Annotated in this window: 99 protein-coding genes, 1 tRNA gene and 2 pseudogenes (1 of these 102 only partly in view); 51 read left to right on the top strand and 51 right to left on the bottom strand. The window is 37.3% G+C overall.

From position 1 onward, the window contains the following. The 10 genes from PMI13_RS05950 to PMI13_RS05905 form a co-directional block, all read right to left on the bottom strand. The coding region (locus tag PMI13_RS05950) for a bifunctional 4-hydroxy-2-oxoglutarate aldolase/2-dehydro-3-deoxy-phosphogluconate aldolase (protein ID WP_007841649.1) at positions 1-422 on the bottom strand (422 nt) is incomplete at its 3' end. Next, entirely contained in the window at positions 419-1,426 is a 1,008-nt protein-coding gene (locus PMI13_RS05945; protein WP_007841647.1) for a sugar kinase, read from the bottom strand. The genes PMI13_RS05945 and PMI13_RS05950, both read right to left, overlap by 4 nt. Positions 1,427-1,429: 3 nt before the next feature. Continuing rightward, the gene (gene uxaC, locus PMI13_RS05940; protein WP_007841641.1) at positions 1,430-2,848 is read right to left on the bottom strand and encodes a glucuronate isomerase; all 1,419 of its coding nucleotides are present in this window, start codon (positions 2,846-2,848) and stop codon (positions 1,430-1,432) included. A 105-nt stretch (positions 2,849-2,953) separates the two neighbouring features. Continuing rightward, positions 2,954-3,769 (bottom strand): SDR family oxidoreductase, encoded by an 816-nt coding sequence (locus PMI13_RS05935; RefSeq protein WP_007841633.1) that lies wholly within the window; start codon positions 3,767-3,769, stop codon positions 2,954-2,956. Between the two features lie 33 nt (positions 3,770-3,802). Next, positions 3,803-4,978, bottom strand: coding sequence for a mannonate dehydratase (gene uxuA, locus PMI13_RS05930; protein WP_007841631.1), 1,176 nt, complete (start codon positions 4,976-4,978; stop codon positions 3,803-3,805). A gap of 87 nt (positions 4,979-5,065) precedes the next feature. Next, positions 5,066-7,021: a RagB/SusD family nutrient uptake outer membrane protein gene (locus PMI13_RS05925; RefSeq protein WP_007841629.1), complete on the bottom strand. Its 1,956-nt coding sequence runs from the start codon at positions 7,019-7,021 to the stop codon at positions 5,066-5,068. Positions 7,022-7,033: 12 nt separating this feature from the next. Next, complete coding sequence (locus PMI13_RS05920; protein ID WP_007841616.1) at positions 7,034-9,925, bottom strand: SusC/RagA family TonB-linked outer membrane protein; 2,892 nt, start codon at positions 9,923-9,925, stop codon at positions 7,034-7,036. A 92-nt stretch (positions 9,926-10,017) separates the two neighbouring features. Beyond that, positions 10,018-11,346, bottom strand: coding sequence for a xylose isomerase (gene xylA / locus PMI13_RS05915; protein WP_007841615.1), 1,329 nt, complete (start codon positions 11,344-11,346; stop codon positions 10,018-10,020). 107 nt (positions 11,347-11,453) lie between these two features. Beyond that, positions 11,454-12,938 carry a xylulokinase gene (locus PMI13_RS05910; RefSeq protein WP_007841614.1) on the bottom strand — a complete coding sequence of 495 codons (1,485 nt, stop codon included), beginning with the start codon at positions 12,936-12,938 and terminating at the stop codon, positions 11,454-11,456. A gap of 17 nt (positions 12,939-12,955) precedes the next feature. Next, a complete protein-coding gene (locus PMI13_RS05905) occupies positions 12,956-13,672 on the bottom strand; it encodes an NUDIX hydrolase (protein WP_007841613.1) in 717 nt (238 codons plus the stop codon). Between the two features lie 1,055 nt (positions 13,673-14,727). On the opposite strand from PMI13_RS05905, the gene PMI13_RS05900 reads away from it, so the two are divergent. The 5 genes from PMI13_RS05900 to PMI13_RS05880 all read left to right on the top strand — a co-directional run bounded on the left by PMI13_RS05900 (position 14,728) and on the right by PMI13_RS05880 (position 17,919). Next, a complete protein-coding gene (locus PMI13_RS05900) occupies positions 14,728-15,156 on the top strand; it encodes a cold shock domain-containing protein (RefSeq protein ID WP_007841612.1) in 429 nt (142 codons plus the stop codon). Between the two features lie 23 nt (positions 15,157-15,179). Continuing rightward, positions 15,180-15,374: a cold-shock protein gene (locus PMI13_RS05895; protein WP_007841611.1), complete on the top strand. Its 195-nt coding sequence runs from the start codon at positions 15,180-15,182 to the stop codon at positions 15,372-15,374. A gap of 203 nt (positions 15,375-15,577) precedes the next feature. Next, a complete protein-coding gene (locus tag PMI13_RS05890; protein WP_007841610.1) occupies positions 15,578-15,940 on the top strand; it encodes a hypothetical protein in 363 nt (120 codons plus the stop codon). Positions 15,941-15,994: 54 nt separating this feature from the next. Then, positions 15,995-17,413, top strand: coding sequence for an aminotransferase-like domain-containing protein (locus tag PMI13_RS05885; RefSeq protein ID WP_007841609.1), 1,419 nt, complete (start codon positions 15,995-15,997; stop codon positions 17,411-17,413). 23 nt (positions 17,414-17,436) lie between these two features. Beyond that, positions 17,437-17,919 carry a GNAT family N-acetyltransferase gene (locus tag PMI13_RS05880; protein WP_007841608.1) on the top strand — a complete coding sequence of 161 codons (483 nt, stop codon included), beginning with the start codon at positions 17,437-17,439 and terminating at the stop codon, positions 17,917-17,919. Between the two features lie 26 nt (positions 17,920-17,945). On the opposite strand, the gene PMI13_RS05875 is transcribed toward PMI13_RS05880, so the two are convergent. Both PMI13_RS05875 and PMI13_RS05870 read right to left on the bottom strand, forming a co-directional pair. Next, positions 17,946-18,419, bottom strand: a complete 474-nt coding sequence (locus PMI13_RS05875; protein WP_007841607.1) for an SRPBCC family protein — start codon at positions 18,417-18,419, stop codon at positions 17,946-17,948. 18 nt (positions 18,420-18,437) lie between these two features. Beyond that, positions 18,438-19,121 carry a TIGR02117 family protein gene (locus PMI13_RS05870; protein ID WP_156104387.1) on the bottom strand — a complete coding sequence of 228 codons (684 nt, stop codon included), beginning with the start codon at positions 19,119-19,121 and terminating at the stop codon, positions 18,438-18,440. A gap of 364 nt (positions 19,122-19,485) precedes the next feature. Here PMI13_RS05870 and PMI13_RS05865 point away from each other — a divergent pair, with 364 nt between their 5' ends. After that, on the top strand, positions 19,486-20,391 hold the full coding sequence (locus tag PMI13_RS05865; protein WP_157158215.1) for a WG repeat-containing protein: 906 nt from the start codon (positions 19,486-19,488) through the stop codon (positions 20,389-20,391). Here the strand turns inward: PMI13_RS05865 and queG are convergent. Continuing rightward, entirely contained in the window at positions 20,388-21,317 is a 930-nt protein-coding gene (gene queG, locus PMI13_RS05860; RefSeq protein WP_007841602.1) for a tRNA epoxyqueuosine(34) reductase QueG, read from the bottom strand. The two genes, PMI13_RS05865 and queG, sit on opposite strands and share 4 nt — an antisense overlap. A 108-nt stretch (positions 21,318-21,425) precedes the next feature. Between queG and PMI13_RS05855 the strand changes: the two genes are divergently transcribed. Continuing rightward, a complete protein-coding gene (locus PMI13_RS05855; RefSeq protein WP_007841601.1) occupies positions 21,426-21,725 on the top strand; it encodes a rhodanese-like domain-containing protein in 300 nt (99 codons plus the stop codon). Between the two features lie 89 nt (positions 21,726-21,814). After that, entirely contained in the window at positions 21,815-22,435 is a 621-nt protein-coding gene (locus PMI13_RS05850; protein WP_007841600.1) for an HD domain-containing protein, read from the top strand. A 161-nt stretch (positions 22,436-22,596) separates the two neighbouring features. Here PMI13_RS05850 and PMI13_RS05845 read toward each other — a convergent pair whose 3' ends face one another. The 13 genes from PMI13_RS05845 to PMI13_RS05790 form a co-directional block, all read right to left on the bottom strand. Then, the gene (locus PMI13_RS05845; RefSeq protein WP_007841599.1) at positions 22,597-23,364 is read right to left on the bottom strand and encodes an alpha/beta fold hydrolase; all 768 of its coding nucleotides are present in this window, start codon (positions 23,362-23,364) and stop codon (positions 22,597-22,599) included. A gap of 15 nt (positions 23,365-23,379) precedes the next feature. Next, entirely contained in the window at positions 23,380-24,369 is a 990-nt protein-coding gene (locus tag PMI13_RS05840) for an NAD(P)H-dependent flavin oxidoreductase (protein ID WP_185096102.1), read from the bottom strand. Positions 24,370-24,447: 78 nt separating this feature from the next. Next, on the bottom strand, positions 24,448-25,818 hold the full coding sequence (locus PMI13_RS05835) for a peptidylprolyl isomerase (protein ID WP_007841597.1): 1,371 nt from the start codon (positions 25,816-25,818) through the stop codon (positions 24,448-24,450). An 87-nt stretch (positions 25,819-25,905) separates the two neighbouring features. After that, positions 25,906-26,829 (bottom strand): PfkB family carbohydrate kinase, encoded by a 924-nt coding sequence (locus PMI13_RS05830; RefSeq protein WP_007841596.1) that lies wholly within the window; start codon positions 26,827-26,829, stop codon positions 25,906-25,908. A 25-nt stretch (positions 26,830-26,854) separates the two neighbouring features. Beyond that, on the bottom strand, positions 26,855-27,412 hold the full coding sequence (gldD, locus tag PMI13_RS05825; RefSeq protein ID WP_007841595.1) for a gliding motility lipoprotein GldD: 558 nt from the start codon (positions 27,410-27,412) through the stop codon (positions 26,855-26,857). A gap of 44 nt (positions 27,413-27,456) precedes the next feature. Then, positions 27,457-28,518 carry an A/G-specific adenine glycosylase gene (gene mutY / locus PMI13_RS05820; RefSeq protein ID WP_007841594.1) on the bottom strand — a complete coding sequence of 354 codons (1,062 nt, stop codon included), beginning with the start codon at positions 28,516-28,518 and terminating at the stop codon, positions 27,457-27,459. A gap of 60 nt (positions 28,519-28,578) precedes the next feature. Continuing rightward, entirely contained in the window at positions 28,579-29,055 is a 477-nt protein-coding gene (locus PMI13_RS05815) for a hypothetical protein (protein ID WP_156104385.1), read from the bottom strand. A gap of 63 nt (positions 29,056-29,118) precedes the next feature. Beyond that, entirely contained in the window at positions 29,119-30,483 is a 1,365-nt protein-coding gene (locus tag PMI13_RS05810; protein WP_007841592.1) for a DUF5458 family protein, read from the bottom strand. A 20-nt stretch (positions 30,484-30,503) separates the two neighbouring features. Beyond that, entirely contained in the window at positions 30,504-30,950 is a 447-nt protein-coding gene (locus PMI13_RS05805; RefSeq protein ID WP_034669288.1) for a type VI secretion system contractile sheath small subunit, read from the bottom strand. A gap of 259 nt (positions 30,951-31,209) precedes the next feature. Next, positions 31,210-33,306, bottom strand: a complete 2,097-nt coding sequence (locus PMI13_RS05800) for a M13 family metallopeptidase (protein WP_007841590.1) — start codon at positions 33,304-33,306, stop codon at positions 31,210-31,212. 222 nt (positions 33,307-33,528) lie between these two features. After that, positions 33,529-35,586 carry a M13 family metallopeptidase gene (locus PMI13_RS05795; protein WP_007841589.1) on the bottom strand — a complete coding sequence of 686 codons (2,058 nt, stop codon included), beginning with the start codon at positions 35,584-35,586 and terminating at the stop codon, positions 33,529-33,531. A gap of 77 nt (positions 35,587-35,663) precedes the next feature. Beyond that, positions 35,664-35,819 (bottom strand): hypothetical protein, encoded by a 156-nt coding sequence (locus PMI13_RS21105; RefSeq protein ID WP_156104383.1) that lies wholly within the window; start codon positions 35,817-35,819, stop codon positions 35,664-35,666. Positions 35,820-35,995: 176 nt separating this feature from the next. Continuing rightward, complete coding sequence (locus PMI13_RS05790) at positions 35,996-37,246, bottom strand: CinA family nicotinamide mononucleotide deamidase-related protein (protein WP_007841587.1); 1,251 nt, start codon at positions 37,244-37,246, stop codon at positions 35,996-35,998. A 115-nt stretch (positions 37,247-37,361) separates the two neighbouring features. Between PMI13_RS05790 and PMI13_RS05785 the strand changes: the two genes are divergently transcribed. Next, positions 37,362-37,838 carry a DUF7832 domain-containing protein gene (locus PMI13_RS05785; protein WP_007841586.1) on the top strand — a complete coding sequence of 159 codons (477 nt, stop codon included), beginning with the start codon at positions 37,362-37,364 and terminating at the stop codon, positions 37,836-37,838. A gap of 184 nt (positions 37,839-38,022) precedes the next feature. Here PMI13_RS05785 and PMI13_RS05780 read toward each other — a convergent pair whose 3' ends face one another. From PMI13_RS05780 to PMI13_RS05770, 3 genes are all read right to left on the bottom strand, one after another. Further along, complete coding sequence (locus PMI13_RS05780) at positions 38,023-38,565, bottom strand: lipocalin family protein (RefSeq protein ID WP_007841585.1); 543 nt, start codon at positions 38,563-38,565, stop codon at positions 38,023-38,025. 60 nt (positions 38,566-38,625) lie between these two features. Then, positions 38,626-39,360: a LytR/AlgR family response regulator transcription factor gene (locus PMI13_RS05775; protein WP_007841584.1), complete on the bottom strand. Its 735-nt coding sequence runs from the start codon at positions 39,358-39,360 to the stop codon at positions 38,626-38,628. A 125-nt stretch (positions 39,361-39,485) separates the two neighbouring features. After that, the gene (locus PMI13_RS05770) at positions 39,486-41,279 is read right to left on the bottom strand and encodes a tetratricopeptide repeat-containing sensor histidine kinase (RefSeq protein WP_034669222.1); all 1,794 of its coding nucleotides are present in this window, start codon (positions 41,277-41,279) and stop codon (positions 39,486-39,488) included. Between the two features lie 294 nt (positions 41,280-41,573). Here PMI13_RS05770 and PMI13_RS05765 point away from each other — a divergent pair, with 294 nt between their 5' ends. From PMI13_RS05765 to PMI13_RS05755, 3 genes are all read left to right on the top strand, one after another. Next, complete coding sequence (locus tag PMI13_RS05765) at positions 41,574-43,325, top strand: amidohydrolase family protein (protein WP_007841581.1); 1,752 nt, start codon at positions 41,574-41,576, stop codon at positions 43,323-43,325. Positions 43,326-43,472: 147 nt separating this feature from the next. Further along, positions 43,473-44,144 (top strand): SIMPL domain-containing protein, encoded by a 672-nt coding sequence (locus PMI13_RS05760; RefSeq protein ID WP_007841575.1) that lies wholly within the window; start codon positions 43,473-43,475, stop codon positions 44,142-44,144. Between the two features lie 114 nt (positions 44,145-44,258). Next, positions 44,259-45,455, top strand: coding sequence for a VWA domain-containing protein (locus PMI13_RS05755; protein WP_007841573.1), 1,197 nt, complete (start codon positions 44,259-44,261; stop codon positions 45,453-45,455). Positions 45,456-45,575: 120 nt separating this feature from the next. Here PMI13_RS05755 and PMI13_RS05750 read toward each other — a convergent pair whose 3' ends face one another. Next, positions 45,576-46,781, bottom strand: coding sequence for an NAD(P)/FAD-dependent oxidoreductase (locus PMI13_RS05750; RefSeq protein WP_007841572.1), 1,206 nt, complete (start codon positions 46,779-46,781; stop codon positions 45,576-45,578). A gap of 212 nt (positions 46,782-46,993) precedes the next feature. Here PMI13_RS05750 and PMI13_RS05745 point away from each other — a divergent pair, with 212 nt between their 5' ends. Continuing rightward, positions 46,994-47,374, top strand: coding sequence for a SpoIIAA family protein (locus tag PMI13_RS05745; RefSeq protein ID WP_007841571.1), 381 nt, complete (start codon positions 46,994-46,996; stop codon positions 47,372-47,374). Between the two features lie 119 nt (positions 47,375-47,493). Here the strand turns inward: PMI13_RS05745 and PMI13_RS05740 are convergent, their stop codons facing one another. Next, positions 47,494-48,693: an MFS transporter gene (locus PMI13_RS05740; protein ID WP_007841570.1), complete on the bottom strand. Its 1,200-nt coding sequence runs from the start codon at positions 48,691-48,693 to the stop codon at positions 47,494-47,496. A gap of 174 nt (positions 48,694-48,867) precedes the next feature. Here PMI13_RS05740 and PMI13_RS05735 point away from each other — a divergent pair, with 174 nt between their 5' ends. After that, positions 48,868-49,728: an AraC family transcriptional regulator gene (locus PMI13_RS05735; RefSeq protein WP_007841569.1), complete on the top strand. Its 861-nt coding sequence runs from the start codon at positions 48,868-48,870 to the stop codon at positions 49,726-49,728. 356 nt (positions 49,729-50,084) lie between these two features. On the opposite strand, the gene lipA is transcribed toward PMI13_RS05735, so the two are convergent. After that, positions 50,085-50,951 (bottom strand): lipoyl synthase, encoded by an 867-nt coding sequence (gene lipA, locus PMI13_RS05730; protein WP_007841568.1) that lies wholly within the window; start codon positions 50,949-50,951, stop codon positions 50,085-50,087. A 114-nt stretch (positions 50,952-51,065) separates the two neighbouring features. Between lipA and PMI13_RS05725 the strand changes: the two genes are divergently transcribed. Continuing rightward, positions 51,066-51,704, top strand: coding sequence for a hypothetical protein (locus PMI13_RS05725; protein ID WP_007841567.1), 639 nt, complete (start codon positions 51,066-51,068; stop codon positions 51,702-51,704). Positions 51,705-51,763: 59 nt separating this feature from the next. Here the strand turns inward: PMI13_RS05725 and PMI13_RS05720 are convergent, their stop codons facing one another. Beyond that, on the bottom strand, positions 51,764-52,324 hold the full coding sequence (locus PMI13_RS05720; RefSeq protein ID WP_007841561.1) for an RNA polymerase sigma factor: 561 nt from the start codon (positions 52,322-52,324) through the stop codon (positions 51,764-51,766). A gap of 203 nt (positions 52,325-52,527) precedes the next feature. Between PMI13_RS05720 and tyrS the strand changes: the two genes are divergently transcribed. Then, positions 52,528-53,823 carry a tyrosine--tRNA ligase gene (gene tyrS / locus PMI13_RS05715; protein WP_007841559.1) on the top strand — a complete coding sequence of 432 codons (1,296 nt, stop codon included), beginning with the start codon at positions 52,528-52,530 and terminating at the stop codon, positions 53,821-53,823. A gap of 165 nt (positions 53,824-53,988) precedes the next feature. Here tyrS and PMI13_RS05710 read toward each other — a convergent pair whose 3' ends face one another. Together PMI13_RS05710 and PMI13_RS05705 are read right to left on the bottom strand one after the other, a co-directional pair. Then, complete coding sequence (locus PMI13_RS05710) at positions 53,989-54,495, bottom strand: outer membrane protein (protein ID WP_007841558.1); 507 nt, start codon at positions 54,493-54,495, stop codon at positions 53,989-53,991. A 192-nt stretch (positions 54,496-54,687) separates the two neighbouring features. Beyond that, complete coding sequence (locus PMI13_RS05705; RefSeq protein WP_007841557.1) at positions 54,688-55,722, bottom strand: T9SS type A sorting domain-containing protein; 1,035 nt, start codon at positions 55,720-55,722, stop codon at positions 54,688-54,690. 320 nt (positions 55,723-56,042) lie between these two features. Here PMI13_RS05705 and PMI13_RS05700 point away from each other — a divergent pair, with 320 nt between their 5' ends. After that, a complete protein-coding gene (locus tag PMI13_RS05700; protein ID WP_007841556.1) occupies positions 56,043-56,255 on the top strand; it encodes a hypothetical protein in 213 nt (70 codons plus the stop codon). A gap of 74 nt (positions 56,256-56,329) precedes the next feature. Then, entirely contained in the window at positions 56,330-56,560 is a 231-nt protein-coding gene (locus PMI13_RS05695) for a hypothetical protein (RefSeq protein WP_007841554.1), read from the top strand. A 12-nt stretch (positions 56,561-56,572) separates the two neighbouring features. Here PMI13_RS05695 and PMI13_RS05690 read toward each other — a convergent pair whose 3' ends face one another. Together PMI13_RS05690 and PMI13_RS05685 are read right to left on the bottom strand one after the other, a co-directional pair. Beyond that, complete coding sequence (locus tag PMI13_RS05690; protein ID WP_007841550.1) at positions 56,573-58,258, bottom strand: helix-turn-helix domain-containing protein; 1,686 nt, start codon at positions 58,256-58,258, stop codon at positions 56,573-56,575. A 252-nt stretch (positions 58,259-58,510) separates the two neighbouring features. Continuing rightward, positions 58,511-58,942 carry a hypothetical protein gene (locus PMI13_RS05685; RefSeq protein ID WP_007841543.1) on the bottom strand — a complete coding sequence of 144 codons (432 nt, stop codon included), beginning with the start codon at positions 58,940-58,942 and terminating at the stop codon, positions 58,511-58,513. 257 nt (positions 58,943-59,199) lie between these two features. On the opposite strand from PMI13_RS05685, the gene PMI13_RS05680 reads away from it, so the two are divergent. From PMI13_RS05680 to PMI13_RS05670, 3 genes are all read left to right on the top strand, one after another. Continuing rightward, positions 59,200-59,838, top strand: coding sequence for an alpha/beta hydrolase (locus PMI13_RS05680; protein WP_034669226.1), 639 nt, complete (start codon positions 59,200-59,202; stop codon positions 59,836-59,838). A gap of 203 nt (positions 59,839-60,041) precedes the next feature. Further along, the gene (locus tag PMI13_RS05675) at positions 60,042-61,280 is read left to right on the top strand and encodes a PDZ domain-containing protein (protein ID WP_238536283.1); all 1,239 of its coding nucleotides are present in this window, start codon (positions 60,042-60,044) and stop codon (positions 61,278-61,280) included. A gap of 1 nt (position 61,281) precedes the next feature. Beyond that, positions 61,282-61,806, top strand: coding sequence for a hypothetical protein (locus PMI13_RS05670; RefSeq protein ID WP_007841539.1), 525 nt, complete (start codon positions 61,282-61,284; stop codon positions 61,804-61,806). On the opposite strand, the gene PMI13_RS05665 is transcribed toward PMI13_RS05670, so the two are convergent. The 4 genes from PMI13_RS05665 to PMI13_RS05650 all read right to left on the bottom strand — a co-directional run bounded on the left by PMI13_RS05665 (position 61,803) and on the right by PMI13_RS05650 (position 64,835). After that, positions 61,803-62,822: a L,D-transpeptidase gene (locus PMI13_RS05665; protein WP_034669294.1), complete on the bottom strand. Its 1,020-nt coding sequence runs from the start codon at positions 62,820-62,822 to the stop codon at positions 61,803-61,805. The genes PMI13_RS05670 and PMI13_RS05665 overlap by 4 nt on opposite strands. A 292-nt stretch (positions 62,823-63,114) precedes the next feature. Then, positions 63,115-63,188 (bottom strand) — tRNA-Asp (locus PMI13_RS05660). Between the two features lie 601 nt (positions 63,189-63,789). Next, complete coding sequence (locus PMI13_RS05655) at positions 63,790-64,158, bottom strand: hypothetical protein (RefSeq protein WP_007841537.1); 369 nt, start codon at positions 64,156-64,158, stop codon at positions 63,790-63,792. 47 nt (positions 64,159-64,205) lie between these two features. Continuing rightward, entirely contained in the window at positions 64,206-64,835 is a 630-nt protein-coding gene (locus PMI13_RS05650; protein WP_034669227.1) for a TetR/AcrR family transcriptional regulator, read from the bottom strand. A gap of 218 nt (positions 64,836-65,053) precedes the next feature. Here PMI13_RS05650 and PMI13_RS05645 point away from each other — a divergent pair, with 218 nt between their 5' ends. The 4 genes and pseudogenes from PMI13_RS05645 to PMI13_RS05635 all read left to right on the top strand — a co-directional run bounded on the left by PMI13_RS05645 (position 65,054) and on the right by PMI13_RS05635 (position 67,771). Further along, entirely contained in the window at positions 65,054-65,839 is a 786-nt protein-coding gene (locus PMI13_RS05645; RefSeq protein WP_007841534.1) for a helix-turn-helix domain-containing protein, read from the top strand. 138 nt (positions 65,840-65,977) lie between these two features. Further along, positions 65,978-66,361 (top strand): annotated as a pseudogene (locus PMI13_RS21755) (MauE/DoxX family redox-associated membrane protein); the annotation flags it as partial. Positions 66,362-66,550: 189 nt separating this feature from the next. Next, positions 66,551-67,489 carry a hypothetical protein gene (locus PMI13_RS21510; RefSeq protein ID WP_238536282.1) on the top strand — a complete coding sequence of 313 codons (939 nt, stop codon included), beginning with the start codon at positions 66,551-66,553 and terminating at the stop codon, positions 67,487-67,489. A gap of 24 nt (positions 67,490-67,513) precedes the next feature. Beyond that, the gene (locus tag PMI13_RS05635) at positions 67,514-67,771 is read left to right on the top strand and encodes a DUF6520 family protein (RefSeq protein WP_007841530.1); all 258 of its coding nucleotides are present in this window, start codon (positions 67,514-67,516) and stop codon (positions 67,769-67,771) included. A gap of 15 nt (positions 67,772-67,786) precedes the next feature. On the opposite strand, the gene PMI13_RS05630 is transcribed toward PMI13_RS05635, so the two are convergent. The 5 genes and pseudogenes from PMI13_RS05630 to PMI13_RS05610 form a co-directional block, all read right to left on the bottom strand. Next, positions 67,787-70,291 carry an alpha/beta hydrolase family protein gene (locus PMI13_RS05630; RefSeq protein WP_007841529.1) on the bottom strand — a complete coding sequence of 835 codons (2,505 nt, stop codon included), beginning with the start codon at positions 70,289-70,291 and terminating at the stop codon, positions 67,787-67,789. A 2-nt stretch (positions 70,292-70,293) separates the two neighbouring features. After that, positions 70,294-71,631, bottom strand: a complete 1,338-nt coding sequence (locus PMI13_RS05625; protein ID WP_007841527.1) for a RagB/SusD family nutrient uptake outer membrane protein — start codon at positions 71,629-71,631, stop codon at positions 70,294-70,296. Between the two features lie 47 nt (positions 71,632-71,678). After that, positions 71,679-74,777 (bottom strand): SusC/RagA family TonB-linked outer membrane protein, encoded by a 3,099-nt coding sequence (locus PMI13_RS05620; protein ID WP_007841525.1) that lies wholly within the window; start codon positions 74,775-74,777, stop codon positions 71,679-71,681. 134 nt (positions 74,778-74,911) lie between these two features. Further along, on the bottom strand, positions 74,912-75,766 hold the full coding sequence (locus tag PMI13_RS05615) for a FecR family protein (protein WP_007841524.1): 855 nt from the start codon (positions 75,764-75,766) through the stop codon (positions 74,912-74,914). A gap of 146 nt (positions 75,767-75,912) precedes the next feature. Next, positions 75,913-76,173: pseudogene (locus PMI13_RS05610) on the bottom strand (hypothetical protein); the annotation flags it as partial. On the opposite strand from PMI13_RS05610, the gene PMI13_RS05605 reads away from it, so the two are divergent. Continuing rightward, positions 76,155-76,388 carry a hypothetical protein gene (locus PMI13_RS05605; RefSeq protein ID WP_007841523.1) on the top strand — a complete coding sequence of 78 codons (234 nt, stop codon included), beginning with the start codon at positions 76,155-76,157 and terminating at the stop codon, positions 76,386-76,388. The pseudogene PMI13_RS05610 and the gene PMI13_RS05605 overlap by 19 nt on opposite strands. Before the next feature lie 54 nt (positions 76,389-76,442). On the opposite strand, the gene PMI13_RS20575 is transcribed toward PMI13_RS05605, so the two are convergent. The 4 genes from PMI13_RS20575 to PMI13_RS05585 all read right to left on the bottom strand — a co-directional run bounded on the left by PMI13_RS20575 (position 76,443) and on the right by PMI13_RS05585 (position 79,829). After that, complete coding sequence (locus tag PMI13_RS20575) at positions 76,443-76,868, bottom strand: hypothetical protein (protein WP_007841522.1); 426 nt, start codon at positions 76,866-76,868, stop codon at positions 76,443-76,445. A gap of 67 nt (positions 76,869-76,935) precedes the next feature. Next, entirely contained in the window at positions 76,936-77,454 is a 519-nt protein-coding gene (locus tag PMI13_RS05595; protein WP_007841521.1) for an RNA polymerase sigma factor, read from the bottom strand. Positions 77,455-77,889: 435 nt separating this feature from the next. Continuing rightward, positions 77,890-78,423 carry a hypothetical protein gene (locus PMI13_RS05590; protein ID WP_156105537.1) on the bottom strand — a complete coding sequence of 178 codons (534 nt, stop codon included), beginning with the start codon at positions 78,421-78,423 and terminating at the stop codon, positions 77,890-77,892. A gap of 62 nt (positions 78,424-78,485) precedes the next feature. After that, positions 78,486-79,829: a hypothetical protein gene (locus PMI13_RS05585; protein ID WP_007841517.1), complete on the bottom strand. Its 1,344-nt coding sequence runs from the start codon at positions 79,827-79,829 to the stop codon at positions 78,486-78,488. 670 nt (positions 79,830-80,499) lie between these two features. On the opposite strand from PMI13_RS05585, the gene PMI13_RS05580 reads away from it, so the two are divergent. The 23 genes from PMI13_RS05580 (at position 80,500) to PMI13_RS05480 (ending at position 101,508) form a co-directional block, all read left to right on the top strand. Continuing rightward, positions 80,500-80,892 (top strand): single-stranded DNA-binding protein, encoded by a 393-nt coding sequence (locus tag PMI13_RS05580; RefSeq protein WP_007841516.1) that lies wholly within the window; start codon positions 80,500-80,502, stop codon positions 80,890-80,892. Between the two features lie 32 nt (positions 80,893-80,924). Beyond that, positions 80,925-81,998: a DUF932 domain-containing protein gene (locus tag PMI13_RS05575; RefSeq protein WP_007841515.1), complete on the top strand. Its 1,074-nt coding sequence runs from the start codon at positions 80,925-80,927 to the stop codon at positions 81,996-81,998. A 103-nt stretch (positions 81,999-82,101) separates the two neighbouring features. Further along, on the top strand, positions 82,102-82,308 hold the full coding sequence (locus PMI13_RS05570; protein ID WP_007841514.1) for a hypothetical protein: 207 nt from the start codon (positions 82,102-82,104) through the stop codon (positions 82,306-82,308). A gap of 34 nt (positions 82,309-82,342) precedes the next feature. Then, entirely contained in the window at positions 82,343-82,537 is a 195-nt protein-coding gene (locus PMI13_RS21100) for a hypothetical protein (protein WP_156104381.1), read from the top strand. 20 nt (positions 82,538-82,557) lie between these two features. Beyond that, on the top strand, positions 82,558-83,079 hold the full coding sequence (locus PMI13_RS05565; RefSeq protein WP_007841506.1) for a PRTRC system protein E: 522 nt from the start codon (positions 82,558-82,560) through the stop codon (positions 83,077-83,079). Between the two features lie 33 nt (positions 83,080-83,112). After that, entirely contained in the window at positions 83,113-83,331 is a 219-nt protein-coding gene (locus tag PMI13_RS05560) for a PRTRC system protein C (RefSeq protein ID WP_007841503.1), read from the top strand. A 17-nt stretch (positions 83,332-83,348) separates the two neighbouring features. Further along, positions 83,349-84,497: a hypothetical protein gene (locus tag PMI13_RS05555; RefSeq protein ID WP_007841502.1), complete on the top strand. Its 1,149-nt coding sequence runs from the start codon at positions 83,349-83,351 to the stop codon at positions 84,495-84,497. A 10-nt stretch (positions 84,498-84,507) separates the two neighbouring features. Next, positions 84,508-85,215, top strand: coding sequence for a hypothetical protein (locus PMI13_RS05550; RefSeq protein ID WP_007841501.1), 708 nt, complete (start codon positions 84,508-84,510; stop codon positions 85,213-85,215). After that, positions 85,212-86,030: a PRTRC system ThiF family protein gene (locus PMI13_RS05545; protein WP_007841500.1), complete on the top strand. Its 819-nt coding sequence runs from the start codon at positions 85,212-85,214 to the stop codon at positions 86,028-86,030. The genes PMI13_RS05550 and PMI13_RS05545 overlap by 4 nt, the downstream gene beginning before the upstream one ends. Positions 86,031-86,931: 901 nt before the next feature. Then, entirely contained in the window at positions 86,932-88,491 is a 1,560-nt protein-coding gene (locus PMI13_RS05540) for a T9SS type A sorting domain-containing protein (protein ID WP_007841499.1), read from the top strand. 3 nt (positions 88,492-88,494) lie between these two features. Beyond that, positions 88,495-91,617, top strand: a complete 3,123-nt coding sequence (locus PMI13_RS05535; protein WP_007841498.1) for an RHS repeat domain-containing protein — start codon at positions 88,495-88,497, stop codon at positions 91,615-91,617. A 21-nt stretch (positions 91,618-91,638) separates the two neighbouring features. Continuing rightward, the gene (locus PMI13_RS05530) at positions 91,639-94,890 is read left to right on the top strand and encodes a DUF6443 domain-containing protein (protein ID WP_007841497.1); all 3,252 of its coding nucleotides are present in this window, start codon (positions 91,639-91,641) and stop codon (positions 94,888-94,890) included. A gap of 2 nt (positions 94,891-94,892) precedes the next feature. Continuing rightward, the gene (locus PMI13_RS05525) at positions 94,893-95,432 is read left to right on the top strand and encodes an Imm26 family immunity protein (protein WP_007841495.1); all 540 of its coding nucleotides are present in this window, start codon (positions 94,893-94,895) and stop codon (positions 95,430-95,432) included. A gap of 46 nt (positions 95,433-95,478) precedes the next feature. Beyond that, positions 95,479-95,688, top strand: a complete 210-nt coding sequence (locus tag PMI13_RS05520; protein WP_007841494.1) for a hypothetical protein — start codon at positions 95,479-95,481, stop codon at positions 95,686-95,688. A gap of 82 nt (positions 95,689-95,770) precedes the next feature. Next, positions 95,771-96,121 (top strand): immunity protein Imm33 domain-containing protein, encoded by a 351-nt coding sequence (locus tag PMI13_RS05515; protein ID WP_007841493.1) that lies wholly within the window; start codon positions 95,771-95,773, stop codon positions 96,119-96,121. 44 nt (positions 96,122-96,165) lie between these two features. Further along, the gene (locus tag PMI13_RS21830; protein WP_007841492.1) at positions 96,166-96,276 is read left to right on the top strand and encodes a hypothetical protein; all 111 of its coding nucleotides are present in this window, start codon (positions 96,166-96,168) and stop codon (positions 96,274-96,276) included. A gap of 17 nt (positions 96,277-96,293) precedes the next feature. Further along, positions 96,294-97,046 carry a DUF6882 domain-containing protein gene (locus PMI13_RS05510; protein ID WP_007841491.1) on the top strand — a complete coding sequence of 251 codons (753 nt, stop codon included), beginning with the start codon at positions 96,294-96,296 and terminating at the stop codon, positions 97,044-97,046. Positions 97,047-97,320: 274 nt separating this feature from the next. Then, positions 97,321-97,791, top strand: coding sequence for a hypothetical protein (locus tag PMI13_RS05505; protein ID WP_007841490.1), 471 nt, complete (start codon positions 97,321-97,323; stop codon positions 97,789-97,791). Positions 97,792-98,038: 247 nt separating this feature from the next. Continuing rightward, on the top strand, positions 98,039-98,908 hold the full coding sequence (locus PMI13_RS05500; RefSeq protein ID WP_007841489.1) for a hypothetical protein: 870 nt from the start codon (positions 98,039-98,041) through the stop codon (positions 98,906-98,908). Between the two features lie 58 nt (positions 98,909-98,966). Then, positions 98,967-99,680 carry a tetratricopeptide repeat protein gene (locus PMI13_RS05495; RefSeq protein ID WP_007841488.1) on the top strand — a complete coding sequence of 238 codons (714 nt, stop codon included), beginning with the start codon at positions 98,967-98,969 and terminating at the stop codon, positions 99,678-99,680. Between the two features lie 82 nt (positions 99,681-99,762). Then, a complete protein-coding gene (locus PMI13_RS05490) occupies positions 99,763-100,533 on the top strand; it encodes a DUF2314 domain-containing protein (protein WP_007841487.1) in 771 nt (256 codons plus the stop codon). Further along, a complete protein-coding gene (locus PMI13_RS05485) occupies positions 100,534-100,896 on the top strand; it encodes a hypothetical protein (protein WP_007841485.1) in 363 nt (120 codons plus the stop codon). It begins immediately after the preceding gene. A gap of 255 nt (positions 100,897-101,151) precedes the next feature. Next, complete coding sequence (locus PMI13_RS05480) at positions 101,152-101,508, top strand: hypothetical protein (protein ID WP_007841481.1); 357 nt, start codon at positions 101,152-101,154, stop codon at positions 101,506-101,508. Between the two features lie 133 nt (positions 101,509-101,641). Here the strand turns inward: PMI13_RS05480 and PMI13_RS05475 are convergent, their stop codons facing one another. After that, complete coding sequence (locus PMI13_RS05475) at positions 101,642-102,223, bottom strand: RNA polymerase sigma factor (protein WP_007841479.1); 582 nt, start codon at positions 102,221-102,223, stop codon at positions 101,642-101,644. Positions 102,224-102,307: 84 nt separating this feature from the next. Here PMI13_RS05475 and PMI13_RS05470 point away from each other — a divergent pair, with 84 nt between their 5' ends. Together PMI13_RS05470 and PMI13_RS05465 are read left to right on the top strand one after the other, a co-directional pair. Continuing rightward, positions 102,308-103,432 (top strand): FecR family protein, encoded by a 1,125-nt coding sequence (locus PMI13_RS05470; protein WP_007841476.1) that lies wholly within the window; start codon positions 102,308-102,310, stop codon positions 103,430-103,432. 198 nt (positions 103,433-103,630) lie between these two features. Beyond that, positions 103,631-106,233, top strand: partial view of a SusC/RagA family TonB-linked outer membrane protein gene (locus PMI13_RS05465; RefSeq protein ID WP_051957016.1) — the 5' portion only. 952 nt of this gene lie beyond the right edge of the window; the window shows 2,603 of its 3,555 coding nt (coding positions 1-2,603); its start codon is at positions 103,631-103,633; its stop codon lies off the right edge, out of view.

Raw genomic sequence — 106,233 nt, 5'->3', positions numbered from 1 at the left:
CCCAAAGCATCTGCCGGAAAAATCTTGACCAGCCGAAGTCCGTTCTGAAAGGCCAGATTGATATCGGAAGGAGTGAAACATCCCGGAATTAAAATGATGTTTTTTGATGCAGAATGTTTTACAAGCTCTTCACTGATGACCGGTGTAATGATAAAGTCTGCATTTGCATCAGCGTAATCATCCATTTCTTTTATATTTTTCACAGTTCCTATTCCTAATAAAAGTCCGGGAAATTCTGTAGCTGCAATTTCTTTGAGCCTGATGAAATTTTCCAAAGCCTGAACTCCGCGGCTGGTATATTCAATCATACGGATTCCTGCCTCGTACAAAGCTTTTACAGTATTTTTTGAAACCTCGAAAGATTCGTTGTAAAACAACGGAACGATTTTCTGTTCTTTTATTTTTTGTAGTAATAAACTCATAATTTTTCAATATTAATGCTGTCATCAATGGTATCTCCTTTCACAAAAAGTTTTTTGAAAGCAACTTTCGCAGCATCTTCTAAAACTTGCTGCAAGGAATTTCCTTTTATTATTCCGTGAATCAGAGCAGCCATAAAAGAATCACCGCTTCCTACTCTTTCTTCAATTTTATCCGAGTAATATGGCTGCGAAACAAAAAGCTTTTCATCAGCAAATAAGGTGGCATAATAGTTGACTTCCTCACCGTTCGTAAAACGAAACGTATTGGCCGTCATTTTTACATTGGGATATATTTTCTGAATTTCGGAAGCTGATTTTTCAGCCTGCTTCAAAAGGTTTTTATCTTCAAAGCTTCCATTCAGTTCATATTCTATCGGAATTTCCAAAAATTGCTGAATAGACCAGATATTTCCCATCAGGATGCTCACAAAAGGCATCAGCGCTTTTATTTTTTCTGAAGAGCGTTTATCTTTCCAAAGTGCTGCCCGATAATTCAAATCAAGAGAAACCGTGATTTTTCTTGAGGCTGCCTCTTTCATTAAACCGAAGCATTTTGCATAAGCACTTTCACTTAATGCAGGGGTAATGGTGCTTATGTGAAGCCATTTTACCTCTGAGAATATTTCATCGAAGCTGAAGGTATTAAAATCCGACTGCGCGAAAACCGACGGAAAACGGTCGTAGACTACCGATGTGTTTTGCATATCACCATCCGAAGACAAGTAAAAAGTTCCGATTCTGCCGTTATTTTTCTCTGCAAGAATTTCGATTCCTTTGTTTTTCAGCAGGGTTTCTAATTGATTTCCAATAAAATTCCCAGGCAGAGCTGAAAGAAGTTTTACAGAATTATTCCATTGGGCAAGCGCAGAAGCTACATTATACTCGGCTCCGCCAACAAAAACCTTCATTGACTGATCATTCAACCAATTTCCATGGAAATCCGGAGCAAAATGCAAAAGCAATTCTCCGAAACATATAATTTTATTTGAAAATGAATCCCGCATCTTTTAAATTTCAAAATAATTTTTCGCGTTGTGATAGCAAATATCCTGAATGATTTTACCTATCCATTCTTCGTCATCGGGAATCATTCCTCTTTCAATTTCCTCACCAAACATATTGCACAGAAGCCTTCTGAAATAATCGTGTCTTGAGAACGAAAGAAGACTTCGGGAATCGGTGAGCATCCCGACAAAGGTGCTGATAAGACCGATGTTGGAAAGTGTGTTCATCTGTTTTTTCATCCCATCAAGCTGGTCGAGGAACCACCATGCTGCCCCAAACTGTACTTTAGACTTTATTCCACCTTCATTAAAATTCCCGGCAAGTGAAGCAAGCACTTCATTGAAAGTGGGATTAAGGTTATAAATAATAGTTTTGGTGAGCTGTCCGGCAGAGTTTAACTCGTCCAGAAGAGCACTCATCCGCTGAGCAAAATATTGTTCGCCGATGGCATCGTAACCTGCATTGATTCCGATTTTTCTGAGCATTTCAGAATTATTGTTTCTGGTTGCACCGACGTGAAACTGCTGTACCCAGCCTTTTTCAGCGTACATTTTACAAAGTTCTTTCAACAAATAACCGCACAAGGCTTCAGGATCTGAGAATATTGGGTTATTTCCTTTTAAAAATTCGGAAAATTCTGATTCTAAGTCTGTGGTCCATTTTGTTGTATCGGGAAAATATTCAAAGCCGTGGTCGGCTATTTTAGCTCCTGTTTCTGCAAAATAATTAATTCTTGACTGAAGCACACTTAATAAATCTGAAACTGATTCTATTGAAATTCCGCTGATATTTTCAAGTTTTCTGATTCCCGAAATATATTGCTCCGGATCAGTAATATTGAGGTAAGAATCAGGACGGAAAGCGGGTAAAATCTTTGTTTTGAAACTGCTGTTCTTTAACGCTTTATGATACTCTAAATCATCAGCAGGGTCATCTGTGGTGCACAGAGAGTCCACGCTGAAATTCTGAATAATTGCTTGTGGTAAAAAATCCGGATTCTGTAAACTTTCATTCATCTGGTGATAAATCGAATCTGCATTTTTCAGGGAAAGATATTCGTGGATTCCGAAAGGCTTTTTAAGCTCCAGATGCGTCCAGTGAAATAACGGATTACGAAGTGTATATGGCACAACTTCTGCCCATTTTCTGAATTTATCGAGATCTGAAATTTTGCCGGAAATGAATTGCTCTTCAATACCGAAATTTCTCATCGCCCGCCATTTGTAATGGTCACCATCCAGCCAGATTGCTGTAGGGGAACGGAAATGCTGATTACTTGAAATCACTTCCGGCTCAAGATGATTATGATAATCAATTATCGGCATTTCTTTCGCGTACCCGAAATAGAGATTTTCTGCTTTTGCCGATTCCAGCAAAAACAATTCTCCGAAAACTTCTTTATTTTTAATGGAAAGCTTCATTATTCAATGTAAAAAGATTAAGTTTAATAGTACTTTTATGACTGCCATTTTTTACAACTCAAAAAATTCATCCAAAGCTTTTTATATAAGAAAATAATTCTAATCTTAAACACCGCTGAATGCACTGAAGCCACCGTCAACCGGCAATAAAGCTCCTGTAATGAAACTTGCTGCATCTGAACACAGGAACTGTACAACTCCATTCAGCTCTTCTACTTCTCCGAATCTTTGCATGGGTGTTTTTGCAATTACTTTTTTACTCCGGTCAGTTAAAGAACCATCAGAATTTAATAGGATCGCACGGTTCTGATCGCCAATGAAAAACCCTGGAGCAACAGCGTTCACACGAATTTTATCTCCGAATTTCAATGCTACGTCCGAAGCAAGCCATTGAGTAAAATTGGTAATTGCGGATTTGGCTGCCGAATAACCTGCAACTCTTGTAATTGCTGAGTAAGCTGCCATCGACGAAATATTCACGATACTTCCGCTTCCCTGCTCTGCCATTATTTTCCCAAAAACATAGCTTGGATAAACGGTTCCGTTGATGTTCAGATCGGTCACTTCGTTCCAGGCTTCCATTTTTAAGTCAAAAAAAGATTGGTCCGGAGATAATGTTGCAGAAGGAATGTTTCCTCCGGCGATGTTGAGCAGAATATCAATCTTTCCGAATTTATCCAGGATTTTCTTTGAAGCGCCCTCCAGACTTTCGATATTCATTACGTTGGCTTCCACAGCAAAAGCATCGCCGCCTAAATCTGCCAGTTCCTGTACCCTTGCATCTAATGTTTCCTGATTCCTTCCCAGCGCAACAATTTTTGCTCCGGCTTCTATGAAACTTTTAGCCAAGCTTCCTCCTAAAACACCTGAAGCACCTGTAATTATGGCTACTTTATTTTTTATGCTGAATATTTCGTTCATTTTTACTTTTATAAATTTGTTCAATTCTGCAGATTAATTTCTTTGTAATTCCGACTGTACTGCAGCCATTACGCCTTCAATCTGCCCCAGCGCCAACATTCTTCCAAGGAATGAATACCCGGGATTGTAATCTTTATCAATATCATCTGTAAATAATCTTCCATGATCGATACGCATTGGTAAATCCGGATTTTCTTTTTCAAATACACGGATTACATCAATAAGCTTTCCTCTTCCTCCTAAATGATGCGCTTCGATAAAATCTCCGTTTTCAAAGACATTGGTGCTTCTTAAATGGACAAATTTTGTGCGGTATGCAAATTTTTGAGCCAGGGCGGGAACATTGTTCTGAAGATTGGCACTTAAAGAACCGGCACAGAATGTTAGCCCGTTATGTGGATTATCAACTTCATTCAGAAACCAGTCGATATCCTCTTCGTTGGTGACAATTCTTGGTAAGCCCAGCAATGAAAATGGCGGATCATCGGGATGCACACACATCTGAATATTCCATTTTTCGCAGACAGGCATTATTTTTTCAAGGAAATACTTCATATTCTGACGGAGCTGGTTTTTGTCAATTCCATCATATAATGCTAATAAACTTTTAAATTTTTCTACAGGGTTTAAATCTCCTTCTCTGATATTTCCGTTGACAAAACCTTGTGTTTTTACAATGACAGAATCTATCAGATTGTTGTTATCCTCTTCTGTTAAAGTATTTTTTAACTCTCTTACTTTCTGAAGGATCTCTGAACTATACTCGTTTTCTGCCCCTTCCCGTTGCAGAATATGAATTTCAAAATAAGCAAATTTGGCCTTATCAAAGTATAATGATGACGAACCGTCTTCCCATTGATGAAACAAATCTGTTCGAGCCCAATCCAGAACCGGCATAAAGTTGTAACAAACCGTCGTTACTCCCGCTTTTCCCAGATTTTCAAGACTCTTAATGTAATTTTCTATTAATTGGTCTCTGTTTTCTCCTCCATATTTTATTGCTTCACTTACTGCGAGACTTTCTACGACAGACCAGCGAAGACCAAAACTTTCTATATAATTTTTATAATCATTAATTGCGTCCAACGACCAAACTTCTCCGTTCGGAACATCGTGTAATGCGGAAACAATGCCTTCCACACCGATTTGACGGAGCATATTTAATTGTATTTTGTCTTTTTTGCCAAACCAACGCCATGTTCTTTCCATAGTCTTTTAAAATTTTAATTAAAAAACAAGGCAGACATTTTTAGGATCTGCCCTGCTAACTATATATGAATGTGAAACTAAATAATTTTAATAACCAGGATTCTGATATTTGGCCTTAATATCGGCAGAAACTTCCATGGCATCAAGCTGATTTTGAGGAATAGGTCTCAGATAATGAAAAGGTTTTATCGTTCTGGTCACTGTTTGTAGGGTATGATCTCCGTAAGAAGCACCTCCGATCTGATAAGAAGCTCCATATTCTTCCCACTTCTGTGTGCGAACCAAGTCATACCATCTGTAGAATTCCCCGTAATATTCGCGTGATCTTTCTGCAAGGATATAATCGATGGTAATCGCCGCAGGTGTTGCAGCGGTCATAGCAGCACTATTATCTGCAATATAAGCCACATTTTGAGCATTATTAAACCTCCATTTTCCTGCTCTTGCACGGATTACATTAATAAGATCTCTGGCTGTCATTGATCCTGAAGCGCCTTTTACTGCTGCTTCCGCGGCGATGAAATAGAATTCGGAAAATTTAGCCACATTGAACGGACGCGTAAGTCCGGCATTCGGATATCCTAAGCCATTAGGATCATCTGTTCTATAAGTTCCTATTTTCCATAAACCAGGATATACAATCCTGTTGATTCCGTTGGGAGCAATAACCCAGTCTGCTCTTCCCGGCAACGTTCCTGCTCCTACCCCGCTCTGTCCTGATCCTGAAGGATATGACGGAGTCTGCGAATCATCATTAAGAAAGCTAAGGATAGCACCTCCCGGCTGTACCGGTAAATTGTTGGCGTTATATAATACCGCTACATTGGTAAGTCCGGTTCCGTTTTTATTCCAATTTCCTCTATAGGTGGTTACAAATGTTCCATCGTAACGTGAATCATTGGTTTTATCTGCAAACGTATTTTTAATTACACTTATTGTAGGACACATACGAACCCACGGACGTCCCAGTGGCTGGGCAGCTTCACGCTGAATGGAACTTACCACATCAGCTCCGCTCCATGCCGTTGTTTTGCTGCTTTTTATAGCAGTGTAATTCCAGGTCTGCATCCATGCTGCAAAGTTATCCGGCGACCAGCCGGAACCAAATCCTACAGGATCACTTTCGTTATAGTATGTACTGGACTGAGTGTGGTCTGCATACAGCATACACTCATTATTTCTGTCATTAGAACCTACATTTACATCGTAGAAAGTAGGCTGAAGACCATAGCTTCCCGGATTCGTAATTCCCGCCATAGCTATATCGTAAGCCTGCTGGAAGTACCATTGAGCATTGTGACCATCCGGATCATTCCTTGATGCTTCCGGGTAAGTGGGAATATTGTTAGGATTCTGCAGCCACCACCCGTAAGTGAGATAAGCTTTAGCTAAAAATAACCTTGCAACATTCTTTGTTACTCCTCCGGTCACCCGTGGTGAGGCGGGAAGATTATCAATTGCTGTTTTAAGATCCGGAAAAATAGCTTTGGTATATACTTCCGGAACCGTATTTCTTGTGGAGCTTGTCGCAGGTACAGTATTAAATTTTAATTCTCCGGCACCTAAATCCAAAGGAACTCCTCCATATGTCTGAACCAGCATGAAATAATCAAACCCCCTGAAAAATCTTGCTTCAGAAATCATTGATTCAGCAATTCCGAATCCCGGTCCTTTTTCTATAATTCCGTTGGCTGTATTGATGTAGGGAAAAACAGATCCCCAGATCATACTCGTCGGGAAAGTATTGGAATTGATATTTCCTTGTCCGGACATATCCAATTCTTTGAAATTACCATCAGCACTCTGTGCCCAGGTAGATTCATCAGTACCATTCTGACAATTACTCATAAAGTAACCGTTACCATACAACATCCGTAACTGCCTGTATAAGGAAGTAAAGCTCTGATTGATCCCCTCCGGTGTACTAAAGTAGTCAACAGTGTATGTTGATCTTGGCTGCTCATCAAGAATCTCATTACATCCTGTAAATGTTAGTGATAAAAAGATTGCTCCCAATACCAGTTTTTTGTTAAAATTTATCATGACTGTACAGTTTTAAAAAGTTAAATTAAGTCCCATTAAATAATTTCTTGTAGAAGGATTATTAGTTCCTATAATCAGCTGACGGCTTGGATATCCGCTTACCGCCTGATTTTCATTCCCGTACGAGTTGGGCTCAGGATCCATTCCTGAAAACTTATGATAAGGAGAGAATAGCACCACAGGGTTTGTTACTGTAAAGTAAATTCTTAAACCTGTGATTTTTAAATCTTTTAAGAAATCCTTATCAACATTGTATCCTAAAGTTATCGTACGAAGCTTTAGATAAGAGGCATCAAACATGGCAAGAGTAGAAGAATATTTCGGGTTATCACCACTTAAGTGACGTCCGGGACGTGGAAAATATGCATCTGTATTGTCTTCCGTCCAGTAATCAACATCCACATTATTTCCTCTTCCTGTTAATCTGTTTAAGTAACTTGCAGATCCGTATATTGAACTAATCAGGATTCCTCCGTGCTGGAATGCACCTACCGTGCTCAGTTCAAAATTTTTGTAAGCAAAGCGCATATTGAATCCTCCCTGGTACTTCGGAGCGGTATCAAAAATTTGTCTGTCATCCGGCCCGATTGCTCTTACAGGAGTTCCGTCCGGATTATAACCTCCGGTATAAAGAACTTTAATAGATCCTACGACATCAGCCGCAGTTCCCGGCTCCAGAATGCCTTGATAAGGGTCACCAGCCTGCCAAAGGCCAACATACTGATAATCATATAAAGAATTAATATTATGCCCAACAAACCATAAGTTGTTTACATCACGTGTAGTTCCGGATGCAAGTGATAAAATTTTGTTTCTATTGGTGTAAAAATTAACACCTGCCTCCCAGGTGAAGCCATCAGGATTATCAAAAATGATCCCATTAAGGCTTACTTCAAATCCTTTATTCTCTGTTTCGGCAACATTGGATACAATAGATCCGATAGCTGTGGATGGCGGAAGATTCTTCTGAGTCAGAAGGTCATAAGTATGTGTTTTATAATACTCTACACTACCTGTAAGACGATTTTTAAATAATCCGAAATCTACTCCATAGTTTTGTGTTTTGGAGTATTCCCAACCAAGATTTGGATTTGGAGCCTGGCTTACATACACTCCCGTACTGTTTGTAGTTCCAAAATTATACGGGGTAACGGTAAGTGCTCCCAACGTAGAATATGGATTTACTGCCTGATTGGAAGTTTGTCCCCAACCTGCTCTCAGTTTAAAAAGATTAAGAACTTTTATATTCTGCATGAACGATTCATTAGTAACGTTCCATCCCAGTGATAGCGCCGGATAGGTATGCCACTTATTTCCCGGCGCAAGTCTTGAAGATCCATCGGCACGAAGAGTTGCTGTCAACATATATTTATTATCATACGTATACATTACCCTTCCCATAGCTGAGAGCAAACCGGTCTGCCAATATATCTGGTCTTCAGGTCTTACTGTAATATCTGCCTGAGGAGACTGTCCCAGATTGTAATACTGGAAAAAATCTGCAGGAACATTCTTTGCACTCATATATGAGCTTGTATACCTGTTGCCTTCTGCAGAATACAATCCTACTGCATTTACTTTGTGCTTACCAAAAGTACGGTCATAGGTTAATAGGTTTTCCAGTACCCAGTGATAAGTCTGGTTATTACCTCTGCCTGCAGATGAAGGTCCTAGCGGATTGGTATTAAATACTCCTACTCCCGCATAGTTTCCACTGTTGGATGTACGATAGTCCAAACCTATATTTAACCTGTATTTTAGTCCGGTCAAAGGCAGGTTTGCTTCACCATAAAGATTATTGTATGATGCGAAAGATTTCGTCTCATCAACATATTTATCATTTAAACTTTCTAAGGTTTTGCGTGTATATATCCATGTCTGATCGATTCCTCCCGCTGTATTCATAACTCTTTTAAAGCTTCCGTCAGGATTATAAGGGTTAGCAATAGGAGAATATCCTAAAACGGCACCCGGGTTTACTCCATTTCCTTCTGATATAGAGTAGTTGGTATTGGTTGTAAAACCGAATCGGAAAATCTTTCCTACCTGTTGGTCAATCGCTGTACGTAGGGCAAATCTCTCATAACTCTGAAGAGGGATTAATGCATTTTGCTTAAAATAAGACAAGCCCACATTATAATTCCCACCTTCTGTTCCTCCTGAAACACCGATGTCATGACTGGTCATCATAGCCGGTTTGTAATACAAATCCTGCCAGTCTGTATTTGTACTATTGCTTTCATCGGCACCATTGCTATACAGAGGTGTTGTATTTCCGGCAGGGATAGCATAAGCACGAAGCTGGGCAAATTTAGGCCCGTCCATCATAGGATATTTGGAAAATAAAGTCTGAACTCCGGTAAAAGTATTATAGGTAAACCTTGGCTTTTGTCCTTTGCTTCCTCTGTTTGTTGTTACAAGAATTACCCCGTTTGCCCCTCTTGATCCATAGATAGCGGTAGCAGAAGCATCCTTTAATATATCAATACTTTTGATATCACTTGAGCTGATGTCTCCCAATGATCCTACGAAAGGAATACCGTCAAGAACAATTAACGGGTTATTATCGCCCGTTAGCGATCTTGTTCCCCTGATCCGGATCTGCATTGCAGCTCCGGGTTTTGTAGAAGTCTGCGTAATATCAACACCTGCAGTTCTTCCCTGCAATGCCTGCGTAATGTTTGATGAAGGTACTTCACGAAGAGCATCTCCTTTTACGGTAGCAACAGATCCTGTTACTGCTTCCTTTCTCTGCGTACCGTACCCGATTACAACGACCTCTTCAATTTTCTTCTCTTTAGTTACAGTATCTTTTTTAACCTGGGAATAAACTATGCCTGAGGGTAACAAAGCCATTGCAAAAAACAATGCAGCTTTATTACTACCAAAATAAAATCGGTTCATAATTATTATTTTTTAATATTAGGTTTGAATAAAAGGCCATTAATAATTATAATTTGTGAAAATCCTTAGTGTTTAGCAGCCTTTTTATTTTTTTAGATATACATATTTACGATGGCTTCAAACAATTCCTGTTTGCCACTTTTAGGTTGAGGCTCTCCTATTTCGTGAGCAATTCTTTGAAGATCTTCCAAAGTAAGGGCTCCGTCCTCGTAAGCTTTCCCGTTTCCGCTATCGAAAGAGGCATAACGGTTTGTTCTTAATTTTTTATAATCTGAATTTTCAAGGATATCCGCAGCTGCCAGCAATCCTTTTGCAAAAACATCCATTCCTGAAATATGAGAGATAAATAAATCTTCAGCATCAATAGAGTTTCTTCTGATTTTAGCATCGAAGTTAACACCTCCGTTTCCTAGCCCGCCCGCCGGAAGAAGAACCAGCCAAGCCTGAACCATATCATAATAATCTACCGGAAACTGATCGGTATCCCACCCGTTTTGATAATCTCCTCTGTTTGCATCAATACTTCCCAAAAGCCCTGCATCTACCGCCACTTGAAGTTCGTGCTCAAAAGTATGACCTGCCAATGTTGCATGATTCACTTCAATATTTAATTTAAAATCTTTATCTAAACCGTAATGTCTCAGAAACCCGATTACTGTTTCAGAATCGTAGTCGTACTGGTGTTTCGTAGGCTCCATTGGTTTTGGCTCAATCAGGAAAGTTCCTTTAAAACCTTGTTTACGCGCATAATCTCTGGACATTGAAAGAAAACGTGCCAAATGATCTTTTTCACGTTTCATATCTGTGTTCAAAAGGCTCATGTATCCTTCTCTTCCACCCCAGAAAACGTAATTTTCACCACCAAGAGCAATCGTTGCGTCAATAGAATTTTTAACCTGTGTTCCTGCGCAGGCCACAACATCAAAATTTGGATTGGTCGAAGCTCCGTTCATGTATCTTTGATGAGTAAAAACATTTGCCGTTCCCCATAAAAGCTTGATTCCGGTTTCCTGTTGTTTTTGTTTTGCATATTCTACAACAGTCTGAAGATTTTTTTCATAATCTTTCCAGTTATCTGCAGGATCTACTAAATCAATATCGTGGAAACAGTAATAATTGAAGCCCATTTTAGACATAAATTCAAAACCGGCATCCATTTTGTGCATTGCTCTTGTAACTGCATCATTTCCGATATCCCAAGGGTGATGAATGGTAGGTCCGCCAAATGGATCGCTTCCGTTGGCACACAAAGTATGCCACCAGGCCATTGCAAATTTCGTCCAGTCTTTCATTGCTTTTCCCATCACTATTCTTTCAGCATCATAATATCTGAAAGCTAAAGGATTTCTGCTTTCTTTTCCTTCAAACTGAATTTTGCCGATACCTGTAAAAAACTCTTTTGTACCCATTAAAGTGCTCATATTTATCTGATTTATATTTAATTTATTGTAAAATTTATTGTAGAAATCTCCGCTCACTGACTTTGAATAGCCGGTAAGTATTGTGGAAAATTTCCGCCGTTGTTGATTTATATTATTTCTTTAAGATGATTTTTCCATCTTGAATAGGCTTCTAAATATTGTTCTTGTTTTTCATGTTCAGGCTCTATCACGGCTATTTTCTCGAGTGATGAAAATGCTTCCTTAGAATCTGCATAAAACCCGATTCCCATTCCTGCAGCCCTCGCAGCGCCTATCGCTCCGTCTGTATCGTAAAGCTCAATGACCGCGTTGCCTACACTGGCAAGTGACTGGCGGAAAATCGAACTTAAAAACATATTGGCATTTCCTGCCCGAATCACCTGGATATCTATCCCGATGTTTCGCATGATATTCATACCATATTCGTAAGAAAAGACAATTCCTTCCTGTGCCGCACGCAGGATGTCTCCTTTTGAGTGGATGTTAAAATTAATTCCGTGGATCGAACAGTTTGTATCTTTATTTTCCAGGACTCTTTCGGCTCCGTTTCCGAATGGAATCACACTTAATCCTTTGGAGCCTATCGGCGAAAGTGAAGCCAGGTCGTTCATATCTCCGTAAGAAGACAATGAGGTTGCGAAATTGTGTTTTAACCAAGAATTTAAAATTCCTGTTCCGTTAATGCAAAGCAATACTCCTAATCTTATCTGCTCCGGAGTATGATTAACGTGTGCAAAAGTATTTACTCTTGATAATTTATCATATTCAAGCTGATCCAAAACCCCATAAACAACGCCTGAAGTTCCTGCTGTAGAAGCAATTTCACCAGGATTGAAAACATTTAATGACAATGCATTATTGGGCTGATCTCCTGCCCTGTAGGAAATCGGAGTCCCTTCTTTTAAGCCTAATTCCCCGGCGGCTGCAGCAGAAACCGTTGCCTGAATACCGAAAGTAGGGATAATTTCAGGGAAAAAGCTTTTTGGAATTCCATAATAATTGATAATATCTTCAGAAATGCAGTTGTTTTTAAAATCCCAGAAAATTCCTTCTGATAAGCCTTCGATTGTCATTCCAATCTGCCCCGAAAGTTTCATGGCAATATAATCTCCCGGAAGCATTATTTTATCTATTTTTTCAAAAATTTCGGGTTCGTTTTCTTTGACCCAGGCTAATTTTGAAGCCGTAAAATTTCCTGGAGAATTCAAAAGATGTGACAAGCATTTCTCTTTTCCGATTTCTCTGAAAGCCTTTTCACCATAAGGCACAGCACGGCTGTCACACCAGATAATGGAAGGTCTTAATAAGTTTTGGTCTTTATCTACTAAAATCAAACCGTGCATCTGCCAGGTAATACCGATTCCTTTGATATCTTCGGGATGGATTCCCGCTTCGTGCATTACAGCTTCGTGCGCAAGTTTCAGGTTGATCCACCAATCACCTGGATTTTGTTCTGCCCAACCCGGATTTGTCGCAATAATTTTCATCTCTTTTTTAGGAGAAAATTCTGATGCGATCATTTTTCCGCTGGATGCCTCTATGAGACATACTTTCACAGAAGAACTGCCAATATCATAGCCTAGTAAGTACATAATTTCAAAAGGTGGTATTATTTTATTAGTTTAGTATTATTTTTCTTGTAGATTTTAGCATCGAATTTGTAATACCTTGCTGCGCGGTGTGATACATTCTTTTCTATTTCTTCCAGAGGAATAATATAGCTGAATGATGAAATTTTTTTATGGAAATTTTTAATATCTATATATTTTTCGCTCAGAGCACTATATAATTTATGTAATTGCCTGATGGTAAATCTTTTCGGGAGCAATTCGAAAATAATAGAGAAATCGGATTCAATCCATTTTCTGATCTCAATTAAAGATTCATTTATAATTTTATTATGATCAAAAGGCAGTGATGGAAGCTTATCCACCGGACACCAATCTACTGTAGCATATTTTGTACTGTTGATCTTATGATCGATCTTACAAAGGGAAAGATAAGCCACCGTAATGATTCTGTCAATATGATGCTTATACTCTGTTCCCATCCAATTGATGTCTTCCTGGCTGCTTGCCCTCATTGGATCTGCAAAGCATTTGAACTGTTTCAGAACCATTTTTTTTATTCCTGTCAGCTCATGAAGTACTCTTTCTGCAGCATCATCTACATCTTCATTACTAAAAATAAGGCTTCCCGGAAGCTTTATCTGTCTTTCCGAATCAAGATTCCTTTCTACTAATAAAATATTCAATCTGTTTTCATGGTCAAATCCAAAAACAACACAATCAACAGAAACATATGTATGTATAAAATCAGGGCTCATGCAAGTGTTAACATTTATGTAACATGACAAATATAAAAATTCAATTGAATAAAAAAAATAATTTTTACGCTAACACCTATATATCAATAATTTACATATCGATTTTTCATGATAACAATTGTATAAAAAACATGATAAGGTTATCATAAAAATAACGATTACTGATCTTATAAAATGTGAATTAACAGATAATTGAACAAAAAAAACATCAGGAAAATCAATTAAATTTTAAGGCAAAATTTTATGATAACAAATCTTAAAAAAGTTATTTTTTTTTTTATTAAAAAGTGTGTTTTTTACACTTTTTAATAGCAAAATGCTTAAAAAAAATGATTTTTCATTTACCATTTTTGTATTCCAGGATATAAAATCATGCTAAAAAGGTAATTTTATCAAAAATTAGTTGGACATCTAGCTTAGATATTTACTCATTAATTTAAGAATGTCCATTTATTCTTGCTTAATTTCACCCCAACATTAGAAATCCAGATTTAATTAACAGCAATCATACAATACTGATTATATCAATTTTTTATATTCTTAAAGTAAACAAACAGTAAATCATATTTGATAATTTTTAACGCCTAAATAAGCTGAAAGCACTTTGTGTAGAAAGTATTTCAGGAAAATAGTTATAAATCAATTAATTAATCGTACCTTTGTAAAGAGTTTACATCAGATGGAGTTAAAAAATTAGCAAAAATTCACTCCAATTCTTTTTCAAAAGGAAAACATTAATCAGTTAAGTTTTTTCGGAATTCAGAAATCATGTAAGAAAAGAAGTAACAGACTTAAGTTTCCTTTCTTTAAACATAATCAAAGAATTCAAAAGAAAGATTACAAAGAAGCGGACGTTCCGAATTTCGGGATTCCGATGGAAATATTAAGATTGAAGACCTTAATTCTTCGGCTTCAATGCATCGAATGCATTAAAGATATCAGTGAAACAGTGACTAAATGTATTTGAAAATCACATTTATGATCTTATTCCCAGGCTGCGTTTGAAAAACAAACAAAGCATTACATACAAAATAACTAAATACTAAAAATAATTTATGGCAGATTCTTTCTCTAAAAAAGAAAATTTCAAGAAAAAAATTCAAAAACAAAAAGAAAAAGCGTTAAAACGCGAAGAACGTAAAACCAACAATAACAAAGGGAAAAAGTTGGAAGACATGTTCACTTATGTAGATGAGTTCGGACGACTTACCTCTACTCCTCCTGAAGAAAGACAGGAAATTAACCTGGAAGACATCCAATTGGGTGCTGCGCCAATCATTGAAGAAGATGTACGCAAAACAGGAATCGTTACATTTTTAAGTGAAAAAGGCTATGGCTTTATCACTGAAAACAACTCCAAGGAAAATGTATTTTTCCATAATAACAATTGTGCGGAACCTGTAAAAAAAGGAAACAAAGTTTCTTTCGAAAAGGAAAAATCGGTAAAAGGATTTTCCGCAATCAATATCCAATTAGTAAAATAACAACAATTTTTTAAATAAATATAATGCAAGAAGGCACAATTAAATTTTTTAACGAAGCAAAAGGTTTCGGATTCATTTCCCCGGCAGACGGAGGAAAAGATATATTTGTACATTCTTCAGGATTGAATACAAAAACAGTCCGTGAAAATGATAAAGTAGTTTTTGATGTACAAAAAGGAGAGAAAGGATTAAACGCTGTAAATGTACAGCTGGCATAATAATATTTCATTATATTAATATCGATTAAGCTCCGAAAGGAGCTTTTTTTATTTTATAACCAACCCTATTTGAAAAACTTGAAATGATAATATCTGATTAAATTAATTAATGTTATTATCTGTACCCATAATAATACACACTTCTGTATCTGTACCCAAACTTAAGAACTCTGTAACTTTGCACTATATAAAAGCAAAGCAGTATGGAAACCACTCTTCAACATCAGCAGCTTCAGTTCTCTGAAGTTTATATTGCAGATATCACAGCATTAAAAGATATTTTTCTTCAGGCATCAAATTTGAAAAGGGTGAATGAAATTTTTGGCATTCCCTTTCTTTTGGTTAAAAAAAAGGAAAATATTTCAGGCTTTGCAAGCCTGGTCATCAACGAAACCGGGACAACAGATTTTAAAGTATATCACAAGCCGGATTTAAAACCTGAAGAAAAAGAGGCATTTACCTTACATGCCCGGAAATTTTTTAAAAGAAATGATTCTGGAAATTACAGAAAACCTGAGCAGCTGAAAAGCAGCATCGACAGAATGATCAATTGGTTAAGTATTTGATGTAAATTATTCGTATCTGATTAATAACTTCAACGATTTATTTAAAAATCTTCTATGCCCAAAAAAGAGGTCTTATATCTTAAAATCGCAAAAGCAATCACCGAACAAATACAGAGCGAAACGCTACAGTTCGGTGACCGGTTGCCATCCCTCCGAAGTGCCCAGAAATTACATAATGTAAGCCTGAATACGATCAAACAGGCCTATATGGAACTGGAGAGCCGTTCTTTGGTGGAATCCCGCCCGAAATTCGGATATTTTGTCAGCCAGACTTCACAACGGAAACTGGCATTACCTTCAGTGGTAAATCTTAAAGGATCTGAAATAAAAAAGACACCCGAAGATCTGATTGACAAAGTCTTCGGGACTATTTCCAATACGGATGTTACCCAATTCGCATTGGGGATTCCTGGGAAGAGTTTCCTGCCTTTAGCAAAGCTGAAAAAAAGTATGCTTAATGTGGTAAAAAGTAAAAATGACAGTGGAACGAATTACGAACCCGTGCAGGGAAATGAATATTTACGCCGTGAAATAGCCCAATGGTCACTGGTTCTCGAAGGAAAGATCACTGAAGATGACCTGGTCATTACATCCGGTGCGATGAATGCAATTTATAATTGTCTGATGGCGGTCACAAAACCCGGAGATTCCGTAGCGGTGGAAAGCCCGGTTTATTTTGGAATTCTTCAGGCGATTCAGTTGCTCGGATTAAAGGCAGTGGAAATCCCGACTCATCCTATTTATGGTTTAGACCTGGATGCATTAAAGGAACAATTACCTAAAATTTCAGCCTGTTGTTTTGTAACGAATTTCAACAATCCTTTAGGGTTTCAGATGCCCGATGATAAGAAAAAGGAATTGGTACAGTTAATTACTGATTACAATGTTCCCCTGATAGAAGATGATATTTATGGTAATCTTTATTTTGGAACGGAAAGACCTAAACCTTGTAAATTCTATGATGAAGCAGATCTTGTTATGTGGGTAGGATCAGTTTCCAAAGCATTGGCTCCGGGATATCGTGTAGGTTGGGTAGCGCCTGGAAAATTCAAAGATAAAATTATCCGTCAGAAACTTCTTCAGACGGTATGCAGCCCCTCATTCTATTCAGATGTTATTGCAGATTTTCTGGAACATGGGCGTTATGATCATCATTTAAGAATGTTCAGGAAGAAATTATACTCTAATTATCTCCAGATTCAAAAAGCGGTAACAACCTATTTTCCGGACAATACCAAAATCTCCGAGCCTAAAGGCGGATTTATGCTATGGCTGGAACTGGATAAGAGAATCTGTACTGAAAATTTATATGATGAAGCTTTCAGTAAAAAAATAAGTTTTGCGCCGGGAAGAATGTTTTCCCAGTATAATCAGTATGGAAACTGTATGCGGTTAAATTATGGACTGGAATGGACAGACCGTGTGGAAAATGACCTGGAACGATTAGGAAAAATGATTAAAAACAATATATAAACAACGAATAAAATTTATAAAAAATGATAGAAAGAGCCGACGAAGTAAAAATAGTGACTTATCACCCAGAGTATCAGAAAGCCTTTAAGGAATTAAATGAAGAATGGATTACGGCTTATTTTAAAATGGAGGAGAAAGACTATGAGGTACTGAATAACCCGGAAGAATATATTATCAATAAAGGCGGACATATCGTATTTGCCCTGCTCAATGGTGAGGCAGTAGGTACATGTGCCCTCATACAGTCTAAAGAATCTTCCACAGTGTATGAGCTTGCAAAAATGGCAGTAAGCCCGAAAGCACAGGGAAAACAAATCGGGTATTTAATCGGAAAAGCCCTGATAGATATTGCAAAGGAAGAAAATGCAGATCAGGTTTTCCTCGAAACAAATTCGAAACTGGTTCCGGCTGTCAGATTATATGAAAAACTTGGATTTAAGCATGTCCCTGTATCCGAATCACCTTATGAGCGCTGCAATGTAAAAATGGAACTAAACTTTGATTAGCATAAAAATCCCTCTTGCTGAGGGATTTAATTTTTATCGCTTTTTTCGTTAAAACGTTTTTCCAGTATTTGATTCCTGTACCTGAAGATATATGTCAGTTTCTTTTTCACAAAAAGTTGACGGGCAATTTCACCCAGAAATCCGAAAGGCAGCTCATAATCTACTGTATCTTTCATCAGCACTCCCTTATCATTGGCAATAAATTCATGATGATGTTTCCATAATTTATAAGGTCCTTTTTTCTGAACATCGGTAAAGCTTTTTTGAAATGACACCTGTGTAATTTCCGTTTGCCAGTTCATTCTGATCTTCATCACCGGAGAAATGTGGTAATTGATAAGCATTCCTTCGTAGATGCTATCATCTTCAAACGTTGTCAATACAGTAAAACCCATATCTTTCGGAGTAATCTCGGAAAGATTATCTGCTGAGGAAAAAAACTTCCAGGCTGTTGCTATATCACAATTCAGCTGCTGCTCTCGAAAAAGTCTGTGTATCATTATTTATTTTTCCGGAGTCTATTTATAATGCTGAAATATTCCAAAATCTGAAGGCGTCCACCATGCCGCTGTTTGTCCGGCTGCCTTCAATCCATCATTAGCCCAGGTATTACAGGTGTACAGGAAGCTGTACTTTCCTTTCGCATCATAGAAAGCATCATGATCACTGTACACAGCATTGGTAGGAATCAAAACAAAATTTCCGTTCCGGTCTTTGTCAAATTTATTCTCAACAAACTGTACCAGATTTTTATATTGCGTCCTGCTGATCATCATCATTTTGCAATCAGCACCTTCTTTCATCGATTCATAATAAGTACAGTGCATCGCTGATTCACTGAGCCAGAATGCAGCTTTAAAGGCCGTTGAAAATTTAAGGTCTGCCCAGGTCGGAGTATCCAGATAAAAACCTTTATCGCCCCAGCCTACTCCTATATACTGATAATCTGTTCTTCTGGATCTTGTATTGGAAAACGGGATCTTTGCGCTCCAGTCCTGTACATCATTTTTTACAGGCATTACAATATCGGTATGCACCCCATTGGTATAAATATAAACCGGGATCACCTTTTTTTCACCGTCGTCTTTCGCCGATACTTCTATAAAAGGCAGAAAATACCCTAATGCAGCATAAAGAACAACAATTCCGATAATGATTCCGATAATTTTCAGGACATACATTAATACCATTTTCACAGTCATGTTTTTTAATAAAATTTAATTTATATTTTTCAGTAAAAGTATTTGTTTTAATCGGAAAAATGATTAAATTTAGTTACGAAATATTACACAAATATGCGTAAAAACACTAAATCTCAAAAAAGATTTAAAATAAGAGTAAAAACAGCTCCTAAAAGAGTACAAAAAAGACGTTGATTTTCTGTGGGATTTTTATCTCCTGAAAGTCAATTTTTGTTTTTAGGAAGAGCTTTATAGCAGGTTCTTATTTTCATTAATCTTCATCTCCTTAAATCAAGAAATTTAAGGCATGATCATCAACCCTCTTTACTTTTGGAATCAAAAAATTCCAGACAGATATTTTCACCTAAAACTTTTATTCTCCATTTTGAAAAATTTCATATTGCTGTTCTTCTTTATTTCATTTTTATCTTCGGCTCAAAACAAAAAATTATTTTTCAAAACCGAAAATGACAGTATTATCAGTGTTATTGATGAAAAAGGAAATATTATTATAGAACCTTTTATATCTGAATATCATTACAATAACAATGAAGAAATACAAAACGGAATCATTTATATAAGCTTAAAAAAAGAGAAAAAAAATTACTATGTAAACAGGGAAGGTAAATTTCTTTTTTACTCATATAATAATAAAGAACCGGATACTCCAAAAGAATATTCAATAAGATTCTCCGATAAAAATGGCAAAACAGGAATAGCCGATCTGGCTGGAAATATTTTGATCCCGGCGAAATATGACTATGTCTGTCCTTTCAATTTTGGTTTCGTCTATTATTGTCAGGAATGTTATTTTGACAGAGAAAAAGATACTGAATATCCTTCATTAACAGGGGCAAAAACTTTCGGGTATCTTGATAGAAACGGAAAAGAAATTACGGTTACAGATAAAAAAAAGAATAATAAGGATACAAGAGAAGAGCATGGAAAATACATACCCTACCAGTTCTCTTATAATGATTTTGAAAAAAAAATATTGCAGAAACTTAAGAAAAACAGTGAAAAAATAAACAGAATCAACATTTCGGAAGGAGATCAATTAACATTCGAAATCATCAAAAGACCTGATCAGAATATTCCTTATTATTTTATCAAGCTTTATCGATTTCAGGAGAATGCCAATTTTTCAACGGATAATGATGATGCGGTAGGATTTAATTTTTATGCTGATGAAACAGGAAACATTTTTGTTCATCATTATCAGCGGGATGGAAACGATTATAAAAAAATCCTTGTACCACTTGATGAATGGTTAAAACATTCCGATGATTAATCTTCAAGGAACTTAATATTTCTTTTTAACCCGGCAAACTTTGTTCTTTTTACGGGTGATTTTCTGAATATTTCGGAGAACAATTCCTGGGTAATTTCTTTCCACTCTCCTTTTTTGAAATTTTTAAGAGATTCGTTGGGAGTGAATCTGCTTTGCAGATTGGGTGCTGAGAACCTATTCCATGGGCAAACATCCTGGCAGATATCACATCCGAACATCCAGTCTTCCATTTTATTTTTAAAATAATCTGGGATCTCATTCTTTAATTCTATCGTAGCGTATGAAATACATTTACTCCCATCAATAATTTTATCGGAAACAATAGCATCTGTAGGACAGGCATCAATACATTTTCTGCAGGTTCCGCAATGGCTGGTGGTTTCATTGTCGGGAATTAATTCCAGATCGCAAATAATTTCTGCTAAAAAATAAAAAGAACCGCTTTGTCTGGTGATAAGATTGGCATTTTTTCCTACCCAGCCGATTCCTGATTTTCTTGCCCAGCTTCTTTCCAGAACAGGCGCCGAATCTACGAATACCCTGAATCCAAAATCACCGATCTCCTGCTGCAGCACAGCAACCATTTCACGAAGAATATCTTTAATTACTTCATGATAGTCTTCCGCATAAGCATATTTCGAAATTTTATAATTCCCGATAGTATTGATCTTCTCTTCCGGAAAATAATTATATGATAATGAAATCACCGATTTCGAGCCTTCTACCAGCAATCTGGGATCAAGACGTTTATCGAAATGATTTTCCATGTATTTCATTTCACCATTGAAATTATTCTTAAGCCAATTCTCCAGAGGCCGTGCATCTTCTTCCAGAAATCCGGCTCTGGAAATACCACAGCTTTGGAATCCAAAACTTTCAGCCCTGGATTTTATGAGTTGAGAATATTTTTCAGCGGTTGAATTCATAATTTCGCATTGCAAAACTAAGATTATTTTATAAATTTGTTAGAGTTTGGATGTCTGAAAATACTTCATCCATCCTTTTTAAACTTTTAACATTAAATATTTAAGATTATGTCATTAATAGATGTATTAAAATCAGGAAATTATGAGTTAATTGATGTTCGTGAGCCCATGGAGCTGGAAATGGACGGTAATATAGAAGGAGCAAAAAACATTCCTTTAGGTGAAGTGGAGGACAGAAAAGAAGAAATCCTGTCTATCGAAAAGCCGGTAATTATTTTCTGCAGAAGCGGAAACAGAAGTGGAAAAGCTCTGGAATATCTTAATTCCCAAGGTTTGGCAGAGGGTTATAACGGCGGTGGCTGGGCAGATCTGAAAGCAACTATAGAAGCTAACCAGGGAACATTTTAAGAACTGACGATGGTAATTTATGATCAGATTACCGGAAGAAAATAGTTAAAGGGATTTAAAATAAATCCCTTTTTTCATACCTTTAAATCATGATAAACCTTTACGAGACCTTCAAAAAAAGCTGCTTACCTTTTACTGCAGATCAGCATCTCATCAATGATCTATGGCTGGAAATCGAGCAGAAATATTCAGGAAAAGGAAGATATTATCATAATCTGGAACATATCGGGAATATGTTTTTAGAGATTGAAGCGGTAAAAAAATTTATTTCCAACTTCAGCAATATTTCTTTTGCTATTTTTTATCATGATGTGATTTATGATTCTTCTTCGAAATCGAATGAAGAGAAAAGTGCAGAATTTGCCCAAACAAGGCTTCAAAAATTGCCTATGGATCATGAATCTGTGAATCGGGTTTGCAAGCAGATTGTAGCAACAAAAACACATCAAAAGTCCAGCGATACTGATACTAATTATTTGCTGGATGCTGATCTTTCAATTTTAGGAAAGAACCTGGAAACTTATCTCGATTATACCCGGAAGATCAGAAAGGAATATTCTATTTATCCCGATTTTCTTTATAAGCCCGGAAGAAAAAAAGTTCTTCAGCATTTTTTAGAACTGGATAATATTTTTAAAACGGATTATTTCAAGGAGCGATATGAGGTGCAGGCAAAACTGAATATTGAATATGAACTACGCAGTTTATAAGTTACGGCTAAAAACTGCTCCTAATGATACTTATTTTTCCACCACAGATTTACACGGATGATTATAGCTTTTAATTTGTCATGTAAATTTTTGCCAAAGCCAATATTTTATTTTTTTAATGGATACGTTATCTGCTAAATCTGCGAGAATTAATTTTAAAATCAAAATTGTTGAAGAAACTCTGAAATTTTATTTAAAACCAGATCCGGGGCTTCTTTATGTGGAGTATGTCCTACATCCGGAATAATATATTTTTCCGTTTTTCCACTTACCTGACTAATGGTTTTTTCAACCTGATCCAATGTTCCGTATTCGTCTGCTTCACCCTGAATAAACAATAACGGACAGGTAATATTTTTCAAAAGGTGTTCAATATTCCAGTTTCTGTAGTCGTCACGGAGCCAGGTTTCCGTCCATGCTTTGAACAGCATTTCAACCTTATCTCCATGGTATTTCTGCAGACGCTTAGGCAGATCAGTGGTTTTATAAGCTTCCCATGCATCAGAAACTCCTTTTAAGGTCACTTCTTCCACGAAAATATGCCCTGCTTCACAGATAATGCTTTTTATCCTTTCCGGATATTTACTTGCTGTAATTAAAGCAATGGTTCCGCCATCGCTATGCCCGAAAAGTATGGCATCCCTGATGTTTCGTTTTACCAGCAAATCATTTAATATATCAGCTTCAAGCTCCATATAATTTGTTGGTCTCCCATAAGTCTGCATCGGATCAGATTTTCCATAGCCGATCCGATCGTAAGCCAAAACATTGCATTGGGCTTTTTCTGCTATCTTTACAGGCAAATCTCTCCAAAGCTGTACACTTCCTAAAGAATCGTGTAAAAAAACAATTGTGGGTTTGCTTTCATACAGGCTATGGTATTCTATATAAAGTTTTTTCCCTTTTACTTCAATTAATTTATTCTGCATTCAATCCAAGGTACATTAAAAAACAGGCATTTTGGTTTCTTTAAACTCTTTTAATAAATTATTGAAAACAGTTTCCACAGGAAGAATTTCATCGATTAAAGCTGAAACCTGTCCTATTTCCAGTTCACCTTCTTCCATATCACCTTCAAACATCCCGCGCTTTGCCCTTGCCCTGCCTAAAGAAGTGATTAAGGCTTCTGTATTTCTTCCGGTCTGGTAAATTTCTTCAAGCTCATTAAAGAACTTATTTTTAACCATTCTTACCGGGGCCAGTTCTTTTAAGGTAAGATGGGTATCCCCTTCATTCAGTTCTACAATTTTCTTTTTCCAGTTATCATGGGCACTGGCTTCTGTTGTAGCCGCAAAACGTGAGCCTATCTGCACTCCGTCTGCTCCTAAAATCATTGCTGCCTTCATTTGTGAGCCTAAAGCGATTCCACCTGCGGCAATCAATGGTTTTGAGATGTGTTTTTTTACGTTGGGAATTAAACAGAAAGAGGTGGTTTCGTCTCTTCCGTTATGTCCGCCTGCTTCAAAACCTTCGGCAACTACAGCATCTACTCCTGCATCTTCACATTTTACTGCAAATTTTGTAGAGGAAACTACGTGAGCTACTTTCAGCCCTTCTTTCTGTAAAGTTTCGGTATAAGTTTTCGGATTTCCCGCAGAGGTAAAAACAATTTTCACTCCTTCTTCCAGAATGATCTGTATCACTTCATCAAGATTCGGGTACAGCATCGGAACATTCACCCCAAACGGTTTATCTGTTGCAGCTTTACATTTCTGAATATTTTCCCTCAATATATCGGGATACATGCTTCCGGCTCCTATTAAACCCAATCCACCGCAATTAGAAACAGCCGAGGCCAATCTCCAGCCCGAATGCCAGATCATTCCGGCCTGGATAACGGGATATTGTATGTTAAAAAGTTCTGTAATTCTATTTTGTGCTGATTCCATTTCCTGAAGCTTTTTCGCTGTATTGAAGTCTATAAAATTGCTCATGCTGTAAAAATACTAAAAACATGGAATCCAAGAAATATCAGATAAAAAAAACCTTCGGAAATTCCGAAGGTTTAAAATTTATTTTTTGATAGATTCTTTTTTCCAGGTTGCCTTGAACTGGCAAGAATCGTAACGGCCGTCTATCGATATAAATGTGGTCGGAAGTTTAGTGTTGACAAACTTTTCAACCATTTCATTCCGCTTTTTATTCAGAGCCATCTGTTTTATTCTGTCATAATCAGTTTCCAGGGTAATCTGGTGGGCAGGAATCACATCTTCGATCTTCACAATTTTCACTACTTTTCTTTTTCTTTCATCCTCATCATCAAAAGCAGTTGTGATATCATTTTTATTTAACCCGGCAAGCTCATAGCTGATTGTTCCCGGAATACTTTCTTTTTCAATTTTACTGGATCCGTCAGATCCGGCAATTACCCCGCTATTGAATTTGGTTCTTTTATCATCCGAAAATTTAAAAGCAGCATCTTTAAACGTTATTTTTCCATCTGTGATCAGTGTCCTGATACTGTCCAGTTTGCTTTTAGCAGTCTTAATCTCTTCTTCTGTAGGGGTTGCCATTAAAAGAATATGCCTTGCATCATAAATTTTCCCCGATCTTTTTATCAGCTGAATAATATGATATCCGAATTCGGATTCTATAGGTTCTGAAATTTCACCTTCCTGAAGGTTCAGGGCTGCAGCTTCAAACGGTTTTACCATCTGTCCTTTAGAGATATTCTTCATCAGACCTCCATTGGATGCTGATCCCGGATCTTCAGAGTATATTCTTGCCTGGCTTTCAAAGCTTTCACCGCCGGCGATATCCTGCTTGATTTTTTTAAGCTTGTCGATCAGTTCATTTTTATGAGCTTCTGTCAATTTAGGATACATCATGATCTGGGCTAAAGAAACCTCGTCTTTGATCTCCGGTAACTGCATTTTATAAAGGTTATAGAAATCTGTCACCTCGTTTGGTGTAACGTCTGCTTTTTCTGTTACCCTCTGGTATTTTGCCTGCCCGTAATAGGAGTCTGTATCTATTTTTTCAATAGCGTTCTTCATCTCATATCCGTTTCTGAATTTATAAGCGGCTAACATTGCCTTTTCATCAGGAAACTGAGAAAGTAACTGGGTATATTTAGCATTTGCCTGCTCTTTAATCGCAGCAGAACGGTTTTCAATTAAGGTATCTTTTTTAGCTTCGTAAACAAGAAGTTTGTTGTTAAGAAGATTTTCCAAAAACTCACATTTATCTACATTAGAAGCTCCTTGCTGCTTTCCATAGTTCATTTGTTCTTCCACATCAGATTCCAGAACAATTTCATCACCGATTACAGCAGCAATACCATCCACCAGGTCTCCTTGTTTTAGCTGAGCATTCATGCTGCTTGTCGCAAACAACATTATAAAAACTCCAAAGAGAAAAGTGGTTTTTAGTTTATTTATCATTTTACTATTTTAAACAAGTTGCAAATTTAGAATTCTTAATGAATTACACTAAATTTTTTATTATAAATATTTCTTAAAAAGACGTATTTATTGCAGTTCGACATCAAATGTCGTTAATTCTTTGAATTGTCTCAGTCTGCCGAACATATCTGCTTCTTTTACTTCCAGAAGTCTTTCTGTTCCGAATTTCTCAACAGTAAATGATGCCATTGCGGAACCTACGATTAATGCAGACTTCATCGTTTCAAAATCGAACTTTCCTTTTTTAGCCAGATAAGCAGCAAAGCCACCTGCAAAAGTATCTCCAGCACCGGTAGGATCAAAAACATCTTCTAACGGTAATGCAGGGATTGCAAATACTTTGTTATCATGGAAAAGTAAAGCTCCGTGCTCCCCTTTTTTAATGATAACATATTTAGGCCCCATTGTATGAATCTTTTTAGCTGCTTTTACCAGAGAATATTCTCCTGAAAGTTGTCTCGCCTCTTCATCATTAATGGTGATCACATCTGTTTTGGCAATCATTTCCATTAAAATATCCAAAGCTGAATCCATCCAGAAATTCATGGTATCTAAAATAACCAGTTTAGGACGTTGATTCATTTTTTCAAGAACAGACAACTGAACACCCGGGTGAAGGTTTCCTAAAAGTAAAATCTCTGCATCCTGCATAGAATCAGGTATTTTAGGATCAAAATTTTCTAAAACGTTTACTTCTGTAGCTAAAGTATCTCTTGTATTTAAATCATTGTGATATTTTCCTGCCCAGAAAAATGTTTTTCCTTCTTTTACGATTTCAAGCCCTTCAATATTTATATTTCTTGCGGTAAACATATCAAGATGCTCTTGCGGGAAATCTCCTCCAACAACAGAAACGATTCCTGAATGTACGCCCAGAATAGATGAAGTAATTCCGATATACGTGGCGGCACCTCCTAAAATTTTATCTGTTTTACCAAATGGCGTTTCAATTGCATCAAATGCAACACTTCCTACAACTAAAAGTTTCATATATTTTTCAATCTATTTTAAATAATTATTTTTTCCATTCAAAAGTGTCCAGCAGGTGTTTCATATCTTTTTTGATATAATCTACCGCCGGGGCCAGAGAATCCGGCTTTGGTCTTGTATTAAAGTATAAATAAGCCGTTACGAAATGGCGTGTGCTGTCTGTAATGTAAAACTGAAGGTTGGAGGCCGTCTGACCTTTCAGCTCATAAAAATTGCCATATACCTTTTTTTCAGGATATTCGAAAGATTTGGTATCAATGGCACTGGCTTTAATCGTATGCTCATAGACCATTTTTTCCGCTTCTTTGATGTGCTCTGCAAAATCATTCTGAACCGGATAATAGGTCACAAAAATTTTGGCTTTCATTTTCGGATAATTCAGATAATACCAGCATGGTCTTTTGGCATCCGTGATTTTAGCAAAATCAGAGTATTCAAAGCTGTAAGCACAGTCAGGCTCAAACTTCTGGTATTTTGGTGCGGGATATTCCAAACGTAATTCTCCGTAAGGCTTGGGAATCGGGTCTTTCCCACATGAAATTAAAAGCAGTGAAGCAAATATAAAAATGACTTTTTTGATCATTTTGCAAAAGTACAAATTAGATTTCAGATTTTATAAGACAAATTTCAGTCTTTCAATGAGTTTTGAATATAATTCTCCAAAGGTTTGGGAAATGATTTTTCATGAGAGGCTTTAACATCTGTGATAAGGTATGAATTCCGGGTTGTAAAATCATTCCAGATATCTTCTGAAGTGATCTCAACATCGGAAATTTCAATCGTTAAATTCTTATGTGTCAGTTTATGGGTAACTGTTTTTGTCTTCTTAATAAATGGCTCCATCTCTTCGGGAATCGAAGGCAGGAATTCAAACAGCTTTTTCCAGATGAAATCATCTTTCCTTTGTTGGATTAAAAACCGGTTCCGGTGATAAACGAAATAATATCTAAGGTGCAGATCTTCCGTCTTAATTTTTTTAGTTTTAACCGGAAAATCCGATATCCGGCTCATTGAAAATGCAAGACAGTTTTCATGTAAAGGGCATTCTTCACAAAGTGGATTCTTCGGTTTACAGATCTCAGATCCGAGATCCATCATCGCCTGGTTGAAATCACCTGCATTTTCGGGCATTATCAGATTCGCCAGTTCAGAAAAATACGTAAATGCTCTTGAATTTGAAATGTCAAAGTCATCAGCAAAAATGCGACTCAGTACCCGATAGAAATTTCCGTCTACAGCAGGCATTTTACCATCAAAACAGATGCTTGAAACTGCAGCTGCCGTATATTTTCCAATGCCTTTGAGTTGTAGGATTTCCTCATATTCATATGGAAAAACACCATGATACTCATTCATGATCTGCTGAGCAGCTTTGTGGATATTGATCGCTCTGGAATAGTATCCGAGTCCTTTCCAGTATAATAAAACCTCATTTTCTTCAGCTTCGGCCAAAGTTTGAACATCCGGAAACCTTTTTATGAAATTATTATAATGATTAAGCCCCTGGGTGATTCTCGTCTGTTGAAAAACAATTTCACAGATCCAGATTTTATAAGGATCTTTTGTTTGTCTGAAAGGTAAATCCCTTGCATTTTCCTTGTACCAATCCAGAAGTTTTTCCCCAATATAGAGAAAGTCTGAATTGCTGTCATTCTTTTTCAAAAACCTAGTGTTTAGTTCTACCGACATTGTTTATTGAAATGCTTCGACTATGCTTAGCATCTTATTATTCCACAAAGATAAAACTATTTATTTTTCTTCACTTACCGAATATACCGGAGCCGCTTTAAGCCATTTATATTTCAGATGTTTTTCTTCGGCAATAAGACGGTAGCCATCCAATTTTTTGAGAAAGACATACATCGAATCTTTTTTCAGTTTTAACCTTTGATTGGAAAGAAATTCAAACGGATATTTCATTACAGAATCCGTCTTGGTTTTTAAGAGAGTTCCTGAACTTACCTTATAAATAAAAATAGCCTTCCCACGGCTTGAAGAGCTGTCTACAAGCTTCATTTCAGAGCTTGTCAGCACCAGGTCACTTCCGTCATAGCATTCATCTGCATTCATGATATAAGCTTTCCCTTCCTGTCTTTCGTCTGCAAACAGGTCTACTTTATGATCTTTAGAGATAGGCTGCTTTTCACAGCTCACTATAAAAGCCATCAGTAAAACGGGGAGGAAGCAATAATACTTCAGTTTGTTATTAATCAGATTAATTTTCATATGATTTGGTAGAAAAAAACCGATGTTTGAATACATCGGTTTTTATTGTTAAAATGGGTTGAATTAGTCCTGAATGTATTCTGCATCCCATTCGTTACCATCATCCCCTTTGTGCCCGTCTAATTTAATAACGAAACTTTTTGTAGGGAAATAAGGAGTCAAACGGATATCCAGCCATACTCTGTCTTTATTTACTTTATCCTGCTCGAAGCGAACGATTTTGAATTTTTCAATAAGTTTATCCGCTCCTTTGATATTATCCAGGAACGTTACGATTTGTCTTCTCAGATCATCTTCGTTTTTCGCATTCCAGTTTTCGAATGCTCTTCTGTTCAGGAAGTCTAATAAAACTTTAGTTACATAGTCAAATACACGAACAACGGAATAGGTCTGAAGCCCGATATTGTCTCCTGTAAATAATGTTTTGGCTGAGAATGCCATGATTTTACCATATTCGTTAACCATAGGTACCAATCCCATTTTTTCCAACTGAGAAATTTCACTTTTCTTCAATTCGAATTTTACGGCATCTACTTCGTTAATGTTACCATGTTTTTTACCTGCAGCTACCTGAGACATTAATGTTTTATGGATTTTTCCGGCTAATGAAGTTGAAGGCGGAAGCTCTACATTTTCTTCTTCCCCTACTTCCTCTGCTCTTCCACGCCCTACAAGCCAGTTACAGGTCATGATTACATTACTTCTGTGAAGTTCACCTCCTGTAAGGTTAGCAGAATGGAATAAATCTACCACATCATCCGGTTTATCAAGATTAGCAAAATCGGTAACCATCATTACTTTGTTTTCGTTACAGATTTTCGCCCATTTCTCAATCACTTTATTTGATCCAAGGTACCCGGGAACCGCAAAGATAGAATAGTTGTCTCTAAGGTCTAAACGATCGTAGTAACTTTTGAATTCTTCTGCAATGGCATCGATAAACAGTGGGTTATCAAGGTCTGAAAGCTGCTCTAGGCTTGCATTGACGATGTTTACATTGTCTACTTTGTCGAGTTCTGTATTTTTATAAAACTGGGCAACCGTTCTATAGTTTGTTTCTAACTGACGAACTGCATCCAGTGCATTTTTCAGATTAGACTTTAAGTTCTGTTCGGCCTGCTGTGCTTTATTTTTACAGGTTTCAGCCATTTTATCAGCAGATTCGTTTCCTTCTAAAAGACTCACCCAGAGGTTGATCTTTTGAAGTAACTCTTTTCTTTCTTCTGATTTATTATTGTCATTAAGGAAAATTTCTTTCCTTGCCTTCCTTGTAGGGTTCATATTGGCAATACCATCTACAACGGATTCTACAAATCCAAACCCACCCATTTTGTTGAGTTCGGCAAGGGGATTTCCTTTTGGCTGTCCCGAATGTTGTTGCTGCTGACCTTGTTGTTGGTTTTCTGCCGGTTGTAATTTACTATCCATGATTAGTGTAAAGTCTTTAATTATTTTTCAAGTTCTTGTGCCACGTCCTTTAATACTTCTATAAAAGCAGCTCTTGTCTGCTCATTCTCCAGCATATTACGCAGAATTTTATTTGTCTTCAGCTGACGTACAATTTTATTATATTGCTCCTGTTCCATGCTAAGTTGCTGTAAATAATTTGATTTCTGGGTAAGATTTTTAGGAGTGAAGTCCCCAAGATTCTGAAAACGGAATTCTTCTTCCACTACATTACCATCTTCGGTTTCGTGCTGTACACTTACTGAAGGCTGGAAATGTTTGAAAACATCCTCCACAGTCTTTAATCCTGTTACAATTTCAGGGGTATAAGACTCTTCAGTTGTAAGCTGGCTCACAATCAATGACTTATTTTCCTGTATTTCCTGAATAGCTTCATTAGCGTCTACTTTTACCTCGTTTCCGCCAACACCATAATTAAACATTGCCATATTATTATTATTTTGAGATTTTTGATTTAGTCTGGATTTGTTTTTTGCTGATGAATCAAACAAGTCACCAATCCAATGTTTAAATTTAAAAAAAAACTGTAACATACAAAATTTTGCTAAGATTTTTCTTGAAATATTTAATTCAGTTAATTATATGCGATACAAAATTGCTATTTTCATATCACTAATCTATGAAAAAAATAATAAAAAAAACGCATCAAAACAGATGCGCTCTTTTTTCTAACAATTTTTGGCTGTATTACCAAATTTTTATTCTATCCTGAGGAGCTTTATATAATTTGTCTCCGGGTTTGATATCAAATGCTTTAATAAAGGCATCCTGGTTTACCAACGGACCGAAAGCTCTGAAATATCCCGGAGAATGCGGGTCTGTTTTCACCTGGTTTACCATATACTGATCTGTAGATTTTGTTCTCCAGACTGTTGCCCAGCTCATAAAGAATCTCTGATCCTGATTAAATCCACTGATCAATCCCGGGTTTCCGTGATCTTTAAGATACATCTGTAATGCATCATAAGCTACCGCTACTCCACCTAAGTCACCGATATTTTCTCCACTTGTGAATTTACCGTTGACAAAGCTTCCTTTTACAGGTTCATAAGCGTTATATTGTGAAGCCAGCTGCCCCACTTTTGCATCAAAATTTTTACGGTCTGCATCCGTCCACCAGTTATTAAGGTTTCCGTCACCGTCGAAACGGGAGCCACTGTCATCAAAACCATGAGAAATTTCGTGACCGATTACCGCACCGATGCCACCGAAGTTGACGGCTGCATCTGCTTTCGGATTATAGAAAGGAGGCTGAAGAATAGCTGCCGGGAAAACGATTTCGTTATTTGAACCGTTATAGTAAGCATTTACAGTTTGCGGGGTCATCCCCCATTCTGTTTTATCAACCGGCTTTCCTACTTTATCCAGGCTTCTCTGATATTGCCATGCCGCTACATTCTGTAAATTGGAATATAAGGTTGCTCCCTGGTCCGGTGATTCCACTTTCAATTTGGTGTAGTCTTTCCATTGATCAGGGTAAGCAATTTTCACGGTGAATTTAGATAATTTCTCCTGCGCTTTTACTTTTGTTTCTGCAGACATCCAATCCATTTCATTAATATGGGTCTTGAATGATTTTAAAAGGTAGTCGATATACGTCTCCATCTGCTGCTTAGCTTCGGGAGTGAAATATTTTTCAACATACAACTTTCCGAAAGCTTCTCCAAGAACACCGTTTACCAGAGATAAGCCTCTTTTATTCATCGGACGCTGCTCTTTTTGCCCCTGAAGGTATTTGGAATAGAAATCGAAACGGATCTGCTCCAGGTTTTCATCCAGATTGCTTGCATTTCCATTGATGACATGATATTTTAAATAATCTTTCAGCAACGGAAGGTTTTTCTGATTCAAAAACTGATCCATATTCTGATAATATTTCAGCTCACCAATGATTACTTTATCGGTTTTAACGCCTGCATCAGACAGATATTTAGCTAAATCAACATTTTTCACCAGTCCTGATAACTCAGATACGTTTTTGGGGTTGTATCTTAAATTGGCATCTCTGTTTTGTTCTAATGTTAAAAGATAATTAGCCAGCTGTTTTTCAAAATCTACTACATTCTGGGCAGCCTGTGTTGAATTTTTATACCCTAATACTCCAAATAATTTACCTACATAGCTTTGATATTCAGCTAAAGTTTTGGTATTGGCTTCATTTACTTTCTGATAATAATCTCTTCCCAGACCAAGATCCGGACCGCCAAGATATACTGCATTCATTTTAGAATTCTTCATATCTGCACCCACTCTCCATCCGTAGAAAGAATTATCACCCAATCTCGTTGCTTCCAGAAGGTATTTCTGAAGATCATTACTATTTTTAATGGCATCGATTTTGGCGAGATCTCCTTTGATCGGAGCAAGACCATCAGCATTCCTTTTGCTAAGATCCATGAAAGAGGCATATAGATTCTGGATTTTCTGTCCTTCAGAACCTGCTTCATATTTTTCAGATAAAATCTTGTTGAGAATATCCAGGGAGGCATCATCTACATTTTCTCTCAAGGCATTGAAAGATCCCCAGCTTGCTTTATCAGAAGGGATCTGAGTTGTTTTAACCCAATTTCCGTTAACGTAATTAAAAAAATCATCCTGTGGACGAACACTTTTATCCATATAGGACAAATTAATCCCTTCTTCCTTCACTTCTTCTTTTACGGGTTCTGTAACAGCCACAGTAGTTTCTGTTTTAGTAGTTGTCTCTGCAGTTTTGGCTGTACCGCACGAATTTAAAAATACAATCCCTGATAAGGCAAGTATTCCAATGTTTAGCTTTTTCATTAAAGGTAATTTTTGATTTGACACAAACTTATCAAATATACAAATTTAGAGAATACTATTATGTGTAATTTGAAAATGGGAAAATTTATTGAGTGATGAATTATAAGTTATGAGTTATAAGCTATGGGATATCATTCTCCCTTTACTGTTTTCTTTTCTAAATTTCTAGCTTCTAATCTTTTTTAAACAAAAAACCGCTCATTTCTGAGCGGTCTTCTATTTTTACCAGATTTTGATTCTGTCCTGAGGAGCTTTGTATAATTTGTCTCCCTGTTTTACATCGAATGCTTTATAGAATGCATCAACATTGGTTAACGGACCGAAACTTCTGAAGTATCCAGGAGAATGCGGATCTGTTTTTACCTGATTGATCATGTATTTCTCACTTGACAATGTTCTCCAGACTGTTGCCCAGCTTAAGAAGAATCTCTGATCTTGTGTAAATCCACTGATCACACCAGGATTTCCTTTATCTTTTAAATACATTTGTAATGCATCGTAAGCAATATTTACACCACCTAAGTCAGCAATGTTTTCACCGTTTGTGAAGGTACCGTTTACAAAAGTTCCTTTTACCGGCTCATATTTATCGTATTGAGCGGCAAGAGCTTTTGTAGCTTTCTCGAAGTTGGCTTTGTCTTCCGGAGTCCACCAGTCTACCAGGTTTCCGTCTGCATCAAACTGAGCTCCTGAATCATCGAATCCGTGGCTCATTTCGTGACCGATAACAGCACCAATTCCACCGAAGTTTACCGCAGCATCTGCTTTAGGATTGAAGAAAGGTGGCTGAAGGATTGCAGCAGGGAATACGATTTCGTTGTTTACCGGGTTGTAATAGGCATTTACTGTTTGCGGGGTCATTCCCCACTCTGATTTATCAACCGGCTTTCCGATTTTAGCCAAATCTTTATTGTATTTCCATTCTGTAATATTCTGAAGGTTAGAATATAAATTTCCTCCTTTAGCTTCAGAAACGATATTTAATTTGGAATAATCTTTCCATTTATCAGGATAAGCAACTTTTACAGTAAATTTATTTAATTTCTGCATTGCTTTCTCTTTGGTTGTAGAAGACATCCATGCTAAATTGTTGATGTGAACGGCAAAGCTTTTCTTTAAATAATCAATTAATTCAACCATCTGAGCTTTTGCCTCTGCAGGGAAGTATTTTTCAACATACAATTTACCGAAGGCTTCTCCAAGAGAACCATTGATCAGCTCATAACCTCTTTTGTTAAGGGCTCTTTGCTCCTGTTGCCCTCTAAGGTATTTACCATAGAAAGCAAATCTCATATTTCCAAGGTTTTCACTCAAGTAAGAAGCACTTCCGTTGATCATATGGAATTTTAGATAATCTTTGATTACAGGCAGGTTTTGAGCACTTACCAACTGATCAAATTTTTTGTAATATCCTAATTCCCCAATGATTACTTTATCTGAATTTACTCCTACTTTTTTCAGGTAAGCAGGAAGGTCAACATTTTTTACCAAAGCAGAAAGCTCTGCCATTGTTTTCGGGTTGTACTGAAGTGTATTATCACGGCTCTGCTCATTGGTAAGATACGTCTGTGCAATACTCTTTTCGTAATCTACAATTCCTTTTGCTGCTTCGTCTGCATTTTTATAGCCTAATTCTTTCAGCATAGAAGCTACATATTTCTGATATTCAGCAAGTGCTTCCGTATTTTTATCGTTTACTTTCTGGTAATAATCTCTTCCTAATCCAAGAGAAGCATTCCCCAGGTAAACAGCGTTCATTTTAGAATCTTTAAGATCTGCATCTACACCCCAGCCATAGAATGTATTTTCACCTTCTTTCGTTACGGAAGTAAGGTAATTCTGAAGGTCAGTAAGGTTTTTGATGGCATCAATTTTAGACAGGTTTTCCTGAATAGGTTTGATTCCGTCTGCATTTCTTTTCTGCATATTCATGTACGTTGCATACAGATCCTGAATCTTTTTCCCTTCACTTCCGTCTGCAAATTTATCTTTCAGAAGCGAGTTTAAAATCGTCATTGAGTTATTGTCTGTATCATCAGCCAATTTGTTGAAGCTTCCCCAAGTCGGTTTATCAGACGGGATCTTGGCCGTTTTCATCCAGGTTCCACTCACATAGTTATAAAAATCATCCTGCGGACGAACAGATTTGTCCATCAAACTAAGGTCTAAGCCTTTATCCGTTGTATTCACTGTTTTTGTTGTTGCTTTAGCCTGTGCACTCACCATGTTCTGTGAGCAGATTCCCGTTAATAAAAACAAAGAAAGCGTTAGTTTTTTCATTAGAATAACAATTTATGTAAATATGTCTCTTTTTTTTGAGATTCGTTACTTTTTTTTAAAATTAAATTAATAAATATTTAAGACGTTATTACTTCCTTTACATTACCGGTTCTTTTCAGGAATCCCCAGGACTGCATTTCGTTTTCCAGTGCTTTTCTCAAACTGCTGTTTAGGGGAATTTTCGGACTTTTATCCAGCCTCATCCTTACGTTCAGTTCCAGAAAAAGAAGCACTGCAATAAAGATAAAAAAACCGTGACCCCACTGTACATTTCCCCAGCGTTTTTGTTATTGGCTTGAAAATATGTTTTGAGTCGTCCACGTCTTGTTATTTCTTGAATTGAATTCCAGAAAGCGTGAAAAACCGTATAGAAATTAATTAAAAAAAATATTAAAAACCTACTGATTTTTTAACCATTTACCAGTATCCTTACCAGATCCTGGATCATCTTCTGGGAAACAAAATAAATAAAATCTGCTCTTTCCAAATGGGGCATATACAATTTGAATGTCCGTTCCTGATCTTTAACCCTGATCGTGTAAAAAACAGTTCCTACCTCTTTTCCATCCTCTCCTTTTCCCGGGCCTGCAACGCCTGTTGTAGACAGGGAAATATCAGTATCAAATAATTGCTGGCAGCCTTTTGCCATTTCCTGAGCGACCTGTTCGCTTACTACCGTATACTGGTCTACCGTATTTTTAGAAACTTTTAATATTTCAATTTTCTTTTCTGTGGCGTAAGGCACAATTCCCCCCATAAAATATTGTGAGCTCCCGGAATTTGAGGTGATCAGTCTCGCCAATTCTCCTCCCGTACAGCTTTCCGCCGTTGAAATCGTCATTTTTCTTTCACTCAGTAATTCTCCAAGAATTTTCTCAATTTTATCTTCTGTAGTAGCAACAATACTGTCCCCGATTAAAGGAAATAACTTTTCAATTTCTTCTTCAAGCTGCTGTTGCAGAACTCTTTCATTATCTCCGGTTGCCGTTAATCTCAGCTTAACACGGGTACCGATTGGCAAGTAAGACAGTGTTAAATTTTCAGGCAGGGTAAGTTCCCAGTTTTCAATCATATCCGCCAGGATACTTTCAGGGATTCCGACCACAGAAATTATTCTTGTGACAATATAATTCAGATTAAAATGCTCTTTTAAATAAGGAATAATCTGATCTTTAACCAATGGCTTTACTTCATAAGGAACCCCCGGAAGGCTGAAGCTTAATTTACCATCCAGCTTCATCATCATACACGGTGCCGTTCCGTACTGGTTCTGAAAAACTGTAGATTTTGCAGGAACAAAAGCCTGTTCCCTGTTTCTTTCAAGAATATCCAGACGGCCCCGTCTTTCCATATACCCTCTAAGATGTTCAAAGGTAACTTCATCCAAAGTGATTTCATCATTGAAAAATTCTGCAAGGGCTTTTTTGGTTTTATCATCCCGGGTAGGGCCCAATCCACCGGTTGTAATCACCAGATCACCCATTTCAAAAGCAGACTGTAATGTATTTTTGATGGTTTCAATTTCATCTGAGATCGTAAAAATCTGAGAAACTCTGATGCCTATGTTTTTAAGTTCGGTAGCAATAAAATTAGAATTGGTATCCACCGTGTTCCCTGAAAGGATTTCATCACCAATGGTAATAAGAACAGCATTTTCCATATATTAATCTTCGAAAAAAATTCTATACAAATGACGGGAAAATCTGCATGACGGACAATATAAATTGATTTTTTCTATTTTTGACAGAAATTGTTTTAAAACTATAATTAAAAATATGTCTAAATATGATGATGCTTCATGGCATTATGGTGGCGATTTTCCTGAAGGACTTCCTGAAAAAAACAGTGCAACGCACACAGGTATGTTCCTGAACTGGTGCATTCACAATGATTTAATTTCGGAAGAACTGAAAGAAGATACTGCAGAAGAGATTGAAAAATTAAAACGAAGAGAAATCACAGGTGCAGAATATGTAATGGATGCAATGGACGGAAAATTTTCTGAATATGATTTAAGTGATATAGGAAATGCCTTTGCAAAAGATTATTATGCCGATGATACAGATTTCGGAAATAAATTCAGTTCATTTGCCGATGATTACGTAAATCTTTTTGACGCCAAAGCCGAAGAAAATGATTACGAATACGAAACTTTTTATCATATTGAAGATACTTATCAAAACTATGATCTGATGAAACAGCTTATTGCTCACCGTTTTGAAGAATGGAAAGAGTATAAAAGCCCGAATTAAACCACATAGCAAATCAGTATCAATCGTAAAAATTGTATATGGGAATTCCCCTCCTCCGGAGGGGTGGCAAAAATTCTTCAGAATTTTTGCCGGGGTGGTTTTCAGTAACATAATTATCCCGGCTCCGATAGTAGTAGCTACCCACAGAAAGAAAATTATGGGTTCTCCTTCGAAATATTCAAAATTATTGATAATGCCTTACCCAGATCAGTTCATTTGTATTGTAACCTATTTTCTTTGCTTTTTCTAAAAATCTTTGTCTTATGCTTTCAGGGATTGTAGTGGTGCGGGATAAGATCCATAGGTATTTTAAACTGTTCCCGGCTACAAGAGCATACTGGTAATTTTCGTCAATATCAATCACGTTATAACCAGCCCAGACAGGCTTAAAGAAAGATACTTTCAGGCGGGCCTCTGTTTTATCTTTTACAAACCGGGCCTCACCTGTCGATTCTTTCCATTCTTTTTTGATATAGTTGTATCCTTTATTATCAACACGGATTGTTCCGTTAGGATTCTGAGAATAGATAGCCGTTACATTATCCATGTCTTTCTCGAATTTATAATCGAGTCTGGCAATTTCGTACCATTTTCCTAAATATTTTTCCGGTCTGAAATGGGCTACAGCCACTGCTCCTTTGGGAATTCTCACCGAAAAGGAATTAAAGATCACTAACCCCAAAATACCCAACGAAACGGGAATGGCAATTTTCTGAAAATTTTTCATAATAAAATTCGTTTGTGGTTACTATGAAAAGTCCAAAAATAATGCCCTTAGGCTGTTATTCTAAGAGAAAACTTTCAGGAAGGCATCTTTAAATGTCCCTGAAACTTCAATCTCCACCTCATCCGCAAGCATTACCGTGCCGCTTTTATGGTAAGACTTCACATAATTGGTATTGATAATATGAGAACGGTGCACCCTCACAAAAGGTACTTCCAGCAAGTCATCAAAATGCTTTAAAAACCGGCAGACCATTTTCTTTGTACCATTCGTAAGATAGACCTGTGTGAAATTTCCATCTGCCTGAAGCCTCAGGATATCTTCAGTTTTCACCACATCAAACCCTTGTAAAGTTGGCAGAATAAGCTGTTGTTTTTCAGGTTTTAATTTGAGATTCTCCAGTAAGATTTTATTCCGGTTGAGCTCTTCATTTTTTTCAATACTCTCAGAAACCTTATTCACCGCCAGAATAAGCTCCTGGATATCGATTGGTTTCAGAATATAATAACTTGCCGACTTATTAAGCGCCTGCAGAGAATACTGGGAAAATGCAGTAATAAAAATGGTTTCATAAGAATAATCTTTGGTAGCTTCCAAGACATCAAAAGCATTTCCATAAGGCATTTCCACATCCAGAAAAACCAGTTGAGGCTTCTTTTCCACAATTAACGGGACTGCTTCTTTTATATTTTCAGCTTCCCCGAGGATCTCAATCTGCGGACAGTATTTGGTAAGATAATTCCTCAGAACTTCTCTTGCAATGATTTCATCATCTACGATTACAGCTTTTATTCTCATTTTTTTCAGATATTATATAGGTTATTGATTAAAATTGAGAGTTTCTAGTTGAGAGAAATTATGACCGGTAATTTTATAGCCCGAAACTCATAACTCATAACTCATAACTCATAACTCATAACTCATCATTTATAACTCATTAACTCATAATTGATCTCTACCAGAACTCCCGGGCCATCTTTTTTATCGGTGACTTTACATTGAATATCCTGATGATACAGGTCATTCAGCAGTTTGATCCTTTCCAGTGTATTTTTCATTCCACGGCCTTCTCTTGCCTTTTGATGCTGTGTTTTTTGCTTTTTACTTTCTTCAATTCCGATCCCGTCATCTTCAATGGTAATTTTTAAACGCTGATCATTTTTTTCAAAACTCAGTTTCAGAAATCCTTTATCTTCCCTGTATCTTAATCCGTGCCAGACTGCATTTTCCAAAAATGGCTGAATCAGCATTCCCGGAACCTGCAGGCTTTGCATACTCAGATTTTCATCGACATTAATTTCATAATCAAATTTATCTGCAAAGCGTGTTTTTTCGAGAGCGAGATAATTCTGTAATAAATCCAGCTCCTGCTGAAACGGAATAAAATCTTCTGTAGAATTTTCCATTACACCACGCATCAGCTTTGAAAATTTGGTTAAATACTGATTGGCTTCAAGCTCGTTATTCGTGGCAATAAAATGATTGACACTATTTAAACTGTTAAAGATAAAATGCGGATTCATTTCTCTCCGAAGCGATTGCAGGGCAATTTTCTTATTCTTGATCTGAACTTTTCTCAACGTCAGAAAAATAAATATGATTAATCCTGATAATACAATCAAAGCTCCGATGAGGCCATAATTAAACACATTTTTTTTACGGATAAGCTCATCTTTCAGCTCCCTTTCTTTTTCCAGCTGTACAATTCTCTGTTCGGTATCTTCAAGGATTTTATTATCAACCAGACTTCTGTCTTTGGCAACTAGATCCGGCAGCTTTCCCAGAAAATCGCGATACAGCTTTACGGAAGCATCGGTATTATCAGAAACATTATAGAGGCTGTCCAGTTTTTTCACACTTTTCTGTGCTTCCATCGTATGCCCTTTTTCTATCGCTAAACTGTAGGATTTTTTCAGAAGATCAACAGCTTCTCCGGGATCATTTTTCTTAATATAAATATCAGCCAGCTCTTGAATCTGCTCAACTTCTTCTTGTGAATTACTTTTTACAAAATCTTCTTTCAGTACATTTTTTTTTGCCTCAATGGCTTTATCATAATTTTTATTTCCGACATAAAAATCGGTTAGCTTCTGATTGATCTCCAAAGCCTGCTGTGGAGCCTGTTCTTTAGATAATTTATAAGCATTATTAAGGTTTTCTTCGGCTTTCGGAATATCTTTCTGCTGTATGTAGACATCTGCCATCTGGCTATAGCTCGTCGCAAGTTCTTCTTTTTCATCCTCTTTCCGGCTGAGATCTATATTACTTTGTATTGCTTCGGCTTTTAATTCCGGCGACGATGAGGAAAGTCTTGCTGCATCATTAGAATTGACAGCTTTGGCTCTTGAAGAGTAATTTACTTCTGCTGCTCTGCTGTAATTGCTGATTGCAGGTGTTATTTTATTTTGTTTTTCCTGCGACTGAGCCAGTTTCCGGCTCACTTTCTCAATATTGGATTTATCGTTCAGCTGCTCATAGATGGTTTTAGCCTTAGTGAAATATTCTTCGCTTTTTGAGAAATTCCCGTTGTTGAAAAACGTTTCTCCTATATTATAGTAAGAATCGGCCTGGGCAGACGGGTCTTTGTCATCAACAGCCTTTCTAAGCTTTTTACTCTGAACCTGAACCTCCTGAACCACATTATTATTGCTTTGAGAATACAATATATTCCCAAAACAGATCAAAAAAAGAAATACCAAATGTCGCAGCATTTTCATAAAACAAAGATATACATATATATAGTTTGTCCAAAAGCTATTCACCAAGTGAAGCCAGAGTCTTACCAAGTTTACCTTCCCGACCCTCGACTCCGGGGTTAAATTTTTATCCTGATTAAAATATTTTAAACAGAAACTAATAATGAAAATCCGGAATTCTGTATATATTGAATTTGAGTGTAAAGGATGATATCAAAAAACAAATAGCTGGGTTATAATCTTCTCATAGAAATCTTATAAAAATTTTAGGTACCATTTTATTATATTTGAAAAAATAAGATTAAATAAAAACACATGAAAAGATTTTACCTGTCATTTTTGATTTACTTTTTGATCTATAAGGTAGATGCGCAGACCTACATTCAGAACGTAACAGTGGTTGATGTCATCAATAAAAAACTGATCCCGGATCAAACAATAGTGATCAGCCAAAACATCATTTCAGATATTAAGCCTGCGAAAAAAATAAAAATTCCCCAGAATGCAGATATCATTAACGGAAACGGAAAATTTCTGATGCCGGGAATGACAGACACCCATATTCATTTTTTTCAAAGTGGAGGTCTCTATGCAAGACCGGATGCGTTGGATCTGAGAAAACATGTGCCTTATGATAAAGAAATCAATTGGGTACATCAGAATATGGAAGATTTCCTACTGCGTTATCTTAAAAGCGGAATCACTTCTATGATTGATGTGGGATCAACCTATAATTTTCTTGCCCTCAGGGATTCATTTTCAAAGAAAACCAATTTACCGACTGTTTATATGGCCGGGCCATTGATCACTACCTATGAGCCTGAAGCGTTTAAAAACCTTGATAAGGATGAACCTCTAAAACTGGTTGCATCTGCCGAAGAGGCGAAAAAATATGTACAGGAACAGCTTCCTTACAAACCTGATCTTATCAAAATATGGTATATCGTAATGGCAAATCCAAAAGAAATGGAAGCTGAAGCAAAGAAATATGAGCCCATTGTAAAAATGGTCATTGAAGAAGCTCATAAAAACAATTTAAAAGTAGCGGTACATGCTACAGAAAGAATCACCGCCCAGATTGCAGTACAAAACGGCGCCGATTTTCTGGTACATGATATAGAAGACGAAGTTGTTCCCGATAATTTTGTAAAGCTTTTAAAGGATAAAAAAGTAGTTTTGAGCCCTACTCTTACGGTAGCAGACAATTATTATAAAACGTATGCACAGAAAAACAATTACAACAGCTATGAACTGGAAAATGCAAATCCACTGGCCATCGGGTCGATGTATGATCTAAAACATTTATCTGATTCCGCCGATTCTTTGATGATCAATAAGCTCAAAAAACGTTTTAATCTTCCGCAAGTCAATGCTCAGATCGGAAAAAAAGATTCCATCAGATCTATGAATCTGAAAAAGCTGTCAGACGGAGGTGTAACGATTGCAGTTGGAACAGATGCCGGAAATATAGGGACGCAGCACGCAACTTCTTTTATTGCGGAACTTAATGCTATGAAGAAAAGCGGAATGAACAACTGGCAGGTTTTACAGTCGGCAACCATCAATCCTGTTAAGATCTTTAACAAAGAAAATACTTCAGGAAGCATTACCACTGGGAAAATCGCAGATCTTGTTTTATTAAACTCAAACCCTGTCGAAAATTTAGACAACCTTACCCAAATCGATATGGTGTTTAAAAACGGGCAGCCTTTAGCATCGGATAAAATTGTGAAAGCAACTCCAGAAAACCTTGTGCAGCAGCAGGTGAATGGATATAACGCAAGAAATATTGACGCCTTCCTTGAACCTTATGCTGAGGACATAGAACTTTATATTTTCCCGAATAAATTATTAAGTAAAGGAAAAGAGGCGATGAGAAAAGATTATAGCGGAATGTTTGAAAGAATGCCTGATCTGCACTGTGAAATCACCAACAGGATCATTAATGGTAATTTTGTGATTGATAAAGAAAGCGTTTCAGGGATGAAAAAGTCTGGAAAAGTGGAAGCTACTGCTGTCTATGAAATAAAGAATAACAAAATATCAAAAGTTTATTTTATCCAATAAAGCTTTAAAATACAGGTTTAAAAGGCAACTCTTACGGGTTGTCTTTTTTTATTGTGCTTCACCAAGTCAAATCCTCATTTCACCAAGTCTCCGGATTTCAGGTTGCGGATCCGGCTAATTTTACATCAGAATTTAAAACCAGAAATTATGAAATTGAGACATTTTTTATTGATCGGAATCTTTACCGCAGGAAGTTTTATCAATGCCCAGGAAGTAAAGAAAAATGCAATTGAAGTAACCGGAGTTGCTGAAATGGAAGTAGAACCGGATGAAATCATCTTTAATATAGGAATCAAAGCAGACAACAAAAATGAGCTGGCCGATAATGAGAAAAAATTATTTGAAACTTTAAAAAATAACGGGGTAAAGAATGAAGATATCAAATTTAAATCAATGTACCAGAATCTTTATGTAAAAACAACCAGGTTTACCAAAAGTTTTCAGTTTAAAATCAATACCAAAACCAATGTCAGCAAGTTATTTGAAGATCTGAACCAAAAATGGGTAAGCAATATCAATATTGCTGAAATCAAGAATACCAAAATTGCAGAGTTTAAAAAGACCGTTAAAATACAGGCCTTAAAAGCAGCAAAAGAAAAAGCTGATTATTTACTGGAAAGCATGGGTAAAAAAGCAGGAAATCCTCTGGAAGTTATAGAAATAGAAGATTATACAAGTGATACAGTGATCCCGGTGGCTTATGCCAGAAAATTGAGTAATGTACAGATGGAAGCTGATGCCGCACCCGATTTTTCTTTTGACAATATTGAAAATATCAAATTGAAATACAGCATCAAAACAAGATATGAGATTTTATAAGAATCAACAGCGGAAACTCGGAGAAAATCAATCTTTCTTGTGAAGCAAAATATCATATCCGAAAGAAATGCAGATTCAATATTACAACCGATAACCTTATTAAAAATATAAATAATGACAACTTTTAAAATTTTAACATTAGCCGCAGGTGTAGCTTTTTTAAATTCCAAAAGCCTGACAGATTTCCGATGCACCAATCAAAATAATTCAGCGGTAGAAACATCGATAGAAAACGATTCTTCAGCTCCGGTAAACCAACCGAAAGCTAAAGAAAATAAAATCCAGGTAGCCCTTCTGCTCGATACTTCCAACAGTATGGACGGATTGATTGACCAGGCAAAATCCAGACTCTGGAATATTGTAAATACCCTGACCACTTTAAAGTATAACGGACAGGCTCCACAAATAGAAATTGCCCTTTACGAATATGGTAACGACGGCCTGAACGATGAAAACTATATCAGACAGGTAACACCACTCACTCAGGACCTCGATTTGGTTTCAGAAAAACTTTTCGCCTTACGAACCAATGGCGGAAGCGAATATTGCGGTGCCGTAATCCGGGATGCTTCGATGAATCTGAACTGGGATGCCAATGAAAAGAGTATGAAACTTATTTATATCGCAGGGAATGAACCTTTCAACCAGGGAAGAATCGATTATAAAGATGTTATTACAAAAGCCCGAAATAAAAATATCTACACCAATACTATTTTCTGTGGTGACAGAGATGAAGGTATCCAAACCTCATGGCAAAACGGAGCAACTCTCGGAAGCGGAAAATACTTCAATATCAACAGTGACAGAAAGGTGATTTATATTGAAACTCCTTATGATGTGAAGATCTCGGATTATAACACCAGATTAAATGACACTTACATTTATTATGGAAGTAAAGGTTCCGACTATAAAAACAAACAGGTCATGCAGGATAAAAATGCAGAAATACAGTCTGTCTCCAATGCTGTTGAAAGAACGGTAGCCAAATCCAGGAAAAATGCTTACAAAAATGAACATTGGGATCTGATAGACAGAGCCGAAAAGGATGCAGACTTTATCACATCAGTTAAAGAGGATGAACTTCCTGCAGAACTGAAAGGCAAAACTAAAGAACAGATAAAAAAAACCATAGCCATAAAATCTGCAGAACGTGAGAAAATTCAGAAAGATATTGAAGAGCTTTCTAAAAAACGCCAGGATTATATTGATGAAGAAATGAAAAAAAGGGGAAGTTCGGATTCCGATGACCTTGGAAAAGCAATTGAAAAATCAATTTTAGAATTGGCTAGAAAGAACGGGTACAGTTATTAAGATGTATGGTGGCTTCGAGTGCCTCAGCCACCATATCAGGGCAATCCTTTAAAGACATATTATCATTTAGAATCTTTTTTTCTAAAACTGGTGGCTGAGGCACTCGAAGCCACCAATAATCTACCTCTCGAATTTAAAATATCTTGATAACGGATGTTTTTTATTTTTCATAAACTGGGAAGCCATTTCCATTCCTGTCACGGAAAAAGTAATTCCGTTTCCTCCAAATCCCAGTACGAAATAAGAATTTTTAAACTTCTCATGTTCCCCGATATAAGGCAGACCGTCTTTCGTTTCTCCAAATGTTCCGGCCCATACAAAATCTGTATAGAAATGATAATCGGGTTTTATTTTTTTCAGGGTTTTTAAAATCTCTTTTTCTTTTTTATTAAGGAGTGCATCCCGTTTTTCAGCGTTTGAAAAATCTTCGTCACCCCCGCCTATCAGAAGTCTGCCGTCATCTGTGGTTCTCATATACATATAGGGGTCATCGGTATTCCAGACCAATGTATTGGTAATATTTTTAAACTTGATAACATCAATTTCAGAAACGATAGCATAAGTACTTTTTAGGTCAACAAAATTTTCTTTGATCAATGCCTTACTTTCATAGCCGATACAATAGATTATTTTTTTTGCTTTAATAGCAGGACCGTTTGTTGTTTTCACCAGGTTATAGCCTTTATGATATTCCACAGATCCCATTTCTGTCTTGTCAAAAATTTTCAATCCATTTTTATGGTCAAATTCCAGTAACTCATGGACAAATTTAAAAGCATCAATACTTGCGCCCTGTTCTGATACAATACCTCCAAAGGTATTTTCAAAACCAAATGTCTTAAGGATCTGATCCGGTTTCAGCCATTTCACTCCAAATCCTGCTTTTTTCCTGGCTTCAAATTCTTTTTTCAACCATAAAACGTCTTTCTTTTTTGAAGCAAAGTACAATGATTTTTTTCTTTTAAATCCAATTTTAGAATTTATTTTTTTTGTTAAATTTTCAAGAATGTCGATAGATTCAGAACATGTTTTATAGCTTTTAACTGCACCTTTTTCACCAATTTTTCCGATAAGTTCATACAACGGAACATCTATTTCGTACTGAAGCATTGATGTTGTTGCACATGTACTTCCATTGCCTATCTCCCTTTTATCAATAAGAATCGCAGCATAACCATCCTGTATCATTTGATGGGCTATTAAGCTGCCTGTAATTCCACCACCTATAATCAGAACATCACATTCCTGATCAGATTTTAAAGAGGGATATGAGGACATCAATCCATTCTTTAAAAGCCAAAACGGTTCATTAGATTTCAGATTCATATGAATATTTTAACTAAAATACTAATAACTTCCGTTATACTATCAACGAAGAATACTATTTTAACAAAATTCATTTAAATCAAAACAATCCATAATATTATTAATTATTTCACATTAAAATAGAAATATTTATAATATTTTAACAACTTTAAACACACTTACGGTGTAATTATTGTAGTGTGAATTAAACAACCACATTAAAATATTATATTATGATAACAATTATTCCGGAAGCGCCTGAAAATGTTGCAGCGTTCAATGCCACAGGAGAAGTAACGAAAGAAGATTTTGAAAACCTTGTTATTCCTTACGTAGAAAAGAAAGTTGATGAATTTGAGGAGCTTAATTATTTATTATATCTCGATACTGATCTGAGTAATTTCACGGCAGGGGCCTGGCTACAGGACCTACTTTTAGGCTTGAAAAATTTAACGAAGTGGAACAGAACTGCCATTGTAACAGATAAAGAAGGGGTGCAAAATTTTACCGATATCTTCAGTGTTTTAATGCCTGGCGAATTCAAATCTTTTCCGAAAGAAAACCTTTACAATGCCCTTTACTGGTGTAAAAACGGTAATGAAGTAGAAGTTTAAAACACGTATTAAAAACACCCCTGAATTTCCTTCAGAAACATGAAAAGATGGCAGGGAAACTCTGAAAACATTTTAAAAATTAGTCATCAAAAAAGAGAAGCAAATGCTTCTCTTTTTGTTTATTTATCACATGGAACACATTCCACATCAGCTTCTTCTTCAGTTTTTGATGACCGGTACAGGTACATATACCTGACGCTGATCAAAAGCCCTATCAGAGTCATTCCCACTCCTACCAGAGAAGGATAATTGAATGGAAGCCCTTTTTCTAAAGGAATTCCTCCAAAAAACGCTCCCATTGCATTGGCAATATTGAAAGCGGCCTGCATAAATGCTGCTGCCATCATCTCACTTCTGGGAGCAGCTTTCATCATCATAATATTAATTGGTGCTGCCACAGACATTGATAAAGCTCCGCAGATAAACGTCAATGTTAAAGCTACATTCTGATATTCCGAAAGAAAAAATACTCCGGTCAGGGAAGCCATCATCAGGAAAAGTAAAAGGCAACATGTTTTTTCAGGGCCTAACCTGTCCGACAGAAACCCGCCTGCCAGATTTCCTACCACCATTCCACTTCCTGCAAGGATCATTACATAGGCCATCTGACTGCTTTTAATTCCGGCAATAATTGTCATTAAAGGGGTAATATAACTGAACCAGGTGAAAAGCCCTCCAAATCCAATTGCCGTAATCATTAATACCAGCCAGGCCTGTTTCTTTTTAAGGAACTTTAACTCTTCAAGGAAATGAGTCTCTCCATTGGTTTTTAGTTCCGGAAGCCAGAGTTTTAAAAATATTAAAGCTACCAAACCAATCCCTCCTACAATGGCAAAATACCAACGCCAGTGAAAAGCATGTCCGATATAAGTAACCAAAGGTACCATAGCAAGATTAGCTACCGTAAGCCCGGTAAACATTAATGATATATACAGTGCTTCCCTGCCCTTGCCGGCAAGCCTCGAAGCGACCACTGTTCCTACTCCGAAAAATGCACCATGCGGTAAGCCCGACATAAATCTGATGATTAACATCATAGTATAATCAGGAGCTACAGCCGATAATGCATTGAACAATGTGAAGAGCATCATGAGCACGATCAATACTTTCTTAGCCGGGAATTTTACAGAATACCCTATCAGTATAGGTGCTCCGATTACTACTCCCAGTGCATAAGCTGAAATCAGATGCCCCGCTTCCGGAATCGTAATCTGTAACGTTTTTGCAATATCAGGCAACAATCCCATAATGGTAAACTCCGTCGTTCCTATTCCTAAACCACCGATGGCAAGCGGTATAATTCTTTTATCTATTCCCATTGTTTTTATTTGAATAAATTTTCAGAAAACCAGCAGTGATTATTGATTCTCTGTTTTGAAAGTGCAAAATTCGATAGAAATATTCACTTTTACTTCTCCCCAAATGATAAAAATTTGCTCCATATTAACCTTTTTATGTAATTTTAAACCTATAAACAATCAAAACAGAACCAAATGAAAATCCAAAAAGAAATTATTGAATTTGAAAAAGGGAAATCTTTTAAGCTATTTGCCCCTTCTTTAAAAAACTGTTTCTTTTGGCATTATCATCCTGAAATAGAGCTGGTCTATGTAGAAGCGGTAAACGGAATCCGCCATGTGGGGAAGGATATATCGGGGTTTACAGAAAGTGATCTCCTTTTAATCGGGTCCAATGTTCCTCATCTCAATTTTGATTACAGGATTCAGACTGAATGTAAACAACTGGTTCTGCAGATGCGGGAAAATTTCCTTCAGAATCTTATTCTTCCGGTTCCGGAATTTGAAAATATCAGGCTTCTTCTTGAACGTTCTTATCTGGGATTATCTTTTTCAGGAGAAACAAAAAAGGAGGTCGTAGAAAAGCTTCACATCATGAAAGACATGAATCCTTTCGATTCTCTGATGATATTAATTGATATTTTACAAACCCTGGCTGGCTCTGCCGAAGTTAAAGAGCTCAACAATGATGATACCCGGATAAAATGGTTTCTGAATGACAAAATCAGGATGGGAACGATTTATGATTACATCCATGAAAATTATGATAAAAAGCCTGATGTCAACAAAATTTCGGCAATAGTCAGTTTAAGCACACCTGCTTTTTGCCGCTATTTTAAAAAGCAAACGAATATGACCTTTACTGATTTCGTCAATAATTACAGGATCAACCAGGCTAAGCTTTTTTTGCTGAAAGAATCTTCAATTACGGAAGTTTGCTTCCAGGTAGGTTTTGAAAGCCTTTCTTATTTCAATAAACTATTTAAACAACATGTTGGAGAAACGCCTTCTGAGTTCAGAAAGAAACATTTGAATAAAATTCAGATCAATGGCTGATGAACAGGTTGACGCAAAGATTCCAGGTTATTTCATACTTTGGCTTTTAACAATTCATATAAATCCAATATAATTTGATTGAAAAAGCCGTCTGTAATCAGGTTTATACATGCATTATCATTCCATATGAAACTAAATAACTTTTAAATTGTATGAGTCCAGATTCCTACGGAAAGACAAACATAATGGAATAATTCCCACCATCAATTTTATCTTCGATAAAAATCCTTGCGCCTTAAAAACAGCTTGAAAAGAAAAACAGCGTCTTAGCGTTTAGTAAAAATAAATTTTATTGCCCGAGCCAGTGACTAATTAATATAAATAAAAATCGCTTCAGTTTTGAAGCGATTGTATTTTTAATGAATATGTTTTTCTGCATGGTACGAGCTTCTTACCAAAGGTGAACTTTCCACATGTCTGAATCCCAAGCTTCTTGCAAAATCCCCAAATTCTTCAAATTCTTCAGGTGTAATGAATTTTTTAACAGGCAGATGTTTTTTAGTCGGCTGTAAATACTGTCCTAAAGTAATCACATCTACATCAGCATTTCTGATATCTTCAATCGTCTGGAAAACTTCGTCTCTTGTTTCCCCCAAACCAAGCATTACGCCGGTTTTTGTTCTTCTTTGTCCTGCTTCTTTTAAATACCTTAATACTTCAAGGCTTCTTTCATATTTAGCCTGAATTCTTACTTCTCTTGTAAGGCGTTTTACGGTTTCCATATTGTGGGAAATCACTTCCGGGGCTACATCTACTAGCCTGTCAAGGTGTTTTGTAAGGCCCTGGAAATCCGGAATCAGAGTTTCCATGGTCGTTCCCGGAGAAATTCTTCTTACGGCATTTACAGTTTCACCCCAAAGGATAGATCCCATATCTTTTAAATCATCACGGTCTACAGAAGTAAGAACGGCATGTTTGATTTTCATTAATTTGATAGAACGGGCCACTTTTTCAGGCTCATCCCAGTTTACATCCAATGGTTTTCCGGTTTTAACGCCACAAAAACCACAGCTTCTTGTACAGATGTTTCCTAAAATCATGAAAGTTGCTGTGCCTTCTCCCCAACATTCCCCCATATTAGGGCAGCTTCCGCTCTGGCAAATCGTATTTAATTTATATTTATCAACCAAAGTTCTCAATTCACGGTAGTTCTTCCCTGTCGGAAGTTTTACACGAATCCATTTTGGTTTTTGAACGGTAGTGTCTTGAACTAAATTTTCCATTTCTAAAATTGAAGTTCAAAGTTAAGGAATTTTTAATGGAAACCATCTAACAGAAAAATTGATGGAACTGATAATTAAAATATAATTGTAAATTGACCTCACTTAATTTCACCAATGAAGAAGCTATTTTTTATTTTACCCATTGCTTTTACTACGCTTTGTTTTGCCCAAAAAGAATTCCAGCCTGCAGGTTCGGAAATTATTGAAACTGTAGATGGTGACTTAGACGGCGATAAAATCCCGGAACAAGTAATCATTTATAATACACAGGAGGAAGGAGAGCTGGGGAATATCCGGGAAATTCAGATTCTAAAAAAAGTAAACGGAAAATGGACTGTTTTGGAAAAATCCAGAAATGCCATTCTCGAAAGCAAAGGAGGTGGAATGATGGGAGATCCGTACCAAAGTTCTGCTATTGAAAAAGGCATTTTAAGTATTACCCAAGCCGGCGGTAGCAGCTGGAAATGGGGATATACCGATAAATACAGATTCCAGAACGGACATTTTGAATTGATTGGTTATTCTTCAAGCTCCGGAAAGCCCGGTGAATATTGGAAAGATATAGACTTCAATTTATCTACTGGCCAAATCATCTACGAAAAAGAAGTTGAAAATACCACTGATACCCTTAATGGAAAAACGGAAAAGGAAACTTCCATCAAAAAAGGGTTGAAAATAAATTTACAAAGCAGAAATCTTAAGGAACCACGAAAATTTATCCTTCCGAAAACTAAAGCAGAAATCTATTTATAACCAGAGCTGTAAATTAAAATCAATTATTCGGGCCTTTAAGATTTAAAAACCAAAAAATTTTAATTATCTTCAAACTCATTGTTTTTTAATAATTCGGCTAAGACTTTTTTAGCACGCATCACCCTCACTTTAGTATTCGCAATAGAAATTCCCAACTCATCTGCAATTTCTTTAATGCTTTTCTCTTCAAAGAACCTGAGCTTTATAATATCCTGATAATTGGCATCCAGAGATTCAATGGTCTTAATAATTTTCTTTTGTTCTTCATCAGAAATCATTAATTCTTCAGGAGATTTGGCGTATTGATTTTTTACTTCTTCGAGATTTTCAGTAGGATCCTGGTTTTCACGGCTTTTTTTCCTCCAGAAATCGATGACTGTATTTTGTGCGATGGTAAGGATCCAGGTTTTAAACTGGAAATGAGGATCATACATATCCAGTTTTGACAAAATTTTTGAAAAAACATTCACCGTAATTTCATCTGCATCGTTTTCATCTCTTACTTTTTTCATCACAAAAGAAAAAACATCCACCCAAAATACATTAATGAGCTTAGTCTGGGCCTTCTGGTCTTTTTCTTTTGCTTTATGGATCAGCAAAAATAATTGTTCATCGTTCATTACTAACAAATATAATTTATTTTATGCAAAAAAGCTAAAAGACAGGTTAGCAAAATTGTTAATTTGTTGAATTGTAAAGCTGCGAGTTTGCAAAAAGACAGGAACAATTGAGCAATTTTACAAATCAACGATTTTACCTCTTCACTCATCTTCTTAACATTGAATTTCTTATCTTTGCACGATTAAATTTTAAAGAAAATATAATGAATTCCTTTATTGAAGAACTAAAATGGCGTGGTCTTTTTGCCGATATGATGCCCGGAACCGATGAACAACTGAATAAAGAGGTAACTACTGCATATATTGGTTTTGATCCAACTGCTGATTCTTTGCATATCGGAAGTCTTATTCAGATAAAAATTTTAGCGCATTTTCAACAGCATGGCCATAAGCCTATTGCTTTGGTGGGAGGTGCTACAGGGATGATCGGAGACCCGTCCGGAAAATCTGCAGAGAGAAACCTTTTGGATGAAGCAACGCTTTTACATTATGTAGATTGTTTAAAAAATCAACTTTCAAAATTTTTAGACTTTGACGGAGAAGGAGCTAATAAAGCAGAATTAGTGAATAACTATGACTGGATGAAAAACATCTCTTTCCTTGATTTCGCTAAGAATGTCGGAAAAAACATCACAGTAAACTACATGATGGCAAAAGATTCTGTGAAGAAAAGATTTTCGGGAGAAAGCGGTGCAGACGGAATGAGTTTCACTGAATTTACCTATCAGCTTATCCAGGGTTATGATTTCCTTCATTTATATCAGAACAATAATGTAAAACTGCAAATGGGAGGTTCTGATCAATGGGGAAATATCACTACCGGAACTGAACTGATCCGCAGAAAAGCCCAGGGTGAAGCATTTGCATTGACAGTTCCTTTGATCACTAAAGCAGATGGTACCAAATTCGGAAAATCCGAAAGTGGCGAAAACTATTGGTTAGATAAAAAGAAGACCTCTCCTTATAAATTTTATCAGTTCTGGTTCAATTCCAGCGATGAAGATGCAGAGAGATTCATCAAATTTTATACATTTTTAAGTAAAGAAGAAATTGAAGGTTTAATTGCAGAACATACAACAAATGAGCATGAAAGAAAGCTTCAAAGGAGGTTAGCTGAAGAGGTTACAGTTTGGGTTCATGGAAGAGAAGAATATGAAAAAGCCCTGAAAGCCTCGGAAATTCTTTTCGGAAAATCTACCGCCGAAGATTTAGTTAATTTAGATGAACAAACATTTTTAGATATTTTTGACGGAGTTCCTCAAAAAGAAGTGGTAAAATCTGATATTCTGGGAGTAAATATCATTGACTTACTTTCTGAAAAATCGGGTTTCCTGAAATCTAAAAGTGAGGCTCAGAGAGAAATTAAGGGAAATGCAATTTCTGTAAACAAACAAAAAGTAAATGATACTTTTACAGCAAATGAAAGCGACCTTATTGACGGTCAGTTTTTACTGCTTCAGAAGGGAAAGAAAAGCTACTTTATTCTAAAAGTAATCTAATCAACCGGGCGGGCTCAAAGAGCCCGCCCGATTTCGCTACCACATTTATATGAAATCTAAAGATAAATTTCTTTTATTCCTCATCCAAATCCAATTTTAACACTTATTTTTCTATAAAAATCTATTTCCAGGTATTCGGTATAGATTCATTTCTTCATATTTTAATTAAAATTTATAGGTAATTCCTCCTTTACCTCCAGAAGCCACCGTTCCACCTCCGAATTCTACATTCACTCCAAAATGATCCGTAAAATAGTATCTGGCTCCGGCCTGACCTGCAAAACCAACTCCTGAAGATTCACCTCCGAAATAATCATAATCAGAACCGTTATACTTATAAGAGAATGAGTTGTAAGCTAATGTTACTCCTGCATATATATCCCATTTATTAGGAATTTTAAAAAGGCTGTTAAAGTGATAATTTCCGTTAATTCCGATCCCGAACCAGCTTCCTTTAATATCCCCGGTATATTTTTCAGTACTATAGCTTCCTTCAATTCCTATGGTAATGTCATTATGTATACCGTAATCAACACCAGCATACACAGGCATTCCCCATCCGTTTGAAAATCCAACTCCTGCATTGATCTGGGCTTCTCCTTTCTGCACTCTTTGTGCTTTCATTACTCCAAAAAACGAAATCAGGCCCAGTAAAAAAATCTTTTTTTTCATTATTAAATTGTTTATTATTTAGTTTATTAAAAATTATAAATTAAGCTCATTGTGCATGTTGGAATAAGAATAACAGCTGATAATTATAAATTTTATGAAAAAAAACATTATTATTGATAGGGTGATTCAGTTGTAATAGAGATTCTGTTTAAACTAAAGTGTCATTTCCATAATCCGCATGCACGATGAGTATTAATTGCTTTTTCCGATCTGTATGGTACTAGAAGAAGTATTCTTATCTGTTTCTATCTTAACGATATAAGTTCCTTCGGGATAATTCTGCAGACTGATCATATGTTTACCTCCTATCTGAATGATCTGATGCTGTAGTTCTGTAAAAATCTGTTTCCCGGTCATATCATATATTCTGATAGATTTCATTTTAACATTTGAAGGGATATTGATCCACAGTTTTCCGTCTTTAACAGGATTGGGATATACCATTATCTTTTTTCCTGCCTGTATATCTTCCGCAGCCAGATTAGCATTGGTAGTGTATTGAAAGTTTGAAGACTGAGGTGGTAATGCAGGTGATATAAAGTTCACTATTGCAAAGGTCGCAATTGTCTCCCTGTTGTTTTTATACCATACATACGTGATAGTTTCCGTTATTGTAGTTACACCTGCACCGGATGATGTTATAGTACTTACTTTTTTCACTCTCAACACATTGGTAAAAGTACCTGCAGGAGTTACAAGGGTACCATACCCATCTGCTGTAATCACATCATTAGTAGTGGTGGTAATGCTATTATATGTTACTGAGGAAGTATCTGTAAAAGACTGTCCGTAAGTAATTGGAAATGTAAGTTCAATCGGAGTATCCGTATAAGCATAAGTAAAATTCATCGTCTCATTACGGGCACCTAAGTGTTCAAACTGAGTATCTGTAAGCCGGAACAGATTTTTATCAGGGAATTGAGTTCCGGTACTCGGATCAATTACCGCTATATACCGGTTTGCTGTGGGAAAAGCTGAACATTCCGGAATACCGGGGCATACCCCCCAGAACAATGTAGCCCCGTTCCCTGTTCCCTGGATATTGGAAAAGTCCCAGGTTATATTCGCTCCTCCACTACCGGGAGAATAGGCTCCCGGTGCAAAAGAAACATCTGTATATGGAAAAGTTCCGGTAATTATATCTGCACTGGTAATAGTAGGTTGTGCTTTTATCTGTACGTTAAAAAGTGTACATAAAATAATAATGAGTAGATATTTTGTTTTCATACTTTAAATTTTTTGTATTATCATTTTTTAAGGTTTCATATTTGTTTCCTTCAAGAAATTTCAAGTACAAATGTTGCTTAATCTAAGCTGAAAAAAAACGGTATGAATCAATATTTTATAAAAAACAATAGAACTTTTTATAAAAAGTATATCTTCAAAAACAAATTAAACCCCTAACAAACAGATAATTAAATAAAAATCATATATTCTGAAGTATCCTTCTGTACAAGATGTGTTTTGAAAGCATATTAATTTTTAATTTTACGCCATCTGCTGTTGTATTCATAAAAATATCACAGCATTATATTAAAACACTTATAATGAACACAAAATTTAACTCCGGTTTAAAAAAATTACCGAGAAAAGAACAGCTTAAAATTACTGCCGGAAACACAACAGCAATTAACGATCCTGTTTACGGTAACGGAGGCGGAGGTACCAATAATGGCAGTGGCTCTGGAAATGTCACTTTACGCTGTTTCTACCCTACAACAGAACCAGATTGTTTACCCGTCCAGAATTCAGAAGTCTAAATAGATGAATATGCCTGAAGCAATGAAGAAATCTGCCAGCTAAACTTTTCAAATAAAAATTAAAAAGAATCAATATGAAAACACAATTTAAAAACAGCTTAAAAAAATTAACCAGAAAAGAACAGTCAGCAATCATTGCCGGACAGCTTTCTCTTGATGGGGGTGATGGGCCTGGTGGAGGCGGAACCAATAATGGTAATGGTTCAGGAACAGTAGATCATTGTTGGGAGATGCCGATAGATGAATGTTGTTCTTCAAATATTTGCACAGACCAATGTGCACAGACATGCTCCGCCTCCGTATAAAGGCCATTTTAATCAGGATAAATTCTCTGCATTTAATTTCTCAATATACTGAAACGGGGTAACACCCGTTTTTTCTTTAAACGTTCTTGCAAAAGAAATTCCACTTTTATAGCCTACAAGATCCGCTAACGCCTGGGTAGTATAATTTCGCAGTTTTTTATTTTCAGACAATTCCTTTAGAATATAGTTGATTCTTAATTCGTTCGTATATTCACTGAAAGATTTCTTCATGTATTTATTGATAGTCTGTGAAAGGTAAGTGGTATTGGTTCCCAGTTTTTTTGCAGCATAGGCCTGGTTAAACTCATTTTTAAGATAGATCTTTTTGTCTTCCAGCTCAAGCAGCTTCTCCATAATCTCCGCTTCTTTTTCATTACTTATTGTAAAACTGCTTTTACTCTGATGGTTATTTAAACTGCTGTTCTTTACCTGAAGTAATATTTCATCCAGCCTGGTTTCTATTTTTTTCTTTTTCCGGATCTGAAGCAATAAATATCCTGAGATACAGCCTATCAATACAATCAATACGATAATAAGAAACAAACGGTTTCTAAGTATAGAAGAGCTTTTATTGATCTCCTCATTCAAATTCTTGGAATTGATTTCCCTGTAAATATTGGCTATATTTTTCTTTTCCAATTCAGAATTCTTCTGGTACAGGTCAATGAATTTGTTATTATAAAATTCTACAGAATCTGCCTTTCCTTCCTTTAAATAAATTTTGGATAAATAATCCTGGGTAAAAATATAATCTATATTTATCAATGAATCTTTCTCCATTGCATGGGACATTTCCAGGAAACTCTGCTTTGATTTCATATATTCATCCAACTCATAGTAATTCACTCCCAAATTATACTTAAGATTAAGAATCTCATCTTTAAGTTGCAGAGAAGTATAGAGATCTAAGCTTTTCAGATAATATCCGGATGCTTCCGGGTAATTTTTCTTCTTATTGTTTAATGTCCCCAGTTTTAAATAAGTCCCAGCCAACAGTTTCTTATCTTTTGTAGAACGAAGCAGTTGGTAAAAATTCTGCAGGGCACTGTCTGCATATTTTTTATTCTTATCCGGATCTGAGATATATTTATCGGAATAAAGGTGGCCTAAATTGGAAAACAGGTTGTTATAAATTATTTCAAAATTTTCTTTTTCATATAAATGCTTATTCTTTCCCAAAAGCTCAAGTACTTCCTTAGTTTCTGAAATAGCATCATCCGTTTGTTTTATATTAAGTTTTACATAGGCAATATTTCCTTTGATTTTTATATGCTGCCGGATATCATTATTTTTTTGTGCAAAAGAGTCAGCCTTTATAAATTTTTTTAATGCCTCATTAGGAGATCCGTTTGCCATATCAGTATTCCCGAGAATATTGTGTATATGGGATAAACTCACATAATTTTCTTCTGTTTCCGGAACTTTTTTTAAATACGCATTAATTTTTGCAAGATAACCTTGAGTGGCATTTTCTTTTCCGGTAATCGTCAATAAGTATCTTTTTGCAGCATAGGCAAATGCCAGATCAGCATTATTTTTAGAAGCAAAAATTTTATTTACATACACTAAAGCACTGTCTGTTCCTATTTTCTGATAGATAAAGAATTTATCTTTGTAAGCTTGTATATCTTGTTGGTTCTGCGGAAATACAGAAGAAAATGCAATTAAAAATATCAATACCGTTATTCTTTTCCACATCTATTTTTCAAACTAAAATTAACATTCTAATATACTTAATTTTATTCCTGAATTTTAAATAAAAAGATAATTTAACACCATTATGTATAAACTTAATCAAAGTCAACGGATAAAAATAACTTCAAATAAAAAAATAAAGAAATTATTGCTGATATTTACAAAAATTAAGAAAAATTTGATCTCTGTTGACTGAAATTAAATACACAAAAAAACCGCTTTCCAGCGGTTTTTTTGTGTATTTAATTTTGCTTTTTATAATTCCAGGAAACTGTGGGCTACTGCAGCACTTTTTACTCCAGCTCCGGTAACCGTATCTGTTTTGGCAACTTCACCATCGATCCAAATCGTAACGATCAGTTCAGAATCAGCATTCGGAAGTTCTGCATTAGCTGCAAGATTCAACTGGGACTGACTTGAGTTAACAAAAAACTCTCCACTTGTCCAAGGATAGGTTATAGGTGTCTGAACCGTGTTATACATTGTATTCTGGCTGGTTCCAACCTGAGTTACGATGGTTTTAGGAACTACATTCTGAGAACCTTTCACCTCAAATTGTACCATATGATCTGTAAATTCTTCATCATCGTCATCCTTACAAGAATTAGCTACAGAAACTACTGAAAATAATACGATGAATAAAAAAGAAAGTCTTAGTAAACTTTTAGATTTGTAAAATTGCTTCATTTCTCCAAATAGATTTTTAATGTTTCAAATATAGGTTTTTTATCAATATAAAAATAACTTTTATGAAAAATTTCCAACAAAAATTTCCAAATAATATCAAATCAATAAAACCTATATATCCAGGTTTTTACGAAAATAATATTTTGATTAACCGGCTTATTTAGGGGAAATTAAAAATATCCTTCACAATTTTTTAACACAAAAAAAAATTCAGATTTTTGAGATTTTACCATCTGATTATTATTTATCTTTGTTCTATGAATTTAGATTATTTAGTCAGGGAACCCGAAAATATTACACCCAATACTCCTATACTTTTTATGCTTCACGGATACGGAAGTAACGAACAGGACCTTTTCAGTTTCAGAGAAACACTTCCTGCCGACTGGATTCTTGTAAGCTTCAGAGCCCCGGGAGACACTCAATTTGAGGGTTATTCCTGGTTTAATATTGATTTCAATAATCCTGAAAAGTTTATTGATGTTGATCAGGCGAATGCATCTTTGAATGCCATCCTGGAAAATATACTGAAAATCATCAATCATTATGGTTTAACGGAAAGTAAGACCCATCTGTGCGGATTCAGCCAGGGAGGAATTCTATGCTATGCACTGGCATTGAAGCATCCTGAATTATTCAGTTATGTGGCCTGTTTAAGCAGTTACCCTGAACAAAAGATTTTAGGTGATATTGTGAAAGATAAAAAGAAACTGGAAAAACTTCGTTTTTTTGTATCCCACGGAACAGATGATGCTGTCATTCCTTTAGAATGGGGTAGAAAAGCTGCTGATTTACTGTATGACCTGAGTTGTTATTTTACTTTCAGGGAGTATATGAGCGGACACGGGGTGAATCAAAAAAATTATATTGATCTGATGGATTTTTTTTCGAAATAATTAAATTACAAAAAACAAAACATTCAGGCAAATTCTTTACAAAATACTTAAACATTCTCAAATCAGAGAATGTTTTTTATTTTTTGTAACAATAATTTCACTAAATTCAGTAAATGAAATTCAGGCATTTTATTTGGTTTTTATTTTTAAGCATTTTTTTTAATGCCCAAAATTCCTTTGAAATAAAGAATGCTAAAAAAACAGTGATTCCCTTTAAGTTTATCAACAATCTTATTTTTATTCCTGTTAATGTAAATGGTGCAGAATTAACCTTTTTGCTGGATACGGGGGTCGCAGAAACCTCAATTTTCAGTTTAGAGGATAAGGAAGTAAAGCTAAGCAACCTTGAAAAGATAAAATTTTCGGGATTAGGTGGAAATACCAGTATTGATGGCTTCCGTTCAGACAACAATGTAGGAAAGATCGGAAAAGATTTCACAAACACTTCATTCAGTATTTTTATTATTGTCAATCAGGAATTTAATATTTCTTCCCACGTTGGAATTCCTGTTAACGGGATTATCGGCTACCATTTTTTTAAAAAGCATCCGGTAATTATCGATTATCTCTCAAAACGGATTACCATCTATAATGATATTGAATTATTCAGAAAAAAAATAAAAAAATTTGAAGAGTTTCCCATATCCATTGAAAGAAATAAGCCCTATATGCATGCTCATGTGGAAATGACGAATGAAAAGAAAAGCTCAAAGCTGCTGATAGATCTTGGAAACAGTGATCCTATCTGGCTCTTTCCAAACCTTATCAAAAATTTTGTATATAACCGCCCCAATATCGATGATTTTTTAGGAAGAGGCTTTAATGGTGATGTTTATGGTAAAAGGAGCAGAATTCATAATTTTTATATCGGGGATTTTAAATTTGAAAAACCTCTTACGGCAATGCCTGATGAATTTTCCATTCAGCATGTTACTATTGTTGATGGCAGAAAAGGCTCTGTAGGTGGTGAAATTATGCGCCGGTTCACGGTAGCATTTGATTATAAGAATCAGAAACTATATTTAAGAAAAAATAAAAATTATGATGATCCTTTCCATTTTAATATGAGCGGCCTTGATTTTAAGCAGGATGGTTTACAGTGGGAAAAAGATGTATTCAGCATAGCAACAGCTAAAAGTACAAATAAAGCATCAGGTGAAGTAGAGGTTCTTAATAATAACCTACAGTATAAATTTGTTCTGAAACCCATATTTTCCATCGCAGGAGTGAGAAAAGATTCACCAGCCGATAAAGCAGGTTTGAAAAAAGATGATCAGATTATTACTATTAACGGACGAAGGACCTCCGATATGACCCTGGAGCGCATCCTTGAATTAATGAAATCGTCTGAAGGCAGAACCATTACAATGGTTGTTCACAGAAAAACCCAGGAATTGACATTAAGCTTTACATTAGAAGATCCAATACCCTATCAGGAATAGTATGCAAACGGAAGAAACCACATTAGATAAAATAAGAACACGGCCACGATTCAAGATGTTTACCCATCTCACCAAGGAAGAATATGCTGAAAACCTAAAAAACTATCTTAGGGAGCATAAAGATGAGTTTTCCGGGAATATCAATAAGGAGGTTGCTACCATTTGTGTAGAAACAAAGTATGATACCTACTGGAAGCCCAGGTTATCTTTACGCACCGAAGAGGAAGATGATCAGATTGTCATAAGAGGTGTATTCGGGCCCAGCTCAGCAGTATGGACTTTCTTTATGTTTCTGTATTTCTCTTTTTCTATTTTATGGATGACCTTTTTCACGATGTTTTATGTGGAAAAGCAAATAAAAAGCAACGATTTCCCATGGGCTTTAAGCGCTTCATTTATCATGCTGGCGTGCATAGCCGCAACTTATATTGCCGCAAGATTCGGGCAAAGCAAAGCCAAAGATGAAATGCAAAAATTGAGAAGATTTGCCGAAGAGTCTACCCTGCAGTTTGAAAAGAAAAATTAAGGAGCCGGAACTTCCGGTATAATAGCCGGTTCCTGAATTTCAACTGCTTTTGCAGCTTTAATGGAATCTGCCACTTTGTCTCTGTTATCCTGTTCTTTTAGAATTTTTTCAATATTCGGTTCAATAAGCCTCGTCATTTCTTCTACGGAAATGTTATTCGCATTCGGGTCATCCAGAAGCTTTCTCCAGGGTTTTCTTCCTCCCCATTTATAATCCCCGAAAACCATTACCGGTGTTCCTTTTGCTTTTGTGGTCGCTCCACCCGGATTTAAAATCCAAGTATCGGCGTAAGAATACAGCCATTGGGCATCCTTCATCAATAATCTTAAACATGAATGTGATGCGGGGTAACCCGGAAGGTCATACTGATGCCAGCCGATGCCTCCACTATTAAAAATATTGAAATTATAGGGCAATTTCCATTCACTGCTCACTGTAGAAATAGATAACTTCTTTTTCCAGTTGGCAAACGTTAAACCACGGGTAGTCTGTGCTGCTTTTTTTCCCATACTTGTTGGGCCCCATTTTACAAGGCTTCCGTTCGAATATACCCCGTAAGCCTGAATAGGATATGAAAAAATCACAAACTTCTTCACCCCGCTCAGTACATCCAGCTGCATCGGAAAAGGTGAATAAGACATCAGTGTAGTATCTATTTTGGCGGGAACTACCAAGGTATCCGAATTCCATTTATTTTTTGAATCCAGCCTGTTTAAAGCTAAGATTGCATAACGTTCTTTTTCAGAATATTTTTTGCTGAAAACCCCATATAATGAATCCCTGAGCTTTTTATCTTTCGGAAGGACAAAAGCGTTATAAAAACCATTTTCCTGCATAGCGGGAGGCACGGATTCTTTTTTCACAACAGAATCTTTTTTTATAGAATCCGTTTTGGAAGCTTGAGTTTCAGTCTGAGTGGTATCATTGTTTAAAGTATCATTTATTTTTTCAATCTCCTTCTTACATGAAACTAAAAATAATGCGATAATAAGAGTAAATAAAAAAATTTTTCTCACAAGTATGTTATTCATAAATAAATAAGGTCATTTCGTTTGGTTTGACAGTACAAATATCAGACCTAAAAACGAATAATAAAAGTGTTTAAGAAAAATACCGTAAAAATACGGTGGCATTAATTATTTATGGTAATATAACCATATTCTAAGAAATTATAAACAGTATTATCAATTTATTAGTAAAATAAAATTGTTAGATTTTAAAAAATAGATTGAACGGAAATTTAACCGAAACTCCTCTGATGGCAACAAAAAACCCTCCAATACGATTGAAGGGTTTAACGTTTGATTGCGATCCGGACGGGACTCGAACCCGCGACCTCCGCCGTGACAGGGCGGCATTCTAACCAGCTGAACTACCGGATCAGTAGTTCTGAAGTTTCAATCAAATTTGATATGCGATCCGGACGGGATTTGAACCCATTTCTTCACAACCGTATTCTTATTGACTTTTTAAATTTGAGAATCAAAAGTGCCACGATCTTGCCACGTTTTTTTTCTCATTTTCCAAAAATCATTTTTTAGATCTCTCTATTTTGCTTTTGGATATCTGGTGATCCCCTTGGGATTAGAACCTATCCTTTAAATGCTTTACCACGGGGATCTTTCAACTTATTAAGCTAATTTTGCCATGAAAATGCCACGATCATCATTAGCAAATGTTAAAAAACCTTCCGAAATAATATTTTGTCTGCAAAACTCCTCTACAACAAGGAATCAAAGAACTCTTTAGTTTCGATTTCGAGTGCAAATATATAACTTTTAGTCTATAATAACAATAAATATATACAATTTACTTAATTTATTATCTTAGTTTGCTATTACTCAAATCTTTAAAATTCAAATCTGGAATCATTCTGCAACAGCCGCATCATTAGACCACCTGTGTTACACCAATTAAAGATCAACTATTTACTATTTTGTCTAGTACCTACAAATTAATCTTAAATATTCTTCAATCAGTTATTTACCTTTTTGGTCCTTTATTGTATCTCTCTGCTTCTTGTGAAATAGCAGGTTTAGAATAGCGGTAAAATTGTTCTTCGCTAAGATATCTGCCAGCATCTCTAATCCTGTTCTTCCACACGTCTGGAATTGGCACTTTAGGGCCGTTTTCAAAAATATAATCAATGACTTGACGTACTTCTAGCCTATAGCAATGAGATTCCATAACTGTGAAACAATTTTGTAAAGTCTCAAAAATTTGCGTCCTTCCTTCAAGATCTTCATCCAGACTATCCTGAAAATTAATATATAAGTCCATTATGACTTGATTAAGAGTGTCACCGAAAACATTTTCTAATAAAGATGAAAATGAACTATCAAGATCTTTCATATGGATAATTAGTTTTAATTATTAAGTAATCATTAATATAGCAATAATTATAAATTCAAATATGCCTGACTGACAATAAAGGAAATAGCTTCCTGAATTTCTGCTCTTCCAGTTTTACTATTAAGATCTAAGCCACAAAACGTACTACTTTTGGTCGTGGCAAAAATATCCAGGTAGTAAATTCCTGAAATCAAGAGAGCTGCAATCGCCCGATAAAGACAGGCATTGCTACCAAAATGTTGATCAAAAATATTCTTAAAGACTAATTCCCCTTCTATCTCCCTATTTTTAGCCAACTTTTTCAAAGATTTTCGATTTTCACTAAGGCCCCATAAAATGATCTTTTGACACTCGGTATTTTCGTAAACATAATCGAATTGTGACAGTAGCAATGCTTTTGAAAGAGCCTGGCCTCCATCATTAACATCTAAATGAGACACCTTTTTAGTTAAAATGCTCCAAAAATCCTCCGATTGCAAGTACTGGTCAATCAGCTGATCTATACCACCGAAATAATTGTAAATCAATTTTTTGTCCAATCCGGCAGTTTCAGCAATATAATTTACCTTTAGCGCTGAAAAGCCCTTCGTCTTCAGTATTTTTCCTACAGCATCTAGTAATTTTTGCTTGCTCTTCTCCTTATTTCTTATCGCTCCTTCTACAGTTTTCCTTCCCATGATTTTTATAGTAATATAATAAAAACCGTACAAAAAGAAATTTGTTTAATTTTATCACCAAATGGTGATATATTTACAAAAAAGTATTCCTATCGACTCGCCCGACTGAAAGAAAGAAAGTTTTCCTGGAGATACAAAGACACATAATTAACCCAGTCCCCTCAATTGTACCAATTTTTTCTTAACCCATTATCCATTATCACATGCATATACAATTAATGAATATTCTTGACAGCAAGCTCCAAGATGCGGTTGCTAGATTCGCTCGTTTACCATTTCAGACAAACGTTTATAATTTAAATCTCTATGATCAGGTGCTAAACCATAATGCAGTTATGCTGAAGGAGCGCTTAAAATTTCTGATTGCATTAGACTTGGCCCCGTTATACAACTATTATAAGCAAGAGGTGTTTATAAGTCATGGGGCTGATACTTTTCAGTCCGGGCAAGATAAATTAATCGATGGGGCTGTCTTTAAAACCATCCAGAAAACCGTTGCTTCCAATATGGCCCGAATCAATACAGAGGAAAACACTGTTATTCCAATTTATCAGCATTACAACAGCCCTTCTGAATTTATGCTGCTTACCGGCATAAGCATCATCGATAATGAAACAGCAACAGCAGTTAGTTTACTGCATCAGCTCGGAATGCCGGTTTCAATGGTAGAGTTTAGCACTTATAGGCCAGTTTATTTAACTCACCTTCTCGAAACATACAAGAAAAACATCAACTTGTCCCCTAAAAGATTGGCAACACAGTATGGCAAAAGTTATAAGCAGGTCCAAATGGATTCAAAATTATATTTTGGAACGACTCTTTATGACTTTATCCTAAAGCTCAAAATGCTGGATGCTATTGACGATCTTATGTTTACAGACCTTACTTTAAAAGAAATTGCATTTCAGAATAATTTTACTGACTATAGTAGCATGTACAGGCTTTTTAATAAACTCTATAATTTCCCGTTACAGCAAATTCCGAGATTCTTGCACCTAATTTGAGGCTATAGAATGATTTGCTCTATTTAAGGCTCTTTTTACCATGTTTGAGCTGATATTTACTATAAAAAAGTCTCTTTCTGATATTTTTGTTTTCGATAACGATGACGAATTTTACATCAGATTCCAAAACACAACGCTTTGAAAAAGATAAACCCTCAAATTCCCGTTATTATCAACTTCTTCTTTGTCTTACTGTTTAGTTATGCCGGTGTGAGTAAACTGTTAGACTTTGAAAACTTCCAGGTGCAACTAGCGCAATCTCCGCTATTAAGTGCCTACGCTGGTTTTATTTCTTATTCAGTTATAATTGTTGAGTTCATTCTATCTATTCTGCTCTGTATTCCCAAGACACGATTAACCGGATTGTATGCGTCTCTCGGTCTAATGACCAGCTTTACAATCTACATCTATTTGATCCTTAATTATAGTGAGTTTATACCCTGCTCGTGTGGAGGCATCCTCGAAAAACTTGGATGGACTGAGCATCTCATATTTAATTTGATCTGTATTGCGTTTGCTGTTATTGGTGTTCTCCTTTACAAAAAACGAAGGAATAAGCCTTTAAAACGGCCAATAATTTATTCCAGTATAGTTGTAATAATAAGCTGTATTATTGTCATTGCGTTATTCAATAGTTCCGAGTACATCATAAAAAAAGAGAACAATTTTACAAGGCGTTTTCTTCTCCATCCAGTGTTAGAGGACAAATCATTGGATCTAGCTCTCAATTCGTACTATTTTGCCGGAACTAGTGGTGGAAATATCTATTTGGGAAATGTAACAACTCCTTTGCTCCTCACAGCAGTTGATACTGCATTAAATAATACCCATGTAAGACGAATACACCTCGACAGCTCAAATTATCCTTTCCGCAACCTTCAAATGCAGGTGAAGGGGTCATTTTATTACTTATATGATGGTAGTATTCCGGTTATTTACAGGGGAATCCTGGATGACACTCTGGCTCATACCATCAGCTATATGGATGCCTTCTTTACTCAGCTGGCCATAGTAGACTCTTCCAGCTTTGCCATAAGGACGCAAAGCAGCCAGAACCGGCAGTATATGTTGGCCGATATCAATCTCCATCGGAATCCCAAATTGCAAATGCATCCCTTAATACTTGAAAAGCAGGTTGATGGTGTGTTTGACTCGGATGGAAAACTCGTAGCAGAGCACAACAGTCTTACAATCATCTATACCTACACCTACAGAAATCAGTTCATAGTAATGGACAGAAATCTTAATGTACAACAGAAGCTAAATACCATTGATACTACCACTACGGCAAAAATCCAAACCCACATGTTCTCTGACGGAACGCATAAAATGAGTGCTCCGCCTCTTAAGGTCAACGGATTTGTCACAGTAAACCGACAACTTCTGTTCAACCATTCCCGCCTGAAAGGAAAGTATGAATCAACAAAAGCATGGAAAAGGGCCTCCGTAATAGATATATACAGAACAGACAGGCAACAATACACTGGAAGCTTCTATGTTGACAACCGCAACGGAGAATCATTATCACAGATGCTGGCTACAGACCAATACTTATATGTTCTCTCAGGAAATGAACTTGTTCGATACCGGTTCAGAGAACCGATTGCCAAATACTTTAAAGCAGGGGAAGCCGAAAACCTTATAGAGTAGGCAGTAACTATTAAATGTTTTCTTATGAGAAAGTTAATCCTTCCTGTTACCATTGTACTGATGGGTACAGGTGCCGCTTTTGCAACTAAAATGAACAGCAGCAAAAGAATTATTGTAGACGCCTATCGTATTGACGCGACTTCAGGACAATGCGTTGATGCGAAACAAAAGTGCAGTACCATCTTTAGTGATGCGTGTACATGGTCAGAAGATAACGTAACACCATTACATGCTGCGCCAATCAGCCCCACTATGTGCGGTGATGAACTGTTTAAACCTTAAAACATGAAAAGGGTGCTATCGTGCACCCTTTTCCATTTTCCTGTTAATCCAAGAGACATTCTTCCTGTCTTTTAGATAATAATCCCACCACTCAAAGACTTTATTATATAGATCTTTTTTTTCAGCTGTGCCTGCATGAAATGCATGCCCTCCATTGGGATAAAATAATGCTATCACGGGTTTTTTATTTCTTTTTAATCCAATAAAAAAAGTCATTGTCTGGTTCCAGGGAACATTCTCATCTTTCTGTCCAGTCCATAGTAGCATAGGTGTATTTACTCTTTCTACATTATAAATAGGGTTATTTCTAAAATACAAATCTTTGTTTTCTGAGAATGCTACTTTCATATCATACTGCCCATTTTCGTACTGCCAATAATGAGGACCAGTGAAGTGATAGTTATATGAAAAATAAGAATTTACAATATCGCTGTGTCCAGAACCAGAAATAAAGGTCGTAAATCGATCTGATTGTGTGGCTATAAAATTTACTTCATACCCACCAAAAGAATGTCCGATAAGGCCAACTTTCTTCATGTCAATACCGCGAGTTTTACTTACAATATCCAATGCCTTATTGACACAATCCAACGCCGACACTCCTGCTCCTGCACTACCAATAAAAGTATCTGGAAGCAATACAAAATACCCCTTTTCCAAAAGGGTTCGAATATCGAAGCCGTCGGAGTTATTATACCCCGGAGTTAAGTATTCGTTGGACTTTGAACTTTGAATCTGATAAATATATACCACCATTGGGTACTTTTTATTCGGAGAATAGCTTGATGGATAATATAAAATACCTTTAAGGGGTAAGCCATCTGCCGTAGTATAATGGATAATATCCTGCCTTAACAAATTTGCACTTTGATCGACAAAATCTGCTCCATATATCAGTTGTTGCGTATCCTGCTTACTGTCTCTTAAAAACAATTGAGGTGGTAAATTGTAATTCTCTTCCAGAGTACAAAAATTTTCTAGCCTATCACCAAATACAATATCTCGAACTCTATTCCTTGTAGGAGATACTATTTCTTTTACCGTATCCCCTCTCCATATACTATAAGAAGTAAGATTGTTGGACCTATCTGTTATTTCTACCAGTATCGGCTTTTTTCTTTCAAAGCTAGTGACAGCAAATTGGTAAGGAGGTGATAAATCATATTGTTTTGGATTCATAATTTTTACAGTTTTACCCCGCCACACATTTGTGTGGGTTAAGACTTTATTTTTAATATTATACTTCCATAAGCCATCTTCGCTCTCAAAAAGTATAGATTGGTTATCATCTGAAAAAACAGGGTTCCGTAGGCCGTCTTTTTCTATCGTACTTTTTTTTGCGCTTTCCAATCCAAACAATGTCCATCTCTTCCCATCTTCACTTCCTAATACCATTTTACTATTCATGGAACAGATTAATTCCGGTGAACCATAAAAAACACCTTTTAATGTACCAAGTGGGCGATAGGTCTGTTGTTCTGCATCATAAATGGATGTTTCGTTAAACTGAGGCCGATAGGTCAAAAAGTTATGTCCCCTGGTCGGATGGAAGGCCAAAAAGTAACGCTCACTATTCAGTGGTGCTATCACCGGGTACCTGGTATTGGGAAGCTCCTGAACCTGTTCAGATTCTGGTTTCCAAAGCCAGTACCTACTCTTTACGGTCCCTGTTTTTTTTGCTCCCAGGTTATCATCATTCCCATACCAGATGTCGACCAGTCCTTCCTCCCGATTCTGTGGGCAGTAAAGAGCAACCCAATATGCCTTTCCCTCCTGGATCTCAGTCACCTTATAATAATCATCTTTCCCGGAGGAAACATTAGGAAATGATACAGATTTGCCGGTTCTGGTATTCATGAACATTACTTGCAGACTTCCAGTTAGCTTTTCACTTGTCGTAATAATAAGCTGTTTTCCTGACGGACTTAATTCAATCTTCTTAACCTTATTCTCTATAATTCCTACATGTCGGGTTTCATTCCCTGAAATGTTAATTATCTCATATTGTGTACCGGTCTTCCTACAAAAATACAGGCTTTTATTGCCGTCCATTACAGGTAATCCCTGTATACCCTTGATCTCATGTATTCTTATTCCCTCCATTGTATAAACGCTCAACACAGAATCCTTTCTCAGGATCCCGTATTGCCCCTTTTTGGAAAAGGGATATGCCGTCCTAGCATTATCATAATGTTTTCTGGTACCGGACTTCAGACCGATAAGTTCCGCTGTCCCGCCACCAAAGACCAATATCCCCTCACCTTTCAAAAATGAAGATTCCCCGTTTACAGCTATAGTTGCTATGGGAACATTAGGCTTATGGGTATTTATCACAATCAATGTATCCTGGTTGGCATTATACCTCTTTCTCACCGCTGCCCATTTTCCATCTTCAGAAAGGACAGGATTGACAAGCTTATAAAATTTTGACATCCAGATTTCAAGGGTGTCATTCTTACTCTGCGCAGGATAAAGAACTCCTATAAAAAATAGAATGAATATACAAACTGATCTTTTCATAGCTAGTATCCTGTATTTTGTGGATTAAGGTAGGCATTCAAAAGCAGCTCCTGCTGCGGCAGGGGCCATAATTTATGGTACGTCTTCCAATTGGGCTTTACCGTCAGAAGCTCACCAAGATGATCCATTCGTTTTAAGTCCAGAAAACGGTGCCCCATTTCGGTAAAAAACTCTTTCCGGTTTTCGAGAAGTATTTCGCCAAGTAGCGCATCTTTTGTCATCGGACCGGATAGGGGTGCAAGGCCCGCCCTCTGTCTGGTAGCATTGACATAAGGTAGCGCCTCCAACAATTTATTTTGGTGGGAAAGAGCTTCCGCAAGCAGTAAATAGACCTCCTCCAAACGGAAAACAATTGAATACTCGGTGGCATTATTGATACGGTTTTTATATTTATCTGCCCTGTACCACATATTCTGATTGAAACTAACGGGAACCATCCAGTTTTGTTTCCTTAGATCGCCTGTAGAAAAACTATTCACCAGGTTCTGTGTCAGTGCATAGGTACTCGGCGCGGCACCGTTAAAATAATAATTCTGGGCTTCCTTAGTAGGGTCTCCGGGATTCTTAGGTTTCAGCTGCCAAAGGACATGGGAACCTAATTTATTAAAAACCTTAGTAACATCCTGCTGAAACTGGTACAACGGACTTTGTATAATGTTCTTTAAAATAGTTTCCGCCTCACCCCATTTATGCTGCTCCATATAGATTTTTGCCAGCATTAGCTCAGCTACTTTACGGTTGGGAAAAATCCGTTCTCCATTCCTGTAGTTATCGGTAAGTAGCTCTACAGACCCCTTCAAATCAGTCTCCAGTTGCAGGATGACCTGCGGTGAGGATGTTTTCTGTATAGACTGGTTAATCTGGTAGTCGGTGGATACTGGATAAGGAGTATCCCCAAATACCTGCTGGAGATAAAAGAACATCACCGACCTTACCAACAAGGCTTCTCCCCGTATCCTGTTTTTATCAGCGGTAGATAATGAAGAGGAATTTTCCACACCTTCAATAATACTGTTAGCCACGTAGATCTGCTGGTACGCATCTGACCAATAAGAATAAATGACCATATTGGTATCAATCTGCTGGTTCCGGTAAATATCATACACTCCGTTTATTGCTGTTGTAGCATAACAATCTAAATCATCCGTATAACTCCCCAGCAGTTCACCTGCCTTATCACCGGCAACAGGTGACTTGTCCCGTAAACCGGCATATAGGCCAGAAAGCGCGGCATCGGCGGTCTGGACATTTTCAAAAACCTGCTCTGAAGGAATCTGGTTAGCAGGAATATCCACTTCGATCAGCTTCTCACAAGAAGCACAAATCATTAGAAAAATCATGAATTTTATTATTGATACTATTTTTATAGATTTCATAGCTTGTAATATTAAAGGTTAAACTCTGCACCAAAGGCAAAGGTTCTTAGCGGAGGCAGAAAGCCCATAAATAAAAACTCCGGGTCAAGACCAAAATACCTGGTCCAGGTCACAAGGTTCTGGCCCTGGAAATAAAGCTTTACTTCTTTAAAAAGGCTATTTTTCAAAGGGATGCGGTATCCCAGCTGTACATTTTTAAGGCGGATGAATGAGGCATCAGAAATAGCAGCATCACTGTTTTGAAATAAGTTATGTGAGGTGTTGACACCGGCGTGGTATGGCATGTAAAAACCTCCGGGGTTTTCAGGCGACCATACATTTAATGCTTCTACAGGCAGGTTATTCATACTGCCGGGGCTTGGCATGATGTTATTGTAATTCCTGCTTCGCTGTTTCACAAACTGGATAAGAAAGGAAAAATCCCAGTTTTTATAACGAAACGTATTATTCCAGCCTCCAAAATATCGTACTCCGATATTTTCTACCACCTTATTATCATCCGGAGAAGAGATCTTGCCATCCCCATTGTAGTCGGTAAACTGGTACTGTCCGGTCAAAGGATTGATACCTTCCAGATGATAGACTTTGATCATAGAGGTAGGCTGCCCAATCTCATATTGGTTGGCATAGGTAGAGCCTTCAAGCCCGGGAAAAGAAATCAGCTTATTTCTGGGAAAACTGATGTTAAACCCTGTTTCCCATTTAAAGGTACCTCCGGTGAAAGGACGGGCATTAGCTTCAAACTCCCAGCCTGTATTCTGAACCATAGCATCCAGGTTCGCAAGCACCGTTGGAAAACCTGTTACCGCAGGCAATTGGTAACCCACCAATTGATTCGAGGAACGGTTCCTGTACCATGCCGCACTTATATTAACCCTGTTTTTTAATAGCCCCAGTTCTAAAGCCATTTCAAGTTTCCGGGTTTTCTCCCAACTGTAATCAGGATTATAAAGGCGAGAAGGTAACAGGCCCGTGACACCATTGTAAATAGAAGAAGAAACAATATAGGTATCAAGGTACTGGTAGTCTCCGATATTATCACTCCCTGCCGTACCATAACTTCCACGAAGTTTTCCAAAGTTCAGCCACTCCTCAGAAGCAAAGAAACCTTCTTTGGAAAACAACCAGGCAGCACCTACTGCTCCGAAATTCGCAAACCGGTTATTAGGCCCGAAACGGCTGCTGCCATCCCTTCTGCCGGTAAAATTAATAATATACCGGCCCTTATATTGGTAATTTAATCTTCCGAATATAGCTGCATACCGATACTCGGAACGAAGCTGGTCGGATATGATTTTAGTCTGGGCCGCACCAATATTCTCTATAAATAGGTTGCTTTCAAATCCTATTCCGGTCATTGTTCCCTGATTATTTACCTCGCTTTGGAAAGTCCCTCCTAAAAGCACATCCAGCTCGTGGCTATTTTTTTTATAGGTCCAGTTAAGCTGTGGCTCCACAATAAACGAAAACCGATCCTGATTACTTCTGGAAGCCCTGGAGGTAGCGCTGGACTGCCCTAATGCAAGGGCCGGATTGTACATCGTATTAGGTTGAAGCGCCATTTCTTCAAAATCCTGGTAGTTGATTCCTCCATTGAGCTTAATATGTAGTCGCGGCATAATCTCATACCCGGTATTAAGGTTAATGAGCAGTTGTTTTCCCTCATTGGAATAGGTACTGTTAAACAATGCTGCCGGATTACTAAATGTATTATTCTCCCAGTTCAGGTTTCCATCTTCCAAATACAATTTCGGGGCATTAGGGGAAAGCAAATGAGCCTGCCTGGTCATATCGGTTCTCAGAACATTATTTTTCTGTACTGAGAACATATTGGATAAAGTCATCTGGAAACGTTTATCTTCAGAACGATGGGATACACTACTGGAAATAGTGTTACTCAGGTATTTAAAATCCTCCATGAATACGGTAGTCTGTTCATTATGCCCTACACTTAATAAGAATGTAGTAGTGTTACTGCCTCCACTTAATGAAAGTTGGCTGTTCGAGGAAGTTGCCGTATTCCCGATTAGCTTTTTAGGCCAGTCGGTATAGTGCTGCTGATCCCAAACGCCATTAACATCATATGCCGTTGCAGGATAATTACTGATCCCGTCATTGGCAAAAGCTTGCCTACGCACTGCCAAATACTGCTCAGTATTCATTAACTTTAAGTTCGACAGGGAATTACTTAACGCATAAGAACTCGTGAAATTAAGCCCCAGCTTGCCTGATCTACCTTTTTTTGTAGTAATAAGCACAACTCCGTTAGCCCCCCGGGAACCGTAAATAGCAGTGGCATCAGCATCTTTCAGTATCTCTATACTTTCTATATCATTAGGATTAATGCTGTTGAGTGGATTAATACTTCCTCCCGGCAATACCACCCCGGAGTAAGGGGAAGCCATTTTCCCACCGATAGGTACTCCGTCCACTACATACAAAGGCTGATTCCCATCTATTTCACTATTGGTGATACTACGCAGGCTGTTTCTTCCCCTGATCTGGATATCGTATCCACCACCAGGAAGCCCCGAACTCTGGATAATGTTTACCCCGGACACTCTTCCCTGTATAGCGGAAAGCACATTATTCACCGGTTGATTTCCGATCTCCTTAGCTGCGACTTTCGCAATGCTCCCTGTCCTTTCGTTATCCTGAACTGAGTAATACCCGCCATTCAAAATGACCTCATCTATCTTTCCTTCTTTTTCAGGAAAGGGTAAAGTGCTTTTTATCGTATCCCTTTCGGTTCCATTCTCTAATGATTGCGAAAACCCAATTGAGTTTTTAGATTCCTTATACCTAATGATAATGACCTTATCATCACTGGTAAAAACTTCAAAAGGAAGTCCCTTAAGGATTTTCTGAAGACAGCTCACCGCCACTTCATCAGTACATTTTATCCCTTCTATATTGTATTTGTTCAGGGAATCTTCCTGGTACACATGTTGTATCCGATTCTTTTTAAAGAACCTGCGCACTGCCTCCCCGGCAGTTGTTTTTCCGGCCTGATAGGTAACCCTTATACCGGAAACCTTTTGCTGCTGAGCATTAAGGGCTGAAAAAACCATAAGGTATAATGCCGCCAGGCAGCCAAAAACATTTTTCATATTTTTGCATTGTTAAAAATTAATGACTCCGTTAATGTTATTAGTTTTTCCGGACCGGCACTCCACTGCCGGTCTTTATATTTTCACACTTTCAGGTTCCCGCAATGATCGTAAGAGAAAGCATCTGCCAGATCCTACTTTTCCAGTTGATATATTTGATCATTTGCATTAAATTTTAATTGTAAGCCCAGTGACAGTGCCATATTTTGAAGTACTGCCTCTACAGGCATTCCGGTTAAATCAATTGAAATCATTTTTTCTCCATAACTGCCAGGAAAATTGATTTGCACATCATAGGTGTTTTCAACGACCAAAAGGGCATCCTTTAACCGGCAGCCGTTAAATTGAAGACGGATTGAGCCTCCTGATTTTTCTTTCCTTTGTTCCACCTTATTTGCAGGGTCTTTTACCATAGAACTTATTGCAACCACTTTTACATTACCATAATTGTTAAATGTTTCCTGCGGATGGAGTAAATAGACCCCATCTGTATCACCGTTTTTTGCAATGGCCACCTCCCCTTCATAGAGGTCAACCTTGAAGTCTTTATTTGCCTGTGTGATTTTAAAAACAGTTCCGAGCACTTTTGTTTGGTACCTATTGGCGTGCACTATAAATGGATGATTCATGGATTTTGTAACGTTAAATATGGCGTTACCATCTAAACGAACCTCCCGTACTTCTGCTGGGAAGGATTTTTCCACCGAAAGCTTTCCACCTTCAAGAAGCCTCACCTTTGTACCGTCTTTAAGTTCCAGATCAATTGGGGTTCGCTCCGCCATATATACATCCGGGCGAATTACCCGGTTATAGCCTACTATACTTAATAGACCAAGTAAAACTACCACAGCTAGAGCGCTTATCAGCTTTACCTTTTTCTTTCGTTCTTTGACCTGGATCTGTGAGGAAACTTTGTTCCACATCTCTTTGAACTCTTCAGGGGTTAACTCATTATTTTTTTCCTGGTCTTTTGTTTCTTTTTCTTTCATAAGTAGAGAGAATTAGATCTCTATTATGGTATAGTTCAAAAAGCAAAAAAAAACACCCCCCAAGAGGTGATTTTAATATTTTTTAACCAATTTTATGAATATTTAACAAAACTATGATTCATTAGTGCGCTACAATTTTCTCAACATTACTTCATTTTATTCCTCGGTATTCCTATTTCGTGCTGCTGTGGATAAGGCTGGCGATGGGTCATGCTCACATCTTCTTTAATCTGCCGGTGAACATCATACTGTTTGTCTTTATCATAGGCATATCGGGGATCGGGGAACATCGGCATTTTTGTCATTTTCAAAATCGTACTGGTAGGGAAATGAAAATCTACTTCAACGGTTCCCAACAGTAAATAACAGCCGCCTCCCTGAAATGGATATGCTTTCAAACTATCCGGGATTTAAAGAAAACTCATTAACCGTAAGCGCCGATAATTCTCTGTATGATTCCTATGAAATACCCTTCACTTCGGTTGTCGAAATATGGAAGTATTCTTTAGGAACATTACCAGAAGGATATAAAAAACAAAGCTCCGTTGATACGATGAGCATTAAAGATATGTACCTGGAACTAAAGAAGGATATTAAGCAGTTGAATACAAAACTCAAATAAAAATCAATGGCACAATACAAAAAGCACATGCGCAAGAATGAAAGATTTTTTTCCTTATGAAGCAACAATTCCCTTTTCTTTAAAATTCTGAGCCAGCGCACTGACCGAAATGCAGCAATTTTGACCTGTGCTATCAAAGTCAAAACCCAATTTTTCTCCAAACGCCTTTGCATTTTCATTACAGCATTCCAGCTCAATAAATTCATATCCAAATTGAACCGCTATACGGGTAATGAGCATTAAGAAATCAGATCCGTGTCCAGCTCTTGTATCATGAAAAAATAATCTGGCAATGACAATAGTAGGTATTTTTCGATGCGGTAAACCTTCAAAAAAACGAAGATAAAAATCTACTTTCTTACGGTCCATCCAAATGATGTTCCTGTTCAGACCAAAATCTATATCAGGTCTTCTATATCCAAAACGATTGCATATATAATCATGCAGGATCTCTAAAATAGTATCGTATTTATCTGTCATCTATGCTCCATATCAAAAAGGAATATCACTTCAAGACTTACTATTGAATCTATCCTTAATCCTACAGCTATCTTCGTAATTTACCGATCAGGAATTGCATCGTTTTGTCAATCTGGTTTCCAATGGCCGATTTTGACATATTCAACTCCATTGCAATTTCCTTCCTTGTTTTTCCTTCTATTTTATTCAGTAGGAATATTTTCTTTCTTTCAATTGGGATCAAGTTAAGAGCTTCATAAATGGCATTCAGTTTACGTTCTTTTTCCAGTTTTTCCTCCAGATCCAGTTCTGAATGATCCTCTATCTCAATTCCCAACCCATCAATAGAGACTGATATTCCCTTACCTATCTGATCTTTATAAAACTTAAAAATCTCTTGCCGGCAAGATTTTAAAAGGATGGCTTCAACATTTTTAAACTTCAGGTCTTTTCTATATTGCCATAAATGAACAAAAACATTCTGAGCAATGTCCAGTGCATCAACCCTCTTCCCCACCTTACTGATAATGTGAGAAAAAATAAATTGACTGTACTTTTCAAAAACTTCTTTATAGAAGTCCTCATACTGTTGATTTAGACCAAACATCTTAAGAAGAATATTGCTACGGCTAATTCATTGAAATGAATGACCGGGATTAATTATATCTTTACAATGGTTAACATTGCTACACGCACGCAATCTGAATAATAAACTTCCTGTTTCTAATACAAAAGAGGTTCTTAAAGACAATATAGTTTAAACGATAATATTGCCTCTTAAATTAAGAGTAAGATTACAACAAATATATGTATTTTACAATATATAAGCCACTTACATTGATATAAAATCATTAAAACTCCGGCCTTAATGTGTATGTACTATTTCAAATAGCCGGCTGCTACTTTTAGAGACATAGAAATTAAAGTCTACAAAACTTACTGATATGCTCTTTACAAGCAATCTCTGATAGCAAAACCGCAAAAAAGGCTGGATGATACAAATTTCGTTGTATCATCCAGCCTTAAAACAATTCTATTAAAACTATTCCGTCTGCGCCCAGGAACGAAATACCAATTTATAATTCAGTACATTTTGGGCATCAGCAACCAAATTGAAAATAATCTCGTCAATTCCAAAATCTGAACTGGTGGTTTTAGTATAACAAATCTGGCTGCGCTTATCTCTTGAATTATACAAATACATGGTATATGTATTTACACCACCCAGATTACCCATTCCCCCGGAAGATACCCAACCTGGGCCATAGGTGGCTTTTAGAATATCTTCTATCGGCTTATCATGAGTAGTATCCGGATGGATCACGATCCTGTTAATCATACGATCATTACCCATTGAAAAATAAACAGACCTGGCACTGAAAATACCACCCTCAGCCCCCTTGATCTCCGTTATATCTCCCAGATATCTGAACCAAACTTCCGGCCCTGGGTCAGGCAAATACAGTTTTCGGTCATCCGAGTTAAATGGTGCCATTGGCGTAACGGTATCAATAGATGCCCCCAATTGGATTCCTCCAACACCCAAAGAGTTTAAAGTCATTTTAATAGAGTTCACTTTAACAATATTCTATTCTGAACTGTAAGTTAACAGTTATCACTTAACTTATAAAATTCATTCTAGCAGTCCCGTCCTACAAATTTCAGTTTTATCCATTGTGCCATGTTTTTGTTAACAAAGTTCATCTGCGAAGTCGAAACAGTCACCGGATGTGAATCAGGACGATAATCGTAGTCTGCTCGTAAAAATTTATTCAGTTCCTCGGCATAGACTGATTTAAACATGGCGGCATATGTCGGATTATTTCTGATTTGCGCAGGTGTTGTACCGGGATTGAGCAAAACATAAGCATTAATTACCGTAGCTACTTGCCACTCTGCGAGCCGCGCGGCCTGGGTTGACATCGCCTGTGCCTGACTCGCCTGGATGAGTGATCCATTATAGGTAATAGCCGGCATACCTGTTTCCATAGTCCCAATTTGAATATCATACATTACTCCTGTACTGCTTTCAAAGAACTGGAAATAATAATCAATGATTACCGCCGTTTGCCAGTTTCCTTGTTTTATATAGTTATAGGATGTCGGACATGGAATAGCGCCAGGTTGAACATCGGAATCTTCATAACTCTCACCTTCTTTGGGATCTTCTTTTGGACCGCCGTTACCTCCGGCTTGATTTCCACTCCCACCAACAGGAATTGTCGGCGGATTAACCGGACCGGGATCTGTGGTGGGCGGAATATAAGGCGGGGGGTTATGTGTGGGCGGCGCGGGTGCTGTAATTTCCGGGCCATCGATTGTGTAACCGTCGGTATTATTACCGGTGCCAGTCCATCCCGGATCGCTGCTTCCTCCATCATCATCACCGGTGTCATCATTGTCTATAGGGCCACCTCCGGAACGGGCCAGAGCAGATGCTGCCTGCTTTAATCGAAATTTAGGCTTGCCCTCTTTATACCGCCAGCCATATAAAAAATGATTATCTAATGGGTCAAAGTAAATGATATCCCCGGTAAAATCTGCATTTTGGATATAGTGCCTGATTCCATGACCAGAGAACGGCTCTGCTAAGATTTTTCCAGACAGGTAGGCGGAATCCGCGCAGACCTGCTGGACGATACTGCGAACAATTCCATCATCCTGCTGCTGAAAGAGCAGATCCCGGTAGCCAAAAGGAATCCTGTACTTCTCCAGGGCAATTTTTAAGATCCCCTGCCCACCGGGTACATAAATCTGATCAATCCTGCTCCATGACGGCGTACCTATAAAACCGGTGGTGTTACTGCGGGCAGTGGTCACAGAATTAATATTACCCAATGTCCATTCTTTAGCTTTTGCTAAGGAGATTATGGAACTCTTCTGAACCGGCTCTGAAACAACAGCATGATCACTTTTCGAGCAATACTGAAAAAAGATCAAAAAAAGAAGTAGCATGGCCCATTGGCCTGTTCTGATTTGCATTTGAAGGGATTTATTGATTAACAAAACGGCGAGCTCGCCAATAGTGATTTAGGTCCTCATAGTATCTGGTGTGCTCCGGGTCAACCGTTCATGTGTAACGACACATCGAATATATTTAATTTTTGCTTCTAAAATACGTACAGAAAGGAATACGTAAAACTACGTATTATAATAAACGTACATATACTATTACAGTTCCTATTACAGGCATTCAAAAATACCAGAGTCTTACAGCCACTTTTATAATCCTCACTATTTCCAGACCTCTCGTCTCTTAGCTCGTAAGAAAAAAGAAATATATCTGTATACCATCCTACCTACATCATAGGTTCTAAATTCCCTGCAACAAGACTTCCAATACATTCTCCTCATAAAATCATTGTATCCAGATTTAAGATTAGATAATAAAAATTTTCCAAAGCAACCGGTAAAAAGGCAGCTAAGGTAATACGTGCAGCCCGCGCACATCCCCGCCAAAAGACTACGGCATAAACACGGGGCCATAGCACAGGCTATCCTTTATTCCGTTTCCTTTTGGCTTTTCCCATTGCCCGTATTCCATATCTGCTTTCTTTTTTCCTGTTTTTCTTTTGAAAAATGTTAAGCGAAGCAAAGCGAGCCAATTCGGAGAAAGGAAACAAAACGATTTTCTAACTAAAAAACAAAAGCAATGAACATCATTGGAAGAGTGGTAAGAGATGCGCAGGTTCGCACAACGCCACAAGACAAACAGGTGGTAAACTTCACACTCGCGGTGAATGATAATTACCGCAACAAACAGGGAGAGCGCATAGAACAGACCGCCTACTTTGATTGCGCATACTGGCTAAGCACAGGAGTTGCCAAGCACCTCACAAAAGGATCTCTGGTAGAACTTTCAGGAAGGGTAAGCGCAAGGGCGTGGATCGGACAGGACGGTGAGCCAGTGGCAGGACTGAATTTCCATACCTCACAAATCAAATTCTATGGCGCAGGTACGAAACCCACCACCCGACAGGACAGCTCGCAGCCTGAAAACAACAAGGTAGTAACCCCTGAAATCACAGACGATCTTCCTTTTTAACTCAATCACATTAAACCTAAAATCATTTTATCATGGCACATAACATTAACTTCAACGAAACTACAGGACGTTATTCATTCTTCAGCGTAAAAGAAAAAGCGTGGCACGGATTGGGGCAGATTATCTCCGACTATCCTACAAGTGAACAAGCCATAAACTACGCAGGGCTTAACTACGAAGTGGCAAAAACCCCACTATATACTAAAGGTTCAGGCATTATTGAAACAGCAGACGGCATCGAAATCGGCTCAAATGAACTCCATGTTCCCAACTACTTCGCCAATATACGCACCGATAACAATGCCGTATTGGGAGTGGTGGGAAAAGATTATCAGATTGTACAAAACTGTGAAGCCTTTTCGTTCTTCGATGCTATTGTAGGTGGTGGCGAGGGAATCCTGTATGAAACCGCAGGGGCATTAGGTAAAGGGGAACGAATCTTTATAACGGCAAAACTGCCGGATTATATCCGTGTAGGCAATGGTGACGACATCACCGAAAAATATATCTTCCTGACAACCTCGCACGATGGCAGTGGAAGCATTACCGCTGCCTTCACACCCATAAGGATTGTCTGCCAGAATACCCTTAATGCATCACTCAGAAACATGACCAACGTGGTGCGGATCAAACACACCGCAGGGGCTAAAGGGCGTTTGGAAAATGCGCACAAGGTAATGGGATTAGCCAATTCCCTCAGTAATCAATTACAGGACATTTTCAATGATTGGGCAAAGGTTAAGGTCACTGATCATGAAGTAAAAAAACTGATTCAGTTGGCACTCTGCCCCAACAAAGAAACCCTTGATCTGATCAATAAAGGAGCGATAGACGAAGTTTCCACCGTGTTCAAAAATACGGTCGAAGATGCTTTTGCCTATGCAATGATCAGTGATTCCCAACAGATGGAAACCACCAAAGGGACTCTTTTCGGAGCATACAACGCGGTTACAGGATACTATCAGAATGTACGCTCTTACAAAGATGATGAAGCAAAACTTCAGTCCATTGTCATGGGTGGGACTGCACAGCAAAAAACACAGAAGGCATTTGAACTCTGTGGAGCGTTTGCCAAAGATGGCGCAGAACTTTTCAGGCTAAATTAATTCTTAACACAAGGCAATCGCCTTCTGGCGGTTGCCTTTTAAAGCCTTCATTATAATGAGAGTATAAAATTCTCATTTCACATCAGAACTAAAATCCATACACATGAAAATAACAGATATATACGGTTATTCTATAGAAATAACCGATTTACAAAAAGCAATAGAAATGGCGGAATTTTTCAAAGACTGCCATCATACCCCGCCACATCCCACAGATAAGGAAAGACAGGAATACTGGCAGGATATGTATGAGAAACTTATCAAATTAAAATCAAAAGAAATTAAACCCAATGAGCAACCTCGCGGATAAAACAGAATATAGGGTATTATCCATAATAGCCCGAATGGTTAAGGACTTTGAACGTTTACACTGTCTTGACATGACAGCTACGGACGATTGGGATGCAACAGCGGCAAGGAATCTATTGGAGGATATTATTCAGGCAAACGGATACAAAGTTAATTATGAACAAAAGGGCAATAGACCACTTTTGAAAAATGATGATGGTCACAAAGCTAATCACAATTATACAAGGTAAATCTTAAATCACGAAATACTATGGAAGCAAATTTTTTCAAACAGATCGCGCAAATGGATATTGACAGCAGGATGATGCTCACCATATCCAAAGCAACGGACAGTATTATAATTGTTTCTGTCTTTATCCAAAATGACGGATGCGGAGATAAAGCAAAGAACATTATTCCTCCGTTTAATCTGAAAGGAACGCCCCATGAACTGGATGCAGAGTTCTTTGGACATATCAAAAAACCCATACAGGCAGCTTCGGGACTGATTTCAAACATGGAATCTTTTATGAAGCAATTGGAAGAAGCGCAAAAGCAATCGGCAATGGAAAAGGAAAAAACCGACAACGAGAAAAAAGAGTGCGAAGAAAAGGACAAAAAATATAAGGCAGCTATGTTAAAAGCTGATGGGCTTGAAAAAGAGAGCAAATACCGTGAAGCATGGACGGCTCTCCCCAAAGCGGCTGATCACCCCGAACATGCAGAAACTATTCGCAAACGTCAGACAGATTTTGCAATGAAGTTTCAACCGGAATTTTTTGATCAGGAGTAACTGAAAAATATTATAAATCTAAAAACCAAAATTATGCTACTAACAACACCATTAGACAGGATATTTATCTTCCACGATAAAGATCAGGAAATCATATTATCAGACCCCGAACCAACATGGAACCTTCAGGCGGTACTCAATTTCTATTCCGGTACTTACCCCATCCTTACGACCGCTAAAATATCCGCTCCGGTTATTAAAGATGATAAAATACAGTACCGATTCGAGAGCGTGATGGGAACAAAAGGCTAATCTAAAACAATACAACAATGAAATATGTCACAATCCAACATACCGGGGATCATACAATTGCCCCAAGAATCAAAGCAAAAAAAACTGCATCAGCAGTTAAGCGAATTTGCGCAGTGGATGCAAAATCCCAAAGATACAGCAGAGATCAGAAAAGACAAGCTAAAGTCCGTACCGATTGTAATGTTACCAATGGTTTTATAAAGGCTTCATTTTTGCCAAAGCTGAAAAGTCCTAAAAATTGGAAAGTTGGTAAAAATCATGTAAAAACGGAAAGGGATTTTTATAAATCCCTTTCCCAACTATCGGAATACTACGGCATTGAAGTGATGCAGGTAACGCAATTTAAATATCCCTATAATATCGCACTCTCTTTATCGGATGCTCAAATAAAGTTACAAAGCAAGATCAGTGAATTTGAAGAAATCAGGGTATTGCAAGTTGAAGATAAAACCTTTCTCACCACGGAAGAGCGCTACAATACAAGGGGAATACTCTACTACATACCCGTTGTACCGCTATATCGTATGCTTAAAAATCGTGAAAGGAAACGATCAGCACAGCTTCTACTGTCGGTATGCAGTTACCTGTATCATATTGCATCCATACCCTACTATAGACAAGAACACAGTTTTCTACACTGGCAGTATGAGATGCTGAAAGACTGGATCATCGAAGATGACTATTCAGAAGAAACCAGCAACCTCAGAGAATTTGAAAAAGCGAATTGGATTGGGGCATACATGGAACAGAAAATTTACAATGCAAAAAATTTAGATCTATTTAAACAACGTCTGACCCGCTTTAAAGCCAATGACCTCTTTGATACTGCGTGTTTGCAAGTAGCAGAAAAAGCCTTTGCCTTATGCAAACAGTATCCAAATCAGAGCATATTCAGAAATGCAAATCTACGCGAAGCAGAGGAGGAAGAAAGGGAGGAAACCGTCGGAATGGAAACCTATATTTCTTTCTGGGCTGATGGTAAAGGATGGCTATCCACGCAACTCGAAGAATCGGTCAATAATCACTTACAAGAGTACAGCACGATGGAAGAACCCACCATCATTAAACGTTTTGATCAAACTCCCATTCCTGAAGGCAGCCTTGATTTTGAGAAAAAACTATTTGCCCTCATTGAAGAACTGGCAGAAATACTGAATTACCATTAAACCCACAATCATGAATGATATTACGGAAAATTTTACGGCGCTTTACCATCCGCAATCGGCATTGGTATTCTACCAAACCAAAGGAATGCAATCCGATACTTACGTAGAGTGCTTTGATATGGATAAACACGGAAACCCCATTAACGCACATCCATTGACCATAAGGGAAGCCAACCGTCTTGCGAAGGCACTCAAAACAAAGGAGGAAAAAGAAAGCTGCTTAAAACCGGAACGGATTATAGGCAATCACATCCTTCATCTCGATACTTTGAAAGGTAAAGTCATATGGTTTACCAAAATTCAACAGAGGGAACTCTATTTTACCCATAGTTTGGGTATACCAAAAGGTAAAGCAACGATCCCCGCTTTGTTATGGATAGCAGACAGAAACCACCTTTCAATTTTTGCTCTCAAATCGAATCGTAGACCTACCGAAAAAACAACATTGTATAACGCCCCGTTTTTCAATGTGCATCAAAATGGCAAAGTATGTATGGGAACGGTAGATGTAAGGATAAAACGAAGCGTATCATTGGAAGCATTTACCTCAGCATGGGAAGATTATTTCTTCAACTCTTATTTCAGTCATCTGATGGGCGGTCACAATCCTGTCAATGGAAATTGCGTAACCCTTTGGGAAAGCCTTGTGAATACAGATAAAATATTCCCTATCGAAGCCTTGAAAAAAAGTAAAATAACCTTAAAAAACCTGATATGAATACCTCCGAAAAAATAAAAGTCCATTTTACAGACCACTACCTCATTAACCCAACCAACCCTATCACCGTCAATTTGATTGGTGCAGGGGGTACAGGCTCAAAGGTGCTTACAGCCCTTATGGAAATGAACCACAGCCTTATTGAGTTGGGTCATGCAGGGCTTTCCGTCCGTCTTTGGGATGATGACAGGGTAAGTGAAGCCAATTTAGGCAGACAGCGTTTTGCAGAGTGTGAGGTAGGCTTGTATAAATCAGTAGCTTTAATCAATCGCGCCAACCGGTGGGCAGGTACTCACTGGAAGGCTGAAACCCAAAAATTTCAAAGGGATTCTTTGGGAAACCTTCCCGAACATCCGGACGCTACCATCTATATAACCTGCACGGATACGGTACAGGCACGGTTTGAAGTTGCTAAAATTTTGAATGAAGTATCCGGGAAAAGATACTACTATTATGGAAGGGATAAGCCAAAATATTGGGTGGATTATGGCAATAGTACCAAGACAGGACAGGTAATCCTATCCACCATAGGAGATATTTATCAACCCAATTCCGATAAATACCATACGGTCGCAAACCTGCCTTTTATCACTGATGAGTTTACCGGGCTTCTTAAAAAGTCAGAACAGGAAGATAACACGCCAAGCTGTTCACTGGCGGATGCTCTTAAAAAACAGGATCTATATATTAACCCCACATTAGCACAAATGGGATCATCCCTTTTATGGAGTCTGTTCCGCAATGGAATGACGGAGTATAGGGGATTTTTTCTTAACCTCCAAGATTTTCGCTCACAACCTATCCCCGTTGCTTAAAGCCACGGGCGGCAAAAAGACAACCCCTCCCCCAAAGGGTCGGGAATGTTTTTTTGCATTAAATCGGTACAGCCCTTTGGGGGCAGAAAAGCTGTCGCTACTTCCCCATTTTGCCCCAAAAGGCTGCGGCATATCGGACGGAACTTTCACAGTTCCGCTATTATAATAGACCTCAAATATTTCACTAGAAAAATTTTCTGATTACAGAAAACTGTTGTCAAAAAACAATGGATTAAAAATCAACTACAATTTTGTTTCCTGATGGAATCTAATACGTAGAAAAGTGGTAAAATAAAAAAACCTCTCAACAGAGAGAGGTCATAATCAATTATAAGACCGACATGATGAAAACCATATCGGCTGCGAATATATAAAAAATTCCTTGTGCCATGCAAATTTATCATCATATAGGGAGATAAAATTTTCACTCTAGTATGCCATTAAAACAGAACAATTGTTATCTATTTGATTATAAGGCTTCTAATATTTGGGTATCCGTAAAAACCCGGATATGAAATACCGTGAAAACCCCTATGTTCCCGGCTCGTAGTTATCGCTAAATTCGCTGTGCAGCTAAAAAACAAAATCGTGAAAATAACCAATCCCAAAACACATCTACTTCATACCAATATATTTTTACATCATTTTCCCGGTACCTCTATTCAGCCTTCCCAATAAGCTCCCTTTTATCCCATCCAGAAGCAAATAAATCCTATCTGATATTTTTAAGTTATAGATTATAATACGACAAGTTCTGTCGCTTGCTGGTTCTACATTTGTCCCATCGATAAAATCACGGTCCGTTAACCTTAATTAATATAGATAAGCACCCCAATGGGAAGACAGATACTCCACATAACTTAAAAATAGAATCAAAAAAAATAATCTCAAACTTAAAATAATGAAAATACTCTATGGCACTGCATTATTACTATGCACGATGGGTCTTAGTGGTCAGGAAATTCTCTGGCAAAAAGACCTCAAATCTTCATCACAAGCCCTACTCAACCAGATTGTTCCTACAATAGATGGGCAATACCTTATAACAGGAAGCTCTATTCAGGATAAACAAAGAAACGGATATGATTTCCATGTGGTAAAACTTGACCAGCAAGGGAATCAAATATGGGAAAATTTTTTTGCCGGAAGTGGTCATGATTATCTATCAGCCGCTGTTGCTACCCAGGAGGGAGGCTTCCTTCTTTCGGGAACATCCAACTCCGGAAAAGGACAGGACAAAAAGAATGATACTAATGGCGGATCGGACATTTGGATAGTAAGGCTGAATGAAGCAGGAGATCAATTGTGGCAGAAAACTCTGGGAACGCCGGCGGATGACGAGGCGAAAGCAGTGATCCAAACCACAGATTTAGGATACTTCATTGCTGGCACTATTAACAATGCTGATGATGGTTTTGGTTCTAAAGATGCATGGATTATCCGCCTGGATAAGGACGGGAATAAAATATCAGAGACAATACTTGGTGGTTTTAGTTTGGATGAGACAGAAAAACTCATCCCTACGATGGATGGTGGAGCACTAATAGGCATTTACTCCAGAAGTTCAAATCGGAGGGTAGATTCCAATGCTCCGGTACCATCGTCTGCTACCTTTACCCCTAAAACTATCGAAAACTATGGCGAAGGCGATTATTGGGTTGTTAAATTGGATAAAAACGGAAAAGTTGAGTGGGAAAAGAATTTCGGTGGAAAGGGAGATGATCATTTAAGAACCCTTGCTTTAACATCCACAGGATACTTAATTGGTGGTGAATCAAGATCGGAAAGATCGGGAAACAAAACCACAGGGATAGAAGAAGGAACAGATCTTTGGCTGATTTCCCTGAATGAAAGAGGTGAAGAGCTCTGGCAGAAGTCTTACAACTTTAAAAACAGGGATGTTCTCATGGGAATGAGTGTTTTACACAGTTCTGATGATAAATCTTCAAAAGGAATTTTACTTGGAGGTTATACCCAGGCAGAGGGAAGAATTGCGACAGATGATGAAACTTTCTGGATGCTCTATTTGAATGGAGACGGTAAAGAAGAATGGAGAAAACACATTAAAGGAGAATCTTCTAAAAAACTGGAGCGTCTTTCTGACCTTAAATTAAACAAGGATGGCTCTATCCTCTTAGCAGGAACCAGTGCTGAAAAACCAGGAAAAGAAAGCTGGAAGATTGTGAAATTGGGTGATAAGCAGATTAATGAACTCATTGAAAAACAGGATATCAAACTTTACCCTAACCCCGCTCATGATTACAGCTATGTTGAAATCGGCTTTGATTTTAAAGAAGCAGATATCCTGATATATGATATGGCAGGCAAGCTTCTGCAACAAATCCAAACCAAGAACAAAGTTACTAAGCTAAACACGCAAACCTTTATTCAAGGTGCTTACCTTATCAGTATTACAACCGATTCTGGTAAATCGGCAAGTATTAAACTCATAAAAAATTAAAAAATGAAGCGATATTCCTTACCTGTGCTCATGGCAGTCCTTGCTATGGGGACCCTTAAATCTCAAAACGGCATTGGACAATCCAATGGTAGCACCAGTAATATGGGGCAATATACATTTCAGCAGCTCTCGAGCCTTAAATCCCCACAGACATCAGATTTTGCCAAATACGGTAATATCCCGGTGAATCAATTTGTGGGGGAACCTAATTTCGGGATTCCCCTATTTAATATAAAAAGCAGCCAGCTTGGAGATGATATTTCGGTTTCTCTGGGCTATAATTTCTCAGGCTTTATTCCGAACAAAAGACCGGATATGCTTGGCCTTAACTGGTTTTTGAATGCCGGAGGAGTGATAACACGTGAAGTTAGACAGATTCCTGACGATCATGAAGGAATGCCTGAAACTAATAATGGGCTTTGGGGAATAAATAAGGACGGGTTACTCGTTGGGCTTAGAAGCAAATCTGGCTGCCCACCCCTCTATTCGACCGTAGGAATTTTCTCAATGGCGTCCAACACAGGATATTTTAATTCTTTAGATTTGGACTATAGAATGAAAGGTTGCGACCTTTACTCCGATTATGATGGTGACGCAGATATATTCACCTTCAATTTTGATGGCGTTAATGGAAAATTTGTCATCGGCAATGATGGACAACCTAAAATAATTGGTGAAGGCGTTAAAGGCTTCAAGATTGATGTAACCGGTGTTGCCAATCAACCAATCACCAACGGATGTAAACCCCAAAACTCTGAAATCAAAATCACCGATAACAAAGGAAATGAATATTATTTTGGGGGTGAATCAAGAAACCTTGAATACACAGTTCCCATAACAGGTGGCGTCAATGTAGATGAAGTACGTGCGGGAGTATCTGTGATCAGTGCCTGGTATCTTAGAAAAATCATCTATAGCAATACAGAAACAGTCAACTTTAATTACAGGGATGATTCCCTTCTAACCGACAGGTTTTGTCATGGAACACCAGGAACCGTAACGGATTGGCATGGTATAAACAATGCTAATGTAGAAGAGCGTAAGAAATTTGTCATCTACAACCGCACCTACAACCAGGATGTTTCATGTGTGTCTACAATGGGTAATAATAATGAATTTGCCTGCGGAGGAAACGACCGGGTATTTTCCTTAACCAAAAAAGCCATTCTGCAAGACATAACCACCGCTAATTATTCCATTAAGTTCAGTTACTCCCTACAACCCTATATTTTCAATTACGAATCCTACTGGCCGTCATTCTTCCAAATGTTCAAAAATGTTAAGCTGGACTCAATCAGTCTTTATACCAGTGGTGATAAGCTGATCAATAGTTTTGCGATGGATTATGAACTGAAGGGTGGAACCACCGCAATAGATTCTTATCCCCGGATGTTTTTGAAGAGTGTAACGGAGCAAGGCAAAAACCCTTATCTGTTTACCTATAATATTGGAACCGAAAACCTTCCAAAAGGCACATCTAAGCAGATTGACCATTGGGGGTATTATAACGGCCGTACCGCTAATGAAAGCATGGTCTATCCGGTTCCTACGGAAGCCACAGACAGTAACGGCGACTATTATTTTACCAACGACACCAGGGACCCGGACTTTACGTATTCCTCAAAAGGGATATTGAAAAGTGTTACTTACCCAACCAAAGGAACAACGGACTTCGAGTTTGAAGCCCCAACCTATACCTACAAAATTCTGAGAAAAAAGGTCAATGGCTATATGCCACTTGCTTACAATGTTGGAGGGACAGCAGGCGGCGTAAGGATCAAAAAAATAATTGATAAAACTGATGGAAATATTGCCACTGAAAAGCAGTACACTTACCAGGATGGAGTGTTGATGCAGTGGCCGAGGTATTCAATGATACTTAATAATAACCAGCAATCGTTTATATACTTCCGTTCATCATCAATGAATATGAATATACTGGAATCTTCCATTATTAATTATGGCCAGGTTACAGAAAACGTAACGGGAAGCGGAAGTACAATAACACAATTTTCCAACTACCTGACCCATCCGGACAGGAACGACACCAACACCATCGTCAATTCAGCGAACCCGCTTTCGGGTTCAACTGATTATCAGCTTGCCTTGAACTGTATTGGACTGTATTATAATGATATGAGCCAGGAACGTGGTAAAGTCCTGGCGGAACTGGCTTATGATAATCTTGGGAAAATACTTAGAAAAACTTCTTACACATATAGACAGGATAACGAAAGGTTTAATGATTATACTTCTGTTGTTCACACTTCGGGACCAGCGGCTCAGGCCAATAAAATCTATTCCTATCCCCATAATCTCTTGAAAAAAGAGACAACGGATTATTCTTATGGCACTGGGCAGGCTCAGGAAACCACTACAAAAGAAGACTATAGTTATAGCTTTTCTCCGGACTTCCAGCTTACAGGAACTGATACAACATTCCCTGACGGAACAATTACCCGTGATGTTAGATCTTATGCTGCCCAGGAAAATAATACCCTGTTGTTAAGTAAAAATATGCTTGCCCAGCCCTTTGAAAATAAGGTTTTAAAATTGCAAAATGCGAGTGACCCTGCCGGTAAGGTAGTGGCCTATAGCAAAGATGTTTATCCTACAACGACACCAACAGGCTCACCCATTCTCCCGGAATCTACCCGATTGTATGACGCGCAGGCAATTGCCAGCTATACCGATGTAACCTATGATAAATATGATAGTAAGGGTAATATCCTCCAATATACCACAAAGGACGGACAGACCACAGGGATTGTCTGGGGATATAACGGGACACTTCCCATCGCTAAAATCGAAGGAAAGGATACTGCTTATTTTATGACCATGTTTGATACGGATATCACAGCGCTTCGTAATGCGTCAAACAATGATGTTGATGAAACCACGGAAAACCAGTTTCTCGACCTGCTCAGAACATTCCAGTCAAGGCAGTTTACCCTTGACGTCCAGATCACAACCTATACCCATGATCCGTTAGTTGGCATTACCAGTATAACTCCGCCGTCCGGTGTACGCGAACTGTATAAGTATGACACCCAGGGACGGCTACAGAAAATTGTGGATGTAAATGGAAAAACCCTGAAAGAATTCGGCTATAACTATGCGCAGTAATAAATCACGAAAAATTATCCTATGAAAAAAAATATCCTAACCCCTATACTGTTTGTCGCGGCCCTTATGCACGCGCAAACTGCTCCCAGCCAGAACCAGAACTATGTCTATAGCAAGACCTATCTAAGTGACCCAACGGCAGCCAATGTAAGAACCTCGGAATCCGTCAACTATTATGATGGACTTGGAAGACCTAAGCAAGAGCTACAGGTAAAAGCTTCTCCATTAGGCCGTGATGTGGTCACTCATATTGTCTATGATAATGCAGGAAGACAGGCTAATGATTACCTTCCTGTACCACAGGCAGGCACACAGAATGGAGGCTTTTACAGCTCACCTCTGACCAATGCTACCCAGGCAGATATATATGGCACAGAGAAGATCTATGCAGAGAAAACCTATGAACAATCTCCGTTAGATAGAGTACTGCAACAGACCCAGGTGGGAACAGCGTGGAGTACAAAACCGATCAAGTTTCAGTATGACGCCAATATTCAGGCAGATTATGTACGAAAATATGAAACCACTACAACATGGGACCCTACGGGTAAAATGACAGTAAGCACCATTGGGCTATCTCAGTATTTCTTGCCAAGCTCCTTATATAAAAATACCGTAACTGATGAAGATGGCAATAAAACGATAGAGTTTAAAAACGGACAGGGACAGACCGTTCTTGTCAGAAAAGTTTTGAATGCTACTGAAAATGCAGATACCTATTATGTCTATGATGAGTATAACCAGTTGGCTTTTGTGGTGCCACCTGCTTCACCGGCAACACCAGATACGACAGCATTAAATAAATTCTGTTACCAATATCGTTACGATGGTAAAGGAAGACAGGTAGAAAAAAAGCTTCCCGGAAAAGACTGGGAATATATGGTGTATGACAAATCAGACAGGTTGGTTCTTACCCAGGATTTTGGTCTTAGAAGTAGTGGCAAATGGCTTTTGACCAAATATGACAAAATAGGAAGGGTTGTTTATACCGGGACTTTCACCGGTGGTAGCAGGGCAACTTTACAAAACCAAATCGGAAGTATGGTCTTTACGGAGTCCCGTGATACAACAGGATTTGTTAAGAACGGGATTACAGCCTATTATACCAATACAAACCTCACCAGCTCACTTGCCGACCTTTTAAGTGTTAATTACTATGATACCTATCCAACCGGAACGCCTACGATTCCAACCCAGGTTTTGGGGCAAGACGTTGCGCCACAGACTGCCCCGACAGGATCAACAGTAAGCACGAGAGGATTACAGGTTGCGTCCTATATTAAAAATATTGAAGATAACAACTGGACTAAGACCTATACATTCTATGACAAGAAAGAAAGAGTTATCCTGGTTCATTCTATTAATCATTTAGGAGGTTATATAAAAACCCTTAGCCAACTCGATTTTACTGGTACCCCGCTTAGAACAGAAACCTATCATAAAAGAACTACTGCTGATATTGAAAAAAAGATCTTGGAAGATTTTGAATATGATTATCAAAATCGATTGTTAAAACATACCCACCAGGTTGATTCTAACGCTGCTGTTGTACTTGCCATTAATACTTATAATGAGCTATCACAGGTTGCCAATAAAAAAGTGGGTGATAATCTCCAAAGTATCGATTATAAATACAATATCAGGGGATGGCTAAGCAAGATCAATGATCCGGCAAATCTGGGAACTAAACTCTTTGCCTATGATATTAAGTATAATAACCCCACACCGGATACTAACGCTATTCCAAAATACAATGGGAATATAGCTGAGGTCAACTGGAAAACGGGAGGTGATACATCCCTTAGAAGATATACTTATAATTACGATAGCTTCGACAGGCTTTTAAGTGCTACCTACAGCAAACCGGATGTCACCGTACCAGCAAGCAATGCTTATGGAGAAAGTGCTGAATATGATATTAACGGTAACATTAAACGTATGGTCAGAAATGGCGATGCTGATGCCAATACTGCCATCAACATTGATGATATCGGCTATATCTATGATGGCAACCGGCTAACTTCTGCTACCGATGCTACGCCAAACCCTTCAGGTCTTAATGGTGGTGGTGCGATCACGTATGATAACGATGGAAGGATGTTAACCGATGCTGCTCACTCGATGACTGGCGCAGAGTATAACCATCTGAACCTTTTAAAGAAGATCAAAAGAAACGCAGATGTCTTTTCTTATAACTATCGTGCTGATGGAACAAAAGTGCTTTCTACCTCCCTTGTAGCAGGCCAAACTACCAATACAGATTACCTGGATGGTTTCCAATATAAGGAAGGAATACTACAATTTGTACCTACTGCTGAAGGGTATTACGACTTTGCAAAAAATCGTTATATTTACCAGTACAAAGACCAGCTGCAAAATGTAAGGGTAAGCTATTACTCCAAGAGCTCTTTACCAACGATCATTGAAATAAACAACTATTATCCTTTTGGATTAAAGCACCAAGGTTATAGCAATTATCCAGGAAATCCAAGTTATAAATACGGGTTCCAGAAACAGGAGCTTCAGGATACAGGTTTTATTAGTTTCAAATGGAGAAACTATATGCCTGATCTGGGCAGGTTCTTTACAACAGATGTACTTGCAGAAGATTATAGATATCAATCACCATATAACTTTTCTGAAAATGCAGTTGTTAATCATCTAGAGCTTGAAGGCTTAGAAGCAATACCAATTGGAGCTGGAGGACTCCCTATACTTGTTCCATCACCAAATTATGGAAATCCTAAAACAGGCTTACATCCAGTTGGAACTCAGGGTAACTATCAGATGTCAGTAACTGAAGGTTTTAAACAAGCAGTTGAAAAATCAGTTAATTTTTGGGGTGGATTAGCATCTAAAGCGAGTGAACCACTTATTGCACAAATAACTGTTGGTGTAAGCCTTACAAACAGTGTTTTAAATAGTGACGACGATAGTAAGGGAAAAGATAAAAAATCCGGCGAAGATGGTATTGTTTATAAAAGGAAGGAAAAAGCAGGGAAAGAAAAAGATTATGTTGGACAGGCAAAGAGTGAAGAACGTTACAAAAAGCGCCAAAAAGAGCACAATAGAGCAAACAAAGACGCAGACTATGAATTTGAAATCTTAGATAGAGGTAAAAAAGGGAAAGATCTTGACAAAAAAGAACAAAAACATATTGATGAAGGTGGTGGTCCCACTAATAAATCAAATCCAAATGGAGGATTACAAAATAAGCGAAATCAAATTAAACCAAAACAAGAACCAAAAATAAAGCAACCAAATGAACTTTAAAAATGGCTAAAAGATTAAAATTAAATATTGGTGATATTTTTACAATACCACTAAGTGAGAAAGAAGTTGGCTTTGGACAAATTGTACAAATGCCAGATAAATACACCTTAATTATAGTTGTTTATAACTATAAGACTTTCCAAGCCGAAAAGTATGATATAGAAAAAGCCGTTGATAGTGAAATTCTTTTTTTAGGTTATACAAACGACGCGAAATTATATCATAAAGATTGGAAAATAGTTGGAAATCTTTTAAACAACATTTCTAGAATCCTTTTACCATGTTTTAAATTAGGACTACCTTCTGCTGATTATCCTGATGGAGCAAGATTAGTAGATTTCAAAGGTAATGTCTTAGCTAATATTGATAAAAAAACTTTTGACAAACTTCATTTTCAAACAGAAGTAGGTCCAATTCGCTTTGAAAATGCACTTAAAGCACATTTTAATTTGCATGAATGGATTGCTGAAGATTATGATAAGATTTTATACCAGAAAACTTTAGAATCGGTAGAAATTGCAGCGGAAATTTTAAACAATTAAGGAAATGAAATGAACCCTGAGTGTTATAACGAAGCAAAGAAAAAATATGGAAACTAAAGAAATTAGTGAATTTTGGGAATGGGTTAAAAATAATATTGATCATTTGGCTCCCCAAGCCATGACCAATGAATTTATAGATTTTTTGGACGAAAAAATTGGAAAACTCGGTGATTTTAGTTGGGAAATCGGCTTTGATCAAAGAGTAAGTAAGAAGTTTTTGACAATTTCACCAGAAGGATATCCTGAATATTATTAAATATTTAGCATTACCTTTTGGATATAGATTTTTACTGCAAAAAAATGAGGTAGAAATAATAAAAGATGATAAAGAGTAAAAAATGAACGACAATAAATACATCAAATTACAAGAGGAAATCTGTGAAAAATACTCACAAAAAAGAGATTTGGTAAGTCCTGATTGCTTAATTGCTTTGGGGAAAAATTTTAATCCATCTCTACAGATAAATGGTTTGAGACATCCACGTACAGAAAGTTTATGTGGATGGTATATATGGTCAGGGGAAGATTTTAATCAAGAAGAGTTCGATTTTTTTGAACCGTCGCATGCTTGCCACTTGTTAGATCAGGCTCCCTTTATCATTCAATATCTGGGTTTACCTGCTGGAAATAGATTTTTGATAGATAGTAAAGGCTACGAGGATGTATGGTTTGATGAGGAGTTACTTTAAATCAAAAAACATTTTATAAATAATTTCGATAATATTATCATGTTATGTTCAAACGTCCTGATATTAATAAATATTTGGCATTAGCTTTTGGATATAGATTTCTATTGGAAAATGATGGAGTAGAAATTATCAAAGATGAGATAAGTGATAATTAAGTATAAGAATTTCAGAAATGAATTACGAAGAATTTGGAAAATTAAAATGTGAAGAACTTTTAAAAGTTCAAAATATATTTAGAGAGAATTTTAAAATTGATTCTTATGCAAACTGGTTTTATGATAGTGAAACTGAGCTTTTGAGATTGTACAATGACGATGAGGACGAAATCTTCTTTAGATACATTCCAGTAGGCACGTTTTCATTAAAATCAAGAACATGGATGTGGAGCTGGTTTAATGAATCTTCAATTGAAAAGAGCAAAACAGAACTTTTGGTTGTTAAGGAATTTGGAAATGAAAATAATTATGAAAAATTAAAAGAGGGGACATTTGCAAGCGACGAATATGATGGTTGGGAATTGGCATCAATCTGTCTTGATTTTCTGAATGGAATTGGAGTTTATAAAGTTGACACAGATAACTTAGAGAAATATATGCTAATAATGGGTATTGAAAACCATGATTCTCCAAAAGTAAGAAAATTAAAACAGAAGGTTGTTGAATGCGGTAAACATGGCCATTCAAGACCAGCATTTGTTTGTGATCATTTAGATCTTGAAACCCCAAAAGGTTTTGAAGAGGCATTTGATACTTATAAAGGAATGGAACTGGAAGAGGAGGATGACTTTCAAGCTTGGTGCAATGAATGTGAAAAAATAAGACTTGAACATGATGGCTGGAACGAAGAATCTGAGAAATTTGCCCAAATCCAACTTATTTGTGAAGACTGTTACTTTGAACTGAAGGAGTTTAATCAGATTAAATAAGTTATTTATGCTCCAGTACTCCACCAAATATTTATGCTGCCAAATTTTCCCAAAACTAACGGATGAACCCAATCAAGCATTTCCTAAACATTATAAACAAGTAAGACTGTTATTCGCAATACTTTTCTACATCGTGATCTCATGTACCCCAAACCCCAAGAGTGAACAAGAAAGATTTTAGCTATGGTTCAGTAAGAACCAGGAAACAATCTATACGGGAATTGACAACCCTAAACTTCGAGAAAAAATCTTTGATGATATTAGTGATCGTTTATTGAGCATTGATGAAAATTTAGTTTTTGAATTTAGCCCGGTAGCTAAAAATGGAATCCGAGAGTTCTCAATCTCTGCAGATGGTGTTGAAGAATCATTTCATAGTGTTGAAGATTTAATCAAAGTAAATCCGAAACTATCAAAATGGAAATTCAACGCTTTCCGTCAAAGAACTCCAGACAATTATCATAGCATCCGGTATGGAAAATATTCTATTGCATACGACGATGTCTATTTCAACTATTCAATTTCAAATAATGAATTGGGTATAGAGCTGAACATTAGGAATTATGATGGCACTGGAGATATGCAGAATGCAATCTACATCTTACTTGACGGTCTTTTAGGTGAATACGATGTAGTAAAAAATATAGATTGGATTGAGTGGAAAAAATTGGATGAAAAGAAAAAACTACATCGGTTAATAGAATTACGCGGACTAATAGATTCACGTAAAACTAAAAACAAATAACATTAAATTTAAGAAGCTCTTTCAAGCTTTATAACAATTCTGTTGATTTAAAGGATCAGCAAATAATAACGGAAAATTGTCTGCTGAAAATAGGTTTTTGATAGATAATAAAGGCTACGAGGATGTATGGTTTGATGGGGAGTTACTTTAAATCAAAAAAACATTTTATAAATAATTTCGATAAATTCCCCTGGTACAAAATATATAGAACAGGATAGAACAGACTATAAAATAAAATAAACTGAGAATGGCTGAAATAATTAAAGATGGATTCACCTTTTACGATAGATTTAAAAAAGAAGCAATCTTCAGCTTCGCGCCAGATAATCGTGCAGATATACAAAGGTCTATAGAGTATATAAAGAAGAACAAAGTAAAATATATTTCACTAAGTGAAAAGTTATTAGAGAAAGTTGATAATCTTGACTTCTTAGGAGACATGGATTTTATAGAAGAGATATACATTAGTAAATACGATATGGATTTCAGTGGTATTTATAAACTCAAAAATCTTAAAGCTCTATCAGTTATTTATCAAAAAGTAACACCTACGATCGACTATTCAAGATTCGAGAAGTTGGAGGATCTTTCAATTGATTGGTATAACAAAGAAATAGATTTATCAGAAAATAAGAATCTTAAAAAATTAATAATCTGGAAATTCAAGCCGAAAAATAAATCATTTTCTTACATCAAGCTTCCGCAATCTATTGAAAGCCTTGAGGTTACCGAATCAAACATTCATAATCTTGAAGGATTAGAACTTGCAAATCTAAAACATTTTGAAGGTCATTATTGTACCAAATTAACATCATTATCTGGCCTAAAAGAAAGCGCAGATCACCTACAGTCATTAACATTAAGCTCCTGCGGGAGCCTAGTAAATTATCAAGAGCTGGAACATTGCAAAAATTTGGAAAAAATTATCTTAACGAGATGTGGCGAAATGCAATCATTATCGTGGTTAAAAAACTTGAAAAAGGTAAGCCATATTTCTTTCTTACATACGAAAGTCATCGATGGAGATATAAGATATTGCTTGGGAATAAAGTATGTAGCATTTACAAATAGTAGGCATTATAACTATAAAATGGAACAATTTTCTACTCCACATTAGTAAAAATTGAAAAAGATCTTATACCTATGACAAATCAAAAAAATAATATAAGTTCACAATGAGAAATTTCGCATTCCTCCTTTTAATTCTTTTATCAAGTTGCAAACAGAGAAATACCCAACCATGCGATGATTCATATGTTAGAGGGAACAATTTCCTTCTTGAATCTGATTTTAGAAATGCACAAAAAGAATTTGAAAGTTCAATACAAAAAGATCCAAATAATGCAAATGCATATTACGGTCTTGCATTAACCTATTCTGTTGCAGGAGATAATAGCAAGGCTATTGATTATTTTACCAAAAGTATTGAACTAAATAGTGACTTTACACTTGCTTACGCAGAAAGAGGAACACTTTATCTAAATAGTGGAGATTTTAGACAAGCTAAAAAGGATTTTAACAAAGTAGTTACTCTTGCTCCAGATCTAGTGGTTCCTTATCTTTATTTAGGACAGATAGAAATACAGAATTCAAATTACCAGGAGGCGATTTCTAACTTTGAGGAAGTTCTTAAACGTGACCCTAAAAATGCTACCGCATACTTAAGTAAAGGAATTAGTGAAGGAACTCAAGGTGACTACAAAAACGCAATAAGTAGTATAACCAAATCCATAGAACTAAATCCTAAAAATGCGATAGCTTATGTATACAAAGGTACCTTTGAATTTCAAAATAAAATGTCAGATGCCGCCTGTACAGATTTCCATAAAGCAGAAGAATTAGGATTAAATGCGCAGTCTTATATAGATAGTTATTGTAAGGATAAATAAAAGATATTCATATAAGGGCTAACTAATCACTAGCCTTTATTTGATATATTTATTCAATCATAAAGACTAAATATAACAGAAAATGAACAATAGCGCAAAAATTGAGGAAAACAATATTTATCAGTACAATCTATATAAAGCAAAAAGTACTCTTTGGTATTTTAATAATCTAATTAATAGCGGATTTAAAGGATATAATTCTGTTAAATTTAAAAACTGTGAAGGTCTTTATGTGTGGTTGGAAAATCTTAAAATTGATGAAGAGCATTATTTAGGTAATCTAGCTGAGCATGAAATTTTGCAAAAAGTTCGAATTCATGATGTAGTAGATTGGATGATTATTGAAAAGGGAAGACTAATAGGAGGTTATACCATACGACATTATAGAGATACTCTTGACGAAGAATCGAAAATGAACTTTGATATTGATTTTGGAGTAAAAATTGACGACGGAAATGATTTCTTTAAGCCAGATTTGACAACCCCCGAAGGAGCTATAATTAAAATTGAAAAATATTATTCAAATAACGATTTAAAAGGTGTATTTTCTTGTAAAGATTTTGAAATGGAAGCGGAAAATTTACTGAAGGAAAGAGGCGCAATTATTACCGCAGAGATAAAAAATAAAATAACAGAAGCATTAAAATCATCTTTGATTGAAACTTTTCAATCAAACGAATTTCCAAATTTTGAAAATATAGAAAGGTGTTTTAACCTTGTAGAAGAAAAACAGGATCAGCGACTAATTGAAGAAAAAGTTATCTATCAGAACGGAAATTTCACATTCAACAAATTATGGGTATGGCGATCTAAAGAAGGAGATTGGAAAGTTTTAAATCTGGTCGAAGATTAAATGAATACTGTTGAAAAACTACTTGAAGCTATAAAGGAACAGGCAGAATTATTTTTAATTGAAAATGGAGTGTTTGCACCTTTTGCCACTTATATTAGAGCAAACGGAGACCTTACATACATTTCAGCATACTCGGAATCATCTGATTCAGAGGAAATGTACAATTTACTTTTGTTAGGTGCTTACGACGATCTAAAAGATAATGATGTTCGAGTTTATGCAATCGGTTTAGACGGCAAATATCAAGGGAAAGATGTATTGGTTATTGAATTTATCCTTTCAGATAAGGATGAAGACAAATACCAGCAAATTTATCCATACAAAATTACGGATAAAGGGGTAATTTTTGATGAGCAACTTTGAGTAATTTGTTAAGTCGTAAAAACTATGGATAAATCTTATTTAGTGTTTCAATACGGAGAGAACAATAAATCAGAAGTATTAGCCCGTGAATTAAATATATCACGGGCTGACTTCATAAATATAGAAAACTGGTTTGATTTGCTTTTGTTTAAGCATATCATAACCATATAAAAATTGTAGTACAAATCAAGGAGAGCATTCTTGTGGGTTGTACAGTAAAAAATAATATTTTACCTTTATTTAAAAAGTAGTGTTATGAAATACGACGGCTTTTTTACAATTGATGCAAACGGTCTATTGCCGCAGCCCGAGCAGGAATCTATCCAAATTTTCGGACGTATTGAAGATATACTGCCTGTTTGTACCCTCAGTGATTATATCGCTGCTGTTTATCCCTATGAGAAAAACAACACGGATTTTTATGATGATCCCAGAATGGATTTAATCGAGAAAATTATCAGGCTTCAGGTTGCCTTATATCTTACCCGCAGAACATCTTTGTGTCAATCGGTTTCTGATGGATTTTTAGCCGATATCGAGGAACATATCAAGAGATACAAGGAAATATACAAACACGAATATATAGACCCCAACGATGCAGTAAGTTTCTGATTCAATTAAATTTATTATATTTGCTGCTCGTAGTTTATACGAATTTTTTAGTCACTTGCCTCTCAAATTGGGAGGTTTTTATATTTTAAGGGGTGTTTATGAAATCAGTCAAGGATTAAAATTATGATTTAGGCTATTGAAACAACTCTACAACCATTAGTCCCCAGCACAGGTAATAATCTAGTTTTTTCCGAAGTATAGTCAACGCCCTGGTCATATGATTTTCGACTGTTTTTTCAGATAGCCCCAACTTTAAAGCTGTCTCCCGGTTGGTAAGGCCAGCTTCACGCCGCAGAAGGAATACCTGGCGGCATTGCTCCGGAAGTGTACCCACATGATACCTTACCTGGGCCTCTAGCTCTTTATATTCTATAGAACCTTTATAGGGATTAGTTTCCACCAAAATGGCATCCTTCTCAGTTTGCGGCGTGGTATGCAGCTTCCGTTTTCGGTAAAGGTCGATTATCTTATTTTTCAGGATTTCGTGGCAGTAGGCTATTGGACGGCTTTCTATTTTCTCACTATTTTTATACAATAAATATAACGCATCTTGCGCAAGCTCTTCCGACAGGTGCCAGTCTCCTGTTTTCCGGAAAGCAGTTTCCGCCAGCCGTAGGAAATTAGCTTTGAAGAAGCATTCAAATGCCGTCGCATCGCCACTTTTCCATAAAGCTAGTAGCTGCTCATCCCCATATGTAGTATAGGCACTGTCCATGTCTTTCAAAATTAATTCAAAAATAATGAAAAACAATTGGGGGCTACCCTCTTATTTTCCGTTAATGGAGATAAAAAGGGACTTATGGATGTTAGGCGTCTCAATGATTTACTGGATCGCTACCACAAAGGTGGGTGTACTGCTGAAGAGCTAAAGGAAATTGAGCAGTGGTATACACAATTGGGAGATTCCTCCCTCAAAGCCCCCATGAGTTCTGATCCATCGGAAAATGAAGCGTATCTACACAATCAATACCAGTATTTTGAAGCTCGCATCAAAAAAGATCGTCCAACCAGCCGAATTCTCCCTATACTGAAAGCCGCTGCTGTATTGGTTCTTATTATAGGAGGATCACTACTCTTCCTACTTTTCAGGAATCAGGGTATACAGAAGCCTGAAACGGTACTGGCAGATATTGGACCGGGAGGGGATCACGCCACCCTCACCCTACCCGATGGAAAAACGATGCAACTGGACAGCATAAAAAATGGCAATATTGCCCTGATGGGAAACCAGCAGGCCATAAAAACAGGAAACGGTTCACTCATCTATAATGATAATGGTAGTAGCACGGAAACGCTGGCATATAATATACTGGCAACACCACGGGGAGGAAAATATATGATCTGCCTTCCGGACGGCACAAAAGTATGGCTTAATGCGGCCACTTCCCTCCGTTTTCCGGTGGCTTTTTCCCGTAAGGAACGCAGAGTGGAAGTCATTGGAGAAGCTTATTTTGAGATCGCACCTGATCCACAAAGGCCGTTTTTTGTTTCCAGTGGCTCGCAGGTGATCAAAGTTCTTGGTACTCATTTTAATGTATCGGCCTACGCGGAAGAAAAAAACATTACAACCACCCTATTACAGGGACGTGTAATGGTAAATACCCAAAAGGATGGCATAATGCTTTCACCGGGACAGGCAGCTGTATTTGAAAATGGAAAGGTTTCATCCCACACAGCGGATATAGAGCAGGCAGTAGCATGGAAAGACGGGATACTGGATATGAACGGCCAAAGCTTAGAGGAAGTTATGCGTAAAATAGCCAGATGGTATGATGTGGAAATAATTTATCAAAATCAAATACCAACCAAAATATTAAGTGGACAGATGGACAGGGAACTGAAGCTCTCTGAGCTTGTTCAAGGACTCCGCACAATGGGACTGGACATTAAGATGGAAGGAAAAAAACTGATTATCAATTCCTGATTAGATGGGCATTACCCTCCCTACTCCACCCGCTTATAAACCGTCAGGACAGCAGGCGGCTTGCCGCCTCTGCGCCTGATCATAATGAACCGGCAGTACTATCGCAGCCCATAAAAACAAAGCCGGAAGTGCTTACGACACCTCCGGCAGAGTCAGGGACCTGCTTTAATGCATATTTCGTCACGCAAATTCCTAACAATGGACAAATCTATGAAATGGTGTGCATTTTATCAACCATTGCGCTCCGCATTCCATCTTAAGCCGCAAAAAGCCTGGCTTTTAGCTTTTTTTGCCTTCTTTACAGCCATAGGTACGCTGCACGGGCAAAGCCTTAAGCTTAGTGGAGAAACAATTTCGGTTCCGGAGCTTTTTAAAAAGATTAAACAGCAAACCGGGATCGTTACAACTTTTGACCTTGCGGATGTTAAAGGGCTGCCCGCTCTGAAGCTCCCCCCTGGAACCTATCCGGTTCCTGCTGTACTGGATAAAGCCTTAAAACCTTATGGATTTACTTATTCCATCATGAGTAAAACCATCTTTGTAGCCAAAGTATCTCCAAAAGCTCCGGTTTCAAATAAAAACGGGCATAATGACACTTCAACGGTGAGTACAATGCAGGGCATTGTTACTGATACCCTGGGAAAACCTATGGAAGGAGTATCAGTGAGGCTCAAAGGTAGCAGCCAGGGTATCTCTACTGATAAGGATGGGAGGTATATGCTACAAAATACCAGTACACAAAATCCTGTACTTATTTTCAGTTTTGTAGGGCATAGGACTGAAGAGGTAACAGGTATCGCTGGCATGGTACCGGATGTTATCATGCACATCCAGGAAATGCAGATAAAGGAGCAGGAAATTGTAGTCTCCACCGGTTATCAGAAACTTCCTAAAGAACGGGCAACGGGATCTTTCGTTCAGGTTAATAATACACTTATTAACCGGCGGGTAAGCACCGATATTATTTCAAGGCTGGAAAATATTGTGCCGGGGCTACTGTTTAATCACAACACCTATAAATCCTCCACAGGATCTGATCTCAATATTCGCGGGCATAGCACGCTATTTGCCAACGATCAGCCGCTTATCATTTTGGACAATTTCCCTTACAATGGTGATTTAAGCAGTATCAATCCCAATGATGTGGAGAATATCACTATCCTAAAGGATGCCGCTGCAAGCTCTATATGGGGTGCAAAGTCGGGTAACGGGGTTATCGTCATTACCACAAAAAAGGGCATTAAAAACTCTAAACCGGCAGTGGAACTCAATTCCAACATTACCATTGGATCAAAGCCCGATGTATTTTATGATAAAAATTTCCTGAACTCGAATGATTTCATCAATGTAGAAACAGAATTATTCAAAAGGGGGTTTTATAACAATGATCTCACGAGTTTGAGTATGCCGGTAGTATCCCCAGTGGTAAATATCCTGGACAAGGAAAAGCATGGATCAATTTCCAATGCAGAGGCAGAAACTCAGATAAATGCCTTACGTAACGTAGATGTGCGCAATGAGATTGAAAAGTACTTTTACCAGCAATCCGTAAACCAGCAATATGCGTTAAACGTTAAAGGCGGGGGGAATGCTATTGATTATTTCCTGTCATTAGGTCTTGATAAAAACAAGGCTAATCTTACCGGCAACAACACGACCAGAAATACCATAAATTCTAAAATTAATATCGACCTTACCCCAAAGCTGCGTGCTTCGGTTGGTTTTCTATGGGTACAAACGGATACCAAGCAGAATAATACCCTCAGTGCTTCACAGCCGAATACAAAAAACCTGTATCCATATGCACAGTTTTCCAGTCCCAACGGTAATCATTTATCTATTGTAAAGGAATTTAACACCGCCTATACGGATACCGTAGGAAATGGGAAGCTCCTCGATTGGAATTATCGCCCGCTGGATGAATTGAACTATGCTTACAACCGGCAATCATCCACAGACAACCTGTTAAATTTAGGTCTGCAATATACCCCCTCCAAAGACCTGAGCTTAGAGATGAAATACCAGTACGGGAAATCAATATCAGTTCAAAATGATTATTCCAGTGAACAGACCTATGCAGTAAGAACATTAATTAATAAATTTACTCAAATCAGTGCAACGGGAGATGTGAATTATCCTGTTCCGAAAGGTGGTATTCTCTACCTGACCAATAACCAGCTGGTGTCTCAAAATGCACGGGCACAGGTCAATTACCATAAGTTTTGGGGAGAGCATGAATTGACCGCTATTGCCGGCGCTGAACTCAATCAGTCCATTACGCAAAGTAACGCCAATACAACCTACGGTTATGATATAGGCACAGGGGCTTTTACAAGCGTCAACTTTGTGGATTACTTTTCCATAAATCCTAACAGTGGTGCCAGAATTCCGAACTATCAAAATTTCAATAAGCTGACCGACAGGTTTATCTCCTACTTTAGTAATGCTGCCTACACTTTCAAGAATCGATATACATTTTCAGCCAGCGGCAGGATTGATAAATCCAACCTCTTTGGGGTCAATACCAATAACAAATCTGTTCCCCTGTATTCAGTGGGAGGAAGCTGGAATATAAGCAATGAAGCATTTTACAATATCAATTGGCTTCCGTTTGCGAAGTTAAGAATGACTTACGGTTACAACGGGAATGTTGATAAATCCGTTACCGCAGTAACAACCATCAGGCAAACAAATGGCTCCTACATTTCAGGTATGCCCTATGCCGTTATTGCCAACCCTGGCAATCCGGACCTGAGATGGGAGAAAATAAGAACTATAAATTGGGGAGCTGATTTTAGCAC

This window comes from Chryseobacterium populi (genome assembly GCF_000282115.1).
Lineage (GTDB): Bacteria > Bacteroidota > Bacteroidia > Flavobacteriales > Weeksellaceae > Chryseobacterium > Chryseobacterium populi.
This window is presented reverse-complemented; position numbering and strand designations above follow the sequence as displayed.

Coding starts and splice junctions, on each gene's coding strand:
- tyrS (WP_007841559.1), top strand. CDS start 52,528: ATGAATTCCTTTATTGAAGAACTAAAATGGCGTGGTCTTTTTGCCGAT.
- PMI13_RS05735 (WP_007841569.1), top strand. CDS start 48,868: ATGAAAATCCAAAAAGAAATTATTGAATTTGAAAAAGGGAAATCTTTT.
- PMI13_RS05705 (WP_007841557.1), bottom strand. CDS start 55,722: ATGAAAACAAAATATCTACTCATTATTATTTTATGTACACTTTTTAAC.
- PMI13_RS05810 (WP_007841592.1), bottom strand. CDS start 30,483: ATGGATAGTAAATTACAACCGGCAGAAAACCAACAACAAGGTCAGCAG.
- uxuA (WP_007841631.1), bottom strand. CDS start 4,978: ATGGAAAGAACATGGCGTTGGTTTGGCAAAAAAGACAAAATACAATTA.
- PMI13_RS05630 (WP_007841529.1), bottom strand. CDS start 70,291: ATGAAAAGATCAGTTTGTATATTCATTCTATTTTTTATAGGAGTTCTT.
- PMI13_RS05830 (WP_007841596.1), bottom strand. CDS start 26,829: ATGAAACTTTTAGTTGTAGGAAGTGTTGCATTTGATGCAATTGAAACG.
- PMI13_RS05580 (WP_007841516.1), top strand. CDS start 80,500: ATGAACATCATTGGAAGAGTGGTAAGAGATGCGCAGGTTCGCACAACG.
- PMI13_RS05625 (WP_007841527.1), bottom strand. CDS start 71,631: ATGATTTTTCTAATGATTTGTGCTTCTTGTGAGAAGCTGATCGAAGTG.
- PMI13_RS05900 (WP_007841612.1), top strand. CDS start 14,728: ATGGCAGATTCTTTCTCTAAAAAAGAAAATTTCAAGAAAAAAATTCAA.
- PMI13_RS05615 (WP_007841524.1), bottom strand. CDS start 75,766: ATGAAAGAAAAAGAAACAAAAGACCAGGAAAAAAATAATGAGTTAACC.
- PMI13_RS05475 (WP_007841479.1), bottom strand. CDS start 102,223: ATGGACAGTGCCTATACTACATATGGGGATGAGCAGCTACTAGCTTTA.
- PMI13_RS05540 (WP_007841499.1), top strand. CDS start 86,932: ATGAAAATACTCTATGGCACTGCATTATTACTATGCACGATGGGTCTT.
- PMI13_RS05585 (WP_007841517.1), bottom strand. CDS start 79,829: ATGCAAATCAGAACAGGCCAATGGGCCATGCTACTTCTTTTTTTGATC.
- PMI13_RS05690 (WP_007841550.1), bottom strand. CDS start 58,258: ATGTGGAAAAGAATAACGGTATTGATATTTTTAATTGCATTTTCTTCT.
- PMI13_RS05720 (WP_007841561.1), bottom strand. CDS start 52,324: ATGAACGATGAACAATTATTTTTGCTGATCCATAAAGCAAAAGAAAAA.
- PMI13_RS21100 (WP_156104381.1), top strand. CDS start 82,343: ATGGTTAAGGACTTTGAACGTTTACACTGTCTTGACATGACAGCTACG.
- PMI13_RS05710 (WP_007841558.1), bottom strand. CDS start 54,495: ATGAAAAAAAAGATTTTTTTACTGGGCCTGATTTCGTTTTTTGGAGTA.
- PMI13_RS05570 (WP_007841514.1), top strand. CDS start 82,102: ATGAAAATAACAGATATATACGGTTATTCTATAGAAATAACCGATTTA.
- PMI13_RS05800 (WP_007841590.1), bottom strand. CDS start 33,306: ATGAAAAAGCTAAACATTGGAATACTTGCCTTATCAGGGATTGTATTT.
- lipA (WP_007841568.1), bottom strand. CDS start 50,951: ATGGAAAATTTAGTTCAAGACACTACCGTTCAAAAACCAAAATGGATT.
- PMI13_RS05495 (WP_007841488.1), top strand. CDS start 98,967: ATGAGAAATTTCGCATTCCTCCTTTTAATTCTTTTATCAAGTTGCAAA.
- PMI13_RS05595 (WP_007841521.1), bottom strand. CDS start 77,454: ATGTTTGGTCTAAATCAACAGTATGAGGACTTCTATAAAGAAGTTTTT.
- uxaC (WP_007841641.1), bottom strand. CDS start 2,848: ATGAAGCTTTCCATTAAAAATAAAGAAGTTTTCGGAGAATTGTTTTTG.
- PMI13_RS05835 (WP_007841597.1), bottom strand. CDS start 25,818: ATGATAAATAAACTAAAAACCACTTTTCTCTTTGGAGTTTTTATAATG.
- PMI13_RS05575 (WP_007841515.1), top strand. CDS start 80,925: ATGGCACATAACATTAACTTCAACGAAACTACAGGACGTTATTCATTC.
- PMI13_RS05500 (WP_007841489.1), top strand. CDS start 98,039: ATGGCTGAAATAATTAAAGATGGATTCACCTTTTACGATAGATTTAAA.
- PMI13_RS05560 (WP_007841503.1), top strand. CDS start 83,113: ATGCTACTAACAACACCATTAGACAGGATATTTATCTTCCACGATAAA.
- PMI13_RS05700 (WP_007841556.1), top strand. CDS start 56,043: ATGAACACAAAATTTAACTCCGGTTTAAAAAAATTACCGAGAAAAGAA.
- PMI13_RS05530 (WP_007841497.1), top strand. CDS start 91,639: ATGAAAAAAAATATCCTAACCCCTATACTGTTTGTCGCGGCCCTTATG.
- PMI13_RS05545 (WP_007841500.1), top strand. CDS start 85,212: ATGAATACCTCCGAAAAAATAAAAGTCCATTTTACAGACCACTACCTC.
- PMI13_RS05605 (WP_007841523.1), top strand. CDS start 76,155: ATGCTTTCAAACTATCCGGGATTTAAAGAAAACTCATTAACCGTAAGC.
- PMI13_RS05775 (WP_007841584.1), bottom strand. CDS start 39,360: ATGAGAATAAAAGCTGTAATCGTAGATGATGAAATCATTGCAAGAGAA.
- PMI13_RS05945 (WP_007841647.1), bottom strand. CDS start 1,426: ATGCGGGATTCATTTTCAAATAAAATTATATGTTTCGGAGAATTGCTT.
- PMI13_RS05565 (WP_007841506.1), top strand. CDS start 82,558: ATGGAAGCAAATTTTTTCAAACAGATCGCGCAAATGGATATTGACAGC.
- PMI13_RS05795 (WP_007841589.1), bottom strand. CDS start 35,586: ATGAAAAAACTAACGCTTTCTTTGTTTTTATTAACGGGAATCTGCTCA.
- PMI13_RS20575 (WP_007841522.1), bottom strand. CDS start 76,868: ATGACAGATAAATACGATACTATTTTAGAGATCCTGCATGATTATATA.
- mutY (WP_007841594.1), bottom strand. CDS start 28,518: ATGTCGGTAGAACTAAACACTAGGTTTTTGAAAAAGAATGACAGCAAT.
- PMI13_RS05490 (WP_007841487.1), top strand. CDS start 99,763: ATGAACAATAGCGCAAAAATTGAGGAAAACAATATTTATCAGTACAAT.
- PMI13_RS05535 (WP_007841498.1), top strand. CDS start 88,495: ATGAAGCGATATTCCTTACCTGTGCTCATGGCAGTCCTTGCTATGGGG.
- PMI13_RS05850 (WP_007841600.1), top strand. CDS start 21,815: ATGATAAACCTTTACGAGACCTTCAAAAAAAGCTGCTTACCTTTTACT.
- PMI13_RS05890 (WP_007841610.1), top strand. CDS start 15,578: ATGGAAACCACTCTTCAACATCAGCAGCTTCAGTTCTCTGAAGTTTAT.
- PMI13_RS05745 (WP_007841571.1), top strand. CDS start 46,994: ATGATAACAATTATTCCGGAAGCGCCTGAAAATGTTGCAGCGTTCAAT.
- PMI13_RS05875 (WP_007841607.1), bottom strand. CDS start 18,419: ATGATACACAGACTTTTTCGAGAGCAGCAGCTGAATTGTGATATAGCA.
- PMI13_RS05895 (WP_007841611.1), top strand. CDS start 15,180: ATGCAAGAAGGCACAATTAAATTTTTTAACGAAGCAAAAGGTTTCGGA.
- PMI13_RS05650 (WP_034669227.1), bottom strand. CDS start 64,835: ATGGGAAGGAAAACTGTAGAAGGAGCGATAAGAAATAAGGAGAAGAGC.
- gldD (WP_007841595.1), bottom strand. CDS start 27,412: ATGATCAAAAAAGTCATTTTTATATTTGCTTCACTGCTTTTAATTTCA.
- PMI13_RS05510 (WP_007841491.1), top strand. CDS start 96,294: ATGAATTACGAAGAATTTGGAAAATTAAAATGTGAAGAACTTTTAAAA.
- PMI13_RS05770 (WP_034669222.1), bottom strand. CDS start 41,279: ATGAAAATGCTGCGACATTTGGTATTTCTTTTTTTGATCTGTTTTGGG.
- PMI13_RS05780 (WP_007841585.1), bottom strand. CDS start 38,565: ATGAAAAATTTTCAGAAAATTGCCATTCCCGTTTCGTTGGGTATTTTG.
- PMI13_RS05740 (WP_007841570.1), bottom strand. CDS start 48,693: ATGGGAATAGATAAAAGAATTATACCGCTTGCCATCGGTGGTTTAGGA.
- PMI13_RS05805 (WP_034669288.1), bottom strand. CDS start 30,950: ATGGCAATGTTTAATTATGGTGTTGGCGGAAACGAGGTAAAAGTAGAC.
- PMI13_RS05885 (WP_007841609.1), top strand. CDS start 15,995: ATGCCCAAAAAAGAGGTCTTATATCTTAAAATCGCAAAAGCAATCACC.
- PMI13_RS05670 (WP_007841539.1), top strand. CDS start 61,282: ATGCAAACGGAAGAAACCACATTAGATAAAATAAGAACACGGCCACGA.
- PMI13_RS05815 (WP_156104385.1), bottom strand. CDS start 29,055: ATGAAAATTAATCTGATTAATAACAAACTGAAGTATTATTGCTTCCTC.
- PMI13_RS05790 (WP_007841587.1), bottom strand. CDS start 37,246: ATGGAAAATGCTGTTCTTATTACCATTGGTGATGAAATCCTTTCAGGG.
- PMI13_RS05470 (WP_007841476.1), top strand. CDS start 102,308: ATGGATGTTAGGCGTCTCAATGATTTACTGGATCGCTACCACAAAGGT.
- PMI13_RS05750 (WP_007841572.1), bottom strand. CDS start 46,781: ATGAATCTGAAATCTAATGAACCGTTTTGGCTTTTAAAGAATGGATTG.
- PMI13_RS05755 (WP_007841573.1), top strand. CDS start 44,259: ATGACAACTTTTAAAATTTTAACATTAGCCGCAGGTGTAGCTTTTTTA.
- PMI13_RS05840 (WP_185096102.1), bottom strand. CDS start 24,369: ATGAGCAATTTTATAGACTTCAATACAGCGAAAAAGCTTCAGGAAATG.
- queG (WP_007841602.1), bottom strand. CDS start 21,317: ATGAATTCAACCGCTGAAAAATATTCTCAACTCATAAAATCCAGGGCT.
- xylA (WP_007841615.1), bottom strand. CDS start 11,346: ATGAGCACTTTAATGGGTACAAAAGAGTTTTTTACAGGTATCGGCAAA.
- PMI13_RS05655 (WP_007841537.1), bottom strand. CDS start 64,158: ATGAAAGATCTTGATAGTTCATTTTCATCTTTATTAGAAAATGTTTTC.
- PMI13_RS05905 (WP_007841613.1), bottom strand. CDS start 13,672: ATGAGCCCTGATTTTATACATACATATGTTTCTGTTGATTGTGTTGTT.
- PMI13_RS05635 (WP_007841530.1), top strand. CDS start 67,514: ATGAGAAAGTTAATCCTTCCTGTTACCATTGTACTGATGGGTACAGGT.
- PMI13_RS05935 (WP_007841633.1), bottom strand. CDS start 3,769: ATGAACGAAATATTCAGCATAAAAAATAAAGTAGCCATAATTACAGGT.
- PMI13_RS05880 (WP_007841608.1), top strand. CDS start 17,437: ATGATAGAAAGAGCCGACGAAGTAAAAATAGTGACTTATCACCCAGAG.
- PMI13_RS05520 (WP_007841494.1), top strand. CDS start 95,479: ATGGAAACTAAAGAAATTAGTGAATTTTGGGAATGGGTTAAAAATAAT.
- PMI13_RS05620 (WP_007841525.1), bottom strand. CDS start 74,777: ATGAAAAATGTTTTTGGCTGCCTGGCGGCATTATACCTTATGGTTTTT.
- PMI13_RS05685 (WP_007841543.1), bottom strand. CDS start 58,942: ATGAAGCAATTTTACAAATCTAAAAGTTTACTAAGACTTTCTTTTTTA.
- PMI13_RS05785 (WP_007841586.1), top strand. CDS start 37,362: ATGTCTAAATATGATGATGCTTCATGGCATTATGGTGGCGATTTTCCT.
- PMI13_RS05765 (WP_007841581.1), top strand. CDS start 41,574: ATGAAAAGATTTTACCTGTCATTTTTGATTTACTTTTTGATCTATAAG.
- PMI13_RS05925 (WP_007841629.1), bottom strand. CDS start 7,021: ATGATAAATTTTAACAAAAAACTGGTATTGGGAGCAATCTTTTTATCA.
- PMI13_RS05855 (WP_007841601.1), top strand. CDS start 21,426: ATGTCATTAATAGATGTATTAAAATCAGGAAATTATGAGTTAATTGAT.
- PMI13_RS05515 (WP_007841493.1), top strand. CDS start 95,771: ATGAACGACAATAAATACATCAAATTACAAGAGGAAATCTGTGAAAAA.
- PMI13_RS05845 (WP_007841599.1), bottom strand. CDS start 23,364: ATGCAGAATAAATTAATTGAAGTAAAAGGGAAAAAACTTTATATAGAA.
- PMI13_RS21830 (WP_007841492.1), top strand. CDS start 96,166: ATGTTCAAACGTCCTGATATTAATAAATATTTGGCATTAGCTTTTGGA.
- PMI13_RS05760 (WP_007841575.1), top strand. CDS start 43,473: ATGAAATTGAGACATTTTTTATTGATCGGAATCTTTACCGCAGGAAGT.
- PMI13_RS05550 (WP_007841501.1), top strand. CDS start 84,508: ATGAATGATATTACGGAAAATTTTACGGCGCTTTACCATCCGCAATCG.
- PMI13_RS05920 (WP_007841616.1), bottom strand. CDS start 9,925: ATGAACCGATTTTATTTTGGTAGTAATAAAGCTGCATTGTTTTTTGCA.
- PMI13_RS05525 (WP_007841495.1), top strand. CDS start 94,893: ATGGCTAAAAGATTAAAATTAAATATTGGTGATATTTTTACAATACCA.
- PMI13_RS05680 (WP_034669226.1), top strand. CDS start 59,200: ATGAATTTAGATTATTTAGTCAGGGAACCCGAAAATATTACACCCAAT.
- PMI13_RS05695 (WP_007841554.1), top strand. CDS start 56,330: ATGAAAACACAATTTAAAAACAGCTTAAAAAAATTAACCAGAAAAGAA.
- PMI13_RS05485 (WP_007841485.1), top strand. CDS start 100,534: ATGAATACTGTTGAAAAACTACTTGAAGCTATAAAGGAACAGGCAGAA.
- PMI13_RS05555 (WP_007841502.1), top strand. CDS start 83,349: ATGAAATATGTCACAATCCAACATACCGGGGATCATACAATTGCCCCA.
- PMI13_RS05910 (WP_007841614.1), bottom strand. CDS start 12,938: ATGTACTTACTAGGCTATGATATTGGCAGTTCTTCTGTGAAAGTATGT.
- PMI13_RS05480 (WP_007841481.1), top strand. CDS start 101,152: ATGAAATACGACGGCTTTTTTACAATTGATGCAAACGGTCTATTGCCG.
- PMI13_RS05870 (WP_156104387.1), bottom strand. CDS start 19,121: ATGACTGTGAAAATGGTATTAATGTATGTCCTGAAAATTATCGGAATC.
- PMI13_RS05725 (WP_007841567.1), top strand. CDS start 51,066: ATGAAGAAGCTATTTTTTATTTTACCCATTGCTTTTACTACGCTTTGT.
- PMI13_RS05645 (WP_007841534.1), top strand. CDS start 65,054: ATGAATATTCTTGACAGCAAGCTCCAAGATGCGGTTGCTAGATTCGCT.